The sequence below is a fragment of the Arthrobacter rhombi genome, from assembly GCF_039526245.1.
Lineage (GTDB): Bacteria > Actinomycetota > Actinomycetes > Actinomycetales > Micrococcaceae > Arthrobacter_H > Arthrobacter_H rhombi.
The window spans coordinates 115,343-213,766 of sequence record NZ_BAAAIV010000011.1; the positions used below are offsets into that span (position 1 = coordinate 115,343).

88 protein-coding genes and 1 riboswitch (1 of these 89 running past the window's edge) are annotated in these 98,424 nt (G+C 68.0%); of the genes, 40 read left to right on the plus strand and 48 right to left on the minus strand.

The annotated features are described in order from the left end of the window. A protein-coding gene (locus tag ABD088_RS09940; protein ID WP_343901773.1) for a LysR family transcriptional regulator crosses the window boundary here: on the minus strand, positions 1-207 show its 5' portion. Its footprint begins 732 nt before the window's first position; 207 of the gene's 939 nt are visible here — the first part of the coding sequence; it begins with the start codon at positions 205-207; the stop codon falls past the left edge of the window. Positions 208-357: 150 nt separating this feature from the next. Here ABD088_RS09940 and ABD088_RS09945 point away from each other — a divergent pair, with 150 nt between their 5' ends. From ABD088_RS09945 to ABD088_RS09955, 3 genes are all read left to right on the plus strand, one after another. Further along, complete coding sequence (locus ABD088_RS09945) at positions 358-1,662, plus strand: aromatic ring-hydroxylating oxygenase subunit alpha (protein WP_343901774.1); 1,305 nt, start codon at positions 358-360, stop codon at positions 1,660-1,662. Further along, positions 1,659-3,050, plus strand: a complete 1,392-nt coding sequence (locus ABD088_RS09950) for a flavin reductase family protein (protein ID WP_343901775.1) — start codon at positions 1,659-1,661, stop codon at positions 3,048-3,050. The genes ABD088_RS09945 and ABD088_RS09950 overlap by 4 nt, the downstream gene beginning before the upstream one ends. A gap of 71 nt (positions 3,051-3,121) precedes the next feature. Beyond that, positions 3,122-5,641: a GcvT family protein gene (locus ABD088_RS09955; RefSeq protein WP_343901776.1), complete on the plus strand. Its 2,520-nt coding sequence runs from the start codon at positions 3,122-3,124 to the stop codon at positions 5,639-5,641. A 174-nt stretch (positions 5,642-5,815) separates the two neighbouring features. On the opposite strand, the gene ABD088_RS09960 is transcribed toward ABD088_RS09955, so the two are convergent. Then, positions 5,816-6,022, minus strand: a complete 207-nt coding sequence (locus ABD088_RS09960; protein ID WP_343901777.1) for a hypothetical protein — start codon at positions 6,020-6,022, stop codon at positions 5,816-5,818. A gap of 127 nt (positions 6,023-6,149) precedes the next feature. Here ABD088_RS09960 and ABD088_RS09965 point away from each other — a divergent pair, with 127 nt between their 5' ends. Beyond that, positions 6,150-6,779, plus strand: coding sequence for a DUF4190 domain-containing protein (locus tag ABD088_RS09965; RefSeq protein ID WP_343901778.1), 630 nt, complete (start codon positions 6,150-6,152; stop codon positions 6,777-6,779). A gap of 22 nt (positions 6,780-6,801) precedes the next feature. Here ABD088_RS09965 and ABD088_RS09970 read toward each other — a convergent pair whose 3' ends face one another. Together ABD088_RS09970 and ABD088_RS09975 are read right to left on the minus strand one after the other, a co-directional pair. After that, positions 6,802-7,653 (minus strand): inositol monophosphatase family protein, encoded by an 852-nt coding sequence (locus tag ABD088_RS09970; protein ID WP_343901779.1) that lies wholly within the window; start codon positions 7,651-7,653, stop codon positions 6,802-6,804. Between the two features lie 19 nt (positions 7,654-7,672). Continuing rightward, a complete protein-coding gene (locus tag ABD088_RS09975) occupies positions 7,673-8,113 on the minus strand; it encodes a pyridoxamine 5'-phosphate oxidase family protein (RefSeq protein ID WP_343901780.1) in 441 nt (146 codons plus the stop codon). Positions 8,114-8,195: 82 nt separating this feature from the next. Between ABD088_RS09975 and ABD088_RS09980 the strand changes: the two genes are divergently transcribed. From ABD088_RS09980 to ABD088_RS09990, 3 genes are all read left to right on the plus strand, one after another. Then, complete coding sequence (locus ABD088_RS09980) at positions 8,196-9,365, plus strand: App1 family protein phosphatidate phosphatase (protein ID WP_343901781.1); 1,170 nt, start codon at positions 8,196-8,198, stop codon at positions 9,363-9,365. After that, the gene (locus ABD088_RS09985; protein ID WP_343901782.1) at positions 9,362-9,826 is read left to right on the plus strand and encodes an acyl-CoA thioesterase; all 465 of its coding nucleotides are present in this window, start codon (positions 9,362-9,364) and stop codon (positions 9,824-9,826) included. The genes ABD088_RS09980 and ABD088_RS09985 overlap by 4 nt, the downstream gene beginning before the upstream one ends. Positions 9,827-9,914: 88 nt before the next feature. Beyond that, the gene (locus tag ABD088_RS09990) at positions 9,915-12,152 is read left to right on the plus strand and encodes a beta-glucosidase family protein (RefSeq protein WP_343901783.1); all 2,238 of its coding nucleotides are present in this window, start codon (positions 9,915-9,917) and stop codon (positions 12,150-12,152) included. A 65-nt stretch (positions 12,153-12,217) separates the two neighbouring features. On the opposite strand, the gene ABD088_RS09995 is transcribed toward ABD088_RS09990, so the two are convergent. Both ABD088_RS09995 and ABD088_RS10000 read right to left on the minus strand, forming a co-directional pair. Continuing rightward, positions 12,218-13,681 (minus strand): MGDG synthase family glycosyltransferase, encoded by a 1,464-nt coding sequence (locus tag ABD088_RS09995; protein ID WP_343901784.1) that lies wholly within the window; start codon positions 13,679-13,681, stop codon positions 12,218-12,220. Between the two features lie 256 nt (positions 13,682-13,937). Then, the gene (locus ABD088_RS10000; protein WP_343901785.1) at positions 13,938-14,405 is read right to left on the minus strand and encodes a hypothetical protein; all 468 of its coding nucleotides are present in this window, start codon (positions 14,403-14,405) and stop codon (positions 13,938-13,940) included. Positions 14,406-14,416: 11 nt separating this feature from the next. Next, positions 14,417-14,533: riboswitch (SAM riboswitch) on the minus strand. A 144-nt stretch (positions 14,534-14,677) separates the two neighbouring features. Here ABD088_RS10000 and ABD088_RS10005 point away from each other — a divergent pair. Next, a complete protein-coding gene (locus ABD088_RS10005; protein ID WP_343901786.1) occupies positions 14,678-15,544 on the plus strand; it encodes a siderophore-interacting protein in 867 nt (288 codons plus the stop codon). Between the two features lie 61 nt (positions 15,545-15,605). On the opposite strand, the gene ABD088_RS10010 is transcribed toward ABD088_RS10005, so the two are convergent. Then, positions 15,606-16,484: a DNA-3-methyladenine glycosylase family protein gene (locus ABD088_RS10010; protein WP_343901787.1), complete on the minus strand. Its 879-nt coding sequence runs from the start codon at positions 16,482-16,484 to the stop codon at positions 15,606-15,608. 90 nt (positions 16,485-16,574) lie between these two features. Between ABD088_RS10010 and ABD088_RS10015 the strand changes: the two genes are divergently transcribed. The 3 genes from ABD088_RS10015 to ABD088_RS10025 are packed head-to-tail and all read left to right on the plus strand — an operon-like array spanning position 16,575 to position 18,275. Next, complete coding sequence (locus tag ABD088_RS10015) at positions 16,575-16,928, plus strand: SdpI family protein (protein WP_343901788.1); 354 nt, start codon at positions 16,575-16,577, stop codon at positions 16,926-16,928. Between the two features lie 46 nt (positions 16,929-16,974). Further along, positions 16,975-17,355, plus strand: coding sequence for an ArsR/SmtB family transcription factor (locus tag ABD088_RS10020; protein ID WP_343901789.1), 381 nt, complete (start codon positions 16,975-16,977; stop codon positions 17,353-17,355). Then, the gene (locus ABD088_RS10025; RefSeq protein WP_343901790.1) at positions 17,352-18,275 is read left to right on the plus strand and encodes a cation diffusion facilitator family transporter; all 924 of its coding nucleotides are present in this window, start codon (positions 17,352-17,354) and stop codon (positions 18,273-18,275) included. The genes ABD088_RS10020 and ABD088_RS10025 overlap by 4 nt, the downstream gene beginning before the upstream one ends. 14 nt (positions 18,276-18,289) lie before the next feature. Here ABD088_RS10025 and ABD088_RS10030 read toward each other — a convergent pair whose 3' ends face one another. Genes ABD088_RS10030 through ABD088_RS10040 form a run of 3 tightly spaced genes read right to left on the minus strand, consistent with a single transcriptional unit; the run spans position 18,290 to position 23,921 of the window. Beyond that, positions 18,290-21,637 (minus strand): ATP-binding protein, encoded by a 3,348-nt coding sequence (locus tag ABD088_RS10030; RefSeq protein WP_343901791.1) that lies wholly within the window; start codon positions 21,635-21,637, stop codon positions 18,290-18,292. Then, positions 21,634-22,467, minus strand: a complete 834-nt coding sequence (locus ABD088_RS10035; RefSeq protein ID WP_343901792.1) for a DUF4194 domain-containing protein — start codon at positions 22,465-22,467, stop codon at positions 21,634-21,636. Before ABD088_RS10035 ends, ABD088_RS10030 begins: the two co-directional genes overlap by 4 nt. Further along, positions 22,464-23,921 carry a DUF3375 domain-containing protein gene (locus tag ABD088_RS10040; RefSeq protein WP_343901793.1) on the minus strand — a complete coding sequence of 486 codons (1,458 nt, stop codon included), beginning with the start codon at positions 23,919-23,921 and terminating at the stop codon, positions 22,464-22,466. Before ABD088_RS10040 ends, ABD088_RS10035 begins: the two co-directional genes overlap by 4 nt. Before the next feature lie 218 nt (positions 23,922-24,139). Between ABD088_RS10040 and ABD088_RS10045 the strand changes: the two genes are divergently transcribed. After that, positions 24,140-25,480 carry a polysaccharide deacetylase family protein gene (locus ABD088_RS10045; protein WP_343901794.1) on the plus strand — a complete coding sequence of 447 codons (1,341 nt, stop codon included), beginning with the start codon at positions 24,140-24,142 and terminating at the stop codon, positions 25,478-25,480. Position 25,481: 1 nt separating this feature from the next. Here ABD088_RS10045 and ABD088_RS10050 read toward each other — a convergent pair whose 3' ends face one another. From ABD088_RS10050 to ABD088_RS10085, 8 genes are all read right to left on the minus strand, one after another. After that, the gene (locus ABD088_RS10050) at positions 25,482-26,486 is read right to left on the minus strand and encodes an aldo/keto reductase (RefSeq protein WP_343901795.1); all 1,005 of its coding nucleotides are present in this window, start codon (positions 26,484-26,486) and stop codon (positions 25,482-25,484) included. Between the two features lie 110 nt (positions 26,487-26,596). Continuing rightward, positions 26,597-27,499 (minus strand): dihydrodipicolinate synthase family protein, encoded by a 903-nt coding sequence (locus ABD088_RS10055; protein WP_343901796.1) that lies wholly within the window; start codon positions 27,497-27,499, stop codon positions 26,597-26,599. 61 nt (positions 27,500-27,560) lie between these two features. Then, complete coding sequence (locus tag ABD088_RS10060) at positions 27,561-31,217, minus strand: TM0106 family RecB-like putative nuclease (protein ID WP_343901797.1); 3,657 nt, start codon at positions 31,215-31,217, stop codon at positions 27,561-27,563. 153 nt (positions 31,218-31,370) lie between these two features. Beyond that, a complete protein-coding gene (locus ABD088_RS10065; RefSeq protein ID WP_343901798.1) occupies positions 31,371-33,173 on the minus strand; it encodes an MFS transporter in 1,803 nt (600 codons plus the stop codon). A gap of 31 nt (positions 33,174-33,204) precedes the next feature. After that, complete coding sequence (locus tag ABD088_RS10070; RefSeq protein ID WP_343901799.1) at positions 33,205-33,681, minus strand: MarR family winged helix-turn-helix transcriptional regulator; 477 nt, start codon at positions 33,679-33,681, stop codon at positions 33,205-33,207. A 133-nt stretch (positions 33,682-33,814) separates the two neighbouring features. Beyond that, entirely contained in the window at positions 33,815-34,285 is a 471-nt protein-coding gene (locus ABD088_RS10075; RefSeq protein WP_343901800.1) for a DoxX family protein, read from the minus strand. Between the two features lie 160 nt (positions 34,286-34,445). After that, positions 34,446-36,272 (minus strand): glutaminase A, encoded by a 1,827-nt coding sequence (glsA, locus tag ABD088_RS10080; RefSeq protein WP_343901801.1) that lies wholly within the window; start codon positions 36,270-36,272, stop codon positions 34,446-34,448. Between the two features lie 312 nt (positions 36,273-36,584). Beyond that, complete coding sequence (locus tag ABD088_RS10085; protein ID WP_343901802.1) at positions 36,585-37,586, minus strand: iron-siderophore ABC transporter substrate-binding protein; 1,002 nt, start codon at positions 37,584-37,586, stop codon at positions 36,585-36,587. Between the two features lie 176 nt (positions 37,587-37,762). Between ABD088_RS10085 and ABD088_RS10090 the strand changes: the two genes are divergently transcribed. From ABD088_RS10090 to ABD088_RS10100, 3 genes are read left to right on the plus strand one after another with little or no spacing between them, the layout of a single operon-like run. After that, positions 37,763-38,794 (plus strand): iron chelate uptake ABC transporter family permease subunit, encoded by a 1,032-nt coding sequence (locus ABD088_RS10090; RefSeq protein ID WP_343901921.1) that lies wholly within the window; start codon positions 37,763-37,765, stop codon positions 38,792-38,794. After that, a complete protein-coding gene (locus tag ABD088_RS10095; RefSeq protein ID WP_343901803.1) occupies positions 38,791-39,852 on the plus strand; it encodes a FecCD family ABC transporter permease in 1,062 nt (353 codons plus the stop codon). The genes ABD088_RS10090 and ABD088_RS10095 overlap by 4 nt, the downstream gene beginning before the upstream one ends. After that, entirely contained in the window at positions 39,849-40,700 is an 852-nt protein-coding gene (locus ABD088_RS10100; protein WP_343901804.1) for an ABC transporter ATP-binding protein, read from the plus strand. The genes ABD088_RS10095 and ABD088_RS10100 overlap by 4 nt, the downstream gene beginning before the upstream one ends. Positions 40,701-40,715: 15 nt before the next feature. Here ABD088_RS10100 and ABD088_RS10105 read toward each other — a convergent pair whose 3' ends face one another. The 10 genes from ABD088_RS10105 to ABD088_RS10150 form a co-directional block, all read right to left on the minus strand. Further along, positions 40,716-41,894, minus strand: a complete 1,179-nt coding sequence (locus ABD088_RS10105; protein WP_343901805.1) for a serine hydrolase domain-containing protein — start codon at positions 41,892-41,894, stop codon at positions 40,716-40,718. A gap of 12 nt (positions 41,895-41,906) precedes the next feature. After that, positions 41,907-43,631, minus strand: coding sequence for an ABC transporter ATP-binding protein (locus tag ABD088_RS10110; RefSeq protein ID WP_343901806.1), 1,725 nt, complete (start codon positions 43,629-43,631; stop codon positions 41,907-41,909). Positions 43,632-43,633: 2 nt separating this feature from the next. Next, complete coding sequence (locus tag ABD088_RS10115) at positions 43,634-44,530, minus strand: ABC transporter permease (protein WP_343901807.1); 897 nt, start codon at positions 44,528-44,530, stop codon at positions 43,634-43,636. Further along, positions 44,527-45,486: an ABC transporter permease gene (locus ABD088_RS10120; RefSeq protein ID WP_343901808.1), complete on the minus strand. Its 960-nt coding sequence runs from the start codon at positions 45,484-45,486 to the stop codon at positions 44,527-44,529. The genes ABD088_RS10115 and ABD088_RS10120 overlap by 4 nt, the downstream gene beginning before the upstream one ends. Next, entirely contained in the window at positions 45,483-47,114 is a 1,632-nt protein-coding gene (locus tag ABD088_RS10125) for an ABC transporter substrate-binding protein (RefSeq protein WP_425546010.1), read from the minus strand. The genes ABD088_RS10120 and ABD088_RS10125 overlap by 4 nt, the downstream gene beginning before the upstream one ends. A gap of 25 nt (positions 47,115-47,139) precedes the next feature. After that, positions 47,140-47,580 carry a thioesterase family protein gene (locus ABD088_RS10130; RefSeq protein ID WP_343901809.1) on the minus strand — a complete coding sequence of 147 codons (441 nt, stop codon included), beginning with the start codon at positions 47,578-47,580 and terminating at the stop codon, positions 47,140-47,142. Next, positions 47,581-48,549, minus strand: a complete 969-nt coding sequence (locus ABD088_RS10135; RefSeq protein ID WP_343901810.1) for a 3-hydroxyacyl-CoA dehydrogenase NAD-binding domain-containing protein — start codon at positions 48,547-48,549, stop codon at positions 47,581-47,583. Between the two features lie 3 nt (positions 48,550-48,552). After that, positions 48,553-49,440: a beta-keto acid cleavage family enzyme gene (locus ABD088_RS10140; RefSeq protein ID WP_343901811.1), complete on the minus strand. Its 888-nt coding sequence runs from the start codon at positions 49,438-49,440 to the stop codon at positions 48,553-48,555. Continuing rightward, a complete protein-coding gene (locus ABD088_RS10145) occupies positions 49,437-50,315 on the minus strand; it encodes a TetR family transcriptional regulator C-terminal domain-containing protein (protein WP_343901812.1) in 879 nt (292 codons plus the stop codon). The genes ABD088_RS10140 and ABD088_RS10145 overlap by 4 nt, the downstream gene beginning before the upstream one ends. Positions 50,316-50,487: 172 nt before the next feature. Then, complete coding sequence (locus ABD088_RS10150; protein WP_343901813.1) at positions 50,488-50,790, minus strand: hypothetical protein; 303 nt, start codon at positions 50,788-50,790, stop codon at positions 50,488-50,490. A 79-nt stretch (positions 50,791-50,869) separates the two neighbouring features. Here ABD088_RS10150 and ABD088_RS10155 point away from each other — a divergent pair, with 79 nt between their 5' ends. Then, positions 50,870-52,276, plus strand: coding sequence for a sugar porter family MFS transporter (locus ABD088_RS10155; RefSeq protein WP_343901814.1), 1,407 nt, complete (start codon positions 50,870-50,872; stop codon positions 52,274-52,276). Between the two features lie 3 nt (positions 52,277-52,279). Here the strand turns inward: ABD088_RS10155 and ABD088_RS10160 are convergent, their stop codons facing one another. Next, on the minus strand, positions 52,280-53,065 hold the full coding sequence (locus ABD088_RS10160) for an SGNH/GDSL hydrolase family protein (protein WP_343901815.1): 786 nt from the start codon (positions 53,063-53,065) through the stop codon (positions 52,280-52,282). Between the two features lie 137 nt (positions 53,066-53,202). Between ABD088_RS10160 and ABD088_RS10165 the strand changes: the two genes are divergently transcribed. The 3 genes from ABD088_RS10165 to ABD088_RS10175 all read left to right on the plus strand — a co-directional run bounded on the left by ABD088_RS10165 (position 53,203) and on the right by ABD088_RS10175 (position 56,688). Then, positions 53,203-53,940, plus strand: coding sequence for a M50 family metallopeptidase (locus ABD088_RS10165; protein WP_343901816.1), 738 nt, complete (start codon positions 53,203-53,205; stop codon positions 53,938-53,940). A 75-nt stretch (positions 53,941-54,015) separates the two neighbouring features. Next, positions 54,016-55,503: a TIGR01777 family oxidoreductase gene (locus tag ABD088_RS10170; protein ID WP_343901817.1), complete on the plus strand. Its 1,488-nt coding sequence runs from the start codon at positions 54,016-54,018 to the stop codon at positions 55,501-55,503. A gap of 420 nt (positions 55,504-55,923) precedes the next feature. Next, complete coding sequence (locus ABD088_RS10175) at positions 55,924-56,688, plus strand: transglycosylase family protein (protein ID WP_343901818.1); 765 nt, start codon at positions 55,924-55,926, stop codon at positions 56,686-56,688. A 169-nt stretch (positions 56,689-56,857) separates the two neighbouring features. Here ABD088_RS10175 and ABD088_RS10180 read toward each other — a convergent pair whose 3' ends face one another. From ABD088_RS10180 to kynA, 3 genes are read right to left on the minus strand one after another with little or no spacing between them, the layout of a single operon-like run. Next, positions 56,858-57,700 (minus strand): PaaX family transcriptional regulator, encoded by an 843-nt coding sequence (locus ABD088_RS10180; protein WP_343901819.1) that lies wholly within the window; start codon positions 57,698-57,700, stop codon positions 56,858-56,860. Beyond that, the gene (locus tag ABD088_RS10185) at positions 57,697-58,950 is read right to left on the minus strand and encodes a kynureninase (protein ID WP_343901820.1); all 1,254 of its coding nucleotides are present in this window, start codon (positions 58,948-58,950) and stop codon (positions 57,697-57,699) included. The genes ABD088_RS10180 and ABD088_RS10185 overlap by 4 nt, the downstream gene beginning before the upstream one ends. 17 nt (positions 58,951-58,967) lie before the next feature. After that, the gene (gene kynA, locus ABD088_RS10190) at positions 58,968-59,888 is read right to left on the minus strand and encodes a tryptophan 2,3-dioxygenase (RefSeq protein WP_343901821.1); all 921 of its coding nucleotides are present in this window, start codon (positions 59,886-59,888) and stop codon (positions 58,968-58,970) included. Between kynA and ABD088_RS10195 the strand changes: the two genes are divergently transcribed. Beyond that, the gene (locus tag ABD088_RS10195; protein ID WP_343901822.1) at positions 59,887-60,555 is read left to right on the plus strand and encodes a DUF488 domain-containing protein; all 669 of its coding nucleotides are present in this window, start codon (positions 59,887-59,889) and stop codon (positions 60,553-60,555) included. The genes kynA and ABD088_RS10195 overlap by 2 nt on opposite strands. A gap of 10 nt (positions 60,556-60,565) precedes the next feature. Here the strand turns inward: ABD088_RS10195 and ABD088_RS10200 are convergent, their stop codons facing one another. From ABD088_RS10200 to ABD088_RS10215, 4 genes are all read right to left on the minus strand, one after another. Beyond that, a complete protein-coding gene (locus ABD088_RS10200; protein ID WP_343901823.1) occupies positions 60,566-61,735 on the minus strand; it encodes an FAD-dependent oxidoreductase in 1,170 nt (389 codons plus the stop codon). Continuing rightward, on the minus strand, positions 61,732-62,430 hold the full coding sequence (locus ABD088_RS10205; RefSeq protein ID WP_343901824.1) for a methyltransferase domain-containing protein: 699 nt from the start codon (positions 62,428-62,430) through the stop codon (positions 61,732-61,734). Before ABD088_RS10205 ends, ABD088_RS10200 begins: the two co-directional genes overlap by 4 nt. An 8-nt stretch (positions 62,431-62,438) precedes the next feature. Next, the gene (locus tag ABD088_RS10210) at positions 62,439-63,587 is read right to left on the minus strand and encodes a type III polyketide synthase (protein WP_343901825.1); all 1,149 of its coding nucleotides are present in this window, start codon (positions 63,585-63,587) and stop codon (positions 62,439-62,441) included. Positions 63,588-63,648: 61 nt separating this feature from the next. Continuing rightward, entirely contained in the window at positions 63,649-63,858 is a 210-nt protein-coding gene (locus tag ABD088_RS10215) for a DUF4287 domain-containing protein (RefSeq protein WP_343901826.1), read from the minus strand. A 157-nt stretch (positions 63,859-64,015) separates the two neighbouring features. Here ABD088_RS10215 and ABD088_RS10220 point away from each other — a divergent pair, with 157 nt between their 5' ends. Next, on the plus strand, positions 64,016-65,116 hold the full coding sequence (locus ABD088_RS10220) for a pyridoxal-phosphate-dependent aminotransferase family protein (protein ID WP_343901827.1): 1,101 nt from the start codon (positions 64,016-64,018) through the stop codon (positions 65,114-65,116). Positions 65,117-65,163: 47 nt separating this feature from the next. Here ABD088_RS10220 and ABD088_RS10225 read toward each other — a convergent pair whose 3' ends face one another. Further along, a complete protein-coding gene (locus ABD088_RS10225) occupies positions 65,164-65,379 on the minus strand; it encodes a hypervirulence associated TUDOR domain-containing protein (protein WP_343901828.1) in 216 nt (71 codons plus the stop codon). A gap of 358 nt (positions 65,380-65,737) precedes the next feature. On the opposite strand from ABD088_RS10225, the gene ABD088_RS10230 reads away from it, so the two are divergent. Both ABD088_RS10230 and ABD088_RS10235 read left to right on the plus strand, forming a co-directional pair. Next, positions 65,738-66,019 (plus strand): helix-turn-helix domain-containing protein, encoded by a 282-nt coding sequence (locus ABD088_RS10230; RefSeq protein WP_343901829.1) that lies wholly within the window; start codon positions 65,738-65,740, stop codon positions 66,017-66,019. Next, entirely contained in the window at positions 66,016-67,335 is a 1,320-nt protein-coding gene (locus ABD088_RS10235) for a type II toxin-antitoxin system HipA family toxin (protein WP_343901830.1), read from the plus strand. Before ABD088_RS10230 ends, ABD088_RS10235 begins: the two co-directional genes overlap by 4 nt. Positions 67,336-67,498: 163 nt before the next feature. Here the strand turns inward: ABD088_RS10235 and crcB are convergent, their stop codons facing one another. From crcB to ABD088_RS10250, 3 genes are read right to left on the minus strand one after another with little or no spacing between them, the layout of a single operon-like run. Beyond that, positions 67,499-67,879 carry a fluoride efflux transporter CrcB gene (gene crcB / locus ABD088_RS10240; protein ID WP_343901831.1) on the minus strand — a complete coding sequence of 127 codons (381 nt, stop codon included), beginning with the start codon at positions 67,877-67,879 and terminating at the stop codon, positions 67,499-67,501. Continuing rightward, positions 67,876-68,367 (minus strand): fluoride efflux transporter FluC, encoded by a 492-nt coding sequence (locus tag ABD088_RS10245; RefSeq protein WP_343901832.1) that lies wholly within the window; start codon positions 68,365-68,367, stop codon positions 67,876-67,878. Before ABD088_RS10245 ends, crcB begins: the two co-directional genes overlap by 4 nt. Beyond that, complete coding sequence (locus ABD088_RS10250) at positions 68,364-68,981, minus strand: DNA-3-methyladenine glycosylase I (protein WP_343901833.1); 618 nt, start codon at positions 68,979-68,981, stop codon at positions 68,364-68,366. Before ABD088_RS10250 ends, ABD088_RS10245 begins: the two co-directional genes overlap by 4 nt. 132 nt (positions 68,982-69,113) lie before the next feature. On the opposite strand from ABD088_RS10250, the gene ABD088_RS10255 reads away from it, so the two are divergent. Continuing rightward, on the plus strand, positions 69,114-69,587 hold the full coding sequence (locus ABD088_RS10255) for a PGPGW domain-containing protein (protein ID WP_343901834.1): 474 nt from the start codon (positions 69,114-69,116) through the stop codon (positions 69,585-69,587). Here ABD088_RS10255 and ABD088_RS10260 read toward each other — a convergent pair. From ABD088_RS10260 to ABD088_RS10275, 4 genes are all read right to left on the minus strand, one after another. Continuing rightward, a complete protein-coding gene (locus tag ABD088_RS10260; protein WP_343901835.1) occupies positions 69,584-70,048 on the minus strand; it encodes a GatB/YqeY domain-containing protein in 465 nt (154 codons plus the stop codon). The genes ABD088_RS10255 and ABD088_RS10260 overlap by 4 nt on opposite strands. After that, a complete protein-coding gene (locus ABD088_RS10265) occupies positions 70,045-70,374 on the minus strand; it encodes a hypothetical protein (RefSeq protein ID WP_343901836.1) in 330 nt (109 codons plus the stop codon). The genes ABD088_RS10260 and ABD088_RS10265 overlap by 4 nt, the downstream gene beginning before the upstream one ends. Continuing rightward, on the minus strand, positions 70,371-70,733 hold the full coding sequence (locus ABD088_RS10270) for a DUF4190 domain-containing protein (protein ID WP_343901837.1): 363 nt from the start codon (positions 70,731-70,733) through the stop codon (positions 70,371-70,373). The genes ABD088_RS10265 and ABD088_RS10270 overlap by 4 nt, the downstream gene beginning before the upstream one ends. A 720-nt stretch (positions 70,734-71,453) precedes the next feature. Beyond that, positions 71,454-73,775 carry an FdhF/YdeP family oxidoreductase gene (locus tag ABD088_RS10275; protein ID WP_343901838.1) on the minus strand — a complete coding sequence of 774 codons (2,322 nt, stop codon included), beginning with the start codon at positions 73,773-73,775 and terminating at the stop codon, positions 71,454-71,456. Between the two features lie 353 nt (positions 73,776-74,128). Between ABD088_RS10275 and uvrA the strand changes: the two genes are divergently transcribed. The 3 genes from uvrA to ABD088_RS10290 are packed head-to-tail and all read left to right on the plus strand — an operon-like array spanning position 74,129 to position 77,221. Next, positions 74,129-76,669 (plus strand): excinuclease ABC subunit UvrA, encoded by a 2,541-nt coding sequence (uvrA, locus tag ABD088_RS10280; RefSeq protein ID WP_343901839.1) that lies wholly within the window; start codon positions 74,129-74,131, stop codon positions 76,667-76,669. 52 nt (positions 76,670-76,721) lie between these two features. Then, on the plus strand, positions 76,722-76,847 hold the full coding sequence (locus ABD088_RS10285; RefSeq protein ID WP_343901840.1) for a hypothetical protein: 126 nt from the start codon (positions 76,722-76,724) through the stop codon (positions 76,845-76,847). Then, complete coding sequence (locus tag ABD088_RS10290) at positions 76,844-77,221, plus strand: hypothetical protein (RefSeq protein ID WP_343901841.1); 378 nt, start codon at positions 76,844-76,846, stop codon at positions 77,219-77,221. The genes ABD088_RS10285 and ABD088_RS10290 overlap by 4 nt, the downstream gene beginning before the upstream one ends. 64 nt (positions 77,222-77,285) lie before the next feature. Here the strand turns inward: ABD088_RS10290 and lgt are convergent, their stop codons facing one another. Then, entirely contained in the window at positions 77,286-78,260 is a 975-nt protein-coding gene (lgt, locus tag ABD088_RS10295) for a prolipoprotein diacylglyceryl transferase (protein ID WP_343901842.1), read from the minus strand. 132 nt (positions 78,261-78,392) lie between these two features. Here lgt and ABD088_RS10300 point away from each other — a divergent pair, with 132 nt between their 5' ends. From ABD088_RS10300 to hrpB, 3 genes are all read left to right on the plus strand, one after another. Further along, on the plus strand, positions 78,393-79,331 hold the full coding sequence (locus ABD088_RS10300) for an NADP-dependent oxidoreductase (RefSeq protein WP_343901843.1): 939 nt from the start codon (positions 78,393-78,395) through the stop codon (positions 79,329-79,331). 148 nt (positions 79,332-79,479) lie between these two features. After that, on the plus strand, positions 79,480-80,682 hold the full coding sequence (locus ABD088_RS10305) for an MFS transporter (RefSeq protein ID WP_343901844.1): 1,203 nt from the start codon (positions 79,480-79,482) through the stop codon (positions 80,680-80,682). A gap of 104 nt (positions 80,683-80,786) precedes the next feature. Then, positions 80,787-83,462: an ATP-dependent helicase HrpB gene (hrpB, locus tag ABD088_RS10310; protein WP_343901845.1), complete on the plus strand. Its 2,676-nt coding sequence runs from the start codon at positions 80,787-80,789 to the stop codon at positions 83,460-83,462. A gap of 113 nt (positions 83,463-83,575) precedes the next feature. Here hrpB and ABD088_RS10315 read toward each other — a convergent pair whose 3' ends face one another. Continuing rightward, positions 83,576-84,616, minus strand: coding sequence for an SH3 domain-containing protein (locus tag ABD088_RS10315; protein ID WP_343901846.1), 1,041 nt, complete (start codon positions 84,614-84,616; stop codon positions 83,576-83,578). Positions 84,617-84,771: 155 nt separating this feature from the next. Here ABD088_RS10315 and ABD088_RS10320 point away from each other — a divergent pair, with 155 nt between their 5' ends. The 3 genes from ABD088_RS10320 to ABD088_RS10330 are packed head-to-tail and all read left to right on the plus strand — an operon-like array spanning position 84,772 to position 88,258. Further along, the gene (locus ABD088_RS10320; RefSeq protein WP_343901847.1) at positions 84,772-85,743 is read left to right on the plus strand and encodes an intradiol ring-cleavage dioxygenase; all 972 of its coding nucleotides are present in this window, start codon (positions 84,772-84,774) and stop codon (positions 85,741-85,743) included. Positions 85,744-85,786: 43 nt separating this feature from the next. Beyond that, the gene (locus ABD088_RS10325) at positions 85,787-87,460 is read left to right on the plus strand and encodes a cation:proton antiporter (RefSeq protein ID WP_343901848.1); all 1,674 of its coding nucleotides are present in this window, start codon (positions 85,787-85,789) and stop codon (positions 87,458-87,460) included. Between the two features lie 48 nt (positions 87,461-87,508). After that, positions 87,509-88,258, plus strand: a complete 750-nt coding sequence (locus ABD088_RS10330; protein WP_343901849.1) for a sulfite exporter TauE/SafE family protein — start codon at positions 87,509-87,511, stop codon at positions 88,256-88,258. A 12-nt stretch (positions 88,259-88,270) separates the two neighbouring features. On the opposite strand, the gene ABD088_RS10335 is transcribed toward ABD088_RS10330, so the two are convergent. Together ABD088_RS10335 and ABD088_RS10340 are read right to left on the minus strand one after the other, a co-directional pair. Beyond that, on the minus strand, positions 88,271-88,963 hold the full coding sequence (locus ABD088_RS10335) for a class I SAM-dependent methyltransferase (protein WP_343901850.1): 693 nt from the start codon (positions 88,961-88,963) through the stop codon (positions 88,271-88,273). Then, positions 88,960-89,907, minus strand: coding sequence for an NAD(P)/FAD-dependent oxidoreductase (locus tag ABD088_RS10340; protein ID WP_343901851.1), 948 nt, complete (start codon positions 89,905-89,907; stop codon positions 88,960-88,962). The genes ABD088_RS10335 and ABD088_RS10340 overlap by 4 nt, the downstream gene beginning before the upstream one ends. A gap of 71 nt (positions 89,908-89,978) precedes the next feature. Between ABD088_RS10340 and ABD088_RS10345 the strand changes: the two genes are divergently transcribed. The 7 genes from ABD088_RS10345 to ABD088_RS10375 all read left to right on the plus strand — a co-directional run bounded on the left by ABD088_RS10345 (position 89,979) and on the right by ABD088_RS10375 (position 98,408). Beyond that, positions 89,979-90,542, plus strand: a complete 564-nt coding sequence (locus ABD088_RS10345) for a helix-turn-helix domain-containing protein (RefSeq protein ID WP_343901852.1) — start codon at positions 89,979-89,981, stop codon at positions 90,540-90,542. A 115-nt stretch (positions 90,543-90,657) separates the two neighbouring features. Next, positions 90,658-91,284, plus strand: coding sequence for a phosphoribosylanthranilate isomerase (locus tag ABD088_RS10350; protein ID WP_343901853.1), 627 nt, complete (start codon positions 90,658-90,660; stop codon positions 91,282-91,284). A gap of 221 nt (positions 91,285-91,505) precedes the next feature. Then, complete coding sequence (locus ABD088_RS10355; protein WP_343901854.1) at positions 91,506-92,786, plus strand: hypothetical protein; 1,281 nt, start codon at positions 91,506-91,508, stop codon at positions 92,784-92,786. A gap of 144 nt (positions 92,787-92,930) precedes the next feature. Continuing rightward, positions 92,931-94,121 (plus strand): acyl-CoA dehydrogenase family protein, encoded by a 1,191-nt coding sequence (locus tag ABD088_RS10360; RefSeq protein ID WP_343901855.1) that lies wholly within the window; start codon positions 92,931-92,933, stop codon positions 94,119-94,121. 17 nt (positions 94,122-94,138) lie between these two features. Further along, positions 94,139-96,262: a 3-hydroxyacyl-CoA dehydrogenase NAD-binding domain-containing protein gene (locus tag ABD088_RS10365; protein ID WP_343901856.1), complete on the plus strand. Its 2,124-nt coding sequence runs from the start codon at positions 94,139-94,141 to the stop codon at positions 96,260-96,262. Then, a complete protein-coding gene (locus ABD088_RS10370; RefSeq protein ID WP_343901857.1) occupies positions 96,259-96,879 on the plus strand; it encodes a TetR/AcrR family transcriptional regulator in 621 nt (206 codons plus the stop codon). Before ABD088_RS10365 ends, ABD088_RS10370 begins: the two co-directional genes overlap by 4 nt. Beyond that, positions 96,876-98,408 (plus strand): long-chain-fatty-acid--CoA ligase, encoded by a 1,533-nt coding sequence (locus tag ABD088_RS10375; protein WP_343901858.1) that lies wholly within the window; start codon positions 96,876-96,878, stop codon positions 98,406-98,408. The genes ABD088_RS10370 and ABD088_RS10375 overlap by 4 nt, the downstream gene beginning before the upstream one ends. The last annotated feature ends 16 nt before the right edge of the window (positions 98,409-98,424 follow it).

Consider the following 98,424-nt stretch of genomic DNA (forward strand, 5'->3'; position numbering starts at 1 on the left):
GTCCAACCCGGCGACGAAGTGGCGGCCGGCAATGGTGAGCCGGACCCCGCGCCCTTCCTTTGCCAGGAGCTTCATTCCCAGTGATCGCTGGAGTTCGCGCAATTGTGTCGACACCGCGGAGGGGGAGTAGCCGGTGAGGTCGGCCGTGCGCGCAATGGTCCCGGCCGACGCGAAGACCCGCAGGGTGATGAGTCGAGAATCAATCATGCACTCATTCTGCATGATTCTTTGCAGTAACTTACGCTTTTTTTGTGGTCTGGCACTCTCTAGTCTCGTCTCATGCGGTGATCCACATCACGCATCAAGCCTTGTAGGCCAAGCCAGAGGGCACCCCTGATGTCCAGCTAGGAGTAAGACATGACCGCTTCCGTAGGCGCTCCGCAGAGGAGTCGGGGGAGACTCGCTTCGTCGGCGACGAATGAACAACTCGCCGAAATGACAGAACTCTTCCAGAACCGGCGGCAGGGGTATTCGCTGGAAGCTCCGATGTACACGGACCCCGCGATTTTCGGCGTCGACATGCACGCCATCTTCGGAACGCATTGGGTGTTCGCCGCGAGTGTTGCCGAAATCCCCGAGCCGGGCGACTACCTCACCCTCGACTACGGTCCGCACTCACTCATCGTTTTGCGCACCGACGATGGCGGAGTGAACGTCCTGCACAACGTCTGCCGCCACCGTGGCGCTCGGGTCCTGACGAAGGCCTCGGGCAGTACGGGGAACCTGGTCTGCGGTTACCACTCATGGACCTACTCACCCGAGGGGGACTTGATCCATGCCTCCGCACCGGGCGAAGGGAACTTCGACAAGAACTGCTTTGCCCTCAAACGTGCACACGGACGGATCCATGCCGGCCTCATTTTCGTGAGCCTGGCGCAGGACCCACCAGCTGACTTCGAGCAGGTGGCCGGGATCTTCGAGCCCTACCTGCTGCCGCACGATATCTCCCGCGCGAAAGTTGCGTACCAGCAGAACATCATCGAAGAAGCCAACTGGAAATTGGTGATGGAAAACAACCGCGAGTGCTACCACTGCGACGGCCACCCGGAGCTTGCCTGTTCGCTGTTCCCGACGTGGGGGCTCTCGGACGAGACGGTGCCCCCACATCTCGAAGAAGTGTGGGAGCGCAACAAGACAGCGCAGGAGCGTCTGGAGGAAAGGTGCCGGCGCTACGACATCCCCTATGAGGTCGTGGAGGAACTGGACACCCGGATCGCCGGAGTCCGCATCTCCCGGGAATCCTTGGACGGAGATGGAGAGTCGTTCTCGCCAGATGGCCACCGTTTGTCCAAGAAGTTGCTCGGCGATCTCCGCGACTTCCGCATGGGACGCTGCTCCATGCACCTGCAGCCCAACAGCTGGTTCCATTTCCAGAGTGACCACGTAGTGACTTTCGCGGCGTTTCCCATCAACGAACATCAGACCCTCGTGCGGACGACGTGGCTCGTGGCCGATGACGCCGTGGAAGGAAAGGACTACGACCTGGAGAAGCTGACCCACACCTGGAAGCAGACAAATCTGCAGGACAAGGCCTTCGTCGAGCTGTGCCAAACCGGAGCCAGCAGCCCGGCGTATGAACCTGGCCCCTACATGAAGAGCGAGTACCAGGTCGAGGCATTCATCAACTGGTATACACAGCGCGTAGTGGAACACCTTTCATGACACGAACGACCACGCTCCCCAAAACAGCGGGGGCCCAGCGCATCCGCGGTCTGGAGATGCCATGGAACCGCGTGTTGAGCGGCCAGGAAGGGCCTGCGCGGGCGGCACGCGCCCTGGGCCCGTGGCACCCCCAGGAATTCGCGGCCGAATGCGTGCAGACCATTGCCGAAGCCGGTGGGCTGATGACCTTCGTGTTCCGTCGTCTCGACGGGGCACCCTTGGCCTTTCGCGCCGGTCAATACCTCAACATCGCGTTTCCCGTCCTCGGTGACGACGGAGAACCCGTAGACCGCAGCTACTCGATTTCGAGTGCCCCAACCGTCCCGTGGACCTTTAACATCAGCATCAAACGTGATCCCCGGGGACTGGTTTCCTCCTGGGCACACGAATATCTCCGTCCGGGGATGGTGCTGGACATGCTCGGCCCGGTGGGTGCCTTCCACCTGGGCGACTCCGACCGCCGGGCACGATTCCTCTTCTTGGCAGCCGGTGCGGGGATCACGCCCATCATGTCCATGATCCGTACCATTCATTCGCTGCCGGGGCAGGCAGACGTCGTGCTGCTGTGCCATGGGACCGTGCCCGGGGACTTCGCCTTCTGGCCCGAGCTCGAATACATTGCCCAAGTCGATTCGCGCATCCAGGTGTCATATTCACTGGGCAACCGTGAAAAGCCCGAGAGTTGGGACGGATTCACCGGACGGCTGACGGCCGAGATGATCGAGCAGGTGGCACCCGACGCGAACGGCAGAAAGGTGTTCGCTTGTGGCCCCGAGGGCTATTTGAACTCGGCCGCCCAATTACTGCGAGAAGTGGCTGTGGACGACACTTCGGTGTTCATGGAGTTCTTCTCCGGAGACCGCAAGACGCTGCTCGAATACCAGACGGAGATCGAACTGGCAGAAGGCATCGCCGGCGAAGTAGCCGAATCGATGGAGGAGTTCTACGAGAGCCAGCCCCCGGAGCTGGGCATGTACGAGCCGGACTACGACGCCGACGGCACGCTTGAGGCAAGCGGCCAGAAGCTGGAAGTAGTGGATTCATCCCTGCCGATGCCGCCCGCCGAACCGCTCGTCGAGGAGCAACAACCCCTGGACGTCTCCGCCTTCTCGACGGTGGGTGAGGGCAGCCTGACGATGACCTTCTTGCGCACCGGGATCAATGTACGGATCAACGAGGATGAGCAGATCTTGGGAGTTGCCCACCGTGCCGGGGTGCGCATCGGAGCCAATTGCCAGGAAGGGATGTGCGGTTCCTGCAAGGTCGTCAAACATGACGGCGAAGTCGAGATGAACCATCAAGGCGGGATACGTGCCCGCGAAATCGCGGCTGGGAAATTCTTACCGTGCTGCTCGACAGCACGATCCGACTTGGTTATCGACGCCTAACTTACGGGCAACCCGGCCGGAATATATCCAGCAGAACCATCATCAGAACACACGATCGACAGGAGTTCACCGTGTCTCAATCCTCACAGCGGATAGTCATCATCGGAGCTGGAATCGTCGGCGCCAACCTGGCCGACGAACTCGTCCAACTTGGCCACACCAACATCCTTGTCATCGAGCAGGGCCCGCTGGGAATTCCCGGCGGCTCGACCTCGCATGCCCCGGGTCTGGTATTTTCTTCCAACCCGTCAAAATCAATGACGGAATTCGCGCAGTACACCATCGAAAAGCTCACGTCGCTGGTGGGGCCCGACGGGCGAGGATCCTTCCTGCCGGTAGGGGGTCTCGAAGTCGCCACCACCGAGGCGCGTTTGCAGGACCTTCACCGTCGCGCCGGTTGGAACCGCTCATATGGCGTTGAGGCCCATGTGGTCGACGCGGCTGCCTGCCTGGAAAAGTTCCCCATGCTCAACCCGGAGATGGTCCTCGGGGGCCTCTATACTCCCCAGGATGGGCTGGCCCTGGCAGCGCAGGGAACGCAATTGATGATCGAGCGCGCCAAGGTGGCAGGGGTGGAATTCCGGGACCGGACCGTCGTGACCGACATCGAGCAATCCGGCGGCAAGGTGACGGCCGTGATCTGTGACGATGAGCGGTTCCCGGCAGACGTCGTCGTTTCATGCGCCGGGTTCTGGGGGCCGAGCATCGGCAAAATGGTGGGAACCGCCATACCCCTGCTGCCGCTTGGCCACCAATTCGCCTGGACCACACCGGTGCCGAGCCTGTCCGGAATCAACGAGCTGCCCAACGGTGCCAGCCGGCCCATCCTGCGTTATCAAGACCGCGACCTCTACTACCGCGAGTATGGCGACCGCATTGGCATCGGATCCTACGCGCACCGTCCCATGCCGGTGGATCTGGATACGCTGCCTCGGTTCAAACCCGAGGAGATCACGTCCGAGCGGATGCCATCGAGTCTGGCCTTCACGCCAGAAGACTTTGCTTCTGAATGGGAGGCGACCCAGGAACTGCTGCCGGATGTGCGCAATACCCAAATCCAAAGGGGCTTCAACGGCATTTTCTCCTTCACGCCGGACGGAGGCTCCCTGGTGGGGCAGTCCCGCGAAGTCGATGGCTTCTTTGTAGCGGAGGCAGTGTGGGTCACCCACGGTGCGGGCGTCGCCAAGGCCGTCGCGGAACTGATCGTCGAGGGGCAGTCCAGGACGGACCTGAGCGACTGCGATCTCAACCGCTTCGAAGGTGTCCAAACCACCACGGAATACGTCAGTGAGACCTCCCAACAGAATTTCGTGGAAATCTACGATATCCGCCATCCGCTGGAACCGCGGCTGAAGCCCCGCAATGTCCGTACCAGCCCGTTCTTCAGCCAGCAGCAGGCCTTGGGGGCCTACTACCTGGAGGGTGCAGGTTGGGAACGACCGCATTGGTATGAGGCCAATGCGGCCTTGCTCGATCAACTTCCCGATGGCTGGGCGGCACCTCCGCGCGATGGCTGGTCGGACATGTTCCACTCACCGATAGCCGCCGTTGAAGCATGGAAGACGCGGACCGCGGTGGCCATGTTCGACATGACTCCCTTGAAGCGCGTGGAAGTGACGGGCCCCGGGGCCGGACCCCTGCTGCATCGCCTCACCACCTCGAGCATGCTCCGTGCCCCGGGCGCGGTGAGCTACACGTTGCTTTTGGATGCTGCCGGTGGAATCACCAGTGACATCACTGTCGCCAGGCTCTCCGAACAGACGTACCAGGCGGGCATCAATTCAAATGTTGATGTCGCCTACCTGACGCGGGAGGCACGGAAGCATGTTCAGCAGCATCCCGAGCAGTGGGTGACGGTCCGCGACATCACCGCCGGAACCTCATGTATCGGTCTCTGGGGTCCCCTGGCACGCGAGGTGATCAAGAAGGTCACCACAGATGACATGGGCAATGAGGGGTTGAAGTACTTCCGGACCAAGCCGATCTCCATCGCCGGGATTCCCGTGACGGCCATGCGGCTTTCCTATGTGGGGGAACTGGGCTGGGAACTCTATGCTTCCGCCGACGTGAGCCAGCGGCTCTGGGACGTGCTGTGGGAGGCCGGACAGGAACATGGCCTGATCGCCGCGGGCCGCGAAGCATTCAACTCGCTCCGGTTGGAGAAGGGGTTCCGTTCCTTCGGCACCGACATGAACTCCGAACACGAACCGGAACAGGCGGGGTTGGGGTTTGCCGTGAAGGCTTCGAAAACCGACGACTTCGTGGGCAAGGACGCACTGCTGTCGCGGGCCGCGGCGGCGACGAAACGCCTCCGCTGCCTGACGATTGACGATGGCGTCTCGGTGGTCCTGGGCAAGGAGCCCGTCTACGTGGACGGAATGCCAGTGGGGTACGTGACCAGTGCCGCTTACGGATACACCGTGCGCAAGCCCATCGCCTACGCTTGGATGCCTTCAGGCCTGCAGACAGGGGACGCGGTCCAGATTGAGTACTTGGGACAGCGCATCGCGGCGACGGTCGTGGACGATCCGCTCTACGATCCGCAGATGGAACGACTGCGGGGCGTCTCGTTGGCCAATTCCCCGAGCTAGGAGCAGAGAAATTCGGTCCCGGTATCTGTCCTTCGGCAGGTACCGGGGCCGTGCGCTCGGCAGCGGGACCGCCGGACAGGTGGAGATTGACGGCTCAGATAGTGCGTCCGTGGCCGTATGGGGATAAGGGCCGGTCCCCTGTACGGGGGCCCGGCCGATGCCGGGGCGGCGTTGTCAGTGTCGCGCCCAGAACGTCGTGCCCATCGCCACCCCGACCAAGCCGAAGAACACCCCGAGATACAGGGGGTTGAACATCTGGCCGGAGATGATCGACTGCAGGACGGCGAACGCCCCGAACAACAGCACGATGCCGATGCCCGCGACGATGTACTCCACCCCGTGGTGATGATGGTGGGCGCGGGCGACACCTCGTTGATTCATTGCTATACCCATACTTTGAATGTACGCCCGGGCAGGGGGAAGAGCCATAGTTAGAATGGGCCGGGGAGAAGGCGCCTGGGGGCGCCCGCCCCGTCCACCACCGAGCCGGAACGATCGAGGGACACCCATGAGTGAGCAGCACCCGAACCAGCCCGCGTCCGGCTACCCCTATCCGGGTCAGCCGGGGTGGAACCAGCAGCCGCCGGCGGCCACCGGGATGACCAAGGCAGCCATGATCGTCGGCATCATCGCCGTCGTGCTCTCCATCATCCCCTTCGTCGGTTTTGTCTCCTTCATCCTGGGTGCCATCGCCGTGGTGCTGGGCATCGTCGGGCTGGTGAAGAAGCGACCCCGCAAGGGTTTCGCACTGACTGGGCTCATCACCGGTGCCGTGGCGTTGATCGTCTGCGTCGTCTACGTCTTCGTGTTCATTGCCATTGCCGGTGTGGTGAAGGAGGGCGCCGGGAAGACGGCTCCGTATACGTACACCGTCACGGGCGAAGGTGCCTTCACGGTTAAGTACCTCACCGAGGACGTCGACCAGCTCAAGACCGAGGAGATCAAGGGCGGGACGTTCACGAAGGACGTCAGGGCCAGCACGCTGTTGGGGTTGGTGACCGCCACGAACGCCAAGGGGAATACCGGCGAGCTCACCTGCAAGGTCACCGACGACCAGGACAACGTCGTCTCCACCAATACGTCCTCGGGCTCCGCGGCCGAGGTCACCTGCCCGGTGGTCGAGGGCATCACCAAGTAGCCGAGGGGGCGGGGCCTCCGCCCTATTTGCGGTGGCCCACGGCCCGGCGGGCTGCCAGGCGCTCCTCGACAATGCGGGCGCTGGTCTCCGCGGCGCCGCCGGGGCCGACCGCGAGGTAGACCGGCGCGTCCTGGACGGGCCGGTCCTCGTCGTCGTACCGGTAGGGGAGATACGTGCCACCCGAGCGGCGCACCAGCAGGATACCCGCGGCAACATCCCACGGGTTGGTGTCGAAGCCGAAGGTCACGTCGGTCCAGCCGGCAGCCACGTGGGCCAGGGCCAGGGCGCCGCTGACGGTGCGACGGACCGTGGCGTAGCGGGTCACCAGGGTGCCGAACGCCTCCACCGCTGCCGGACCGTCCAGCGCTATTGCCTCGGCGGAGGGGTAGTCCGTCATGAGCGACGAGCTGGTCTCCTCGCTCCGCCCCCGGGGCGACAGGGGCGCCCCGTTGAGCCAGGCGCCCTCGGCATTGGCGGAGAACATCAGCTCGGCGACCGGGTCGTAGACGACGCCGGCCAACAGTTCGCCGTCCAGCGCTGCGGCGATCGAGACACAGAAGAACGCGACGCCATGGGCGAAGTTGCTGGTTCCGTCAATGGGGTCAACGATCCACTCGATGCGACCGGTGCCCTGGTGTCCGCCCTCCTCCCCGAGGATCCGGCTGTCCGGGCAGGCGGAGAACAAGTGCTCGGTGAGGGCCGCCTCGCTGGCCCGGTCGTACTCGGTGACCAGATCGTGGGCGTTCTTCTTCTCGGTGGCCTCGGCCCCGGAACGGAAGGCCGCGCGGAGCATCGGCCCGACGCTTCGGGCCGCCGCCTCGGCAATCGCACGGAGTTGTTCGGCCAGCTGGGGTGTGCTCAGGGATGTGTCCACCCCTCAACCCTAGTGGGCGCTAGTGTTCGTCGAGCTGCTCGGGTTGGCGGCCCAGGGCGAAGTGGCGGCCGGTGACCGATGTCGGGGTGATCTCCACCCAGAAGTCCTTCAGCGTCTGGACCCAGGGGTCAACGCCGGAGGCGCGGGCGGCCTCGATGTCCGCTTCCGTCTCGAGCACCCGGGCGGTGCCGTGCACGACGACGGACCAGGCCTCGTCGCTGAGGATGCCGTCGGCCTCGAAGGCGATGCGCGGGTTGACCGTCAGGCCGGCCAGCTTGGATCCCGCGGCGGAACGCAGGTACAGCTTGCCGTTTCCGACCCCGTGGTTGACCGGGGTGATCTCCGGTTGGCCGTCGAAGGCGGTGGCGATGCGTCCATGCCGGCTGTGCCCCAACAGGGTCCAGCATTGCCCGTCGTCGAGCACCAGTACCGGTTCGTTGTCTTCGTGGTTGTACATCATGACCCAAGTATTCGACGGATCGTAGAAAAGGTCTAGAGGTGGCCGGTCGCACCATGCGGAGACCCCGTGAAAGACTGGCGCCATGTCACCACGCAAACCATCATCGTTGCGACAGCACCTGGGAGTCAGGCTCGAGGACTCCTGGCACGCGTTCCGGGAGGCCAATGGGCGGGGGCGCGGCATGGTCCCGACGGTTCTGCCCTTCCGTGGGTATGGCCTCTCCGCTGCCGGGGGATCCGGTTGGGTCCGGATCCTGGCGCGGATCGTCGTGGCCCCACCACGCACGTTCCGCAATGGGGTTCCGCGCTCGAAGGTGGTGGCGGACAGCGTGCGGGGTTGGCGGAACTTCGTGTCCCCGCCGATTGCCTTTGCCGAGGTCACCGTGGCCATTGCCGGGACCAGCCAGGTGGTCCGTGCCGATCGGGGCGGCGTGCTCGACGCCCATATCGAGACCACCTTGGGGCCGGGCTGGCACACCGTCACCCTGTCCACCGGAGAATCCGCCGAGGTCACCGCGCGGATCTTCGTGGTCGACGAATCCTGCGACTTCGGGATGATCTCCGACGTCGACGACACCGTCGTGGTCACCGCACTCCCGCGTCCGTTGCTCGCTGCCTGGAACTCGTTCGTGCTGGATGAGCACGCCCGGGTGGCCACCCCCGGCATGGCAGTGATGATGGAACGCGTGCTGCGGGGCCGCCCCGGCGCGCCGGTGCTCTACCTCTCCACTGGTGCCTGGAACGTGGCTCCCACGCTGAGCCGTTTCATGGCCCGCAACCTCTATCCCGAGGGGCCCTTGCTGCTTACCGATTGGGGGCCGATCGAGACCGGTTCCGCCAGTGGCCGCTGGTTCCGCTCCGGTGCGCAGCACAAGGTGGACCAGCTGCGCCGCCTGGCCACCGAATTCCCGCAGATGAAGTGGCTGCTGGTCGGCGACGACGGCCAGCACGATCCGGAGATCTACGCCGGGTTCGCCCAGCGCTACCCGCAGAACGTCAAGGCGATCGTCATCCGCCAGCTGACGCCGTCCGAGGCCGTCCTGGCCGGTGGCCGGTCCCAGCGGACGGTGAACTCCACCCCCGGCGTCGATTGGATCTACGCACCCGACGGCGCCGGCATCCTCAACGAACTCGAACGGCTGGGCATCGTCTCCGACGAGGACCAGCACGTCGACCACCAGGAGCGGCGCCGCCTGCGCCAGCAGTGGCCCGACGGCAAGCCGCAGGACGTGACGCCCGGGGGCGACGCATGAGCGGGCACAAGCTCCGCGTGGAAGTGCCCATGCGGTGGGGTGACATGGATGCCTACGGCCACATCAACAACGTGAACCTGGTGCGGATGATGGAAGAGGCACGCATCGCAGGCTTCGGCGTCCCGGGCGGCACCGGCAAGCCAGGCAACGAACCGATGGTCGACCTGTTCTCCGCGGTCCCGGAGAACACCCAGGTCCTCGTGGTGGAGCACCGGGTGCGTTACGTCGCCCCGCTGGAGTACCGCAACGTGCCGGCCCAGGTGGACCTGTGGCTCTCCGCCGTCAAGGCAGCCAGCTTCGACGTCTGCTATGAATTCCACGATCCGGTCGACGGCGGCCTGTGCATGCGCGCGAGCACGACGCTGGCGTTCTTCTCTGTCGACAACCAGCGGCTGCTGCGCCTGCCGCCGGCCGAACGCGCCAAGCTCGCGGAATTCATCGGCGAACCCGTGTTCCGGTAACCGCCAAGAAGATGATGTCGGGTCCAGTTCGCGCCGGCCGTCGGTGTAGACGCAGGATTGATGCCACCTAGGGTGCAGAATCTAGTGCATGGACATGATTGCAGGGCGCTGGGCTGCACGAGCGAAGAAATCGTGGAGCACCGGTACGCTATCTGAGCCAAGGAAATCGATGATGGCGGGGGACAGCGCTTATGACGAGGCAGTCCGGGCCGTCCGAGCCGGCAAATTCGATGCGGATGAGGCTGCAGGCCGGCTGATCGGCAGGATGACCGATCGGGAGGTCCTCGGACTGCTAGACGGTGATTCTCCTAGGCGGCTGCTGCCGGTCATCCCGGTGTTGCTCGGTCGGCGGCCGTTCGTAGCCGGGGCGGTTTCGCGGCTTGGCATCCCGGGCATCCGGTTCAGTGACGGTACCCGTGGCGTCGTGATCGGCCCTTCCACCGCCTTCCCGGCGACGATCGCGCGGGCCGCGACCTGGGACCCGTCACTGGAGGAGCGCATTGGCATCGCCATCGGCTTGGAGACCAGAGCGCGGGGCGCAAACTACTCCGCTTCCGTCTGCGTCAACCTATTGCGTCATCCCGCGTGGGGCCGGGCGCAGGAGTGCTACGGCGAGGATCCGGTGCTCACCGGCCGGATGGCATCTGCCCTGACCCGGGGCGTACGGGTGCACGTGATGGCATGCGTGAAGCACTTCGCCCTCAACTCGATGGAGAACGAGCGCTTCGAGGTCGACGTGTCGGTCGACGAGCACGCCCTGCACGAGGTGTACTTGCCGCACTTCAAGGCCGTCATCGATGCCGGCGCCGATTCCGTGATGAGTGCCTATAACAGGGTGCGGGGCGAATACATGGACCTGAACCGCATCCTACTCACCGATGTGTTGCGGCATGAATGGGGCTTCCCGGGGTTCGTGACGAGCGACTGGGTCTTCGGTACCCATGACGCCATCGGCAGCCTTGAGGCGGGGATGGATGTGGAGATGCCGCTGCGACTGCTGCGCGCCCGCGATCTGCCGGTCGCCCTGCGGAACGGCGACGTCGACCGCGAGACGGTCATGCGGTCCGCGCGCCGCATCCTGCGCACCAGCGTTCTGCATGCCGCGACCCGGCAGGCCCAGCCGCTGAGCGCCGAGCTGATTGCCTCGCCGGCGCACCGGGCACTGGCCCGCCAGGCAGCCGCGGAGTCGATCGTGATGTTGAAGAACGAATTCACCGGCGCGGCGCCGCTGCTGCCGTTGGCCCCCACCACCAGGCACCTCGCGGTGATCGGGCGACTCGCGGCACGTGCGAACCTCGGCGACCACGGTTCCTCACGCGTCCGGCCCCCCTCCACGGTCTCTCCGTTGCAGGGCCTGCGGGAGGCGCTTCCCCACGTTCGGATCACGGCCACGGCCGGTCGGGACGAACGCGCAGCGGCCGCGGCGGCGGCTGCGGCGGAGACGGCGATCGTCATCATCGGCCTGGACCAGCACGATGAGGGCGAATCGGTCGTCACCGGCGGCGTCGACGTGGGCGTGCTCGGCCGGGCCTTCCGCTCGGGTCCGCTCCGTCGGCTGCTCGTCGCTCTGGCACATTTGGCGTCGCGCTTCGTCCGAGGCGGCGACCGCACCTCGCTCGACCTGCGCCCTGCCGATGTGCGCCTCATCCGGGCGGTCGCCGCAGCCAACCCCCGGACCGTCGTCGTCCTGATCGGCGGTAGCGCGATCCTGACGGAGGCCTGGCGAGACCGTGTGCCGGCGCTACTCCTTGCCTGGTACGGGGGGATGGAGGGTGGCCGGGCGTTGGCGAACGTGCTCACTGGCACCGCGGAGCCCGGCGGACGACTGCCGTTTGTGCTGCCGACAGACGCCGGACATCTACCGCCGTTCGACAGCTCGGCGAAGACCGTCGTCTACGATGACAGGTGGGGTCAGCGTCGGCTCGACGGCGACGGAAACGCGCCCGCATTCCCCTTCGGGTTCGGCTTGGGCTACACGACGATCGAACACCGGCTCCTGGACCACAGCTTCGACGACACGGGTGGTACCGCGGAGGTGCTCGTGACGAACACTGGCGACCGCAAGGGCTCGACCGTCGTGCAGGTCTATGCCGCTGACGTCTCGAATCGCAGGCCGGTAGCCCAGCTGCTGGGCTTCCGTAAGGTGACGCTGGAGCCCGGTGCGGAGACGACCGTCCAGGTCTCACTGGATGCGGGGCCCACGCTGCAGCGAGATCCGGCGACACGGCGCTGGTCGCCCCGCGCGGGCGACTGGGCCCTGCTCGCCGCCCAACACAGCCCCGCGAGCTGGGCGGGTGCTGGTGCGTTACGACGCGCAGGGGGATGACCGGCGAAGAAGGCGCCTCGGATGGCCCGCCGGCGTGCGCCCGACATGGGTCGCGCGCGTCCCGGTCACTCGGGGAGGGGCGGCAACGGTGCCGACTGCCCTTCGATGCGGACGGGCAGTACGTCGTCACCGCGCAGCATGGTGCGGAGCAACCGGCGTGGCTCCCAACGGAGCGACATGGACGCCGGGTCGCGCCGCAGAACCATGCCCCCGTTCGGAGTCGCATACCGCTTCTCCAGATCGCCCAGCTCCTCTGCACGCAGCAGGGCGACCGTACTACCCACCGCCTGGTCGACCAGGCGGAGCAGTGAGGAGGGTCCCCTCAGGTCGGACGCGACGAGGTGCTGCTCACTCGTGGCGAGGATCGTCCTCTGCGCCGCGCGTGTCACGACCAGAGGACGGGACGGACCCTCCAGCAGGCCAGCCAGCACGTCCGCCGCTGCATCCGGACGACCGGCTTTCCGCGCCGCCGCCTGCATCCGCCGCAGGCGGCCCGGCTCACGGAGGACCCCGTCGATCTTCCAGCCGATCGTGGCGGTGGTGTTGCAGCGCACGGCGGCCCCCTGCTCCATCAGGTAGTCGCCGTTTCGGACCTCCTGGCCCGGGATGGGGTTCACCAACACCATGGGCAGCCCCGCGGCCATGCATTCCGACGCCGTCAACCCGCCCGGTTTGCCCACGAACAGGTCGGCGCGACGCAGCAGCTCCGGCATCTTGTCCGTGAAGCCAATCACGCGGTAACGGTCGCCGGCAGGCTCCACCAGCTGCTCGATGCGCCGACGCAGCGCGTCATCGTGTCCACACACGACCGTGGCCGTGAATGCGGACCGCATATGCAGCGTCTGCTGCACAACTGCGGCGGCGTAGTCACCGCCTTTGGCGCCCGCGGAGATCAACAGCATCGGGGGCTCGTTGGCATCGCGCGCGGGCGTGGTGTCCGGCTTCACCGCGATGGGGATCCCCGTGGCCGCGATGCGGTCGGTAGGCAGACCAAGCGCGGTCAGCTCGATCCTCGCCTCTTCCCTGGCCACGAAGAGCTGGTGGAACGCGCTCGTCAGCCACAGGCCTTGGAAGTCGTAGTCCGTCGTGACGACAGCCGTCTTGGCGTCGATCACGCCCCGAAGGAGCAGGGTTGCCAGCAGCTGGGCCGGCAGGAAGTGCGTACACACGATCGCCGTCGGTCGGAACCGTTTGATCGCACGGACCACCGGAAAGGCATTCACCCGAGTCCAGGGGTCGATCGGGCCTCGGCGCCGGAACGGCGGGTCACTGGCGTCGTAGCCCCACTCGACCAGCCACGGCAGGCCCTCGACCAGAACGAAGTACCCCTTCCCCAACACGTCTCGGTAGAGCGCGCTACTGACCTGCAGGACGTCCAGCACCTGCACCTCGGAAATGTCGGCGCGCGCGGAGCACGCCTGCTGTACCGCCGCCGCGGCGCTGTTATGCCCCGATCCCACCCCTGCGGACAGGATCATCACGCGCTCACCTCCGGCGGTGTTGGAGCCCCGTGCCGGCGTCTTACGCATGAGGAAAGAGTAGCGGACCGCATCGTCTCCCACGGATCCACATCTACTGGCGGATACTTTTTCTTCGCGACAGGGCCAGGAGGACTTGAGCGACGTGGCTGGGTCTGCACCATGGACCTGCCACCGTTCACGTCAGCCCAGCCTGGGCATCAGGGCCACGGAGCTTGCGCCGTCGCCCTCTCAATCGGCGACGCCATAACGGTCGGCGTCGGACTTTTCGATAGCTAGCCCCCTCACGGAGCCAAGCTGGAGGAGTTCATCGGCGCACCGGTGTTCCGGTAACCGCGGCGAACTGTGCGGCCAGCTGCTCATCGTGCTCCAACTGGCACGGTTTCAACGGCCGGGCTGCCAGCTGCACGTAGGCCCGTCCGGCGCTGCGCTGCGGATCGGCCGGTACGGCCAGGAGCCGTGCGCCCGGATGCCAGTGGCAGGTCACCGCGCCCACCAGCGGCAGCCCGGCACCGTCGTCGTGCCCGGGAACCGGGAGCGTACAGCGCAACGCGGCGGCCAGCTCGGCCACCCCGTGGTAGTGGCCGCGCCAGCGCACCCCGGTGGGGCAGGCCAGGGTGAGCGACTGGGTGGGGGGATCGACGAAGACGGTGACCGGAACCCAGGCGGCGGCGTCGGCCAGCAGTTCGGGGTGGGCCGTTCCGAACGCGGGACGGTGCCCCGGGGTGCCGGAGTGGCAGTCGGAAGCGGGACGGTGGGTGGACAGATGGCCCATGGGTTGCCTTTCGCGTGCTCTTGCCCGACACCGTGCGTGCCGGGCCGCTTCGTCATCCGAACCACCCGTGAAGCATGGGGTTGGTGTGCGGCCGGGTCGGAGCCCGTGCATGGCCGCATCTCGTGAAGCTGGAACCCAGCCTAGCGGATGCGAGACGCGGGGTAACTTCTTCGCCCGTGGCGTAGCCGGTTTGCGTTGGGCTTCCACGTGGGATGGGATGGGGAAAAGACCTTTGCCGGGTTGTGCCCGGCCCCCGAAGGAGTGATCCGACAATGACCGTCCCCGCAGCCGCCCGGCCGCCGCGCCCGCTGGTGGTGCTGGAGGTGGTGACCCGACGCAAGATCGGCAAGCACATGGTCCGCCTGACCCTGGGTGGGGAGGGCTTCGCCGCCTTCCGCAACAAGGAAGCCACCGACAAGTACGTCAAGCTGCTGTTCGCCGATCCCGCCCTGGGCCTCACCCCGCCCTATGACCTGGAGGAACTGCGCGCCGTGCTGCCGCCCGAGCGGATGCCGGTGCGGCGTACCTACACGGTGCGCAGCGTCAACGAGGCGGCCGGGACCCTGCAGATCGACTTCGTCGTGCACGGCGAGGACGGCATCGCCGGGCCGTGGGCCAACCACGCCAAGCCCGGGGACCTGGTCTGCTTTTCAGGCCCCGGCGGGATGTATGTCCCCTCCCCGGAGGCTGACTGGCACCTGCTCGCCGGTGACGAATCGGCGCTGCCGGCCATCGCCGCCGCCCTGGAGGCCATGGACCGCTCCGCGGTCGGCGAGGTCTACGTCGAGGTCGCCGAGGAGAAGGACGAGATCAAGTTCAAGGCCCCCAAGGGCATGAACGTGCACTGGTTGCACCGCGGTGGCCCGTTCACCCCGGAGAGCACCCGGCTGGCCGCAGCCGTCATGGCCGGCACCTGGCGCGAGGGCGACGTGCAGGTCTTCGCCCACGGTGAGCGCGAGATGGTCAAGGCGCTGCGCCGCTACCTCGCGGATGAAAAGGGAGTGGACCGCAAGGCGCTCTCGCTCTCCGCCTACTGGGCGTTCGGCAGGGCCGAGGAGACGTTCCAGGCGGAGAAGCGCGAACCCATCGGGCAGATCTTCCCCGACGAACCAGGGATCCAGACCGCAGTCCGCGGCTGAGCCCGGGTCTACCGGATCCCCGGATGGCTTCGGGCTGCGGGATCCAGCACGACGGCGGCGCCTACCTGTCGTACGCTTCCTGGCTCCACAGGTGGAACAGAGCGTGCGCCCGGTAGGGGCGCCACGCTTCCGCCCGGTCCGCTGACTCCCGGGCACTGATCCGCCCCAGCGCCCGGCGCAACACCAGGTCTCCGGGGGTGAACGCATCGGGATCCAGCCGGGCCCGCACGTCCAGGTAGTCTGCGCTCCAGGGGCCGATGCCCGGAAGCGCCAGCAGCTCGTCGCGGGTGAGCGGGAACGCGCCGGCCGGTTGCGCGCCGGCGTGGCTGAAGGCGTCGGCCACGGCCAGCAAGGTGCGGGTACGGGCGTGTGTCAGCCCGATCGCCGCCTGCAGTTCAGCTGCGGGAATCCGCGCGACGACGTCCGCCGCCGGGAACAGCTTCATCCCGGCCACCGGAGTGCCGCCGTACCCGGTAACGAGACGGCCGGCGAAGGTCCGCATGGCTGCCACGGAGACCTGCTGGCCCAACACGGTCGTCGCCGCTGCCTCGAAGGGATCGGGGTAGCCGATCCGCCGCAGCGCCGGGCGCCGGGTGACCAGCGGCGCGAGCAGGGGATCGCGCGAGAGGTGGGCGTTCACGGGCGTCAGGTCGTCATCAAGTCCCAACCAGCGGCGGATGATGGCCTCCAGCGTGGCCGCCTCGGCGGCATAGAGCGGGTCCCCGAGGGACCTCGCCCGGACCGCGGTCTCGTCGAACTGCAGCGCCAGCGGGACGACGCGGTCGCCGATCGCCACCGGGCGCCGGTGCTCGCCGCCGACCTGTTCGTCGATGCCGGGGATGGCGTGGGCGGCCAGGATGGCCAGGCACCACTGCGGGTCCAGCCTGCCGTTCGCCGGCAGGCAGACCACCGGGTCGGGTTCCTGCGCCGTCGTGTCCATGGACAGTGAGTCTAGTTCCCGCTGCGGTCCCCGGTGGCGCGGCCGGACGGCACCGGGTGACGGCAACTCCTGACTGGCTAGAATGTCAGCATGCTGATTTCCGTCATTGTCCTGCTGGTCGCCTATGTGGTCCTCGCCGTCGTCGTCGTGGGATGCGCCAACGGGCGCATTGGCCCCAATGCGGTGGCCGGTATTCGCACTCCCACGATCATGGCGAACGAGACCACCTGGAGCGTGGGGCATCGGGCGGCTCGTCTCCCGATGCTGATCGGCACCGCGGCCGGGGCCGTGTGTGCGGTGGCCGTGTTCTTTGTCGACGGGGAATCGACGCAGTCCCTGCTGACCGGGATTTCCGTCGCCCTGATGCTGGTGGGGCTGCTGGTGGGGGCCCGGGCCGGTACACGGGCAGCCGGTGCCGTCCTGGCCGAATCCCAGCAGCACTGACCCCCGCGGGTTGGCCCTGCAGGGCCCACCGGGCTATCATCGTTATATGACGATGATAGCGAAGGTTGCCGAACCGACGACCGGGGAGCTGGCCCCCGCCGCCGCGCTCTTCCACGGTTTGGCCGACCCGACGCGCCTGCTCATCCTGCGCCACCTGCGCACGGGCGACCACAAGGTCAAGGAACTGACCGAGCATCTGGGTTTGGCCCAGAGCACCGTGAGCGCCCACCTGTCCTGCCTGCGCGATTGCGGACTCGTGGCCTCGCGGCCGGTGGGTCGCGCCAGCCTGTTCTCCCTGGCGGAAGTCGACGGGTTGGAAACCATGCTGGTCGCCGCCGAATCATTGCTGGCGGCCACGGGCCGCGAGGTCGCCCTGGGATCCCACCACTGGCACGAATCCCACGGCCACGGAGCGGAGACGCCATGAGCCACGGACATTCCCACGACCACAGCGGCGGGGCGCTCGCCCACCGGCCCCGTCTGGCCATCGCCTTCGGGATCACCGCGGCGATCCTCGTCGCCGAGGTCATTGGCGCCGTCGTCACCGGCAGCCTGGCCCTGCTCGTCGACGCCGCCCACATGCTCACCGATGCTGCGGGCCTGCTCATGGCCTTGACCGCGGCCACCCTCATGGGCCGTCCGGCCACCGACCGGCGTACCTGGGGATTCCGGCGCGCCGAGGTCCTCTCGGCGACCGCCCAGTCCACGTTGCTGCTCGCCGTCGGCCTCTACGCGATGATCGATGGGATCCGCCGGCTCTTCGCCCCGCCGGAGGTGGCGGCCAACGGGCTGCTCATCTTCGGCATCATCGGCCTGCTGGGCAACGTCATCGCCATCGTGGTGCTCAGCTCCGGGCGCGGCGCCAACCTGAACATGCGCGCCGCCTTCCTCGAAGTGGTCAACGACGCGCTCGGTTCCCTTGCGGTGATCGTCGGCGCGATCGTCATCGCCACCACGGGCTGGATGCGGGCCGACGCGTTGGCCGCGATGTTCATCAGCGTGCTGATCCTGCCGCGCGCCTACCGGCTGTTGCGGGAAACGACGGCGATCCTGCTCGAATCCACGCCCCACGGCCTGGACCTCGAACAGGTCCGCACCCACCTGCTCTCCCACGAGCTGGTGCTCTCAGTGCACGACCTGCACGCGTCCCAGATCGCCACCGGCCTGCCGGTGCTCACCGCCCACGTCGTGGTCCGCGACGAGGCGTTCCATGACGGCCGTGCCTCCAGCGTCCTGGATTCCCTGCAGGCCTGCGTGGCGGGCCACTTCGACGTGAGCATCGAGCACTCCACGTTCCAGATCGAGGCCGAAAGCCACTCCGACCACGAGCAGCACTTCCACCCGTAACCCGCAGGCAGGGCTCAGCGCAGGATGAAGTCCGTTGCGACGGCGGGGGAGAGGCCGGTCTCCACGAAGCCGGAGACATTGGACCCGGGGTGCTTGATGATGTCCGAGACGGACCCGAGGTGCTGGGCCAGATCGATCTTGTCCTCCGGCGCCGCCAACAGCAGCTGGAAACCAAATTCCTGCAGGGCGTTGATGCCGGCGGCGGCGTAGTCCGAGTTCGCCTGGATGAAGGCCTCGTCGATCATCACGGTTCCGTAGGTCGTGAACCCCTGCAGGGCGAAGCCGAGCTGGTAGGCCAGCGCGGCACCCATGATGAAGGAGGTGAAGCGCTGCCCCTCGCCGCCGGACAGCGTGCCCGGCTCCAGGCCGTTCTCGATCTCCCCGCCCGGCTTGTGCTCATTGCAACTGATCTGCACGTGCTGGCGCACATCCAGAACGGTGTCCCGCCAGGCAGTGCGGGTGGGATCATCCAGGGCATCGACCAGCTTCTCGAGCGACTTGTAGTTGGCACTCAACTCGTCGGCGCCGCGGGATCCGTAGGCGTTGCCCAGCGCCTCCTTGAGGGCATTGCGGAAGTCCCGTGCCTCATCAGGGACGACCGTCTTGACCTCCAGGCGCAGGCGCGAGCCGTGCTCGAAGGGGACATCGGCCAGGATCTGGTTCAGCGGCAGGATGCGTTCCCCGATGCCCCGGCGTTCCTCCTCCAGCAGCTGCAGCAGGTCGGAGAACCGCTCGTAGGATCGGTTGGAGAAGTATTCGCGGAACTCTTCCTGCCGTTGCGGCAACCCCTCGTCGACGATGGCGCGGTGCAGGGCCACGTAGTGCGGGGCGCTGGCGATGCCTATCCCAAAGGAAGCAGAGGTGGACACCCCGAAATCACGGGTGAACTGGCGGAATGTCTCCGTCAGGGAGGCCTCGGTGGCAAACACCAGTTCCCGCAATTCAGTGACCCTCTCGCCCAAGGCCAGCGATGTCGCGGAGACCGCTGCATCAAGTTCGCCGAGGTCGACGTCTTCACCGTCATGCAAGCGGCGCATCGCCTCGGCCAACAGCGGCTCCTGCGCCAGTTCGGTTTTCGCCGAGTCCTCGGGGGCCCCGGCCGCGCTGGAACGCTGGGCGGCGTCCAGCTGGCTGTTCGCCTGCGCGGCCCGCTGTTCCAGGGAGCGGGTTTCGCTGCGCAGGACGGCTAGCTGTCCGACGGCGGTTTCGAGTTCCGTGCGGGCAGCCGCCAAGGCGGTCCGCAGCCCGGCCAGATCGGTGCTCGAATCCATGGCTTCGGCCATGCGGGATTCCAGCTCGGCTACCGCAGCCGATTGCACGGCGGAGTCCAGGGCGGAGAAGGGGCGATCGTCGGTGGCCAGTTCGCGCAGCAAGGTCAGCTTGCGGGCCAGTGAATCCTTGGAGCGGCTGCGTTCTGCGGCCAGGTCCTCGGCCTCCTGGCGGTCAGCCTCCAGGCTGGCGACCTGGGCTTCGAGCTCGGCGATCTTCTCCTCGTTCGTGAAGCCCAACAGGTAGTCGGAGGCGGCCATCTCGCGGGTATCGCGCTCGAAGGCGCCCCGGCCCGACTTGATCGTCCCGGCCCGGGAGACGGCCCGCTTCTCGGCGTGCAGGGCGGCATCGGTCTCGACACAGACATAGTCGTGGTCGGCGGCGATCTTGCGCTGCAGCCACAGTCCGGCCTCGGACTGCTTGAACTCCAGCTTCCCCACCAGGGCGCGCGCATCGGCCGCAGCCAGCGGGTCCCCCTCGCCACCGGGGGTATGGGCGGAGAGGTCGATCCAGCGCAGCCGGCCATACCCGTCCAACCGGTCCGCAGCTGCGGTGACCTTCTCGATGTCGTGACCGCTGACCAGCAAGGTGGTGGCCAGGGAGCGCAGCGCCTTTTCCGCTGCAGGTCGCCACCTGCCGGCACCGGGGGCCATGTCCACGAGCTCACCGGCGAAGGGGAGGTCCTCGGCGGACAGGCCGGTCTCGGAGCAGATCCGGCGGCGGGCGGCGGCGGAGAGCCCATCGATATTCGAGCCACGACGGGCATAGGAATCGATGTCCTGCCGGAGCTTCTGCGCCTTTTCGCGGGCCTCCATCGAAGCGGCCATGGCCTCGTATTCCATGGTGCGGGCGTCCTTGGCCACACCCTGCAGCGTTTCAGCGGTGACGGCTGCCTGGCGGCGGGCGGCCTGCAGGCCGGAGGCGGAGAACGCGAGCTGCACACCGGCGTCGTCCATGCGCGCCTTCAACGTCGAAGCAATCGCTTCCCGCTCGGCGAGGCGTCCACGGGCCGCCTCGAGTTCGCGCTCCAGGGCCTGGACCGCCTGGCCGCCATGGGAGTCGTGCTGCTCCGTCAGCGAGCGGACGCGTTCCTCCAGGGCGGTCTTGGCCTCGGCGGCTGCGTCGATGGCCGAACGGTTCCCGGAGAGTTCGGCGGTGATGCGCCGGGACTGGCTGCCGAGCAGGTCGGTGGCCAGATGTTCGCGCAGCAGCGGCAGCTGGGTCCTGGCCAGATCGGTGGTGCGGCGCAATTGAGCGCTGAGCTCCTGGTGGCGTTTGTGCTGCTCGGGGACGAGCTCGAGGGCATCGCGTTGGGCCTTGGCCTCCTCGAGCTGACGGTGGATCCCGCGCAGGTGGGAGAAATCCTCGACGGCGCCGGCTGCTGCCTTCAGGGTCGAGGGCACCTCCAGGACCTCATAGCGGAAGAACTGGTTGACGCCCCGGTCCAGGCCCTTGCCGTTCTGCAGGGTGCGCAGCAGCGAGAACGCCTTGTCGTTGTCGATCCCCAGTCGACGGCGGAACCGTTCGGCGAACGTGCGGTGGACGTCGAACGCCTCGAAGCCGGGCAACGACTTCATCAGCGACGACGGCGAGAAACGGCGTGACCCGTGGTCCTCCAACGCGGCGGTGTCCAGGGTCCCCTCACCGATGACATAGTGCTTGCCGACCTGGCCTTCCAGGCCCTGGGCCGGCAGGTCGAACAGGGCGCCGATGCAGGTCTGCGTGCCCAGCCCGTCCTCGAAGGTCAAGGCGATGGCGCTCCAGGTGGCACCGGGCCGTTGGTACAGGGTCCCGCTTTCGGTCTTGAAGCGGCGCCCGCGCATGTAGGAGTAGGTGGTCCTGCGGTCCTTGCGCGTGGAGGCCTCATGGGCCGACTCATTGAGGCGGGGGGCCGCATGGAAGATGTGCCCGATCCCGTCGAACAGGGTCGACTTGCCCACGCCCGGGTGGCCGGTCAGCAGGGTGCCGTTGCGGTCCACATAGAGTTCGTGCCGGCCATGGAAGGTGCCCCAGTTGATGACCTGGATCGAGCACAGGCGCTGCTGGCCCGGGTTGATCGCGTCACCGAAGGGAAGTGTCTGCGAGATGCTCACCGGGCGGCTCCTTCGGTATCGGTGGTGGATGGCTCCGCTGCAGATTCGGCAGCCTCAGCCTCAACGTCTTCGTCCTCGTCGCCTGAGTCGGTGGCATCGGCGGGCAGATCCAGGTCCAACGTCGGTTCTGGCGCCCCGTCCGCCGAGCGGTCCAGTGACTCCAGGTAGGCGGGGATCTGGTCGATCGAGTCGAAGGGCAGGGCCAACGCGAGGGCTCCCGAGACCCGGTATTCCTCGTCCAACTCGGTCGGCAGGATGAGTTTGAGGCTGGCCAGACGGGCCAGCGACGCATCGGTGAGCTCCTCGAGCCGCTTGTCGTCCACGGCACCGGGGTGTCGGTGTTCCTCGAGGATCTCGCGGGCGCCGGACCGGGAGATGACCGGGTCGGTGCCGGTTCCGGCATGGCGCTCCAGCAGCAGGCGCAGGCGCAGGGCCAGCAGCGTCTCCTCACGGCGCAGCGGCTTGCGCGGAACGATCGCCGTGGTGTGCACCGTTTCCGTGGGCACGGGAACGAGCAGGGCGATCTTGCGATCGGTGTCCAGCTGCAGCTTCAGGAACAGTTCGGAGACGAAGGCGGAGATCTCCGCCCGGCGATCCACGACGAGCTGCCAGAGCCGGGAGTCGGCCGTACCGTCCAGATAGGGCCCGCGCAGCAACCGGATCAGCGCCTGGCGCAGCGGCAGCGGGAACCGGCCGGTATCGCCCTCGAAGAGCTGCTCCTCGGCCCGGCGCCCTGAGGGCGAGAAGGAGGCTCCGTCGTCGAATCCGGTTCCGTGGTCATCGGAGACGTCAACGTCCGTGGGGTCGGTGTCTGGTTCGATGTGGCTCATGCGGGGTCCTTCGCGAAAGTGATCACGGGCAGGTAGGCGGTACGGGACGAGCCATCGACTTGGGTGAATTCCAACGACTCGAAGCGGGTGGTGTCCACGTCCTGTCCGGACGTGCGGGCGGTCTCGACCAGGTAGCGGATCGAGTTCACATGCAGGTGCCCGGGCTCGAGTTCGGCGAACACGGCGCCCAGGGTGGCCCGGCCGCCGGCGGTGACGCGGGCTGCGGCGACTGCCGCGTTGAGCCGCACCGTGTCCGCTTTCGGGGTGGCAGGAGTGCGGCGGATGTCGGCGCTGGACACCGCAGGCGGAGCCGCCAGTTTGGGCGGGGCCAGATGTTCCTGCGGGTTGAAGATCCCCAGCCCCGCCAGCGTCGAGAACGCCGGGGCATAGAGCTTGACTGGGGCAACTGCGGTACGGGCTGCCAAGGCAGTGGAACCGGCAACTGCCAGTTCGGCGGTGCGCACCGCCTTGCGCAGCAGGACCGAATCGCGGAACTCGTCGGATTGGACGTAGGCATGCAGCGATTCGGAGAGTTTGCCATAGCTGGAGTGCACCTCGCCGGCCTGGCGGCGCAGTTCGCGCAGCAGGTTGGCCAATGTATGGCGTTCCTGGGCGCTGAGTCCGTCCACGAAATCGCGTTCGAGGACCTCGTTGATGGCATGACGGAAGCGGCGTTGACGTGCCGGGTCGTTGAGGAATTCGGTGAAACCCCGAAAGGTCTCGCCCTCCGCGGTGCTGCGCAGCTGGCGGTCGCCTTCGAGCACACGGCCCACGGCGACACCCTTGGCCACCGAGGCCTCCATGATCTCGCGGCGGACCTGGTGGAGCATCTGGCGCACGCCATCGCGCATCCGCTTGAAGTCGGCTGGCAGGTTGGCCGCCAGATCCAACACGCTGCGGGCCGCGGCCACTGCGCCTTCAGTGGGCAGGACTGCGGGGCTGGTCCCGGATTCCAATGCCTCGATGCGCTCGCGGCGATCGGCGATCTCCGCCTCGAGCTGGCGGATCCGTGCCTCGGGATCCGGATCGGTTTCGTGGGCCAGGGACTCGATACTGGTCAGCAGGGTGTTCAGCCGTGAGGAGTTCAGGTTGGTGCCCGAGCCGGAGAAGCCCTCGAGGAAGGTCAGCACCCGGGCGGTGTGGGCGGTGGGCTCGTAGACGAATGACCCGTCGATGAGCGGCCGGGCCAGGTAGCCTGCCCTGACCCAGGCGTCGGCATAGTGCTGTGCCTGCCACGCATCATTGAGCGGTGTACCGACTGCCTTGAGGTGCCGCAGGAACGAATGCAGGGAGGCATGGAAGGCCTCCAAGGTGATGCGGGGCCGGGCCTGGGTGAATTCCGCGCGGAGGAATGCCACCGTCCAGGGGGCAGCCGAGAGAAGTTTCCAGGCGGGGGAGGACCTGAACTCCTGCTGGTCTGCCCACGTCGCGGCTGCGGGTTCGGAGGGGTGCATCTGCTACTTCCCGCCCCGGCGGCGGGGCGATGATCGACTGCTGGCGTGGAGTGGTGGCCACCCGAACGGTGAACGGGCTGGACCTGTCATTCTAGGCCACCTGCGCCGTGTCGTGCTCGTCACGCGACGCTCGGCGGCTAGCGTTGAAGAGGACGGACAACCGGTCGTCAAGTGCTGGGGTCAGCAGCTGCCATCTACGCATCAAAGGGGTGCCGAACATGACCTCCCGTCAGAAGAATCGATCCACACGTGCGCCGCTGGTCGCAGCGGGCCTGGCCCTGGCGTTGGCGCTGGGCGGGTGTTCATCATCGGCCGAAACCGGTCAAGGGCAGGGTGCGCCCGGTGGCGGCTCCTGGGCCGGACAGAATTCCGCGGGGGCCGGGGCCTCGCAACAGGGTCCCACGGAGCAGGAACGCCATGCCTCGGCCATGGCCGCAGCAAAGACCGCTGCCGCGCAGTACGACTACGGGCAGGCTACGAAGGAGCTCCGGGACCTCGAAGGCGACGATGTGACCGAGCTCCGGACGAAGATCGACGCGCAGCAGAAGAAAGCCGTGACCTGGAAGGACAACTCGCAGATTTCGCATCTGTTCTTCCACTCGCTGATCGTCGACCCGAAACGCGCTTTCGGCCCGGGGCCGAGCGCTCAGGGCTACGCGGACTACATGGTCACCGTCAAGGAATTCAAGGCAGTGCTCGAGTCCCTGTACAACAAGGGATATGTGCTGGTGAATCCGCACGACATCGCCCGCAAGAACAAGCAGGGCGATATGGAGTACCGCGACATCAAGCTGCCCCAGGGCAAGAAGCCGCTGGTCCTGTCAGAGGATGACGTCAGCTATTACGAGTACATGAAGGGCGACGGGTTCGCGACCAACCTGACGCTGGACGCCGAGGGGAAGGTCACCAACACCTACCAGCCGGCGAAGGGGAAGACGGAGCACGGTTCCTACGATCTGCCCACCATCGTCGATGACTTCGTGGAGAAACACCCCGACTTCTCCTACCGCGGGTCCAAGGGCATCCTTGCGCTGACCGGCTACAACGGCGTCCTGGGCTACCGCACCAGCGACCTCGAATACGGGGATGACCCGAAGATCGATGTCGACGCCCAGAAGAAGAAGGCCAAGAAGGTTGCCAACGCCTTGAAGGACGAGGGCTGGGTCTTCGCCTCGCACACCTGGGGACACGCGAACATGACCAGCTCGACGATGGCCCGTCTGACGGCGGACACGAAGAAGTGGGACCGCGAAGTCCGTCCGCTCCTGGGCGACACTGACCTGCTGATCTTCCCCTTCGGCGCCGACATGGCGGGCATCGAGCAGTACTCCGGCCCGAAGTACCAGCTGATGAAGAAGGACGGATTCGACTTCTACTTCGGGATCGATGCCTCCAAGCCGGCCTGGATGCAGCTCACCGACGGCTACCTGCGCCAGGCCCGCATCAACGTCGACGGGTTGAGCATGGCCGCCGCCCTGAAGGGCAAGCACCACGTGCTCGGGAAGTTCTTCGACGTCAAAAAGGTCATCGACCCGGCCCGACAGAAGTACGGGAAGTAGTTCAACGCGTCGGGGCGAATTCCTCTGTATCGATGGTGCGCTGCTGGCCTTCCGTGTAGCGCGCGCCATGCATGGTATCGGAGTTGATGATCGCGCCGAGCTCGTCCAGCGTCGAGGCATCGAGCACGACGTCCTGCGCTCCGATGTTCTCATCCAGGTGGGCGATGTTGGTTGTTCCCGGAATGGCATGCACATGATCACCCTGGGCCAGGACCCAGGCCAGGGACAGCTGGCCACAGGTCACCCCGAGTCGCTGAGCGATGGCCTCGACCTGGGCCAGTAGCTCGAGGTTCGCCGGGTAGTTCTCGGCGGAGAACCGCGGCATGCCCCGGCGCATGTCCTTTTCCGGTAGCGCCTGCGGATCTCGCAGCGTGCCGGTGAGGAACGCGCGGCACAGTGGGCTGAAGGCGACGAAGGCCGTGCCGAGTTCGCGGCACGCCTCCAGCAGACCCAGCTCTGAATTCCGGGTGGCGAGGGAGTATTCGTTCTGCACTGCGGCGATCGGGTATTCGGCGGAGGCCCGGCGCAGCGTGGCGGCAGAGACCTCGGAGAGGCCGATGGCACCGATGGCGCCTTCCGCGACCAGATCGGCCAGGGCTCCGACGCTTTCCTCCACCGGGACGTCCGGGTCCAGTCGGTGGAGGTAGTAGAGATCGATGTAGTTGGTGCCCAGACGATTCAGCGAGGCCTCAGCCTGGGCCCTGATGGTTTCGGGCCTGCCATCGACGCGGCCCCGTTCGCCGGCTGCCGGAATCTCCAAGCCGCATTTGCTGGCCAGGAGAAATTCGTCACGCCGCTTACCCAGGGCGGCTCCGAGGAGTTCCTCGTTGCAGCCCCTGCCGTAGAGGGTGGCGGTATCGAAATGATCGACCCCCGCGTCGAGAGCGTGCCGCAGAAGCGTCGCGCCGTCCGCATAGCTCGGGAAGTTCGAATACCCGTGGCTGAGGTTCATGCACCCCAAACCGAGCGGACGCACCATGGTGCCCGCCAAATTCCGCATTTCCATGCCCCCTTGTCTAGCACGACTCGCCCCGGAGATCGAACCCCCGCGTGCAGGGCGCGCCTTCCCGAGATGAGCGCCACACCAACTGCAGCAAGCTGCGGGTGCCGAGGGGCCTACAACGGCTCGGGTACTTCACCGAGCAAGCGGGCAAGATCCCGGCGGCTGCTGCCCGGGATGGGGAGCAGCGGGCTGCGCGGTTCACCGGAGTCGATGCCCGCGGCCCGGGCCAGGGCGTAGAGGTTGCTGAGCTTGCGCAGGCCGGTGAATTCATGCATGAGCGGGGCCAGCTCGTCGCGGAGCCGGGCGGCTTCGGTGCTCGAACCGTCGACCAGGGCCGCCCGCAGGGCAGCGAAGTGGGCTGGCAGCACCGACGCGGGGCCGGAGTGCCAGGCATCGGCGGCGAATCCCGCCTCGGCGATCAGGGCATCGCCGCTCATGCCGTGGCTGAAGCCGGCGGGCACCCGAGGCGCCAAGGCCTCATGCCGTTCGATGAACGTCGCCACGTCGGGCGCGGATTCCTTCACCGCGCTGATCGTCGGCTCGGCGGCGAGTTCGGCGATCAGATCCAGGGAGAAGGAGAAGTTGGTGGTGCCCGGGTTGGAGTACAAGCAGATCGGGGTCTCCGAGGCGCCGGCGACGAGTCGGCACTGGGCGGCGACCTCGTCATCGTCCAGCGGGACGTAGGACACCGTGGAGAGCAACAGCCCGTCGACGCCGGCGGCCACGGCGGCCTCGACGTGGCCCATGAGTTCATGGGTGGACACCGCGCTGACCCCGGCGTGGAGGGGGAGCCCCGGATTGGCCTCACGCACGGCGTCGACAGCGGTGGCGATGACCGCCTGGCGTTCCGCGGCATCCAGGTAGGCGAAGCTACCCGAGGAGCCCAACACGGCGATGGCGTCCACCCCGGAGACGGCCAGCGAGGACAAGTGTCTGCGCAGCTCGGCATGGTTGACCGCTCCGGAGTCGTCGAACGGGGTGACGGGGTAGGCGACCAGGCCGGTGAATGCGCTCATGGGCACACGCTAGCAGCCGTGGCAGCCGGCGGGCGGCAGGGACGTGGCCTGCCGGAACCGGTCAGCCGCACAGCCCCGCGAAAGCCCCGAGCTCGGCCAGCCCATCGGGCCGACTGGGCAGGAAATTCGTCAAGTCGGGGGAGCGGACGATGACCGCGCGCCATTGTCCGCGGGAGACGGCAACATTGATGCGGTTGCGGTTGAGCAGGAAGTCCATGCCGCGCGGTGCATCGGCAGCGGCGGAGACCGCCATGCTCACCAGCACCACCGGGGCCTCCTGACCCTGGAACCTGTCGACGGTGCCGGCCCTGACCCCGGAGAATCCCGCCGCGTCGAGGTGTTCGCGGACCAGGTTGACCTGCGCGTTGTAGGCGGCAACGACCAGGATGTCCTCCTGGCCGAGCGGACGCACGGGGGTGCGGCCGCCGTCGTCCCAGCTAAGGCCAAGGTGGCGGCGGACCTGGCCGACGATCTCGGTGGCTTCCTCGCTACTGGAGGTCACGTTGTCGCGGTGGGGGACCATGATCGTCTCGACGCCGGGATCGGCTCCGTCGAGCCGGCGCACGGCGGCGGCCGGGGCGGCCGTGAGACGGCCGGCATAGCTGAGCGCCGAGACTTTTTCGCACAGTGCCGGGTGCATGCGCCAGGAATCGGCGAGGAAATAGCCCAGCGTCGCATCCAGCGTGGCCTGGCCCTCGGAAAGCCAGCCCAACGCCGACTCGTCGACGGGCTCCGGGTGGGTGCCCTGGGTGACCTGCGGGAGTTGACGTGGATCCCCGAGCAACAGCAGCCGTCGCGCCGCCCGGGAGACGGCGAGTGTGTTGGCCAGTGAGAACTGTCCTGCCTCGTCGATGACCAACAGATCCAGTGATCCGGGCGGAACCTGTCTGCCGGTCATGGTCCAGGCGGTGCCCCCAATGAGCGCGCCATCGGCCGAGTCAAGCAAGGCGCCGAACTTCTTGTCGTCCGTGATCCTCCAGGCAACCGGGAGGCGGGGATCCTTGGGCTTCTTGCCCACCCGTTCGGGATCGACGCCGGCCTTGGTGATCGCCGCGGTGAGCATGTTCTCCACCACGGCGTGGGACTGGCCCACCACCCCGATCTTCCAGCCCCGCTGCGCCAGGGCGGCGATGACGTGGGAACCGACGTGGGTCTTGCCCGTGCCAGGCGGGCCCTGGACGGCAAGGTAGGACCGGTCCAGATCGGCCACCGCTGCCGTGATCGCCGCCGTGTAGTCCCCCCGACCCTCGGCATCGGGCTCGACGGCGGGCAGCTCCTCGAGGGTGCTGAGCCGTGGGGCCCTGCGGGCCAGGATGTCCACGCCGGGGTGGCGGGGCAGCCGTGGCGCGTTCCGCACCACGGCGGGGGAGCCGTCGTCGTTCTGCGGGGGGAGGACCAGTCCGGAGCCGACCTCGCGGGCCAGTTCGGCCAGCGACTCCCGGATGGAGGCGGTCATGATGGGTTTGCCGGGGGTGAGCGCCAGGGGGGTCTGCGGGTAGGGGGCGACGCGGCCCGAGGATTTTTCGATGACGGTCAGCACTGTGGTGTCTCCGCTGGCGTCCACCGCGGTGACCTCGGTGTCGAAGATCCCCCCGCGGGCCGACGGGACCGGCAGCCCCTGTGCGTCCAGCGCGACGTCGGCGCCTTCGGGGACGGGGGAGTCGTACATGCGGAACCAGCTGCTCCCGGCCCGCAGGTCGGTGCCGTCCGAGGCGGTGCCCGTCAGCTCCAGGACACGCCGTTCGGTGCGGGCGCGCGGGGGCTTGGTCCAGTCCTCCACCACGTGGGCGGACTCGATGAGGAAGACGTTGCGGGTCTGTTCCCAGTCCTCGACGGGGGATTCGAGCCGGTCGTAGTGTCCCCACCAGAACTGCTTGTCCTCGCGCCGGTGGTAGCCCGTGGCCGCGGCGACCATGGCCACCGCTGCATGATCGGCCCGTGCACGGTCCGCGGCCTCGCCGTCGAGCCCCGAGAAGTCGGCGTCCAGTTCCAGGTAGGCCTGCAGGGCCAGCTCGTCGCCGGTGGGCTGTTGGACCTCCTGCGGCGGGGCCTCGGTACCGGTGACGACGGCGGTGGACGCGGTGCTGCCGCCGTCAGGTCGCTCTGCTGCCGGGTGTGCCGCCGCCAGGGAGAGCAGCCAGTCGCGCAGGCGCAGCGTGGAGAGGCAGTCGTATTCGTTGTAGTCCGAGATGGAGGCCAGGATCTTCGCGGCAGCGGGGCCCTGTCCGTCGTCGCGGGCTGCACAGTAGTGGGCGTAGGCGACCACCGAGGCGCCGGCGTCCTTGACGTCCCCGCCGCGCAGGTGATCGCCCATGTAGAGCGGCTCGAGCTTCTTGATCGAGTACGACGCCTCGGAGATCCGCAGCGAATGCCGCACCGTGTCGAACAGGTCCACCAGCAGGCCGGTGCGCAGCCAGGCATCCACGGTGTCTTCACCCGCTGTGTGGGTGGTGGACAGGTTGCGCAGCGCCGATTTCTCGTACGGGGCGTAGTGGTAGACGTGCAGGTCCGGCCAGCTCTGGCGGCGGTCCTCCACGTAGGCCAGGAAGTCCAGGAAGGCCCGCTTCTCCCCGGCGCGGGAGTGGGCCCAGAAGGGCCGGAACACCGGCTCCCCGGTGTCGTGTTCGATGACCCCGAAGAGGTACTCGATGCCCCAGCTGCCCGTATCCGGGTCCTGCCACAGCGGGTCGCCCTCGAAGTCGAAGAAGATGTCCCCGGCGCTGGCCGGGGGCAACTCGCCGATGGTGTGGTGTGGCTGGACCCGATAGGAAACGGTGTGGTCCCCTGCCTGCACGGAACCGTCATAGTCCAGCATGCCGGTCTGGGCGCGGGCCTGTTCGCGCAGCCGGCCTACCGCGGAGCCGGGGCTCTCCCCGGGCGGTGCCGGTTGCCCGGCCAACTGGTGCATGGTGCTGATGCCGGCGGCCATCAGCTGGCGGCGGCGGGTCGCGGTCATGCCGCCGACCAGGAGCAGGTCATCGTGGGCAGCGACCTGCACGGCGCAATACGCGCAGCGGCCGCAGGCCCCGATGCCTTCCTGTCCCCAGGCCACCGGCGTCCCGGAGGCGCGATGGGTGGAGGTGAGGTCGCGGAAACGGGCGCGGCGTTCACGATAGGCGGGCAACAGATCGGGCATCGGGTGGTCGCTGTGCTGCAGGTTGCCGAGCACCAGGGTGGCCACGGGGGAGGGGGGGAAACCGAGGCGTTCGAGCTGGTCCCCATAGGCGGCCAGTTGCAGCAGCGCGGTGACCTTGGCATGGCGGGCGAGCTTGGAATCCCAGACGGCGTACCGGCCGTCGGCAGCGCGGACGATGAAGTCGGCGAAGCCCAGGAATTCGCCGTCGAAGAACGTGGCCTGGAAAACGACGTCGGCGCCGCGGGTCAGTGCGTCGGTGGTCTCCGCGGCGAGTGCCTGAAGGGTGGCCCGGTCGGTGGAGGGTGCCTTCGGGATGAGCTTGACGCCGGTGCCGGCCTCGGAGTCCCACGACCCGTGCTCCTCCAGGAGCTGGGCGAGGACGAGCCGTTCGTGCACATCACCCAGGTCGGCGGCCCGCTCGAGCATCTCGTCTTGGGCGAAGTCGGGTCGGGGGAGGCGGCCGAGCTTGACGTCCAGTCGATAGAGGGACTGGTATTCGCATTCGCTGGCGATGACCAGATCGGATGCGGAAAAGACCAGCTGTGCCGGTGCCCCGGTTTGCTCGGCGTCCAGCAGGAACATCGCCACCCCCAGTTCGGAGCCGGGTGGGTCCCGGCGTCGTCCCTGTCGAATCTAGCAGCGGGGACCGACAGTGGGGATCCTGGGCCGCTTCCGGAACGGGGCCGGCCCGCGGCGACCGGGTGGTCGTCGCGGGCCGGTGAGGGCGTGGGGAACCTAACCAGTCACTGTCGCCGGGTCCCCAGCGGTCACGATCGTCACGTCGGTGTGGGCGGTCCGCCAGATCTCCTGGCTGGCGGAGGCATCCATCAGCGCGGTCAGCCCTCCATGGGTAGGTGCGCCGATGATCAGCGACCGGGCGTTCAGGCGGTTGGCATAGGACGCCACGGCATGGCCGGCACCTGCGTGGTCGGCCGGGTGGTCCGGGCCGGTGAGGAGGATGAATCCGGCGGCCGGGACCCCAGCGGCTGCCAGCCGGTCCAGCTGGGCGGTGACCGCCGCGGCGGCTGCCCCGGCGTCCTCGCCCTGCAGCGCGGTGTCGCCGGCGACTGCTGCCTCGAGGGCGTGCACCACATGGACCTTCAGCTGCTGGGCGGAGGCGACGCGCAGTGCCTTGTCCACGACCCGCCCGGCGGTGGACGTCGAGTCGATGGCTGCCACCACGTCGCCGGTGAACGCGGTGTCGATGGCTGCGGAGGCGGCATGCTCGACGGCGATGATGTGGCGGCCGGCGAGGTGGGCACCGGTGGAGGCGCCGGCGTCGTGCCCCGGGCCCGTTGCCCCGGTGGCTCCCGCCGTGGCTCCCGCAGCGGCAGCGGTGTCGGCGGCCTGGGCCTCCTCGGCCTGTTTCAACAGCTGGTGGCCGGAGGCGAGGATCGCCAAGCCGATGACCAGGGCGACCGCGCCGACGATGAAGGGCACGTGCATGTTGTAGTGCTCCACCAGCTTGCCGGCGGCCAACGGGGCGAGGCCGCCGCCGATGAACCGCACGAAGCCGTAGGCGGCGGAGGCGACCGGGCGTTCGACCGGGGAGACGGTCATGACGGCCTGGGTGGTGACCGTGTTGTTCACGCCGATGAAGATGCCGGTCGCGATGACCGCGGGGATCAGCACGGAGGGCCGGTGGACCCAGATGCCGATGACCAGGATCGTCACGGTGAACAGGGCCAGGTTCAGGTACAGGGTGCCGGCGATGCCGAGCGTGCGCTGCAGCCACGGGGCGCCGAAGACCGAGAAGAGGGCGACCAGCAGGCCCCAGCCGAAGAAGACCAGGCCCAGGTGGGAGGCGTCCAGGCCCATGGGGAACGGGGCGTACCCCAGCACGGTGAAGAACGCCCAGTTGTAGCACAGCGCCATCAGCGACATGGTCAGCAGGCCGCGGTGCTTCAGCGCCTTCAGCGGGTCCAGGATGCCGGTCTTCTTCGCCGGTATCGGTGTCGGGGCGACCATGGTGATGGTGGCGACCAGGGCGATGAGCATCAGCGCTGCGACGCCCAGAAACGGGCCCCGCCAGCTGATGTTGCCCAGCACGCCGCCGAGCAGCGGACCGGCGGCCATGCCCAGGCCCAGCGCCGCCTCGTACAGGACGATGGCCCCGACGAAACCGCCGGAAGCGGAGGCGACGATGACCGCCAGCGAGGTGGCGATGAACATGGCGTTGCCCACGCCCCAGCCGGCGCGGAAGCCGACGATCCCGCCGATCGAATCGGACATCCCGGCCAGCGCGGAGAAGACCACGATGATCGACAGCCCGTAGATCAACGTGCGCTTGGCCCCGATGTGGCTGGAGATCCACCCGGTGAACAGCATCGCCACCGCGGTGACCAGCAGGTAGCTGGTGAAGAGCATGGTCACCTGGCTGGGGGAGGCATCCAGGTCGGAGGCGATCGCCGGCAGGATCGGATCCACCAGGCCGATCCCCATGAAGGAGACCACGCAGGCGAAGGCCAGCGCGTAGACGGCCTTGGGTTGTTTGAAGGGACTGGCCGGCTTGACGTCGGTCGTTGGTGCTCCGCTCATCGGTGCTCCAATCGAGATGGGTGGTGGGTGGTTAGAGGTGGATTCGAGGGGTCTCAGGCCGCGGCTCGGGGGCCGCGTCGACGAGCTTGCGCAGCGCGGTGGTGGCCGCGACGATCGAGCGCTGGTCGTTCCCGTCGAGGGTGGCGAGCAGGTCGGCGACGCGTTCGCTGCGGGCCCTCCGGCGTTCGGCGAGGGCCGCGCGGCCGGCGTCGGTGATGCTGATGAGCACCGCCCGCCCGTCGCTGGGGTCCTGGACCTGGACGACCAGACCGTCGCGTTTGAGCCGCCCGACGGCCTGCGTCATCGACGGTTGGCTGACGCCTTCATGGGTGGCCAGAGCCGTGAGCCGGGCGTCGCCGTGGCGGCTGAGCGAGGACAGTGCCGAGTAGACGGTCAAGGAGTACCTGCTCGGCGGGCTGATCCGCCGGGAGAGCCGGAAGAGCTCCTCCAGCAGGCGGGCGACGTCGGAGATCTCCTCGGGGTCGGGCGCCGGGTCCATGTTTTGCATAGGACATTTATATCAAAGTCCTATGCAATTCTGTGGGTTGTGTGACGCGGGGAACGACGGCGGTGGGTTGGCTGGGCGCGCATAAGGCGGCGCCGAACCGAAGTCCGACGCCGCCTGGTGCGGGGGTGGGGTTCTAGGCGGCCGTGCTGGCGCCGCGCCGCTTCGAGAAGACCAGCTGGTCCAGTGAGAACCGGCCGGGGCCGATGAGGGCCAGTGCCGCGGCGCCGCCGGCCAGGGCCAGGACCAGTTCATAGCCGCCGTCGGCGACGAACAGGCCGGCGCTGAGGTGCACCAGCGCCAGGGCGCCGAGCATGTCCACGGTCAGCAGCAGGGCGATGGTGCGGGTCAGCAGGCCCAGGATGAGGGCGATGCCTCCGCCGAATTCCAGGACCGCGACGACAGGGGCCGCCAGGTCGGCCAGCGGGATGCCCATCTGCCCGAAGGCCTGCTGCGTTCCGGCGATGGTCCAGTCGAAGATCTTCTGCGCGCCGTGTGCGGTGAACAGTGCGCCGAACACCAGCCGGAGCAGCAGTCCCGCGGTCGTGGCGGGGGTGTCGATCGCGGGGGTCGACACGGCGGTGGGGCGGTCGGTCGTCTGCGTCATGGAGGGATCCGCGGGGTCGGGGTGGGTGGGTGCCGGCCCCGGGGCGGGCCCGCGGCCGGCCTCTCCATCCTGTCGCACTAAAGGTTGTAGTTTCAACTAATGTGGTTTTTCCCACACGGGCCAGGCGGGGGAGGCTGTTGCCCCCGGCCCGGGGGGTCGCTCAGTCCTCCAGGGTCTGGTCGCGCTCGCGGACCGCTGCCTCCCGGAAGCTCTGCTCCACCCGGGTGTAGGCGTCACGTGCCACGGCCTTCCAGAACGCGAGGGCCAGATCGGGGTGCTCCTCCTCGAGGCTGGCAATGGCCTCGGCGGGCAGGACCTTGAGCTGGACCCTGCCCTCGGCCGTCACCCGCAACGATTGGCCGCGGTCACCGCCGAGTGCGATCTCACCGAAGGTCATGCCGGCACCCAGGGTGGCGTGCCGGAAACGGTGCCCGTTCTGCGTGCTCGTGGTCGCGACCTTGCCGGAGAGGATGAAGTAGACGCCGCCGAACTTCTGTCCAACCCTCCGGATCACCTGGCCGTCGCCGTAGCTGCGCTCCTCCATGGCCGCCTCGAGGACGGCGATCTGCTCCGGCTCCAGTGGCGACACCGCGGTGAACTCCGGGATGTCCACGAGGTCGGGGACCATGCCCGGTCCACCGTGGACGGCGATGATCCACTCCTCGGCCCATTCGGCGGCATCGTTGCGCGTGCCGAAAACGGGAACGTCGTTGCGTCCTGCGGTCACCTCGTCGGCGATCCGGCCTTCGGTCTCGATGAGGACCAGGAGGCGTTTTTCCTCCACCAGGGAATCGCGCAGATCGCACAACATGTTGATGGCCACATCGCCGACCTCGTCCACGCGCCGGACATCGAGGATGACCAGCTGGACCTCGTCGGGCAGTTCGCTGACCGCGCGGACCATTGATTCGGCGCCGGCGAAGAGCAGGTCGCCGTTGAGCTCCAGGATCTGTGCCCGGTATCCGTACTCCTCGAGCACCGCGGTGGCCTCGTCGTTGTGGCGGACGCCGGAGGGCGCCTCGGTGAGGTCGTAGCTTTCGCGGATGACCGAACGGCCCATGCGGGCGGCGCGCACGAAGTGCAGTTCCATGTCGGCTGCCATGCGTTCGGAGGCTTCGACCCCGCGCACGGAGGAGCCGTGGTCGTTCAAGGGCGGTGAATACACCGCCAGGCCCAGTTGGCCCGGCAGCACGGCGAGCAGCCCGCCGCCGACGCCCGACTTGGCGGGCATGCCCACGGTGCTGGTCCACGAGCCGGCGTCGTCGTACATGCCGCAGGTCATCATCACCGAGAGCACCCGTTGGATGGCGTCGATGCCCATGACCTGCTTGCCGGACACCGGGTGGGTGCCACCGTTGGCCAGTGTGGCGGCCATCAGGGCCAGGTCCCGCGCGTTGACCATGACCGAACATTGCCGGAAGTAGTTGCGCAGCCCCGTCTCGGGGTCCTGTTCGATGATGTCGAAGCTGCGCAGCAGGTTGGCCAGGGCCCGGTTGCGGTGCCCGGTGCGGACCTCGGAGCGGTAGATCGATTCGCGGACCGACAGCTGCCGTCCGGCGAAATCGGAATAGGTGGCCAGGATCCGGTCGAACGCCTTGCGCCCGCCCGAGCCCTTGATCAGGGACGTGGCGGCGATGGCGCCGGCGTTGATCATCGCGTTCGCCGGGCGCCCGGATTCGGCGGCCAGTGAGATCTCGTTGAAGGCGTCGCCGGAGGGTTCGACGTCGATCTTCTCGTCGACCACCTCGGGCCCCAGGTCCTCCAGGGCCATCCCGTAGGTGAACGGCTTGGACACCGACTGGATCGCGAACTCGGTGTCGGCGTTCCCGACCTCGTACACATACCCGTCAACGGTCGCCAGGCAGATGGCGAAGTCATCGGGATCGGCGCCGGCGAGTGCGGGAATGCCCTGGTAGGGGGTGCCGGTGCGCACCTCGGACAGTTCGGTGTGCAGTCGGCGCAGATAGCTCTCGATCGGGGATTGCATACTGCCACAGTAACGGCCGCGGCGGGGCGGTTCATCCGGGCACCGCCGCGGGGTGCCGCCGCCGACAGGGGGAGAACTTTCCATGGCGCTCGGAGCTGTTATGCAATACGGTCGAGTAATCGCGATGCGCCCCGCTGGTCCACCCCGTTCAGGGGAGGCAGGCACTGCGGGATTGGACGCCGTCGCGCGCCCGGGGTCCCCCACAGGTCCTCGTGTGCGCACGACGACGGGAGCATTGCGGCCTCTGGGGGGTGGCCCGGGCGGCGGCTCGTTGGGGAACGGAGCCGCCACCCGGGATGCCACCGGTCAGGGCTACTTCGCGGGAAGCGCCTTCTCCAGCAACGGCGTCAGGTGCTTGACCGTGTACAGCGCGCCGAGCGGGGAGTTGATCGAGTAGGCGTTGGACACGTCACCGTCGATCACCACCGAGTGGCCGGCCTGCACGGTGGCCAGCTTCTTCCACTGCGGGTCCTTCGTGATCGCGGTGGCGTCCAGGAAGATGGGGAACGCCACGATCAGGTCGGCATCCATCACGTCGAGCTTCTCGCTGGAGATGTCCACCGAGAATCCGCCGGAGTTCACCGGCAGCTTCGCGATCGCCGGATTCTGCTTGAAGCCGTACCGTTCCAGCGTCTCCACGCGGCCACCGCCGGCAACGTAGGCCCCCCAGCCCTCGCTGGTCTTCGTGGCGGCGGTGACGGTCTTGCCCTTCCACTGCGGGTGTGCCGCGGCCACCTTCGCGTAGGCGTCGTCGACGTCCTGCAGCAAGGCGTCGCCCTTGTCGGGGACCCCGAGCGCCGTGGAGACCATGTGCACCTGGTCCTCCATGCTGGTCAGGTAGTTCTCCCCGCCCTGCGGAATGGAGACCGTCGTGGCGATGTCCGCCAGCCGGTCGTGGCGTTCCTTGTCCCCGCTGCCGCGGACGTCCAGGATCAGGTCGGGCTTCAGGGCGGCGATCGCCTCATAGGAGGGTTCCAGGGTGTTGATGAGCTTCGGCGCGGTGTCGTAGCGGCCCTTCGCCCAGGGGCCCACGCCTTCGCCGCCGAAGCCGAGCCAATCCGAGGCGCCCACGGGCTGCACATCCAGTGCCAAGGCGGTTTCGGCGTCACCCCAGCCCAGGGCGACCACACGCTGCGGGGCCTGGTCGATCTTCACGTCGCCGAAGGCCGTCGGAACGGTTTGCGGGAACGTGCCGGTGGCTGCGGCACCGGAAGCGGAGCCGGATTCGCCGGAACCGGGCTGGTCGATGGAGCAACCGGTCAGGGTCAGGACGGCGGCCGCCAGGAGGGCGATGGACGTGCGGAACAACCTCATGGGTCGGGCCTTTCTGCATCCGGCAGCCAGGCCGGACGAACGGGTGGGGGTGGGTAGCGCGGCGGCCGGAAGCGGCAGCACGACTTGAGGCAAGGATAGCCTAAACTCATTAGGTGACTGTCGAATCTTCTATCCCCGCAGCCAGCGGGCCGGACGGTCCCCGGCGCCCCGAGGCGATGGCTTCCGTGCCGGCCGCGGCCCTACCCCGGGTGGCTCCCTCCCGCAGGATCGTGGGCTTCGTGCTGGCGCTGGCGTGCCTGGGAATCGTCGTCGTGCTCTCGCTGGCCATCGGCACCCGGCACATTCCGCTGGACACCGTGTGGGCGGCGGTCACCGGTTCAGGAACCGGGGACGACGCCTCCGTGGTGTTGACCCTGCGCGCGCCGCGGACCGTGTTGGGCGTCCTCGTCGGTGCCGGGCTCGGCGTTGCCGGCGCGCTCATCCAGGCAGTCACCCGCAACCCGTTGGCCGACCCCGGCATCCTGGGGGTCAACTCCGGTGCGGCGTTCGCCGTCGCCCTCGGTGTCGGGGTCCTGGGCATCGCCACCCCGGCCGGCTACATCTGGTTCGCGTTCGCCGGCGCCCTGGCCACCACCGTCCTCGTCTACCTCATCGGTTCCGGGGTCCGCGGCTCGGTCAGCCCGGCACGGATCACGCTGGCCGGCGTCGCCATCGGCGCCGTCCTGGCCGGCTTCACCTCGGCGCTGGTGTTGGCCAACCCGCGCGGCTACAACGCCATGCGCGCCTGGGAAGCCGGGTCGCTGGCCGACCGTGGCTGGGACCCGATCACGACGGCGGGGCCCTTCCTGGTGGTCGGGCTGCTGTTGGCGCTGGCACTGGGACGTTCGCTCAACGCCGTCGCGCTCGGCGATGACCTGGCCCGTTCGCTCGGGGCCCGGGTGATGCGCACCCGCGTGCTGGCCCTGCTAGCGGTCACGCTGCTGGCCGGGGCCGCGACGGCGATGGCCGGCCCCATCGTGTTCGTCGGGCTGATGATCCCGCACGTGGCCCGGTGGGTCGTGGGCCCGGACCAGCGGTGGATCATCGCCTACAGCGTGTTGCTGGCACCGGTCCTGCTGCTGGCCGCCGACGTCCTGGGCCGGGTGGTCATGCGCCCCGGTGAACTCCAGGTCGGGATCGTCACCGCGGTGATCGGGGCTCCGGTGCTCATCCTGCTGGTCCGCCGGGCGAGGGTGAGCCAGCTATGAGGACGACGCCGAACGAGACTTCCGCTGCCACCGGGAGCCGGAGCCGGGACCTTCCGGTTTCCGGTGGGTTCGCGCGGATCCCGCGCCGCCCCCTGCTGGTCGGCGCGGTCCTGGCCGTCGTCGTGCTGGTGCTGGCCCTGGTCGCCCTGGGGCTGGGCGACTACCCGTTGAACATCGGCCAGGTCGTCACGGCGATGGCCAGCGACCAAGGCTTTGCCAGCAAGGTCGTGCTGGAATGGCGGCTGCCGCGTGTGGTCGCGGCCATCGCGTTCGGGGCGGCGCTGGGCGTCTCCGGGGCCCTGTTCCAGACCCTGACCCGCAACCCGCTGGGTTCCCCGGACATCATCGGGTTCTCCACCGGCGCCTATACCGGGGCGATCATCTCCATCACGGTGATCGGCAGCAACCTCGTGGCCGAAACCGCGGGCGCGCTTCTCGGCGGCCTGGCCACTGCCCTGGTGGTCTACCTGTTGGCCTGGCGCGGCGGGGCGCAGGGGTTCCGCCTGATCATCGTCGGGATTGCGGTGACCGCACTGCTCAACGGCGTGAACACCTTCCTGCTGTTGCGCGCCCAGACCGAGGTGGCCATGGCCGCGTCGATCTGGGGTGCCGGCTCCCTGTCGCTGGTGGGCTGGAGCGAAGCCGCCTTCGCCCTGGTCCCGCTGGCGGTGCTCGGGCTGGCCACCTTCGCCGTCGTCCGCCCGCTGCGCCAACTCGAGCTCGGCGATGACGCGGCCCGCGCCCACGGGGTGGCCGCCGAATCGGCACGGCTGGCGATCCTGGTGGTCGGTGTCGGGCTCATTGCCCTGGTCACCGCGATCACCGGTCCCATCGCGTTCGTCGCCTTGGCTGCACCGCAGATCGCCCGACGGCTGGTCCGCGGTGCGGGGATCCCGCTCGGTGCCGCGGCGCTGACCGGCGCCCTGCTGCTGCTGGCTGCCGATCAGGTCGCCCAGCACCTGATCCCCGGGGCGGTGCCGGTGGGCGTCGTCACGGTCGTCCTCGGCGGGGTCTACCTCGTCGCCCTCCTCGTCCACGAAGCACGGAAGCACCTATGAGCCGCACCACTCCAGGAACCCCACCCGCCACCGACGTCACCGCGGCGCCCCAGCGATTGCGCACCGAGTCGCTCACGTTGGCGTATGACCGCCGGGTCATCTCCGAGGGGTTGAGCGTCGAGATCCCCGACGGCTCATTCACCGTGATCGTCGGGCCGAACGCCTGCGGCAAATCGACCCTGCTGCGGGCACTCTCGCGGCTGTTGCGTCCCACCGCCGGCCAGGTGCTGCTCGACGGCCAGGCGATCTCCTCCTACAAGGCCAAGGAAGCGGCACGGATCGTGGGGTTGCTGCCGCAAAGCTCGATCGCCCCGGAAGGGATCACCGTGGTGGACCTGGTCGCCCGCGGCAGGTATCCGCACCAGGGCCTGATCCGGCAATGGAGCGCTGCGGATGAGGCAGCCGTGGAATCGGCGATGGCATCGACCAACATCGCCGACCTCCGCGATCGCCACGTCGACGAGCTCTCCGGCGGTCAACGCCAACGGGTCTGGGCCGCCATGGCGTTGGCCCAGGAAACCCCGATCCTGCTCCTGGACGAACCGACCACGTTCCTGGACATCGCCCACCAGATCGACTTGCTGGATCTCTTCGCCGACCTCCACGAGGCAGGCAACACGCTGATTGCGGTGCTGCACGACCTCAACCATGCGGCCCGCTACGCCACCCATCTGATCGCCATGAAGGAGGGCCGCATCGTGGCCCAGGGGCCGCCGGCGGAGATCGTCACCGCCGACCTGGTCCGTGAGGTCTTCGGGCTCGAGTGCCGGGTGATCGAGGATCCGGAGACCGGGACCCCTATGATCGTGCCGCGCGCCCGGGCCGGGCGCCGTCCGGCCGCGAGCTAGCGGCGCCGGCCGGGGTCAGAGGATCCGCGCCAGGACCTGGAGCAGGTCCTTGACCCGCCGGTCCTTGTCCTCGGCGAGCATCTCGTTGGTCAGGAACGAGAAGCCCAGGTTCTTGCCCGGCCACGCCCCGTGCAGTCCGCCACCGGCGCCCGAATGCCCGAAGGCAGGTGCCACCGGGCCGTAGGTCCCGATCGGGTCGGCCAACTCATAGCCCAGCCCGAACCGCAGTGGACGGTCATTGACCGCGTCGACGCCCTCGGACCAGGTGGTCCTCGCATCCTCCAAGGCGGCGGGGGAGACGAGCTGTTGGCCGGGCGCCACCAGGTGGGAGTACAGCGCGGCCATCGATTCCGCCGTGGCAATGGCGCCCCCCGAGGCCACCTGTGCCCGGCGCATCTCGATGGAATTGAAGGTATCCCCGGCCCCGGTCAGGGTGTTCCCGTACATGCGCTCGACGATGCGGCGGCGTTCGGGATCGGTCAGGAACGTGCTGATCGCGTAGTCGCCGGCCCGGAAGATGGTGGCGACGTCGCCGTCGTGCTGCGCCGGCAGGCCGAGGTGGATGTCCAGTCCCAGCGGCTCGGAGAGCTCTTCGCGCAGCAGCGTGCCCACGTCCTTGCCGCTCGCACGCAGCAGCAACTCGGCCATCAGGTAGCCATAGGTGTGGGCATGGTAGGCGACCTTGCTCCCCGCCTCCCAGAGCGGACGCTGGGCGGCCAGGATCGAGGCGTTGAGCCGGTTGTCGTAGAAGGCGCCCCCGCCTTCGGGCTCCGGGTCGACGTAGACGAGCCCCACGGTGTGGTCCAGCAGGGCGGAGACGGGGACCAGTTCCTTGCCCGAGGCGGCGAATTCCGGCCAATAGCTGGCCACGGGGGCCCGCACGTCCAGCTCGCCCCGCCCGGCCAGGATGGCCGCGAGGGTGGCGACCAGTCCCTTGGTCCCGGAGAACAACACCGCGCGGGTCCGGCCCGTCCACGGTCGTGGCCCGTCCAGGCCGGGGCCGGGTTCGCTTCCCGGCCGCACCGTCGTCCCGCCGTGCAGCCGCAGCAGCGGCGAGCCCTCGCGGTAGACGCAGAACGACATGCCGCCGGTGGACGCTGCCAGGTGGCCCGCGAACACCTCCCGCAGCCGGGCGAAATCCGCCGCGGGAATGCCGGCGTCGTTATGGGCCTCAACGGTGGAGGTCAGGGACATGGGTGTCGCTCCTTAGAACGTGGGGACGTGGTCCAGCAGCTGCCGGGTGTAATCGTGGCGGGGATGGGTGAGGACCTCGTCAGTTGCTCCGATGTCGACGATCTTCCCCTTCTGGAGGACCGCCAGGGACTGCGAGATGTGCCGGGCCAGGGCGATGTTGTGCGTCACGAAAAGCATGGCCATCCCGGTTTCCAGCTGCAGGGTGCGCAGCAGGTCCAGAATGGAGGCCTGCACTGAGACGTCCAGGGCGGAGGTGACCTCGTCGCAGACCAGCACCGAGGGCGCATTGACCAGCGCCCGGGCGATCGCTGCGCGCTGGCGTTCACCGCCGCTGAGCTCCCCGGGACGCCGATCCAGATATGAGGCGCCCAGCTTCACCTGGTCCAGGGCCTCCAAGACCAGGAACCGGCGTTTGCGCTTGTCGGCGACGCCCGCCATCTGCAGCGGGACCTCCACCGATTCCAGGATGCTGCGGCGCGGATTCAGCGAGGAGAACGGGCTCTGGAAGACGTATTGGATGCCCTGGCGCTGTGCAGCCGTCCGATGGCGGGTGCCCGGTGCGAGGTCGACCCCGCGGAAGCTGACAGTGCCGCGGTAGTCGTCGTTCAGGCCGGCGACGCACCGCGAGAGGGTCGTCTTTCCCGACCCCGATTCGCCCAGCAGCATCATCGATTCGCCGACGCCGAGGCTGAAGTCGATCCCGTCGAGGATCTGCGCCGGGCCGTAGGCGAGTTCCAGGCCCGCCACCGTGAGGAGGGCAGCGGACGACGCCGGTGCCGCCTGTGCCTGCCCGGGCTCGGCCAGGGGATTGATCCGGTTCTCCCCGGGGGCATGCGGGCCGGGGAAGACCAGCGGCTGTTCGCCGGTGATGGCCTCCACCTCGCCCACCCTCCGTTTTCCGTCCAGATCCGGCACGGCGTTGAGCAGCTTGCGGGTGTAACGGTGTTGCGGATGGAAGAGCACCTCCTCGGTGGTGCCGAGTTCGACAACCTCCCCGGAGAGCATGACCAGGACCTCATCGGCGACCGTGGCCACGACGGCCAGATCGTGGGTGATGTAGAGACCCGCGACCTGGTGGCGTTCGGCCATCTCGTCGATGGTCTGCAGCACCAGGGCCTGGGTGGTCACATCGAGTCCGGTGGTGGGTTCGTCCAGCACCATGACGGAGGGACGGCAGGCGAAGGCCATGGCAATGCCCACACGTTGCTGCTGTCCGCCGGATAGCTGGTGGGGGTAGCGGCGTTGGTAGGTCTGGTCGTTGGCCAGGCCTACTTCGGCGAGCACCTCCGCGACGCGTTCGGAACGTTCGGTGGTCGAGGAGCCGAAGCCATGGACCTGGAGGGTTTCCGCGATCTGGTCACCGATCCGCATGGCGGGGTTCAGCGACAGTGCGGGATCCTGGGGGACGTAGGAGATGGTTCCGCCGCGCAGCAGTCGCACCTGGGCCGGCGCGAGGTCTAGCAGGTTGCCGGCCTCATCTTCGGAACCGAGGACCACGGCGCCGCCAGTCAGCTTCAGTCCCTGGCGGAAATGGCCCATGCAGGCCAGGCCCGCAGTGGTCTTGCCCGACCCGGATTCCCCGACCAGAGCCAGGATCTTGCCCGGGTGCAGGTCGAAGTTGATTCCGTGCAGGATCTCCTGGCCGGCCAGGGTGGCCACCCGGATGTCCTGCGCGCTCAGGGCCGGCGCACTGAGCTGGGAGGTGTTCGTCGATGAGTCGTTCACGGTGGTGTCCATGTCTACTTTCCCGCGTTCAGGTTGGCGGAGGCCTTGGCCAGCGCATCGGTGAGCAGGTTCGTCCCCACGGTCAGCACGGCAATGGCCAGCACCGGCAGGATGACGCCCCAGGGCTGGACCATGAGCGCGATGCGGTTTTCATTGATCATCAGGCCCCAGTCGGCGGTCGGCGGTTGCATGCCCAGCCCTAGGAAGGACAGGGCTGCGATGAAGCCGATCGAGTAGGTCATGCGCAGGCCGAGCTCGACCATGAGCGGGCCCGTGATGTTGGGCAGGACGTCCTGGAGCAGGATCCTCCATTTGGGTACCGCATACATCTCGGAGGCCCGGACATAGTCCTCGGTGATCACTGACGCCGTGGCCGATCGGGTCACCCGGGCAACGCGGGGGGCATGGGTGACGCCGATGACAGTCACCAGCACCCAGCCTTCAGGCCCCAGGACGGTAATGGCCAAGAGCGCGAAGACCAATTGCGGCAGCGCCAGAAGCACATCGTTGGACCGCATGATGAAGGTGTCCAGCGACGGGCGCGAATACGCTGCGGTCATCCCGATCACGGCGCCAAGGACCATGCCCAGAACGGTCGCCAGTGCGGCGTAGGCGAGGAGGCGCAGGCCCCCATCGAGGAACCGACTGAGGATGTCGCGGCCCAGGTTGTCGGTGCCGAACACCCCGTCGGGCTGGAATGGGCGCCCCGCGAATGCAGTGGACGAGTAACCGGTCACCCACGGAAGCAGCAAGGGGCCGGCCAGGGCGACGAGCAGCACCAGGCCGGTCAGCACGGCGCCGATCTTGGCTTGTCGTTGGCGCATCATGCGTCGCAACAGACCGGGCGCGGTAGGGATTTCGTCGGCAATGGGCGAGGTGGACACGTCGGCGGGTGTGGTGGGGGAACTCATCGGGCGGACTCCGTCCTGAGCTTCGGGTTGGTGGCGATGGCGACCAGATCGGCCAGGAGGTTGACCACGATGTAGGCTGCGGCAATCAACATCGAGATCGCCTGGACCACCTGGACGTCGCGGTTGGCCACGGCATCGACCAGGGCCTGGCCGATGCCTGGGTAACGAAACAGGAATTCGATGACGACCACGCCACCTGCCATCCAGGCCAGCTGGATCGCGATCACCTGTGCCACCGGTGCCAGGGCGTGGGGGACCGCATGGCGAAGGATGACCTGGCGTTCGGGGACGCCCTTGAGCCGGGCCATCTCCACAAACCCGGAGTCCAGGACCTCGATCATGGTGGCGCGCATCATCCGCACGATGTAGGGGGTGACGACCAGGACCAGGGTCAGGGCAGGCAGGACCAGCTGCAGGGGATAGTTCCACACGTTCTCCCCCGGTGGGGCCATCGTGACCGAGGGCAGGATCTTGAACACTGTGGTGGAGAAGAGCGTGATCATCAGGATGCCGACCACGAACTCCGGCAGTGCTGCCAGGACCAGGCTGGTGACAGTTGCGACATGGTCGCCAACCCTGCCGCGGCGCAGGGCGCTGTAGGTGCCCACGACGATGCCCACCGGGATGCTGATGACCGCGGCGACGCCCATGAGTACGAGCGAGGCGGTGATCCGCTCACCGAGCAGCTCGGAGACGGGCCCCGAGGTGGCGGCGGAGTAGCCGAAATCTCCGGTGAACAGTCCGCCGAGCCACGACAGGTAGCGCATGACCACGGGGTCGTTGAGGTTCATCTGCTCGCGCAGGGCCGCCAGCCGTTCGGGGGTGGCCTGTTGACCGAGCATGGCCTGCGCTGGATCACCGGGCAGCAACAGAGTGGCCACGAAGACCAGGATCGAGACGACCAGCAGGATCAGCACGCTGACCAGCAGGCGCCGGGACACGAGTTTCATGATCATTTGGTGCCTCCCAGCCATACACGGCGGAATTCGTAGCCGGACAGTGCCAGCCCTGTCTTGTTGGGGACGAGCCCGGCGACGTACTGCTGGTATGCGTCTGCCTGGTTCGGATGGCCCCAGATGATGTATCCGCCTTCTTCCCAGAGGAGCCGTTGGGCCTCGGAGATGATCTTGTTGCGGTGTCCCTCGTCCAGGGTGGACTTTGCCTGTTCCACCAGCTTCACGAAACGGGGGTCGTTCCAATGGGTCTCGTTGTACGGGGAATCCTTCAGCAGGCAGTTGTCCACCTGGGGCAGGAAGTTCCGGGTGTAGTAGAAATCCTGCGCAAAGTCCCACTTGAGGTAATCGTCGCCGAAGAACGTGGTGGCATCCACGCGTCGGATCGCCACTCGTATGCCCGCCTCGGCAGCTTGCTGGGCGAAGACCTGGGCGGCTTCCACTGCCCCGGATTGAATGGGGGCGGTGACCAGTTCCACGTCGACGCCCCGCGGATAGCCGGCCTCGGCGAGCAGGCTCTTGGCCCGGGCGATGTCCTGGGTGCGCTGGGCCAGGCCCGTTGTTCCCGGGTCGAAGGGCGCGAAGACGTCGTTGCCGATCTTGCCCTGGCCGCTGAGCACTTGCTCGATCATCTGCCGGCGGTCCACCACCAGGCGGAAGGCCTGGCGGACGCGTACGTCGTCAAAGGGCTTGCGGTCTACGCGCATGGTGAAGGGCAGCCACATCCCGGTTTCCGAGTTCAGGATGCCGATGCGCGGGTCCGATCCGATCACCTCGGTCAGGGCCAGCGGGATCTGCCCGACGGCGTCGACCTGGGTGGAGAGCAGTGCATTGACGAGGGCGTCGTCATCGTCGAAGTTCAGGATGACCAGTTCGTCGAGGTACGGCTCATGATCCCGCCAGTAGTCGTCGTTGCGCACAAACACCGACTGGCGGCCGGGGGAGAAGCTCTTGGTCTTGAACGGGCCGGTTCCCACGGGGTGGGCGGGGTCGTAGTCCGCCGGAACGATGCCCAGGGAATATTGGCCCAGCGAGTCGTCGAAGGTGGCGGTCGGGGTGTTCAAGCGGAATTCGACGGTGTCCGGTGCAGTGGCGACCACTTCGTCCAGGACGGACAACGCCGATGCACCGGACTTGGGGTCCTGGGGATTGGTGATGCGCTTGAACGTGGCGACGACGTCTTCTGCCGTCAAGGGGCGCCCGTCATGGAAGCTGACGCCCTGGCGCAAGGCAACCGTCCAGACCTTTGCCTGGTTGTCCGGGGTGGCGCTGAGGGCCAGCAGGGGCTGCAGGTCGTAGTTCTCGTCGCGGTACATCAACGATTCGTAGAGATTCACCACGCGGGCGATGTCGGTGGTGTTCACCGGGACGTGGGCGTCGAGCGTATCGGATGCCCCACCGCCGGATAGCCCCACCCGCAGCGACCCGCCGGCCTGCGGCGGACCAGTGGGTGCGGCAACGACGTCGGGTGGCTGACCACAGGCGCTCAGGACGGCGCCGAGGCCCACTGCCATGCCGGACCCGAGGAGTACGCGCCGGCTGACCTGGTTGCCGGCGCGTTCCATGACTGCATGGATTGCCGGGGAACCGGATCGGACCGGCTCGGGTTGGAAGGGTGGGATGGAATGCACAGGGGCTCCTGGAGTCAGCGGACGGTTAGCTGGTGACGGATCGGCCGCTCCACTCCGGGGGTTCCTGGCGTCGCGCCGCGATGTTGGCCATCAGGTCCTCGTCGAACCCACACGTTCTTCCGGTCTCCTGGTTGACGTGCAGGCCGAGGAGTTCCTCGGTGGCAATCAACTGGCCATCGACGTGCATCTCGTGGCACAGGTGGAGCTTCTTCATACCGGTTCCAGCCACCAGGGTCGTGACCACCAGCTCGGCGCCTAGGCCGGTTTCCGCGAGATAGCGGACATGGGCCTCAACCGTGTAGAGCGAATTGGAGGTGGCCGCCCGGTACTCCGGGCCCATGCCCAGGGAGTCCATGGCCGCATCGGTGGCGAAGCCGAAGACCAGCACATAGTAGGCCTCGGACAGGTGGCCGTTGTAGTCGATCCACTCGGGCAGCACCGGGGTCCTGAAGGGTTCCCAGGCCACCTAGACCGCCGCCTTCGGATCCGCCTTCAGATCCCCGATGACGTTGCGGATGGCGATGATGGCGGCATCGCGTTCGGCGACCAGGTCGGCGAAGCCGCGCTCGCCGGCTTCCTCATCGCAGCCGGCGATGACATCGGCACGCAGCCGTTCCGTCAGCTCCGGTGCCTCCAGGCGGGTCCACGGGGACTTCAGCGAGGGACCGAAGTGGTCCAGCATGTGCGCCATCCCGCCGGGGCCTCCGGCAAGGTGGAAGGTGAGCATGGGGCCCTGGATGGGCCAGCGCAGACCAGGGCCGTCGGTGATGGCGAGATCGATCTGCTCCACCGTTGCCTCACCGTTGTCGATCATGTGCAGGGCCTCGCGCCAGAGGGCTTCTTGCAGCCGGTTGGCGATGAAGCCCGGGACCTCCCGGTCCATGGTGATCACGGATTTACCGATGAAGTCGTACCACTCCGAAGCCCAGGCCACGGCGGCAGGGTCGGTGCCCTTCCCGCCGGCGACCTCGACGAGGGGGATTAGATAGGGCGGGTTGAACGGATGGCCGACCACCAGGCGGGCGGGACTGGCCGCGCGCTGGTTCATTTCGGACATGCCATAGCCGGACGTGGACGAGCCGATGACCACTCCGGGTGCCGCTGCGGCGTCGAGTTGCGCCAGCAGGTTGGACTTGAGATCGAGGTCCTCGGGTGCGCTCTCCTGGATGAAGCCGACGCCGGCCACCGCATCGGCCAGTTCGGCGTGCACGCTCCAGTTGTCCTTGGAGGCATTCGGCGCCAGGCCCAGTTGGGTCAATGCCGGCCAGGCGGCGTCGATCAGGGCCTCGAGTTTGTCGGCGGCGTCGGGGGAGGGGTCCCAGGCCTGGACGCGGTAACCGCGGGCCAGGAAGTAGGCGGCCCAGCCGCCGCCGATGGTGCCGATGCCCACGCAGGCCACCGTGTCGACGTCGTGCATGTTGGGGTAGGTGCTCATGGATCAGGCCCTCTTCTCGATTTGGAGGATCTCACGGGCCTCATCGGGGGTGGCGACCGAGGAACCGAGGTCGTTGACGATGGAGATGGCGCGCTCGGTGAGCTGGGCGTTGGTGGCCTTCACGCCCTGGGACAGGTAGAGGTTGTCTTCCAAGCCCACGCGGACGTGGCCGCCGAGCAGGACGGACTGGGCGACCCAGGGCAGCTGGTTGCGGCCGATCGCGAAGGATGTCCACTGGGCTCCCTCGGGCAGAAGGTTGACCATGGCCTGGAGCAGGGCCGGGTCCACGGGTGCGCCGTAGGGGATGCCCATGCACAGCTGGTAGAGCGGCGGAGGGGCGATGAGCCCCTCCTGGACCATGACGTTGGCGAACCAGAGGTTGCCGGTATCGAAGATCTCCATTTCGGGCTTCACCCCGAGCTCCTTGATGCGCGCCGCGCCTTCACGGAGCATGTCGGGGGTGGAGACGTAGAGCTGGCTGCCCTCGCCGAAGTTCAGCGAGCCGCAGTCGATGGTGCAGATTTCCGGACGCAGCTCCTCGACGTGGGCCAGGCGATCGAGTCCGGAGACGAGGTCGGTGCCGGGGAGCTGGACGGTCGGTTCGCCCGGGTCGACCACGAGGTCCCCACCCATGCCGGCGGTCAGGTTGATGACAGGATCGACATCTGAGGCGGCGATCTGGCGCACGACTTCGCGGTAGAGCCCGGTGTCGCGTGACCCTTGCCTGGTCTCGGGGTCGCGCACGTGGATGTGCACGACCGAGGCTCCCGCCCGGGCGGCGGCGATCGCGTCGGCGGCGATCTCATCGGGTGTCACGGGAACGTGTTCGCTCTTGGAGGTGGTGTCTCCGGCGCCGGTCAGTGCGCAGGTGACGATGACCTTACGGTTCATGGTTTGACTCCTTCGGGGGTGGCAAGTGTGCGGTCGATGAAACTGTCGATTTGGCGATACATCTGATCGACAGTCAGCATGCCGGTGAGGACCTTGATGCCCAGGCCGTCCATCATGGTCGTCACGTCCAGGGCCAACGACTCCGGGTCCCCGGAGCGGATGCCCCCACTGTCCTGGCCCTCGGCGATGATCGCGGCGACCGTTTGGCGCCAGCGTCCGTAGCCGTGGGTGTGGTTGTCGCGCCCCTCGGGGTGGACGGCCACTTGGGCCCAGGTCTGTAGCCAGATGGACCACTCGGCTCGTCCGGCGGCTCCGGCAGGAAGCTGGAGCTGGATGAGGCGTTTGAGGCGCAGCACGGGGTCGGTCACGGTGTGGAGTTCGGCCACCTGCCGGTCGAAGGCCAATTTGACCGAATAGCGCAGTGTCTCGGCGAAGATCTCCCGTTTGGCCGGGAAGTAGTAGTGGACAGCTGCGGGACTCATGCCGCATTCGCGGGCGATGTCGGCGATGCGGACCGATTCGTAGCCCTGTTCGGCGAAAAGCCACCACGACTTCTCGATGATCGTGCGCCGCTTGAGTGCCATCTCGCGATCCTCGGGATGGACGGTAGGCAGCATCCGTGCCGAGGCCGGCGTGGTCGCCCCGGTCGTGGCATCGGACCCGGAGAGGAGCCAGTTGGCCGTCACCCCGGTGACCGTTGCCAATTGGGTGATCTCCTCGGCGTTGAAGCGCCGGGTCCCCTTCAGTGACTTCGATAGCTTCGACTCGTCCAGGTCGATCAACTCAGCGACGCGGCGCTGGGGAAGCCCGGATCCGCGGATGGCGTCTCGGGCCCTGTCCGGTAATTGGCCGGACGGAGTGGTTGGAGTCGGCATGCCGTCCACTGTAGGGACGGCTTGCGATTCTGGCAAGTAGTCTGATTAACATTCAGGAAACTTGCGATGCGTTGGTTCGGCTGACGTCACCGCCCCGGCCGGTTCCGGGGCGCGGGCACAAAAAAGCACCGGACCGTCCACGAGGACGATCCGGTGCCCGGGGGAGTGCGCGTTACCGCCGGGGCCGGCCGAGCACGAGCGCGGTCAGTGCGGTCGCGGCGGTCACCGTGTTGACGGCGGGCCAGGCCCCGATCTTCTTCGCCAGCGGGTGCGAGGCACCAAAGCCGACCAGGTAGGTAGCCGTCACGGCGGCGGCGCGTCCGGCACCGGCATCACGCTGGCAGGAGGCAAAAGCCGCCGCACCGGCGGCGGCCAACACGGCGCCACCCAGCGGGCGGTTTCCGGTGGAACGGGCGGTCTGGAAACCGCCGAGGAGGCCGGCGGTGGTCAATGCTGCGGTGGAAATCGAGCTCATGGTTCTCCTGATGTATTGGTGCTAGTCAGCCTACTCCGCAGCTACCTTTCGAGGGGCTGCCGGGCGTACGATGGCGGGCATGAGCGCCACCATCGAACATGACTCGACACCCACCAAAGTGGTGATGGTTTCCATCGTCGCCGCCTTGGGAGGGTTCCTCTTCGGATTCGACTCCGCCGTCATCAACGGCGCGGTCGATGCGATCGCCGACCAGTTCGGCCTCAGCGGGGTGATCCTGGGCTTCACCGTTTCCTGCGCACTGCTCGGTGCCATGGTCGGCGCCTGGTTCGCCGGACCCTTCGCCGACAAACAAGGCCGCGTCCGCGCCATGCTGGTCGCCGCCGCCTTGTTCACCATCTCCGCTGTCGGATCCGGCTTCGCCTTCAGCGCAGTGGACCTGATCATCTGGCGTTTCATCGGCGGTCTCGGTGTCGGCATGGCCTCGGTCCTGGCGCCGGCCTACATCGCCGAGGTCGCCCCCGCCCACAGCCGCGGCCGGTTGGCCTCCCTGCAACAGATGGCCATCGTGCTCGGCATCTTCGTCGCCCTGCTGTCCGACGCCTTCATCGCCACCTCTTCCGGCGGTGCCACCGCGGAGGCATGGTTGGGGCTGTCGGCGTGGCGCTGGATGTTCCTCACCGGCGTCGTCCCGGCGGTCATCTACGGGGTGCTGGCCTGGCAGATCCCCGAATCCCCGCGCTACCTCGTCGCCCGCGGCCAGCTGGCCAAGGCGGCCAAGGTCCTGCACGAGGTCGTGGGGTTGAAGAGTCGTGAGGACGTGGACGAGAAGATCGCCTCGATCAAGTCGACCATCAGCACGGAGAAGAACCAGGGGCTGCGCAACCTCGTCGGGGGCAAGGGCTGGCTGCTGCCCATCGTCTGGGTCGGCATCCTGCTCTCGGTCTTCCAACAGTTCGTCGGCATCAACGTCATCTTCTACTACTCGACCAGCCTGTGGCTCTCCGTGGGCTTCACCGAGGCAGACTCCTTCACCATCACCGTGATCACCTCGGTCACCAACATCCTGGTGACCATCATCGCGATCGCCCTGGTCGACAAGGTGGGACGCAAGCCGCTGCTGCTCTGGGGCTCGGCCGGCATGACCATCGCCCTGGGTGTCATGGCCATCGCCTTCAGCCAGGCCAACGGCACCGGCGACCAGGTGTCGCTGCCGCAGCCGTGGGGCGTCATCGCCCTCATTGCGGCAAACCTGTTCGTCGTGGCCTTCGGCGCCACCTGGGGCCCAGTGGTCTGGGTCCTGCTGGGGGAGATGTTCTCCAACAAGATGCGCGCCGTCGCCCTGTCGGTGGCCGCCGCAGCCCAGTGGCTGGCGAACTTCCTGATCACCACGACGTTCCCCACGCTCTCGGAGATCAGCCTGGTGCTGGCCTACGGGCTCTACGCCCTCTTCGCCCTGCTGTCCTTCTTCTTCGTCTTCCGGTTCGTCCAGGAGACCAAGGGCCGCGAACTCGAATCCATGCAGTAGCAGCTACGGCAGGGTGGTGACCGCTGCATCCTGGGCGGTCGGCTGCGTGCCCAGGGCGGCGAGCACCGCCGCACCGAGAATCTCGGCACCCTCCCGGGACGGGTGGGTGCCGTCGTAGGTGAGCCCCTCGGCATAGCGGCCCGGCTGGTCATCGGCGCGCAGCCCGCGGGCCCCGTCGATCCAGCCCCAGCCCTGCTCGGCGACGAAGTCGTGCAGCCAGGCGTTGTACTCGATGGTCCGCTCGCTGAATTCGTTGCGCGGCGGGACCGAGGAGATGATGACCCGGGGGACGTCGGCCGCGGCGACGATGGAACGCATGTTTTCCCCGATCTGCTCGAACGGGACGCCGGCCTTGATGTCGTTGGTTCCGGCAATCATCACCAGCACATCCGCCGGCACCGGGGTGAACCCCGCGAGCATCTGCGCAGTGGTTGCCCCGCCGCGTGCCCAGCCGCCGACGAAGGCGGTTCCCGGTTGTTGGGCGAAGGCCGCCCAGGAGCGTTCGCCGACGATCCGTCGCCCCACCTGCTCGGGGTAGGCGTGGTCCGCGGTGATGGAGTCTCCGACCACCTCGAAACGCAGCGGGTGCGCGCCGGCGGCAATGGTCATCGGCTGGGCCATCGGGAACCCGTCGGAGGTCAGGGGCGCCTGCTGGTTCTGCACGCCGACGTAGGTGGCCCCGGCGGCGACGGCCAGCACCAGGAGCCCGGTGGCCGCGGTCCGGCGGGGATGCGCACGGAGGCGGTCGATGAAGGACGGGCGGGCGGCGGCGGGTACTGAAACGGGCACGGTGATACTCCTGGATGAAGATGCGACATATCCAGCGTAGGGAGCCGCGGACCGCGCGGGCGTCCAGGAACATGACGATCGTGTGACAATTCGCCAGCTGCACATCATTCACAGGCCCGTGCCCTACCCTCGAAGCCATGTTTAAGCAGATTTCCGTCGATTCCTGGTGGCAGGCGCTGCTGGTCGGTTTCAGCCATGGCCCGGCGCTGAAAGCCGAGGCGCTGACCCTGGTGCTCATCGTCGCCGCGGCCATCGCCCTGTCAGTGCCGTGGGCGACCTGGCGCTGGTTCGGCCTCTACGTGACCTTCGTGCACGAGCTGGGCCATGCGCTGGCAGCGCTGATGACCGGGCGCATGGTCCGCGGGATCCGGTTGAACCTGAACCATTCGGGCGAAACGGTGAGCGTGGGCCGCGGCCGGGCAGGTGCTGCCTGGTCGGGATTCTGGGGGTATCCGGCACCGGCGGTGGCCGGGGCCGCCATGGTCTGGGCTGCCTGCTCGGGGTGGGCAGGTGCGGCCCTGTCGATCGGGGCGCTGCTGCTGTTGGTCGCGCTGCTGTTCATCCGCAACCTGATCGGCGTCCTCATTGCCGTCGGCTGCGCCGTGCTGGCGCAACTGCTCGTGTTGTTCACCAGCCGCGAGGCCGCCGCCTACATCGTGGTCTCCCTCGGCATCGCGTTGGTCGTCGGGGCGGTGAAGGACTGGTTCAAGGTCACCGCGGTCCACACCCGGCGCCGCCGGCTCGACAGCTCCGATGCCTACATCCTGGCCCGCGCCACGGGAGTCCCGTCGGTGATCTGGCTGATCGGTTTCGCCGTCGTCATCGGGGGCAGCGCCTACTGGTCGCTGGGCTCCCTGGGCGGCTCGGTGCTCTGATCCGACCGGGGACGCGGCCGCGCGGATCGTGGTGCGCGCCCGCCTCCTCGCGTAGCCTCGGTTCCGGAGGTACACATGGCCCATTTCGAGTTCACCACCAGCTTGCCCTTTCCGCGTGACGAGGTGTTCCGGTGGTTCACCCGCCCCGGAGCCCTGGTGCGGCTCAGCCCCCCGTTTTCCGGCAGCGTCCGGCGCGAACCGGACCGCGGCATCGAGATCGGTTCGACGGCGGTACTGGGCATTGGTGCCCCCGGCAGCCTCGGCCTCGGGCTGGGTTCGGTGAGGGGGTCCGCCGCGGGGGCGCTGCACCTGCCGGACTGGGCGCGCCCCGAGATCCCGTGGCATGCCCGTCATGTCGGCCTCGTGCCGGGGCGGGGTTTCACCGACGTCATGGACTCCGGACCGCTCGCCTCCTGGTCCCATGACCACCTTTTCGAGGACGACGGCGAGGGCACCATCATGCGCGACTCGGTCGCCTACGCGCTGCCCCTGCCGGCCCCGGGGTCGCGGCCGCTGGGCCGCCTGTCCCAGTGGAGTGAAGCGCGGTTTGCCACGGAACTGGAACGGATGTTCGGCTACCGTGAACGCCAGCTCATCGGCGACCTGCTCTTCCACGCCAACCATCGGACACCCGAGCCGCTGCGCATCGCCATCAGCGGGTCAGGGGGCCTGATCGGCACCCAGCTGCGCGCGCTGCTGCTCGGTGGCGGCCATGAGGTGCTCCGGCTGGTCCGCCGGACCACGTCGGCCCCCGACGAGATCTCCTGGGACCCCGACGCCGGCCGGATCGACGCCGAGGCGTTGGCGGGATGCGACGTCGTGATCCATCTGGCGGGCCACCCGATCGGGGGACGGTTCACCGCCGCGAACAAGCAGCGCATCGTCTCCTCGCGCACCACCGGTACCTCCCTGCTCGCGCGGACACTGGCCGGTCTGGCCGCCGACGGGCGCCAACGCGCGCTGGTCAGCGCGTCCGCCATCGGCTACTACGGCGCCTCGCCGGATGCCCGGCGGCCGGGCACACCGGAGGAGCTGGGGGAGGACTGCCCCGCGGGAACCGACTTCCTCTCCGGAACCTGCGCAGCCTGGGAGGCCTCCTGCGAACCTGCCAGAAGCGCCGGGGTCAGGGTGGCCACCATCCGCACGGGGATCGTGCAGAGCCCCGCCGGAGGGGCACTGCAGCGGATGCTGCCGCTGTTCATGGCCGGTATGGGCGGACGCCTGGCAGGCGCCGGGATGCAGAGCTGGATCGGCATCGACGACATCGTGGGGATCTTCGCCCACGCCGCCCTGGACGAGCGGGTGGCCGGGCCGGTCAATGCGGTGGCCCCCCACCCGGTCGACGGCGGGGACTACGCAGCAACGCTGGCCGCCGTGCTGGGCCGTCCGGCGCTGGTGACCGTTCCGGCCGCCGGGCCAGCACTGCTGTTGGGGCGGCAAGGTGCCCAGGAGCTCGTCCAGACGGACCAGCGGGTCTCGTCCCATCGGGTCGAGGAGCTCGGCTACGGGTTCCGCCATGCTGACCTGCGCTCGGCGCTGAGCCACGTCCTCGGCCGCGCCTGAAGGTCACGAAACGGGCATCAAAGTGCTGATGGAGTTCGAAGATCACGGCCGCTAGAGACGTTTTATCTGGGCCGGAGCTCCCTTTTGGAACCTGTGAGGGGCTGCGGCGAGACTCACAGAAATGCCCCTGGACGTCGATCCACGCCCGGAATTCCGCAGTTCATGTCTGTCAATTTTTTGTGGAAGCCCCGGTTGGGGGACACCGTGGTTTGACGTAGACCCCCAGCGTGCGGTTACCGTTATCAAGTCACGTTTTGATAACACCCCTCCGTTCGGGGTGGTGCAAAACGACAGTGCAGCCGGGTACCTGTTGGGTCGTCCACCTGGCTGCCCACAAAACTTGGAGTCGACATCGACGCCGGACGATCGCGCAGTGAAGGCCGGGGACGGTCAGAGCGCACGGGTGGCCCCTGGAGAAATGTGATCCAGCAGCAGAGCAAGAAGTTTTCGAAGATTTCCCGCATCGGCGCGTCCAGCGGTGTAGCCGCACTGGCATTGGCCGGCGCAGCAGCAGGCCTGGGGGCAGCTCCCGCTTCCGCCGCCTCGACTTCCACCTGGGACGCCATTGCCAACTGCGAGTCCAGTGGCAACTGGTCCATCAACACGGGCAACGGCTACTACGGTGGCCTGCAGTTCAGCCAGCAGACCTGGAACGCCTTCGGTGGCGCCGGTTCTGCAGCGAACGCCAGCAAGTCGCAGCAGATCGCCGTCGCCGAGAAGGTCCTGGCTGCCCAGGGCTGGGGCGCATGGCCGGCCTGCTCCGCAAAGCTGGGACTCTCCGGCAAGAGCGGCTCGATCGCCTCCACCTCCAACACGGTGGAGAAGAAGTCCGCTCCGGTGCAGCAGGCCCCGAAGCAGACCACGCAAAAGAAGTCCTACGAGGCTCCGCAGAAGACCTACAAGGCAGCCCCGAAGCACCGCGCCGAGGCTCCGGTCCAGAAGGCCGCTCCGGTCCAGAAGGCCGCCCCGCAGCAGTCGGTCAAGTCGACCGGCAAGCACGTGGCCACCGTCAAGGCGACCGACTCGGGCGCTGACTACACGGTCAAGTCCGGCGACACGCTGGCCAAGATCGCGCAGAAGAAGGGCCTCGACAACTGGAAGAGCCTGTACTCGCTGAACAACGACGAGGTGCAGGACGCGAACATGATCTTCGTGGGCCAGGTCCTCGACATCCCGACCAAGTAAGCAGGTCGCTCCGGAGTCCGGCTCCGGAACCACAAACTGCGGGGGCCTAGCCCCCGCATGACGGCAGCGGCAGTCCACCTTTCCCCCCAAAGGAGGACTGCCGCTGTTACGTCGTCAACGCGTCATGCCCGCACGTTCCATCGTGCGGGCATGACGCGTTAACGCGCGTTCAGGAGTGAGCCACGGCTCCGGTGACGGAGGCAACGAATTCCCGGGCCGCCGGGCGGTAGGCGTCGCGCAGTGCCAGGAAACGCCCGCTGCTCGCTGCCCCGGGCCAGTCCGCGGGCAGGGCGTCCGCCGGGAGGCCCGGATCCACGTAGGGGATGATGCGCCAGCTGTCGATGCACCGGACATAAGCGGAAAAAGCGGTCGCCCCCTCCGCAGGTGGTTCGAGCGCCACACCTTCCTGGGTGGCCAGGAAGCCACGGTGCAGCCCGGCCAATTCGTCCAGATCCCACCATGCGGCGACCACCGTACGCAAGGGCTCCTCCACCAGGGGGGTGGAGGTCACGAAGAGCACCGCTGCGCCGCGCAGGCCCAGGTCCTCGAGGATCTCCTCGGCCTCGGGGCGCAGGTAGTCGGGGCAGATCCACAGTCCCGGGCCCACCGTCCCACACCCGATCCAATGCAATCGCCGGCGCAGCTGGTGCCGCAGCCCGCGTTCGGATTCGGGGATGGTGAAGGAGACCAGGCACCAGGCATCGTCGGGCCCCATGGAGCGGGGCTGGTGGATCCTGCGATCCCCGCGATCGAGCATGTGGCGGGCGCGCGCTCCCACGGCGTAGCCGGCGCGCCCCGCGCGTGCCTCGGCGTCGAGCACTGCCTTCTTGCGCAGGCGGGTCAGGGCAGTGCGGGTCAGCGCGGCTGACACCCCGACTGCCTCCATCAGGGTGACCAGGTCGGCGGAGGACATCCAGCCTCCGGCGTCGCGCAGGTAGAGCCCGACGATGGTGCGCAACAACGACGTGGTGCTCCCGGGGCGGGAGTCCATGTCGTCGAGGACGGCGCTCATTCCATCTCGGCCAGGGCGGTCGCGATCGCGTCGATCCCGGCCTCGAGCTCGGCGAAGCTGGTGCTCAGTGGTGACAGGCCGATGCGCAGCCCGTTGGGCGGCCGGAAATCGGGAATGACACCGAGCTCCCACAGGCGCGCGGTGACCTCGGCGAAGCGGTCATGGTCCACGGTGATGTGCGAACCGCGCGCATCCGCTTCGCGCGGGCTCGCCAGCCGGGCACCGAGTGGAGCCAGGCGCTCGTCGGCCAGCCGGATGGCATGCTCGGTCAGTGCCACCGATTTGGCCCGCACGGCGTCCATCCCGGCCTCGGCGATGAGCCCGACCATGTCCTGGAGCGGCTGCATCGCCAGGATCGGCGGTGTCCCGGTGATGAACCTGCGGATGTTTCCCGCCGGCTCGTACGCCTCGGTCATCCCGAACGGGTCGGCAGCACCCATCCACCCCCAGATCGGCTGGCGCAGGCGCGACTGCAGCTCCGAGCGCACATAGGCCAACGCCGGCGAACCGGGACCTCCATTGAGGTACTTGTAGGTGCAGCCCACCGCCAGGTCCACGCCCCAGTCATCGAGCTGCAGCGGCACCGCGCCGACGGAATGGCACAGATCCCAGACCATCAGCGCGCCGGCCTGCTTCACGCGCCCGGTGATGGCCGCGGCGTCGGCCAGGTAGCCCGAACGGTACGCGACGTGGCTCAGCAGCACGACGGCGGTGCTCGCCGAGAGGACCGGTTCCAGGTCTTCACTGGTCACCCCGGCATCCGGGTCCGGGGTGATCCAGCGCAGCGTGGCACCACGTTCGGCGGCGATGCCCTCGACGATGAAGCGGTCGGTGGGGAAGTTGCCGGCGTCGATGACGATCTCGCACCGGGCAGGATCGGCGGCCTGCTGGTGGTCCAGGGCGGCACGCAGGGCCTTGTAGAGCAGGACCGACGTCGAATCCCCGACGAGGACCTGGCCCGGGGCTGCGCCGAGGACCACCTCACCCAATCGGTCCCCGAGGACCGTGGGCTCGTCCATCCACTTCTCGTCCCAGCTGCGGATCAGCCCGGCGCCCCATTCGGTGCGCACGAACGTGGCCAGGCGCTCCGCCGTGGCGGCCAGCGGGCGGCCCAGCGAGTTGCCGTCCAGGTAGGCGGTGAGTGGATGGGCCGGATCGGGGGCGGGAACCAGGAAACGGCCACGCAGGGACGCCAGCGGGTCGGCGGCGTCCAGGTCTGCGGCGGTCAGGGATGCGGGGGAGGTGTTCATGCAAGGGGCCTTTCGGGCTAGTTGCCGATTTCGGTGCGCACGGCGTAGAGCTCGGGGAAGAAGGTCAGGTCCAGGGCGCGTTTGAGGAAGTCGACGCCGGAGGACCCGCCGGTGCCGCGCTTGAAGCCGATGGTGCGCTGGACGGTGCGCAGATGCCGGAACCGCCAGGACTGGAAATTGTCCTCGAGATCCACCAGGTCCTCGCAGGCCTGGTAGAACGTCCAGCGGGTGTCCTCGGACTCGTAGATCTCCTTGAAGACCGGGATGAGCGACTCCTGCAGCACCCACGGCTTCGAGAAGTCGCGGTGCAGGATCTCATCGGGAATCGCGTAGCCCGCCCGTGCCAGGGCCGCCAGGAACGCATCGTAGACGGTCGGTTCCTCGAGCAGCTGGCCGAGCATGGTGTGGGCCTCGGGGTGGGATTCGAAGACCTTGAGCATGCCGCGGTGCTTGTTTCCCAGGATGAATTCCACGGCGCGGTACTGCCAAGACTGGAAACCCGACGCCGAACCCAGGGAGCCCCGGAACTGGGAGTACTCGCGGGGGGTCAGCGTCGCCAGGACGGACCACTGGTCGGTGAGGACCTTCTGGATGTGCTTGACGCGGGCCAGGCATTTCAGCGCCTTGCCGAGGTCGTCGACGTTCATGAGGCGGCGCGCCTCGGTGAGTTCGTGGAGCACCAGCTTCAGCCAGAGCTCGCTGGTCTGGTGCTGGATGATGAAGAGCATCTCATCGTGGTGCTCGGGGCTGCTGTGCGGATGCTGGGCGTGCAGGACGCGTTCCAGATCCAGGTAGCCGCCGTAGGACATTTCGTGGCGGAAGTCGGTACGGACGGTTTCCTCGATGTCACGGACGCCGGCCGATTCCCCGGCGCCCGTTTCAGCGTCGGGCCCTGCGGCGGGCGTGCTGGATGGTTCGGTGGAATAGGGGCAGCTCATGTCCCCAGAATATCTGATTCGTGACGAGCGTCAAGAGTTTGAAATCGTCGAGCTGCAACCCGCGGGTTTCGCCACCTCGGCGTTCATTGGCATGCTGGGGAGCATGGAGCAACGCCAAGCGGCCCCCTCAGCCTCGACCGTGTACACCGTGGGGCACTCGACGCATCCGATCGACGAATTCGCCGAGCTGCTCACGGCCCACGGGGTCCTGCGGATCATCGACATCCGTACGGTGCCCAAGTCGCGGCACAACCCGCAATACGGCATCGACCAGCTGGAGGCGAACCTGGGCGCGCAGGGGCTCGGATACCGGAGGATCGAGGCCCTGGGCGGTCTGCGGCACACCACCAGGGACTCGCCCAACACGGGGTGGAGGAACACCTCCTTCCGCGGCTACGCGGACTACATGCAGACCGATTCCTTTGCGGAGGGCATGGACGAACTCACGGCGTGCGCCCGTGAGGACATCGTGGCCATCATGTGTGCCGAAGCGGTCCCGTGGAGGTGCCACCGTTCGATGGTCGGTGACGCCCTGCTGGTGCGCGGCTGGGACGTGCTGGACATCTTCAGCGCCACACAGGCCAAGCCGCATACCCTGACGTCGTTTGCGCAGGTGGACGGCACCACGATCACCTATCCGCCGGAAGACGAGTCGCAGGAAGGCTGACCCCGGCGCTTCAGTCGAAGCCGCGGACCATCGTGAACCGATGGGCCACCGCATCCACCAGTGCGGGATGCGCCGCCACCGAGGAAATGCCCCGGCTGCGCACCGCATCCGCCGTGCGCGGCAACGGGCGACCGAGCAACATGTTCAGATGGGCCTGGCGCCCCGCGCGGGATGCCGAGCGTAAACGGGCCGATGAAAAGTCAGCGAGCCCGCCGCCGAAGGTGTTGCCGCCGCCATCACCGAGCGCGCGGCAGAGCAAGGGTGCCAGGGCTGCCGCGTCCATCAGCCCCAACGCCATGCCCTGGCCGCCGATGGGGCTGACCTCATGTGCCGCATCGCCGATCAGGACCACCCGGCCGGTGGCCATGCGTCGCACGCTGCGTCGGGAGCAGCGGAAGATGTTGGGCGGGCTGGCCGCCTCGGGGTCGGCCAGATGCCCGGTGCGCCGCAGGACGAGTCCTGGCAGGTCGGCCCGTTCGTCCGGGCGGCGCCAGGCGACCCAACGGCGCAGACCGTCGGGCAGGGGGAAGGACTCGACGATTCCCTCCCGGTGCAGGAGCAACGCGGCAGCTGCGCCGAATCCGGTGCTGTCGGGGTAGTCGCCCATGACATATTCGTCGCGGTAGCGGGTGCCCTCGAAGGCGGCTCCGAGCAGGGTGCGCACCGTGGAGTTCACCCCATCGGCGCCGATGAGGAACCGCGCCTGCAGGGTGTGCCGTTCGCCGGGGGTTTCGGGTCCGTGCGGGGGAGGGCCGGTGGTGAAGACAACGCGGACGCTCGAGTCGTCCTGCCTGAACGTCTCCAGGCGGGCGCCGCGCAGAAGTGCGTCGGCATCCAGCGCCTGGACCCGCTCCTCCAGCATCCGCACCGTCAGTGCCTGGGGAAGGGACAGGACGTAGCGGTGCCGGCCGGGCAGTGTCCCGAAGTCCAGGGAGGCGATCATCTTCCCGTCGGCCAGGCCCAGGCCGCGTCGGATGCGGACTCCTGCCGCGACGGCTGCTTCGCCCACGCCGGCTGCGTCGAGCACGTCGAGCGCCGGTGGGTGCAGCCCGATGGCCCGCGAATGGGTGCCGGGGCAGTGGCGGGCCTCCAGCACGCGGACGTCCAGGCCGGACTCGAGCAGCAGGGAGGCCAACGCCAGGCCGCAGGGGCCGCCTCCGGCGATGAGGACATCGATCATGGCCGCGGCTCGGGACGGTAGAGCAGCAGGTTCCTGTAGGGGCGGCGCCCCAGCACCTGCCACGGGGGTGGCACCACGGCCCGGAGCTCTTCCGGGAGGTAGCTGCGGCGGATGGACGTCAGTCCGTCCCGGCGGATGAAAGACGTCCGCGCCAGAGGCAACGTCGCCGCACCAAAGAGCAGCAGCGCCGTCCGGGAGCGCCGGATGTCCCCGTGCACCGCGACGCCGCGGGCCAAGGCCACGGAATCAGCGAGGAGGCCCTCCAGTTCCGCCTCCCCGAGGTGGTGCAGCACATGGTTGGAGAGCACGACGTCGAAGCTCTCGCCCGCGGCAACCAGGTCGGAACTGGTGGCCCGGCGGAACTCGAGAGCGGGAGCGCCGCGGGAACGGTGGGCCGCCGTCGCATAGCGGTGGGCCCTCTTGTCCGGGTCGATGCCGGTGACGCGGACGTCGAAGCCGTCACGTCGTGCCCGCCGGGCCAGGGCGGCGGTGATGTCGCCTCCGCCGCAGCCGATATCCAGGATGCTTCCCTGTCCCCGGGTCGGCAGTGCGGGACGGATCAGCTCCCGGTAGAGCCCGCCCCACCCGGAGACGATCGCGTTGACCAGCGGGAACTGGGCGTAGGTCCGGTGGAGCAGGACCGGGTCGGCATCCTCACGGTCCATCTCCTCCAGGGCTGTCTCGGCGCGGAGCATCGGCCCGCCTAGCGGCCGGTTGTGGGGACCAGCGTCATCAGCGCGGTTTCCACGGTCAGCCCGGGGCCGAAGGCCATGGAGCACACGCGCTCGCCGGTGGCCCTCTCCCGCGTGGCCGAGGTCTCGAGGATGTCCCGGAGCACGAACAGGACGGTGGCGCTGGACATGTTTCCGTAGTCGTGCAGGACCCTGCGCGCCGGGACCAGTTGTTCCTCGCCCAGCCCCAGTCGTTTTTCGACCCGGTCCAGGATGGCGCGGCCTCCCGGATGGATGCCCCAGTGCTCGATGTCCGCATAGGTGGCCGGGATCGTGGGGTCATGGGCCAGCAGGGGTTCCAGGGCGCCGACGATGTGGTCGTCGATGATGTGCGGGACATAGCTGCCCAGCACCATCTCGAACCCCTCGTCGCCAATGTTCCAGGCCATGGCGTCCTCGCCCACCGGAGTCAGCACGGTTTCGAAGTAGTCCAGCTGCAGGCCGGGTCCGGCCTCCGGCCCGGCAGGACGCGCGGTGACCAGGGCAGCGGCGGCCCCGTCGGCGAACAGGGCAGAACCCATGATGGTGTCCGGGTCGTTGGAACTGCGCACGTGCAGGGAGCACAGTTCCGCGCACACCACCAGGACGACGGCGTCCGGCTCGGCTTCGCAGAAGCTCTTGGCCGCGCGCAGGGCCGGGAATGCCGCGTAGCAGCCCATGAAACCGAAGTGTGAGCGTTTGGTGGAGGGATCCAGGCCCAGGGCACGGACGATCTGGTAGTCGGGGCCCGGGTTGTAGAAGCCGGTGCAGGACACCGTGATGACATGGGTGACATCGGCCGCGGCGAGATCTGGTGCTGCGGCCAGGGCCTTGCGCGCTGATTCGATGAACAACGGGGCCACCTCGCGGGCGAATACCTCATTACGCACCTTGGTGCTGGGGCTCAACAGCAGGCGTGCAGCGGCGTCGAAGAACACCGGGTGCTCCACGCGTTCGTCCAGGGTCATCTCCGGCACTGCGGTGTGCCGGGTGGAGATGGCGGCCGAGTCGAAGGAGGTGGCGATGAGCCGCTGGCCCAGACGGGTCAGTCCCGGCTGGGCGGCGAAGACATCACGGGCCTGGTCCTGATGCAGGATGGTGGGGGGAACTGCTGTCTGGATGGATCTGATCATGACCGGCATGTCGCGAGCGTATCCCCGGGCCGCCGGGCCGTAAAGGAAAGTCGTCGGCCACCCGGGCCGGCTACTGTTGCCGCTCGTTGCGGTAGACGTGGACCAGGGCATTGGCATGCCCGTGGCCGAAGCCGTGTTCGGTCTTGAGCCAGTTGACCTGTTCCAGGTGCTTCTTGTCCCGTACGGCATCCAACGCGGTCATCCAGTGCTCGATCGGGTGGCCGTAGGTGGACTCGATGGAGGGAAAGTACGACTTCGGCCCTTTCACGGATTCGCTCATGCCACCATCACAGCACCACCGTGCGGACGGGGCAATGGTCCGATGTGCCCCCATCATGAAACATCGATTCCGCCCTGCGACATTTCGTGCTTATGGTGGGTGTGGAAAGCCCAACCTCCTGCGGCCCCGGCCGCTCCAACGAACCCAGGGAGTATCCATGCAGCAGTTCGTCCCCACCCGCCATCTCTTCGGACCCGGCCCCTGCAACCCGTACCCGGAGGCGACAGCAGCGCTGGGTCTGCCGCTGCTGGGCCACCTGGACCCCGAGTTCATTGCCCGGATGGACCGCACCTGCGACGGCCTGCGGACCCTGTGGGGCACGGAGAATGCCCGGACGCTTCCGCTGAGCGCCACCGGTTCGGCCGGCATGGAGGCGGCCTTCGTCAACACCATCAACCCCGGCGACGTCGCGGTCATCGCCGTCAACGGCCTCTTTGGCGAGCGCATGTGCGAGGTCGCCTCCCGCGTCGGCGCCGAGGTCGTCCGGGTGGACCACGAGTACGGCACCCCCGTGGACGCCGAGCGCGTCGCAGCGGCCCACCCGAACCCGAAGGTCATCGCCGCGGTCCACGCGGAAACCAGCACCGGCGTCCTCTCCGACATGGCGGCCCTGGGTGCCATCAAGGGCGACGCCCTGCTGATCGCCGACGCCGTCACCTCCATCGGCGGCATGCCGGTCCTGGCCGACGAGTGGGGGATCGACGTCGGCTACGCGGGAACGCAGAAGTGCATCGGCGTGGCCCCCGGTCTGGCACCGTTCACGATTTCCGACCGCGCGTTCGACCGGCGCGTGCAGAAACCGCAGTCCTGGTACCTGGACCTCGGGCTCCTCGGCGGATACACCACCGGCGGTTCGGGCGGCCAGCGCACCTACCACCACACGGCTCCCGTGGGCATGGTCGCCTCCCTCGAGGCGGGCATCGACAGGATCCTCGTCGAGGGACTCGACGCCGTCACCGAACGCCACCGCGCCGCCGGCACCGCCTTGCAGGAGGGGCTGCAGGAGATGGGCCTGGAGCTCTTCGCCGCCGACGGCTACCGGCTGCCCCAGCTGACCACCGTCAAGGTCCCCGAAGGCGTCGACTCCGCTGCGGTGCGCAAGTACCTGCTGGAGCGCTACACCATCGAGATCGGCGGCGGCGTCGGCCAGTACGCGTCCACGGTCTGGCGGATCGGGCTCATGGGCCCGAACGCGAACCAGGACTCCGTCGCGCTGATCCTGGCGGCGCTGAAGGACGCCATCGCCGTCAACAGCTGAGCACGACGGCGCTGGCCGGGCGCCTGGGTCTACCCCCGGGTGCCGGGCTACTTCTTGAGCCGGGTCAGCGCCGATCCCTGGTGCATGGCGATGTGGTCCGTCTTGTCGCTGCGGATCTCGTACTGCGGTTCGTCCGGGCTGCACCGGCGCATGTGGCCCTTGTACTCGACGTCCTGCGTATGCTTTTTGACGATGGTCCCGGAGACGCGGCCGGCCTCGGAGTCCCACGACACGTGGTCGCCGGTGGAGAAGTCAGCTGACATTTTTGCCTCCTCGGTTCGGGCGGGTGGTGGACCACGCCGATGTGCCCGATGCTACTCAGAGGGGCACGAAGGCGCAGCCGAACGGGCCCGCTTGGCCTGGCCGACCAGCCGGGGACGCGGAGACATTTGCCGGTGAGCTCAAAGTGTTCGAACCGTCCGTCGTGGTCGGCAACTGTCTGCGTGCCGGAGATCTACTGGAACCCGAAACGCGCACAGCCGCCTGGCCTCGCGCTGGCCGCAGATCCGCCCTGCTCCGCCGGACGGTTTCGTCCTCAGAGAGAAGACAAACATACTCTGACGTTGCTATATCGAAGCTAATGCAATGTACATGTACACTTGGCGTAGAGGAGCGGTGTATATGGAAGAACTGGAGCAATTGGGGGCGCACGTGCGCCAGTGGCGCATCCTGCTTGGCCTGAGCCAAGAGTTGGCGGCAGAACGGGCCGACATCTCCCTGCCCACATGGCGGCGTATCGAACGCGGTGAACCGGGCGTGAAGATGGCGTCCTTCATGTCGGCGGCATCAGTGCTTGGACTCGCCCCACGGCTGGTCGGTGCCACGGACCCGCTTGAAACCGACCTGGGCAAGCTCCGCGCGCCACTCTTGGGCCGTCAACGAGCCCGCAGGAGGGACGTGTGAGCCTTGAGATATGGATGGGGGAGCAACAGGCCGGCACCTGCACCATCGACATACGGCCCGGCTTCCAGCAGTCCTCCATGACTTTCACCTACCTGGATGACTGGCTCGCGGACCCCCGAGCGTTCGCCATCTCCCCGGACTTGCCCCTGCAGCGCGGCCCGCACACGCCCGCATCTCATCGGACGACCTTCAGGGCGTTCGACGACGCGGCACCGGACCAATGGGGTCGCGCCCTCGTGGACGCCGAACTCCGGAGGCAGGCCAAAGCCAACGGCCGCCGGTTCAACGCGCCCACCGAGATCGACCGGCTCCTGGAGGTGGACGACCAGACCCGCCAGGGCGCACTGCGCTTCCGGCAGGACGGCACCTTCCTCGCTGCCGCATCTCCGAGCGCCGGGGTTCAGGAACTCCCGATGCTCGCCGAGGCCGCACAACGGTTCATCGACACCGGGGTAGTCGACGAAGCGGTCCGCCGGCTCGTGGGTGTTGGCTCCTCGCCCGGGGGCGCGCAACCCAAAGCCTGGGTCCGCGAGGACGACGGTTCCCTCCACCTGGCCAAATTCCCGCGAACTAGCGATACGAGGGACGTTTCGGCATGGGAGCTGACCGCGATCAGACTCCAGCGCAAGGCCGGCATCCGGGTTCAACCGTCTCGGATCATCCCAGTGGGTCCTGGCAGCTCGATTTTCGTGACCAGACGATTCGACCGTGAAGCCGATCACCGCATCCCGTACATGAGCTTCAGGAGCGCCTTCGCCCTTGAACCGCTCGAACACCCGGACTACGCAACCCTCGCCACACGTGTCGCAGCCATTTCCGCCAGCCCGTCCGAGGATGCTGCCGAGTTGTTCTCCAGGGCCGCATTCGGGGCAATGACCAACAACATCGACGACCACATGCGCAACCATGGCCTCTTGCATAGCGGCAACGGGTGGAGGCTTGCACCATCGTTCGATGTGAACCCCGAACGTTTCGGCCACTCGGACACGCCCCTGACACCGGAGGACGACCCCGCGCAGAAGGACATCAGGCTGCTGGTCGAGCAGTGTGGCACGTTCCGGCTCACCGCACCGGAGGCCATTGAACGTATCCGTCAGGTAGCCCAAGCCATCGCGGGATGGCGCGTCGAGGCCGTCGGGGCAGGGGTGGAACCCGGTGCCTTGGATGCCATGGCAACGGCTTTCGAAGGTGAGAGCATGCGCCACGCCCAGACGATGGTCGACGGCTCCTGGAAGCCGGGTGCGGCGACGACCTGGGTGGGGCCGCATCGGCGGAGTGGGCGTCGGATCGAAGGGCACTACCGGCGGCACGGCTGACCGGCGGCGTCGCCGTCGGCGAGCTCGGTCGTCTTGGTGTGGCCGGATAAGTTCGCCCTCGGGCCTGTGGCCGCTCCGTCACCACCGACGGGCATGGGGGCGGCACGCGGTCCAGCTCTTCATCGGACACACGGCACGGCACCATCGGATGATGCCCACCCGGTCATCCGGCCAGGCGGCCGAGCCAGTACCCCAGCCCTGCGGCCGCGACACACAGCACTGCCATGCCGGGCCCGTTGGCGAGCGAGGCCAGGTACCGGCGTTTCTGAAGCAGGCGCACCGACTCGAAGCTGGCCGTGCTGAACGTCGTGTAACCACCGAGGAATCCGGTTCCTGCGACGAGGTACACCGGCGCGCCCGTTGCGGACGCCAGCACCAGCCCGGCCAGCAGGCCCAACACCAGGGAACCCGAGACGTTGATCAACCAGGTCCCCACCGGGAACGCGACGCGGGTATGGGCCTTCACGAGGCCGTCCACCATGAAGCGCAGCGCGGCTCCGAAACCGCCGGCGACGGACAAGGCAACGAACAGCAGCGGGCTCATGCCGTCCCCTCCGTGCGGGGTCGCCGCCGGCTCGCCACCGCGATGCCCGCCCAGGAGGCCAGCGCGCCGACCAGGACGGTCGCCAGCACCAGGATCACGGCGGCGCCGGGGTCGGTCAAGCCGCCGCCTGGAGCGCCCCAGAGCTCGACGACGTCGACGGCGAAGGTGCTGTAGGTGGTGAAGCCGCCCAGGAACCCCGTGCCCAGCATCAGGCGCAGCGTGCGCCGGGCACCGTCGTCGTGCCCGGCCCGCAGCAGTGCCTCCAGCAGGAATCCGAGCAGGAACGCCCCGACGATGTTGACCGCCAGGATGGTGGTGGGGAAACCGTTGATGCCGGGAAGGGCGAGCGTGAGGCCTTCGCGCGCCGCGGTGCCGAAGATCCCGCCGAGCAGGACCAGCCCCACGTGCGGTGGGCTCAGGTGCGGCCGGCGCGGGGTCTGGCGCGGTGGAATCGCCGGCGTGCCGGGATGCGGGTCGGTGTCGCTCATGTCCAGACGCCCGAGGTGCCGCGCCGGTGGCTGTCCACCAGGTGGGTGTCGACGATGCCGACGGCCTCCATGAGCGCGAACATGGTGGTGGGGCCGACGAAGGAGAACCCCTTCTTGCGCAGCGCCTTGGACAGGGCGGTGGATTCGGGCGAGGTGGTGGGGACCTCGGCCATGGTGGCCGGGGCCGGGGTGGTGTCCGGCTGGAAGGACCAGATGAATTGGGGCAGGCCTCCCTCGGCGCGCAGGTCGATGGTGGCTTGGGCGTTGTTGATGGTGGCGCGGATCTTCGCCCGGTTGCGGATGATCCCGGCGTCGGCCAGCAGGCGTTCGACGTCGTCCTCGCCGAAGGCGGCGACGGTTTCGGGGTGGAAACCGGCGAACGCCGCCCTGAAGTTCCCGCGCTTGCGCAGGATGGTCGCCCAGGACAGGCCGGACTGGAAGGCCTCGAGGCTGAGCCGTTCGAACAGGCCCTGCTCGTCGCGCACGGGCATGCCCCACTCGGTGTCGTAGTACTCGCGCATCAGCCCGTCGGCGGCCCACGTCGGACGCAGCAACCCGTCCTCGCCGCGGACGACGCCCATCGGTGGTGTTGCTTGGTCCGTTGCGGTAGCCATGTGCGCTGCCTTCCCTCGCTGATGTCCTGCCCTCAGGGTATCGTTTCGGTGCCTGCCGCCGCCCCGGTCCCGGACCCGGGATGCACCGTTTCGTGCCGCGCTGTACGGGGCGATTCCGATATGCTGCGGCCAATGGTTTCCAAATTCGTGCACGTGTGGCTGAAGCCGCTGGCGGTCAACATCGCCGGCTGGTTGCTGCTGGCCATTGGCCTGTTGGCGCTGGTCCTCCCAGGGCCCGGATTGTTGTGCATTGTCGCGGGTCTGGCGGTGCTCTCGACCCGGTACCGGTGGGCCGAGAAGCTGATGCACCCGGTGAAGGCGCGGGCCTACCACCTGGCCGCCGAAGGCGTGAAGACGCGGTCGCGGATCGTGGCGAGCTCCATCGGCGCAGCGTTGCTGTTCACCTGCGGGCTGGTGTGGGGTCTGCGCCCGCCGATGCCCGGTTGGTGGCAGTGGCCGGAGGACTGGTGGCTGGTCGGCGGGTGGGGGACGGCCCTTTCCATCATGGGGTCCGCCGGATTCGCCATCGGGCTGATCATCTACAGCCACCGGCGGTTCGGGCTGCCGCTGAAGGCAGCCCGAGCAGCCGACGACGGCGGAGCCTAGGCCAGGCGCTCCTTCACCAGGGCGCTGGTCGCCTTGCCATCGAAGCGCCCGGCGACCTCGGCGGTGACCGACTTCATGACCTGGCCCATCTGGCGCATGCCCGGCTTCACGCCGTCCACCGTGTGCTCGGCGATGGCCTTCTCGACGATGCCGGCGACGTCGTCCGCGGTCAGCGGTGCGGGCAGGTAGGACTCGATGAATTCCGCTTCGGCATTTTCCTGTTCGGCGCGCTCGGGCTGCTCGGCGTCGGCGTAGGTCTGGGCCGTCTCGCGGCGGCGGGCAGCTTCCTTTTGGAGCAGGGAGGTCACCTGCGCATCATCGAGCGCCACCGGCGTCTTGCCGCCCTTTTCCCGGGTGTTGATCTCACCGAGGATGTTGCGCAGCGTCATGAGCGCGAGCTTGTTGCCCGACTTCATGTGGGCTGTCATATCGGTGCGGAGTTGTTCCTTCAGCGTGCTCATTCTGCGGCCTTTCGTGGCGGTGGTGCCGAAGCGGGTGCTGCCTCCAGTATCCCGTACGCCGAGCCCCTTCCGAGCGCATCAACGGTGGACGCGAGCCGGTGGATCCCGATGATGACCGCGATCCAACCGGCCAGGGTCAACACGCCACCGAGTGCCAGCAGCACCAGCGCGCCGGGGCCCGGTCCGTCCAGCAGCCCGTAGTAGCTGGCCGTCATGCCCGAGACGGCGAGGGCCACCGCGGCCACGACCGCCAGGGGTTCCAGCAGCACTCCGGCGAGCAGGCCCCACACCAGCAGCGGGGCCGACCTGCGGGGGCCGTGGCTCATGCGTAGAAACCGTCCTGCTGCATGGCCGCGGCCAGACCGCCGAAGATCACGATGGCCAGGGCAATCAAGATGATCCACCCCACGAGCATGACGCTGTTGAGGATCAACCCCGCGATGGCCATGCCCCGGCCCGCCGGTTCGCGCTTGATCCCGATGACGCCGAACACCAGGCCGGCGATCGGGACGATGAAGGTGAACCCCGAAAAGATCGACACCAGGCCGAGCACCAGGGAAGTGATGCTCATGCCGCGGGGCGGTGGGGCGTAGGGCTGCCCATACCCGGTGGTGTAGGTACCCGGATATCCCTGCTGGTTCTGTTGGGGGTACGGCTGCTGGGGGTACTGTCCCGGGTCGGTCATGGGTCCTCCATGGTTGCTGGCGAGTCGGTGGTCCTGCGTCCACCGTAGGCGAGCGGCGAACCAGCCACCAAGAGGGAATCCGGTCATGGGGGCCGCACTCCCCGGTTCTTGCTGGATGTTGTGCGATGCATTCCACGGTCCAAGCCAGCGAGCCCACGACAACAATGCCTGAGATGTTGGCGACGATGGTCCGGTTGCCAACAGGTGCGGCGTTCCAGCGACCGCGACTTCCTCTGCAGAAAACGGGAGACGAGAAATGTGACGGATTCTGGTATGCCGAAGTGGGTATTTGCATATACTGTCAATAGTGGAAAAGCCTAGCGGGAATGGGGCCCTGGTGAACGCGAATATCCGTGTGAGTGATGGTGTCGCCGCCATGGGTCTTCCTGAGCTCATTGCCGTATCCGCTGTCATCGTTGTGCTGGTCTGGGCGGCCCTGGTCTGTTCGGCCAGGATTGCGGTCAGACGCGCACGCGACACGGATGCAGAGCAGCGTGCGGAAGTTCGCTCCAGCGGGAGTGTGGCTGCACCTGAGGGAAAGCCGCAGGGTCCGGGCTATCCATCGATCCCACCACTGTGGTCCGGCCCCCCGAAAAACATGGGAGTTGTGTCGGCGAAGCATTATCGGTGACCCGGCTGGTGCCGGCCGGGCCCGCACCAGTACCACCTCGCCCGGGCGGCAGGCCAAGCCAGCGGTGTCGCAGCTGCGGTCCGGAGGGGCTACCGAGCTGCGGCGGGAACCGGGGCGTCCACCTTCTCCAGGCGCACCAGCACCGCCTTGGACACCGGGGTGTTGCTGCCGTCGGCCACCAGACTCAGCGGGACCAGGACGTTGGCCTCTGGGTAGTAGGCGGCGACGCACCCCGGCGAGGTCGGGTACTCGACCAACCGGCACCGGCGCATGACCCGGGGCACGCCGTCGTCGTGCACCCCGTGGACGTCGACATAGTCGCCGTCGGCCAGACCCAGCTCGGCCAGGTCGGTGGCGTTGATGAAGACGACGTCCCGGCCCTTGTGGATCCCGCGGTAGCGGTCATTGAAGGAATAGATGGTGGTGTTGAACTGGTCGTGCGAGCGCAGGGACTGCAGGATGAGCGTCCCGGCCGGACGTTCGACGTATTCGAGGTCGTTGACCGTGAGCATGGCCTTGCCGGTTGCGGTCGGGAAAGTCCGGGTGTCGCGGGGACCATGCGCGAGGATGAATCCCCCCTCGCGGCGGACCCGCTGGTTGTAGTTCGCGCATCCGGGCACCACGCGTGAGATGTGCTCGCGGATCAGGTCGTAGTCCTTTTCGAAGCCAACCCAGTCCACCTTGACCTTGTCGCCCAACACGGCATGGGCCAGGCGGCTGACGATCGCCGTCTCGGAGAGCAGGTGGTGCGAGACGGGCTCGACGTTGCCCCATGAGGGGTGCACGGCGCAGACCGTGTCCTCCACGGTGACGAACTGCTCGCCGGATTCCTGGATGTCGATCTCGGTCCGACCCATGGTCGGCAGGATCAGCGCCTCGGCGCCGGTGACGGTGTGGGAGCGATTGAGCTTGGTGGAGATCTGCACCGTCAGGTCGGTGCCCTCCATGCCGGCGTAGGCGACCCCGGTGTCGGAGACCGCCGAGACGAGGTTGCCGCCCAACCCGACGAAGACCTTGATCTTGCCCTGGCCCATGGCCTCGAACATCTGCACCGAGTCCACACCGTGCTCGCGCGGCGGGTTGAACCCGAACTCCTGCTGCAGGGCATCCAGGAACGAGCCGGGCATCTGTTCCCAGATCCCCATGGTGCGGTCGCCCTGCACGTTGGAGTGGCCGCGGATGGGGGAGGCACCGGCGCCGCGCTTTCCGATGTTGCCGCGCAGCAGCAGGAGATTGATGATCTCCTTGATCGCATCCACCCCCTTCTTCTGCTGCGTGATCCCCATCGCCCACGTGATGATGACCCGGTCGGCGGCGATGTAGCGTTCGGCCAGCTCGTCGATTTCGGCACTGGTCAACCCGGTCGCCTCCAGCACGGTCTCCTCGCGCAGGTGGCTGAGGTGTTCGCGCAGTTCATCCAGCCCCTGGCAGTGGCGGTCCAGGAAATCATGGTCCAGCACGGTGCCGGGGTTGCGGTCCTCGGCCTCCAGGACGCGTTTGGACACGGCCTGCATCAGCGCCATGTCGCCGCTGAGCCGGATCTGCAGGAACTGGTCGGCGATGTCGGTGCCGCGGCCGATGATCCCGCGGACCTTCTGTGGGTTCTTGTAGCGCCGCAGGCCGGCCTCGGGGAGCGGGTTGATGGCCACGATGTGGCCGCCGTTCTTCTTGCAGTTCTCCAACTCGGTGAGCATCCGCGGGTGGTTGGTGCCCGGGTTCTGCCCCATGATGATGATCAGGTCGGCCTGTTCGTAGTCCTCGAAGTTCACCGTCGCCTTGCCGACGCCGATGGTCTCGCCCATGGCCCAGCCGGAGGATTCGTGGCACATGTTCGAGCAGTCGGGCAGGTTGTTGGTGCCGAAGCCGCGGGCAAAGAGCTGGTAGGCGAAGGCCGCCTCATTGGAGGTACGGCCGCTGGTGTAGAACGCTGCCTGGTCGGGGGAGTCCAGCGAATTCAGCTTCGTCGCCAGCAGGTCGATGGCCTCGGACCAGGACACCGGGCGGTAGTGGTCCTCGCCGGCGGGCTTGTACACCGGTTCGGTCAGCCGGCCCTGCTGGCCGAGCCAGTACTCGCTGCGTCCGCGCAGATCGGACACGGAGTGCTCGGCCCAGAACGCGGAATCGACGGTGATGGGGGTGGCTTCCCAGGTGACCGCCTTGGCACCGTTCTCGCAGAACTCGAATGCCTTGCGGTGGTGGGGGTCCGGCCACGCGCAGCTGGGGCAGTCGAAGCCGTCCTTCTGGTTCATCTTCATGACGGTCTTGGCGGTGCGCACCGCACCCATCTTCGCCACGGCCGGTTCCATGGAGTGCAGGACGCCCGGGACGCCGGCGGCCCAGGACCTGGGGTGGTCGCTGACCTCCAAGTCGGACTCGTTCGGCTCGCTGACTTTCTCGACGTGCTTGGCCATGGTGACCCACCCTTTCCGCAACGCACCCCTCAGGCATCCGCCGTGTGGGCAATCACCTTCAGGCCTACCAGCGGGGCCGCCGCTCCGCAAGAGGGGGCGTCCACCAGGTGGGTGGCTGACGGTCGCGGTGGCAGCTGGATTTCTCGCCGCCCCGCCGACCCGAAGCACCCCCGTTGGCATCATCTGCCGCCAGGGGTCATTGAAGTGCCGCCGGAACGGTGGCCTGCTGGTCATCGGCCGGGTGCTGCACCATGCCATGGATACGCCTCGACACGTTCACGGTGCGTGGATGGGGGAATACGCGGACGACGCCGAACGGGGACGCACGTCCCCGGAGTTGCTAGGGTCGACAAGTGAATAATCTAACGACGGTTGCCGGACCGCAGACTGCCTCCGGCCAAGAACTGGTGGACGGCTTCGTCCGGGTGCGCGGTGCCCGGGAGAACAATCTGGTGGATGTCGACGTGGATGTGCCGCGCGACGCCATCGTCGCGTTCACCGGGGTGTCAGGATCGGGCAAGTCCTCCCTGGCCTTCGGCACCATCTTCGCCGAGGCGCAACGCCGCTTCCTCGAATCCGTCGCCCCCTACGCCCGCCGGCTGATCCAGCAGGGAAACACCCCGAAGGTCGAATCCATCACGGGCCTTCCCCCGGCGGTGGCCCTGCAGCAACGCCGCGGCACCCCGAGCTCGCGCTCGAGCGTGGGCACCCTGACGACGCTGTCGAACTCGCTGCGCATGCTCTATTCGCGGGCCGGCAGCTATCCCGAGGGTGCCACGCGTCTGGATTCGGACTCGTTCTCACCGAATACCGCCGTCGGTGCCTGTCCGGTCTGCCACGGGCTCGGCGTCTCCCACACGGTCACCGAGCAGACGCTGGTGCCCAACCCCGACCTGTCCATCCGCGAGGGCGCGGTGGCTGCCTGGCCCGGTGCGTGGCAGGGCAAGAACCTGCGGGACGTCTCCGTCGAACTGGGCTACGACATCGACGCACCCTGGCGGACGCTGCCGCAGAAGGACCGCGACTGGCTGCTGTTCACCGACGAGCAGCCGGTGGTCCAGGTCCGGCCGCTAAGGGACCGGGTGGAAAAGCCCTACAAGGGCCGCTTCTGGAGCGCGAAGCGCCACGTGATGCACACACTGTCCGACTCGAAGTCAGCCACCATGCGCGAACGCGTCCTCGGCTTCATGGTCTCCGGCCCCTGCGCCGAATGCGGAGGCACCGGCCTGACCGCTGGGGCGCTCGCCGTCACCTTCGCCGGGAGGACCATTTCCGAGGTGAACCGGCTGCCGCTGGGGGACCTCGCGGCGTTGCTGGAGCCCACCGCGGCCCTCGCGGAGGCGGAGTATGAATCCGGTGCGACGCCGTCGTCCGGGTCCTGGGGTGAACGCAGCGAGGTCGCCGTCACCATCGCCGCCGACCTGCTGGAACGGATCGGCGTCCTCATCGGGCTGGGGCTGGGCTACCTGAGCCTGGACCGGGGGACCACCACACTGTCCCCCGGGGAGATGCAGCGACTGCGCATCGCCACCCAGCTGCGCTCGGGCCTGTTCGGGGTCGTCTACGTCCTGGACGAGCCCTCGGCCGGCCTGCACCCGGCCGACGCCGAACCGTTGCTGGCCGTGCTCGAGGAGCTCAAATCCGGGGGCAACTCCGTGTTCGTGGTCGAGCACAACATGGACGTGGTCCGGCGGGCCGACTGGATCGTCGACGTCGGCCCGCGCGCCGGAGAAGGCGGGGGAGAGGTCCTCTATTCCGGCGCCGTCGACGGACTGGCGGACGTCTCCGGTTCGCTGACCCGCTCCTACCTGTTCGACGACGGCGACCGCCCGCGGCTGGCCTCGACCGGGCGGACGGCAACGGGGCAGCTGGAGCTGACCGGCATCACCATGCACAACCTCGAGGACCTCGACGCGCGGATTCCGCTCGGCGTGCTCACCGCCGTCACCGGGGTCTCCGGTTCCGGGAAGTCGACGCTAGTCAGCCGCGTGCTCGCCGACGCCGTCGGGCAACTGGTGCGCACCCCGGTCACCGACACCGAGGACGACGACGATGCCTCCACCGCAGGCGAGTCACCCCAGGTGCGGGCCATCCGGGGGGCCGAGGACATCGGCCGGCTGGTCAAGGTCGACCAGAAGCCGATCGGGCGCACTCCGCGCTCCAACCTGGCCACCTACACCGGGCTCTTCGATGCGGTCCGCAAGACCTACGCCGCCACCGATGAGGCGAAGGCACGCGGCTACGGGGCCGGACGCTTTTCCTTCAACGTCGCCGGCGGTCGCTGTGAGAACTGCCAGGGCGAGGGGTTCATCGCCGTCGAGCTCCTGTTCCTGCCGGGCAGTTACGGGCCGTGCCCGGTCTGCCACGGCACCCGCTACAACCCTGAGACCCTGGAGATCACCTACCAGGGCCGCAACATCGCCGAGGTGCTGGCGCTCAGCGTGGACGAGGCTGCCGGTTTCCTGGCCGACGTCCCCGCCGCGGCCAGGAGCCTGGAGACGCTGCGGCAGGTGGGCCTGGGCTATCTGCGGCTGGGCCAGCCGGCCACCGAACTGTCCGGCGGCGAGGCGCAGCGCATCAAGCTGGCCACCGAGCTGCAACGCGCCCGGCGCGGACACACGCTCTACCTGCTCGATGAGCCGACCACCGGCCTGCACCCCGCCGACGTGCAGTTGCTGCTGGCACAGCTGAACCGGCTGGTCGACGCCGGAAACACCGTGGTGGTGGTCGAACACGAGATGGACGTGGTCGCCGCGGCCGACTGGGTGATCGATCTGGGCCCTTCCGGCGGTGACGAGGGTGGCCGGATCATGGCCGAAGGAACCCCGGAACAGGTGGCTGCTGCAAACGATAGCCGGACGGCGCCGTACTTGTCTGCGCGACTGGGCCGCTGACCGTTCGTCTAGTGCCATAGCCAAATCTTGCCTAGAAAACTAGACTGGACTCATGGTGAAGCGTCGCGAGCTCATGAAACGGCTGGCTCGCATCGCACAGACCGTCGTTGCGCGCCACAGCGAAATAAACGAGATCACCGCGCGGGCGATTCTGAAGCAAATCGAGGAAGAGAAATGAGAATTACTGCCAAGGCCCTTCGGTCGCAAGGGTGGTGGGCTGTGGAAGTTCCCGAGGTGGTCGGGCTCCATACGCAGGTGAAACGTCTCGACCAAGTTCCGAAAATGGTGGCTGAGGCCGCCTCGCTCTTGACCGGCAAGCCCGAATCCGACTTCGACGTCGAGGTTCTTCCCGATTTGCCAGACGATTCGGAGCTTACCAAAGCTGTTGCCGAGTACGTGGCCAAGCAGATCAAGCTCCGCGAGCTCCAACGTGAAGTCCAAGGCGAGGCCCGTGCGGTGGCGACCGCACTACACGCCAAAGGCGTCACCTACCGTGAGATCGGCGCTGTATTGGGTGTCTCCCATCAGCGCGTGCACCAATTGGTTTCTTAGGGAATCGCGCGCCGAACTCTGTCACGCGGACATGAAGCGGGCAGCAGGTAGCGGGTTCGCCTCGCTATTGGTGCGGTTCTTCGGTCGGGTTCGAACCTGGCTCGGTTCCGCGCTTGTCGGTTGAATCATCGGCGTCCTCGGCCCCCGTGACGTCAGAATCCGGGGCCGCGGCGGCCTCATCGGCTTCGGGCTCGAACCCCGGGCGGTAGACCGAGGTCTCCAATTCACGATGGCGGATGCCCTGCACGATGAAGATGACCAGCCCCAGCGCGATCGCGGCGAACGAGGTCCACATGTTCGCGGGTACGCCGAGGAAGCCGTCCGAGGTGGGGTCGATGCGGATGGACTCGAGCCAACTACGGCCCATGCCGTACCAGATGAGGTAGAGGCCCAGGGTGCGGCCCCAGCGGGCGCGGATCTTGCGCTCGAGGAGCAGGATGATGGCCACACCGATGAGGTTCCAGACGATCTCGTAGAGGAACAACGGGTGGAACAGGGTGCCGATGGGGGCGTCGGCCGGGAACTTCGGGTTGGTCGACTCGATCTGCAGGCCCCAGGGCAACGTGGTCGGCAGGCCGAACAGCTCGTGGTTGAACCAGTTGCCCAACCGGCCGATGGCCTGGGCCACCAACATGGCCGGTGCCACCGCGTCGGCGAAGGACAGGAAGCGGACCCCGGCCCGCCGGCAGCCGATGTAGGCGCCGATCGCTCCACCGATCAGTGACCCGTACAAGGCGTTGCCGCCGTCCCAGATCTTGATGATGTCCCAGGGGTCGGCACCCGGGTAGAAGTAGTCCCCGATATGTGTGAACACATGGTAGAAACGCGCTCCGACCAGCCCCAGTGGAACGCACCAGAGGACCACGTCGAGCACGATCTCCGGGTTGCCGCCCCGGCGGGCCAGGCGCTTCTGCGTGATCACGATGGCCGCGACGATGCCGGCCAGGATGCACAGGGCATACGTGTGGATCGTCAGCGGCCCCAGATGGATCTGGGACAGGACGGGATCGGGGCTGGGAATGCTGGCGGGAAGGTACATCGGGACCCTACGTCTCAGGGGGTGTTGTCAGGTTCGATCATGCCATTCTTTGGGCCAGCGGGAGGAACCCCCGAAACGGCGCGGCCCGTTGACCTCAGGAATAGGCCCACGCATGCGGTGGTTGTCGACGTCATGAAGGTCATCGGAGTCTCAGCGTTCGGAGGGCCAGACGCCCTCGCCATCCACGACGTCCCCGAGCCGCATGCCGGCCCCGGACAGGTGCGGATCAAGGTCCGCGCCGTGGCGGTGAGCCCTACCGACACCTTGGTGCGCTCGGGCAGCAACGCCCAGGTTGCCCGTGCCAAGAAGTCCCCCTACGTTCCGGGCATGGACGCCGCCGGCACCATCGATGAAGTCGGGGAGGGTGTGGATTTCGAGATCGGTGACGAGGTCATGGCCATGGCCCTGCCGGCGGGCGAGCATGGCGGCGCCTATGTATCGCACCTGGTGGCCGACGTCGATTCGATCGCCTACACCCCGGCCGGGACCGAGCTCGAGACCGCCTCGACGCTGCCCATGAACGGGCTCACCGCGCTGCAGGTGCTGCGGCGCTTGGATCTGCAGCCGGGCCAGGTCCTGGCCGTCACCGGCGCCGCCGGGACGCTCGGCGGCTATACGGTCGAACTTGCCAAACACTTCGGGCTGACAGTGGTCGCAGACTTTGCCGAGAAGGACCGTCGGATCGTCGAGGCCCTCAAGCCTGACCACATGGTCCCGCGCGGCGAGAGCGTCGCGCAGCACATCCGCCGCCTCTACCCCGAGGGCGTCGACGGCATGCTGGATGGTGCAGTGCAGAACAAGCTCGGGCTGCCAGCCGTGAAGGATGGCGGGGGATTTGCCACCGTGCGGTATTGGGAGGGCTCCAGCGAACGGGGCATCACCATCCACCGGGTGTCCGTCGGCGAGGACTACCACGCGGACGGGAAGCTCGACCAGCTGCGCGAACTCGTCGAGGAAGGTGTGCTGACGCCGAACGTGGCCGATATCCTGCCGGCAGAACGCGCCGCCGAGGCCCACACCCTGCTGGAGGGCGGGGGAGTGCGTGGGCGCCTGGTGCTGGTCTTCGACTGATTATTGGCGCAGGCACCGAGTCATGTCAGCAGAGCAGCGGGGCCACGACTAGGGTCAACGAGCTGCCAGCTCGATCGCACGTGCGCTTCCCTGCGGGTGGAGGCATGCACGGGTAGGCGCTGGTGGCTGGCAGGTAGGCTCATTTTCCATGGCGTTGGGACGGGACTACCGGAAACTTTGGCTGGGCAATGCAGCAGCCAATTTTGGAGATGGAATCAGTTTCGTCGCCATTCCGCTACTGGCCACGGCATTGACCACCGATCCGTTGTTGATTGCCGGATTATCCATGGTGTATTCCGCCGTAAGGTTTCTGACTGTTCTGCCGGTGGGCGTCCTCGTTGATCGATGGGACCGCAAGGTCATTCTCTGGATTTCCAATCTAGGGAGGGGCGTCCTGCTGGCAGTACTAGCGGTGACGCTGGCTGCACATGTGGGGTCGATTCTGGCCCTATATGTGGTGTTCGCGGCGCTGGGCGTCTTGGAAACCGCGGCTGACAATGCCGCACTGTCGATACTTCCCTCCTTGGTGGACACCCCTGATCTGGACAGGGCGAATAGCCAGATTGCTGCCACCCAGCTGGTGGCGGACGAATTTATCGGGCCGCCGCTCGGCGGACTGATGTTCGCAGTGGCCCTTTCGTTGCCCATAGCTGTGACGGCGGGAGCATATGCGGCAGCTGCCGTGCTCTTCATGTCAGTGGCAGGAACCTTCCGCGTCCGGCAACGCCGCGGGAGGGCGCGTTCCCTGGTTGGAGATGTCCGCGAAGGAGCAGCCTGGCTGGGCGGCCATGCGCTGTTGCGTTCGCTGGCGGTCATTAGCGGGTTGGCCAGCGTCGGCTACATGATGCCGTTTTCGATCCTGGTCCTCTTCGCACAGGACATATTGGGGTTGGACTCCGTCGGCTACGGCGTCTTGCTGGCGGCTTCGGCCATCGGCGGTCTGCTCGGTACCGTCATTGCGGGTCCGGTTCGCCGAAAGGTCGGATACCCAGCGGTAGGGGCGGGGAGCCTCCTCCTGGGAGCACTGAGCCTGCTGATGATCGCGTTGACCTCAACAGCGTGGATAGCAGGCATCTTCTTGGCGACGTACATCATGCATGCCGTTCTCTTCAGTGTCTGTGTGGCGTCGTTGCGTCAGCGGCTGGTCCCCGAGGCCCTGCGGGGACGCGTCAATTCCGTGTCCAAGCTCTTTGGACTGGCGGGGTTGGCCGTGGGAGCTGGGCTGGGCGGAGCGCTCGCGAGTGGACTTGGCCTCGCTGCCCCCTTTTGCGCCGGATCAGCGGTATTTGTCGTGTGTGCCATCATCGCGTGGCCGAATCTGCAGAAGTGGCAGCAGTCGTCGGCCCATTAGGGGTAGCCGAACTCGTCCACCGAGGGACGTGGGACTGGTGTGCCGTTCGTTCCTGTGCTGCCGTCATTTCCCTTGCTTTGAGTCCCACCGGGCACAATGGGGGAGTGCCCTCCCTGACCCACCACACCCCGCCGTCCGGTGGCAGCCGTGCCTTTGACCTGGCCTCGATCGGTGCCGGGCTCGTCTTCTCCGCATCGTTGCCGGACCTCCGGACCGCCCTCGAGGACCGGGCCCCCGCGGGCACCGCAGTAGTGCAGGCACCGCCGGGCACCGGCAAGACCACCCTGGTTCCACCGCTGGTGGCCAACCTGGCCGGCCGGGTCATCGTCACGCAGCCGCGCCGGGTGGCCGCCCGCGCCGCGGCCCGCCGCCTGGCCCAGCTCGACGGCAGCCGCCTCGGCGAGCGCGTCGGCTACACGGTCCGCGGCGAACATGTCGCAGGCCCCGGCACCCTGGTGGAATTCGTGACGCCGGGCATCCTGTTGCGCCGGTTGCTCGCGGATCCCGCGTTGGAGGGCATCGGCGCGGTCATCATCGACGAAGTCCACGAACGCGCGCTGGATACCGATCTGCTGCTGGGCCTGCTCGGTGAAGTCCACGAACTGCGCGGCGATCTGGCCTTCCTGGCCATGTCGGCGACCCTCGACGCCCCGCGGTTTGCAGCACTGATCGGGCAGTACGACGGCGAGGGGCCGGCTCCCGTCGTCGACTGCCCGTCCGCACTGCATCCGTTGGACACCCGGTGGGAGCCGTCCCCGGTGCCCCGGCTGGATGAACGCGGCGTGACCCGGGGTTTCCTGGACCACGTGGCCGCCGCGGCCGTGGCCGCACATCGCCACGCCCTCGCCGCGGACCCCGGCACCGACGCACTGGTCTTCGCCCCCGGTGCCTGGGAAGTGGGGCACATTGCCTCCACCCTGCGTCGGCAGCTGGCCGGAACCGCCACCGAGGTCCTGGAACTGCACGGCCAGGTCGACGCTGCCATCCAGGACCGGGCCGTCTCCGGTCGCGAACCGGGGGACCCGGCCCGCATCATCGTGTCCACCTCACTGGCCGAGTCCTCACTGACCGTCCCCGGAGTCCGCCTGGTCATCGACTCCGGCCTGGCCCGCGAACCCCGACGCGACGCCACCCGCGGCATGACAGGGCTCGTCACCGTCTCCGCGTCCCGCGCGTCCTGCGATCAACGCGCCGGTCGCGCTGCACGCCAGGGACCCGGCACCGTGGTGCGCTGCTTCGACCAGCGGACCTTCGGAGCCGCCCCACCCCACCCCACCCCGGAGATCGCCGTGGCCGAACTGACCGGGGCTGCGCTGACCCTGGCCTGTTGGGGTGCACCCGGCGGGCGCGGGTTGAAGCTCCCGGAAAGCCCGCCACCTGCCACGCTGGACGACGCCCTCCACGTCCTGGCAGAACTCGGGGCCATCGACACCGGGGGCCTGGCCACCGAGCTGGGTCGGACACTCTCGGCAATCCCCGCAGAGCCACGGCTCGCCAGGGCGCTGATCGACGGCACTTCCTGGCTGGGACCCCGCCCCGGCAAACAGCGGCACCAGGCAGCCCGGCACGTCGCGGAGATCGTGGCCATGGTGGCCGGGGATGCCCGCGCCCCGGGAGCGGATCTGACCCGGCTGTTGGCCGACCTGCGCCGGGGGACTGATCCAGCGGCCAGGTCGTGGAAGCGCGAGTCGAAGCGTTTCGAAGGCATCGCCCTGTCCGCCAAGACCCCCGCCATGAAATCCCTGTCCGGAACCCGGCAGCTTCCCGGCCCGGCGGCCGAAGCGGGACTGGTGGTCGCCCTGGCCTTCCCCGATCGGGTCGCCCGGCGCGTGGGGACCGGCGCGCAGCAGAGCTACCTGCTCGCCTCCGGAACCCGCGCCGGTCTGCCGGCGGGGTCCCACCTCTCCGGGCACGAATGGCTCGCCATCGCCGACGTTTCCCGCGCTACGGGACGGAACACTGCGGGAACCGGAGCCGTCATCCGCAGCGCCGCACCCATCGATGAAGACGTGGCCCAGGCAGCTGCGGCGCACCTGCTGACCGACCAGGTGGAAGCGCGGTTCGCCTCAGGACGGGTGGTGGCCCGCCGCGAACGCCGGATCGGGGCCATCGTCCTGGGATCGACGCCGGTCCGGGCCTCGGTCAAGAGCGCCCGGGCCGCCGTGGCCGTGGCACTGGAACGTGATGGCCTGCAGGTCATTGGATTCTCGACCGGGGCCGACGCGCTGCGCCGCCGCATGGCGTTGCTGCACCGCGAATTCGAGGCGCCCTGGCCGGACGTCTCCGAGCCCGCCCTGCTGGCGCGGTTGGATGACTGGCTCTCCCCGGAACTGGACCGGTTGGCCGGTGGCACGCAGGCCGGATCCATCGACCTGGCAGATCCGCTCCGCCGGTTGTTTCCCTGGCCCGAAGCGTCCCGGTTCGGCGAACTGGCTCCGGAGCGGCTGCAGGTCCCCAGCGGATCCCACGTGAGGATCGACTACCCGGAGGTCGGCGAGGAGGGCGGTAGACCGGTCGTGGCCGTGAAGCTGCAGGAATGCTTCGGCTGGACGGAGACACCTCGGCTGGCCGACGGCCGGGTGCCGGTGCTGTTCCACTTGCTGTCACCGGGGCGCCACCCGTTGGCGGTGACCGATGATCTGGCCTCCTTCTGGGCCGGCCCCTATGCCCAGGTGCGTGCCGAGATGCGCGGACGCTACCCGAAGCATCCCTGGCCCGAGGACCCGTGGAGCGTTCCGGCCACCGCCAAGACCAACCGCAGGCTGGCCGAGGGGCGGTAGGCGGGCACCGTCCAATCCGTACGCACGGCCCGCACCGAATGAACTATCAGGGCGTGCCGTGCCGCGATGGGGGAGGCATGGCACGCTCCGCCGTGGCCCACGCCAACGAACGGTTACCGGAAGATGTCCGCCCGCACGCCCATGATGATCTGGTCGCCCTTGTTCGCGCTCTTCACGTATTTCACCAGCTGCGGGTAGCCGATGGCGATGCAGCCCCAGGTCGGCACCACATGGGTGTGCAGGAAGATCGCGAAGCCCGCTCCCTGCTTGATCCGCGAGTCCGGAGGCCGGTTGTAGTTGATGACCACCGCCTGGCGGTAGTCCCCGGCCTTCATGATCTTGTAGAGGTTCTCGTCCGGCCAGCGCCGGTGCGAGGCCGACTTGTCCAGGTAGTACTTGTTGTAGGAGGATCCGGCGGTGCCCGACCAGCGGGACTTGGAATTGAGCTTGCGGTAGGACAGCTTCGTGCCCGGGTTGCCCGAGCCGAAGGCCTCGGTCACCGAGAACATGCCCTGGGGCGACCACCGGTTGCCGGTGTGCCCGGAAGCGACTCCTGGTTTCTTGAATCCGCGCAGCCCGACAGTTGCCGCAGTCTGCCATTCCTTCTTCCACGTCGACCCGGACTTCACGCAATGCGTGAAGGTCGCCCGGTAGCTGCCGTAGGACTCGGCGATCGCGAAGGACACCCGCTTGGCCTTGCCCGGGTTGTACCTGGTCTTCTGCTGGTTCAGGGCGGTGCACGGGTTGGCGAACTTGACCGGCTTCACCGTCACGGTCTTCAGGTAGCCCGAATGCACCCACCCGGTCTTCCCCGACGCCTTGACCTGCCACCACTTCCCGGACTTCTTGCCGGTCGGGACCACGGTGGTCCCCTTTTTCAGCACACCGAGCGATCGGTATCCGGTGCCGGCACCGGTGCGGATGTTCAGGTTGGCCGTGGTGACCGTTTTCCGCGTCGTCTTCGCCGCCGCTGGCAGCGCTGCGGGGAGCAGAGACGACGCCGGTGCCACCCGGGCAGGCAGGGTGGTTCCCGCCGTAGTGCCGGTGGACACGACGGGTGCGGCGGAGGCCGGCGCGACGCCCCACCCGGCCGCGATGATGCCCAGGGCCATTCCCGCCACGGTCAGGGTCGAAGGTCTTTTTGTCAGGTGCATGGACTTTTTGTACCACAGGTTGTCGTGTCCGCCTAGAGGTGCCTCGCGGCCCCCTCGCCCGGGCCCACAGCCGGGGCTTGCGGTGGGCACAGCCTCCCCACGGAATGGGTCCATAGGCTCTGTGTCACCACACCACCCAACGAAGGAATTTCCCCATGGACCCTCTGCATGACGGCCGCCCCCTGCCCCGCCCCGACGAGGACCTCGACGACCAGGGTCTGGGGTTCGACGTCGGCACGCTGCTGCACCGACGGCGGATCCTGCAGGCCTTCGGGGTCGGCGCCATGTCCCTGGGCCTGGCCGCCTGTTCCGGCGCCTTCGGCTCATCCGGTTCCACCGCCGGCGCAGCTTCCTCCACCTCGGACGGCGAGATTCCGGACGAGACCGCCGGCCCCTACCCCGGGGATGGGTCCAACGGCCCGGACGTGCTGGAGGAATCGGGGATCGTGCGCAGCGACATCCGTTCCAGCTTCGGTGACGCCTCGGGGACTGCTCCCGGCATCCCCATGACGTTGACGCTGAACCTCAAGGACCTGGCCAACGGAGGCAGCGCCTTCGCCGGGGTCGCCGTCTACGTCTGGCACTGCGACCGCGACGGCAAGTACTCGATGTACTCCCAGGGGATCGAGGATGAGAACTACCTGCGTGGCGTGCAGATCGCCGATGCCTCGGGCAGCGTGAAGTACACCAGTATCTTCCCGGCTTGCTACTCGGGCCGGTGGCCGCATATCCACTTCGAGGTCTACCCGGACCGCAACGGCATCGAGGACAGCACCAACGCGATCGCCACCTCCCAGGTGGCCCTGCCGAAGGATGTCTGCGACGCGGTCTACGCCACCAGTGGCTACTCCGCGTCGGTGAAGAATCTCGCAGCAGTCACCCTGTCCAGCGACAACGTCTTCGGGGACGACGGCGGTGCCAGCCAACTCGGGCAGGTCACGGGGAGCATCAAGGACGGCTACCAGGTCTCGCTCACCGTGGGTGTGGACACCGCGACCCAGCCCACCGGCGGGTCCATGCCCGGCGGCGGGGGAGCGCCCGGCGAAGGGGGAGCACCGCCCAGCGGCGGTCCCGATGGCGGCGGCACCCCACCGAGCGGTGCTCCGGGGGAATCGCCACAGGGGTAGCGCAGGCATCCGCATCGCGCCGGGATGCTGGCAGAATGCAACCATGACTGGACTCCTCGCGGTGATCGTGATCGGGCTCGTAGCCATCGCCGGGGCGACCCTCATCGGCCCGCGCCTGGGGATCGCCTCGCCGCTGGTGCTGGTGGCGATCGGAGTCGCGGCCAGCTTCCTGCCGATGTTCGGCGCCGTGGAGATCGAACCCGAATGGATCCTTGAAGGCGTGCTGCCGCCGCTGCTGTATTCCGCAGCCGTGTCCATGCCGACGATGAACTTCCGCCGGGAGTTCGGGGCGATCAGCGGCCTGTCGGTGGTTCTCGTGGTGGCCAGCGCCCTGGTGCTCGGGCTGTTCTTCATGGCGGTCCTCCCTGATCTCGGCTTTGCCTGGGGCGTCGCGTTGGGGGCCATCGTCAGCCCCACCGACGCCGTGGCGACGTCGATCGTCAAGCAGACCCCGGTCTCGAAACGGGTCGTCGCCATGCTCGACGGCGAGAGCCTGCTCAATGACGCGACGGCACTGGTGGTCCTGCGCACCGCGATCGTCGCGACGGCGGCTTCCTTCTCGTTCTGGGGTGCTGTCGGCACCTTCGCGTACTCGGTGGTCGTGGCGATGCTCATCGGTGGACTGGCCGGCTGGCTGAACCTCGCCGTGCGCCAACGCGTATCCGACCCGACAGTGAACACCGTGATCTCCTTCGTGGTGCCGTTCCTGGCGGCCGTACCCGCCGAGTTGCTGGGCGCCTCGGGCCTGGTGGCCGCCGTGGTGGCGGGACTGGTCACCGGAATCCGTGCGCCGCGGGAGCTCTCGCCGCAAAACCGCCTCTCCGACGCCCAGAACTGGCGCATGGTCGAGCTGGTGCTCGAGGGGGCCGTCTTCCTGACCATGGGGTTGCAGATCAGGTCCATCGTGCAGCACGTGGAGCAGGACCATGCGGGAGTGGGCGTCGCGGTGCTGATTGCCGCCGGCGCCCTGGTGCTGACGATCCTGGTACGTGCAGCCTACGTCGTGCCACTGCTGGGCAGCCTCTCGCGCCGCGCCCATCGCGGGGCCAAGCTGCAGGGACGGCTGGAAGGCATGCACGAGAAGTTGAGCTCGCCGGAAGAGGGGCAGAACGCAGTGGCCGAGTCCACTGCACGTTCCCGGCGCACGTTGAGCGAACGAGACCGGCAGCGTTTCACCGTCCGGATCACCCGATCCCTGGCCGACATCGACTACTTCCTCCGCGCACCGCTGGGCTGGCGGGAGGGTACCGCCGTGGTGTGGGCCGGCATGCGCGGCGCAGTGACGGTGGCCGCGGCGCAGACGCTTCCGGAAGACACTCCGATGCGATCCGTGCTGGTCCTGATCGCCTTCGCAGTCGCCCTGATGTCGTTGCTGCTCCAGGGCGGCACCATAGGGTTGCTGCTGCGCCGCATCATGCCCCCGTCCGGCGACAAGTCCGGAGAGGCCCAGTCGCAGGCCGAACAGGAGCGGCTCCTGGACCTCATGCGAGAACGTGCCGGTGCCGTCCAGGAACCGGAAACAGGGGAAGGAGCCACCCGCCGCGAACTCTTCGAGGCTGCGAAGCGCCATCAAGTTGCCGTCATTGAAGCCCAAAGGTCCACGCTGCTGGACGCCCGCGACGAGGGGACCTTCGACGCCGATGTCCTGGAAGACGCCTTGGCGAACCTTGACGCGGCACAGGTGGCCATCGAGATGCGCGGCAAGCTGTCCTCCTAGCGGACTCCGGCGGGAGGGCGGGTGTCCCGCCGACGGTAGGCTGGCTCGGTGGATCCCCAAATCGTTGCCGTCGCCGCCGGGCTGGTGCTCATCGGCGCCGTGGCCCAACGCGTGGCCGGGCTGGGGTTCGCCATGCTGGCTTCCCCGTTCCTGGTCCTGTTGCTGGGTCCGCACGATGGCGTCCTGCTGGTGAACATCTGCGGTGTCGTCTCCTCGGTGCTCATCACCCCACGGGTCTGGAGGGACATCAACTGGTCGGCCTTCCGGTGGCTCACCGCGTTCAGCGTGGTGGGATCCGTCGGTGGGGCCATCATCGCATCACGGATGGAATCCTCACTGCTCTCACTCGTGGTCGGGATCGTGGTGCTGATCGCCCTGTTGCTGTCACTGGGCCTGTCGAAGGCGAATGCCCACATCAGCGGGCCAGCACCCCGCGCCGTTGCGGGTGCACTCTCCGGCCTGACGAACGCGATGGCCGGGGTCGGTGGCCCCGCGGTCAGCGCCTACGCAGTGCTCTCGCGGTGGCCGCAGCGCTCCTTTGCCGCCACCATGCAGCCGTTCTTTGCGGTGATCGGGTTTGTCACCGTCGTCTCCAAGGCCATCGTGGCGCCGGAACAGCAACTGATCCTGCCGTGGTGGGTGTGGGGGCTGTTCGTGCTGGCCATCGCCATCGGCATCTTCGGTGGCGAACGGCTCCAACGGTTCGTGAAGGACCACCACGCACGGATGTTCATCCTGGCCATCGCGTTCGCCGGTGCGGTCGCCGCCGTGGCCAAGGGATGGATCGGCTTGGCGTGAGGGACCGCCAGGTCAGTGCCGGATGGCGACCACGACCGTGTCCTCCAACGTGGCACGTTCGCCGTCGGGGCCCTGGGCCTCGCGTGACCTGATCTCCGCCGTCGTGATCTCCCACGCCGTCTCATCCAGATCCAGGGCCGCCAGCTCATCCTCGGGCGACGGGAAGTCCGCCGGTCCGTGGTGGTGGTTGCCGGCCCAGGAGGGGGCGCTCGCGTGGGAGACCACGACGAGCATCCCGCCGGGGGCCACGGCTGCCGCCGCCTGGCGCAGGATCTGGGCCCGGGGCAGGGGGATGTTGGAGGCCAGGAAGCAGGCGGACACCAGATCGTACGTCCCCGCGGGGAAGTCGCGTGCGAGGTCGACGTGGAGCCAGAGGACGTCGTCTTCGCCCATGCCTCGTGCCGTTGATTCCTCCTGGGCGCGCGCCAATGCCGTTTCCGAGATGTCGACGCCGGTCACCATCCACCCGGCCTCGGCCAGCCAGAGCGAGTCACCCCCCTCGCCGCATCCCAGGTCGAGGGCGTGGCCCGGCTTGACCCACTCGACCTCGTCCACCAGGGCGCGGTTGGCGGAGCCGCTCCAGATCCTGGTGCGCTCGCCGTAGCGGGCATCCCAGAACGCCTGGGCATCGACGGCCGTGCCGTCGTCGTCGTGTTGATGGTGGTCGTGATGGTGTTCCACCGTGTCCTCGAGCCGTTCGCTCATGCTGCGTCAACTCGATCGGTGGCCAGTTCGAAGTCCTCGGTCACCAGGTCCATGTTGACCATGCTGCCAGCCATCGTGCCCGCTGACATGCTGATCGGCACATTGGCCATGGGGTTGGTGATGTTGCCGGCGGCGAAGATGCGGGTGTTGCTGGTCTTGCCCGTGAAGTCGGCGTGGATGAAGCTGCCGACGGGGAGATCGTCTCGATCGAGTCCCAAGCCGTCGAGGTAGGCATCGTTCGGGTGCAGTTCACCGGCGGTGAAGATGGCGTCGAGTGCCACGTGTTCCCCGTCGTCCAGTCGCACTCCAGTGAGGGCACCGGCGTCGTTCCTGGTCACTTCGAGGACGCGCCGTGGTTCGATCACGACATCGCGAGAACCGAGCGTCCGGGCGACCGTGTCCTCGACGGGGCCGGCGTCGGCGCTGAGGAAGACGACGTCGTCGCTCCATTGCCGCAGCAGATGCGCCTGGTGCAGACCCATGGGGGAGGTGGCGAGCACACCGATGCGCTGGCCCCTGACCTCCCAGCCGTGGCAGTAGGGGCAGTGCAGCACGTCGCGGCCCCACCCCTCGGCCAGGCCGGGGATGGCTGGGAGATCGTCCCGGACGCCGGTGGCGGCGATGAGCCGGCGGGCGGTCAGCGTGGAGCCGTCGATGGTGGTCACTGCGACGCCGCTGGCGGTTTCGGTGACCGTGGTCGCTCCGGCGGTGCTGAACTGCACGCCGTAGGCCTCGGCCTCGGCGCGTCCACGGGCCAGGAAATCCCGGGGACTCAAGCCGTCGCCGCCCAGGACGCCGTGCATGTGGGCGGCGAAGCGGTTGCGGGGGCTGCCAGTATCGAGCACCAGGACGCTGCGCAGGGACCGGCCGAGCATTTGTGCGGCGCTGAGTCCTGCAGCGCCGGCGCCGATGATGATGACGTCGAAGTCGTGTGTGGTTTCCATGCTCCAACTATGGATCCCGTGATGCTAAACTTGCAATTATCTTTGCGGAAACAGCAAGTTAGGGGAGTGGGATGAAGGACGCGGTACTCGAACAGATCGGGCCCCGGCTGCGGGCGGCCCGGGTCAAGCAGGACCGGACGCTGGAGGACCTGGCGACGAAGGCGGGGATGTCGATCTCCACGCTCTCCCGCTTGGAATCGGGAAAGCGGCAGGCCAGCCTGGAGCTGCTGCTGCCACTGACCCGTGAGCTGCGCATCAGCATCGATGACCTCATTCCCGCCGAGGTGCCCGACCCGCGGGTCCGGCCCGTGAAAATGACGCATCACGGCATCCGTACGCTCAAGCTCTCGCCGCCGAACTCGCCGACCCAGACCTTCCGCATGACCTACCCCGGCCGCAAAACCCTGCCGGAACAGCGCGTGCATGACGGCTACGACTGGGTCTATGTCCTCTCGGGGCAGTTGCGCCTGCTGCTCGGGGATCGTGATCTGGTGCTGGGTCCCGGCGAGGCCGCGGAGTTCGATACCCGGGTGCCGCATGCCATGGGATCGGCCGACGGCAAGCCGGTCGACGTGCTGAGCATCTTCGGCTCCGACGGAGAGCGCATCCATACGCGGACCTCCGACACTGCGTGAGGGCGGCTGGGCCGGGGCGCCCACCGCCTGAGACGCCGGGGAACCCCAGGGGCGATAATGGAGTGTCGTTCCCGCACCGGGAACGCGACGACGACACACGACGGGAGCCGGGAACATGGCCGAACGGTATGTGAAGATCTGCGGACTGCGCACGCCCGAGATGGTCGCCGCGGCGGTCGAGGCCGGGGCCGATGCCGTTGGATTCATCTTTGCCCCCGGCAGCGCCCGGACCGTCGAGGCCTCCACGGTCCGCGGCCTGGTGGTCGCAGTTCCCGACACCGTGGAAACGGTGGCCGTCTTCCGCAACCAGCCGATCGCCGTCGTGCTGGAGACCGCGCGTGAGGCGGGGGTGAGCACCGTGCAATTGCATGGCGACGAGCCGTTGGAGGATATCCGACAGCTCCAGGACGCAGGGTTCCGCACGTTGCGGGCCTTCTCCGCACAGGCGTTCACCGCCCTGGACGACGCCGGGCGCGCCGCCTGGTCGGGGGAGCGGCTGCTGCTGGACGCCGTCGATCCCGGTGCCGGCCGGACCTTCGATCCAGCGGTGTTGGCCGATCGTGCGCCGCAGGGATTTTGGTTGCTGGCCGGTGGGCTGGACCCGGCCAACGTCGCGGCCCTGCTGGGGGCCTCCGGGGCCAGCGGCGCCGACGTCTCCAGCGGTGTCGAATCAAGCCGCGGGGTCAAGGATGCGGGGTTGATCGGCTCGTTCATCCGTGCCGCCCGGGGCGCCACCGACTGAGTCTTCGCCCGAGCGCCCGGCGGAGGCGGATGGTCAGCCGGCGTGTGGTTTAGCGCATGGCGTCGTTAAGGTTCACCCGTTAGTGTCGGGGAAGTTCATCGAAGACCACGACTGGGCCGTTGGAACTCCGGGCAGCGACTGCACGGGCCGGCGGCTGATGGCAACCACGGGAAGCCCCCGTCTGCCTGTGCCCCCACCCCCTCAAGGAATTCCAGGTGCCCATGACCACCCTCACGCTTGGCATAGCCGCCGATCCCGGCCTGCCGTTGATCCTGTCCCGCCGGCTGCGCGATCGGCTGTCCCATGCCCTGGAATCCCGGATGGGGGAGGGCCTCGAATGGGACGTCCAGGTCGAGGACCTGTCGATGCCCATCGACGACGACGGTGTGGTGGAACTCAGCGCCAACTCCCGCGCCGTGCGCAAGGAACGCGGGTGGGACTACGTCATCTACGTGACCGATCTGCCCAAGTATGTCGATGGTGAACCCCTGGTCTCCAGCGTGAACACCAGGTACGGCTCCGCCATGGTGGTGCTGCCGACCCTGGGCCTGGTGCACCCCCGTCGCCTCGGTCGTGTCCTGGTGGCCCTGGCCGACTCCCTGCACACCGGGAAATCGCCCGATCCCGAGTCCACGGACGATTCATTGCTGCGCCGGACCTTCTCGGTGGATGACGACCTGGAGGACGAGGAATCGCACGATGCCGTGGAAACGGTCAAGGGGTTCCTGGGGCGCGTGGCCATGCAGGCGGGGATGGTGCGCAGCAACCGGCCCTTCCGGCTGGTGCCCAAGTTGTCCTCGGCGATGGCCGCCGCTTCCGCGACGGGGGCGTTTGGCATCTTCTACACGAGCATCTGGTCGATGGCCGACTACCTGCGCACCCCGCGGTTGTTGGCGATCGGTTTGCTGTCCCTCACCGTCATGACCCTCTGGCTGATCTTCTCCCACGGCCTGTTGGAACGACCCCAGGGCGCCAAGAAACGCGAACGCCGTGTCACCTACAACCTGGCTACCGTGCTGACCATCTTGTTGGCCGTGGCCGCGATGTTCGTGTTCCTGTTCGCCTTCATCCTCCTCGGTGGCCTGGTGGTCATCAACGTCGACTACATGTCGGACCAGCTCGGTCATCCGGCGGGTTTCCCCGAATATCTGAACCTGGCCTGGTTGTCAGCATCGATGGGCATCATCGCCGGTGCCGTCGGGTCGGGACTCTCCGACGCGGATGCGGTCCGCAAGGCCACCTTCAGCAACCGCGAGTACCTGCGCCGCCAGATCACCCTCGACGGCCCCGCCGGGGCTGCGGAGACGGCCGAAGCGGCCGCCGGGGCCGCCGTGGAGGATTCGGCGATCGCCGATGACGCTGCGGACTCCGCTACCCAGGATGCCGAAACCAGTGCCCAGGCGGCGGAACGTGCCGATGCCGCCGCGCAGGAGGCGCACCGGGCGAAGGAGGCAGCCGCCGACCCGGCGTCGAAGGAGGACGACGTGTCGCCGCGCCGCTAGATCGGCCGGCACGGCGCCCGCCTTCGGACGGCGTGGACCACCGGATCCCGGGCGCAGGGTCTTGCCCGCCAAACAATTTGCAGATAGCGTGCAAATTGTTCCCGGTCGGACGGCCGGAACGCCCCCACAGGACAGGACGGCATCGTGGACCACGGCCAGGCCAGCAGCGACTACTTCCGGCTCGACGACGAACTCAGCGCCGACGAGATCACCTTGCGCGACAGGATCCGTGCCTTCGTCGACACTGACATCCTGCCGATCATCAACGACTACTGGGAACGCGCCGAATTCCCCCACGAGCTGCGCCCCGGACTGGCGAAGCTGGGCATCATCGGCGGCACCATCACCGGCCACGGCTGCCCCGGGCTGAGCCGCCGCGCCGCGGGAATCGTCTCCCGGGAGATCGCCCGCGGCGACGGGTCGATCAACACCTACATCGGCGTTCACTCCTCGCTCTGCATGGGCACCATCGACATGCTCGGCAGCGACGAACAGCGCGCCCGCCTGCTTCCTGACATGGCCACCCTGGAACGCACCGGTGCCTTCGCACTGACCGAACCGGACCACGGGTCCGACTCGGTCGCCCTGGAGACCAGCGCCCGCCGCGACGGCAACGACTGGGTCCTCAACGGCCACAAACGCTGGATCGGCAACGGTGACGCCGCCGACGTCGTGGTCATCTTCGCCCGCGACACGGAGGACGGCCACGTCAAGGGTTTCATTCTGGAAAAGGACGACGCCGGGAAGCACCCGTCCGGCTACCAGCCCACCGTGATCACCGGGAAGATGGGCAAGCGCGCCATCTTGCAGTCGGACATCGTCATCGAGGAACTGCGCATCCCGGAGGCCAACCGGCTGGCGAACTGCAACTCCTTCCACGACGTCTCCACGGTGCTCACCGCCACCCGTGGCGGCGCCGCCTGGGAAGCCGTCGGGCACGCCATGGCCGCCTACGAGATCGCCGCGGCCTACGCCGCCGAGCGCATCCAGTTCGGCAAGCCCATCGCCAGCTACCAGCTGGTCCAGAACAAGCTGGCGAACATGCTCGCCGAACTGACGGCCATGCAACTGATGTGCGACCGCATGTCGGAACTCGCCGACACCGGACGGCTGACCGGCCCCATGGCCTCGATGGTCAAGATGTCCACCGCGCAGAAGGCCAAATGGATCTGCAGCGAGGCCCGGGACATGCTCGCCGGCAACGGGGTGCTCATCGAACGCCACATCGCCCGGCATCTGACCGACATGGACATCGTCAGCACCTACGAGGGCACCGACTCCATCCAATCGCTGCTCGTCGGCCGGGACATCACCGGCATCTCGGCGTTCAAGTAGATCGCAGGAAGGCCACCATGCCCACGACTGCACGCCCCGCCCCCCAGGCGGCCATCACGCTCCACGGCCCCGTCGCCCTCATCACCCTGACGGCGCCACCGGTCAACGCGCTGGGCCAAGCGGTCCGCCAGCTGCTGGCCAACGCCCTCGAGGAGGTCCGCGCGCACCCGGGCATCCGCGCCGTGGTCCTCACCGGCACCGACCGTGCCTTCTCCGCCGGTGCCGACATCACCGAATTCGGCGGCACCGCCACCAGCGGCATCACGCTGCCCGAACTCGTGGACCGCCTCGAGGACTTCCCGATCCCGGTCACCGCAGCCATCTCCGGCGTCGCCCTCGGCGGCGGACTCGAACTGGCCCTGGCCGCCCACACCCGCATCGCCCACCCCGACGCATCGCTGGGCCTGCCGGAGATCACCCTGGGCATCATCCCGGGCGCCGGCGGGACCGGCCGGCTCCCGCGCCTGGTCGGTACCGAACGCGCGGTGGAGATGATCCTCTCCGGCCGGCGCATCGACGCCGCCACGGCTGCCCAGTTCGGCCTGGTCGACGCGGTGCTCGACGGCGGTGACTTCGCCGGCGCGGCCGTCGCCTGGGCTGCCGGACGGCTCCCGGCGGACGGGGCCCTCGCGCCGGCACCAACCCGCACCCGGGACCGGGTCGAGGCGATCGCCGACGCGGCCGCCCAGCAGCCCGGCACCGTCGCCCAGCTGGCAGCCGGGCCTTTGCGCAAGGCCAAGGACCCGTATGCTGCGCGCGCCGCGGTCGCGGCCATCGCCGCTGGCATCGAGGACGGGTTCGACGCCGGATCCCGGCTGGAGCGCAGCCTCTTCCTCGAGCGCGTGGCCAGCCCCGAGGCTGCAGCCCAACGCCACCTCTTCGCCGCCGAACGCGCCACCCGCAAACCATCGGGAATCCAGGGCGCCCAGCCCCGCGACATCACCCGCGCCGCGGTCATCGGGGCCGGCACCATGGGCGGCGGCATCGCCCTGGCCCTGGCCACCGCCGGGGTGGAAGTGACCGTTGTCGACACCGGACAGGAGGCCCTGGACCGCGGCCTGGCCCAGGTGCGCAGGAACCTGGACGTCTCCGTCTCCCACGGCAGCCGCACGCAGGACGTTGCCGACGAGCAGTTCGGACGCATCACCGGCTCCCTCGACTACGCGGAGCTCGCCGACGCCGATCTGGTCATCGAGGCGGCCTTCGAGGACCTGGGCGTCAAGCAGGAGATCTTCACCCGGCTGGACGCCCATGCCCGCCCGGACGCGGTACTGGCCACCAACACCTCCTACCTCGACGTCGACGCGATCGCGGCCACGGTGAAGGATCCGGGCCGGGTGCTGGGCATGCACTTCTTCAGCCCCGCCAACATCATGGAACTCATCGAGGTCGTCCGCGGCGCCCGGACCACCCCGCAGACGTTGGCCACCGCGGTGGCCCTGGGCCGCCGGCTGGGGAAATGCCCCGTCGTCGTCGGGGTCTGCCACGGGTTCGTGGGCAACCGGATGCTCGAGGTCCGCGGGCGCCAAGCGGAGTCCCTGCTGCTGGAGGGCGCCCTGCCCGGTGAGGTCGACGACGCCCTGACCGGGTTCGGCTTCCGCATGGGCCCGTTCGCGATGGCCGACATGGCGGGCCTGGACATCGGCTGGCGCAACCGCCAGGCCGTCGGCGCCACGGCGCCGATCAGCGATGCCCTCTGCGAGGCAGGTCGCTTCGGGCAGAAGACGGGCTCCGGGTTCTTCGCCTACGACGGACGCGAGCGCTCCGATGATCCGCAGACCACCCGGATCATCGAACAGGTCTCCGCCGAACAGGGGATCGAGCGCCGGAGCATCGGCGCCGAGGAGATCCTCGAACGCCTGCTCTACCCGATGATCAACGAAGGCGCCCGGATCTTGGCCGAGGGCATTGCCGAGCGACCCGGGGACATCGACGTCATCTGGGTCAAGGGCTACAACTGGCCGGCCTACCGTGGCGGTCCCATGTTCCACGCCGACCAGCTCGGGCGCGCGCACGTGGCCGAGCGGTTGGCCCACTACGCCGAGTCCACCGGAGACCAGACCCTGCGACCGGTCGCCTGGCTCACCGATCCGGGGGAGACCGACACCGGGTCCATCCCCGGAACCGCCGGCACCCCATGAGCGGGGTCGACGGCCGCAGCGCCCGCGCCGGGCGCACCCGCACCCTGATCGTCGACGCGCACCTGGCCCTGATCGCCGACGGGGAGCTCAAACCCACGGCCCGCCAGGTCACCGAACGCGCCGGCGTTTCACCGCGCACCCTGTGGGGACACTTCGCCGACATGGAAGCCGTCATGGCCGCCTCGGCCCGCCGGCAGCTCGCCGGCCACGAGGCAGCGGCCGAGCCCGTGGATCCCACGGCGCCCCTGGCTCCGCGGTTGGAGGCCTTCGCCCGGCACCGGGCGCTGCTGCTTGAACGGGTGGCCCCGTTGGCCCGGGCCGCCGACGTGCAGCGTCCGTTCTCCCCGGTGCTCCAGCAGAACCTGCGCGACAACCTGGCCCGCATCCGCGCCGACGCCGAGGCCGCCTTCGCCACCGAGTTGCGGGAGCTGGATCCTGTTGAACGCGAGCGGCGCCTGGTGGCCGTGACCGTCGCCGCGGACTGGGCCAGCTGGCAGTTGCTCCGCCAGTACCTGGGGCATTCCGTCACCGAGGCCACCTCCGTGCTCCGCACCACGGTCGCCGGCATCCTCACGGCCCCCACCTGCCCCGACGTCCCGACTGGAGATCCCACATGACCGCATTGTCACTGGCCGCGATCCTGGAGGGATCGGCGCGCAAATACCCCACGAAGACCGCCGTCATCAGCGACGGCGAGGCCTACAGCTACGCCGGGCTGTGGCGGCAGGCGCTCGAACAGGCTTCCGCACTGCAGGCACGTGGAGTGCGCGCCGGAGACGTCGTGGCGATCATGAGCCCCAACGTGGTGGACTTCCCGCGTTCCTATTTCGCGGTGCTCGCAGCCGGCGCCGTGGTGGTGCCCGTGCACCTGCTGCTCACCGTCCCCGAAGTGGTGCACGTGCTGCGCGACAGCGGGGCGACCACGCTGATCTGCCACCCCTCGTTCCTGCCCGTGGGCAGTCCCGCGGCGCAGGAGCTGGGGCTGGACGTGCTCACCAGCAGCTGGCCCGCCGCAGGTGCGGCACCGGAAGGCGCACCGGTGGCCGAGCCGCTGGCCACGTATGTGACGCGCCAGGCCGAGGATCCCGCCGTCGTCTTCTACACCTCGGGAACCACCGGGCAACCCAAAGGGGCGATCCTGACCCAGGTCAACATGGTCATGAACGCCACCGTCTCGGCAGTCGACGCGAACGACGTCCACACCGAGGACATCGCGTTGGGCTGCCTGCCGCTGTTCCACGTGTTCGGCCAGACCGCCAGCATGAACGCCGTGTTCCGGCTCGGCGCCACCCTGGTGCTGCTGCCGCGCTTCTCCGGCGAGGCCGCGCTGCAGATGATCCGCGAGCAGCACGTCGACGTCTTCCACGGCGTGCCCACCATGTACCACCAGCTGCTCGCCGCCGCCGAGGGCCAGACCGATCTGCCGAAGCTGCGGCTGTGCGTCTCCGGCGGCGCGGCCCTGCCGCAGGCGGTGATGGAGCGCTTCAACACGGCGTTCGACGTCACCATCTACGAGGGGTACGGCCTCTCGGAGACCTCCCCGGTGGTCTCCACCAACAACCCGCACTCCGGGGTCAAACCCGGCACGGTGGGCCCGGCGATCTGGGGTGTGGACGTGATGGTCAACGACCGCAACACCCCCGGATCGCTGTCCCCGCTCCCACACGGGGAACTCGGGGAGATCCTGGTGCGCGGGCACAACGTCTTCGCCGGGTACCTCGGCAACGAAGCGGCCACCGCTGAGGCCATGATCGAGGGCTGGTTCCGCACCGGTGACCTGGGCACCCTGGACGACGACGGCTTCCTCACCATCGTGGACCGCACCAAGGACGTCATCATCCGCGGCGGCTTCAACGTCTACCCGCGCGAGGTTGAGGAGGTGCTGGCCCGCTGCCCGGGGATCGGGCAGGTGGCGGTCATCGGCGTCCCCGATGAGGAGCGCGGTGAGGAGGTGTGCGCCGTCGTCATCCGTGATCTGGAGCACGACGGCGCAGAGGTCACCCAGGACTCCATCATCGAGTGGTCGCGGGAGCGGCTGGCCAAGCACAAGTACCCGCGGATCGTGCGTTTCGTCGACGCGTTCCCGCTGGGCCCCAGCCACAAGATCCTCAAACGCGAACTGCGCCGGAGCGTGGCCGAGGGGTAAGCGGGAAACGCCGGGG

Bases quoted from the DNA above. Each gene is read 5' to 3' on its own strand.
- ABD088_RS09945 (WP_343901774.1), top strand. From the start codon at position 358: ATGACCGCTTCCGTAGGCGCTCCGCAGAGGAGTCGGGGGAGACTCGCT.
- ABD088_RS09950 (WP_343901775.1), top strand. From the start codon at position 1,659: ATGACACGAACGACCACGCTCCCCAAAACAGCGGGGGCCCAGCGCATC.
- ABD088_RS09960 (WP_343901777.1), bottom strand. From the start codon at position 6,022: ATGAATCAACGAGGTGTCGCCCGCGCCCACCATCATCACCACGGGGTG.
- ABD088_RS09965 (WP_343901778.1), top strand. From the start codon at position 6,150: ATGAGTGAGCAGCACCCGAACCAGCCCGCGTCCGGCTACCCCTATCCG.
- ABD088_RS09975 (WP_343901780.1), bottom strand. From the start codon at position 8,113: ATGATGTACAACCACGAAGACAACGAACCGGTACTGGTGCTCGACGAC.
- ABD088_RS09980 (WP_343901781.1), top strand. From the start codon at position 8,196: ATGTCACCACGCAAACCATCATCGTTGCGACAGCACCTGGGAGTCAGG.
- ABD088_RS09985 (WP_343901782.1), top strand. From the start codon at position 9,362: ATGAGCGGGCACAAGCTCCGCGTGGAAGTGCCCATGCGGTGGGGTGAC.
- ABD088_RS09990 (WP_343901783.1), top strand. From the start codon at position 9,915: ATGGACATGATTGCAGGGCGCTGGGCTGCACGAGCGAAGAAATCGTGG.
- ABD088_RS09995 (WP_343901784.1), bottom strand. From the start codon at position 13,681: ATGCGTAAGACGCCGGCACGGGGCTCCAACACCGCCGGAGGTGAGCGC.
- ABD088_RS10000 (WP_343901785.1), bottom strand. From the start codon at position 14,405: ATGGGCCATCTGTCCACCCACCGTCCCGCTTCCGACTGCCACTCCGGC.
- ABD088_RS10005 (WP_343901786.1), top strand. From the start codon at position 14,678: ATGACCGTCCCCGCAGCCGCCCGGCCGCCGCGCCCGCTGGTGGTGCTG.
- ABD088_RS10010 (WP_343901787.1), bottom strand. From the start codon at position 16,484: ATGGACACGACGGCGCAGGAACCCGACCCGGTGGTCTGCCTGCCGGCG.
- ABD088_RS10015 (WP_343901788.1), top strand. From the start codon at position 16,575: ATGCTGATTTCCGTCATTGTCCTGCTGGTCGCCTATGTGGTCCTCGCC.
- ABD088_RS10020 (WP_343901789.1), top strand. From the start codon at position 16,975: ATGACGATGATAGCGAAGGTTGCCGAACCGACGACCGGGGAGCTGGCC.
- ABD088_RS10025 (WP_343901790.1), top strand. From the start codon at position 17,352: ATGAGCCACGGACATTCCCACGACCACAGCGGCGGGGCGCTCGCCCAC.
- ABD088_RS10035 (WP_343901792.1), bottom strand. From the start codon at position 22,467: ATGAGCCACATCGAACCAGACACCGACCCCACGGACGTTGACGTCTCC.
- ABD088_RS10040 (WP_343901793.1), bottom strand. From the start codon at position 23,921: ATGCACCCCTCCGAACCCGCAGCCGCGACGTGGGCAGACCAGCAGGAG.
- ABD088_RS10045 (WP_343901794.1), top strand. From the start codon at position 24,140: ATGACCTCCCGTCAGAAGAATCGATCCACACGTGCGCCGCTGGTCGCA.
- ABD088_RS10050 (WP_343901795.1), bottom strand. From the start codon at position 26,486: ATGGAAATGCGGAATTTGGCGGGCACCATGGTGCGTCCGCTCGGTTTG.
- ABD088_RS10055 (WP_343901796.1), bottom strand. From the start codon at position 27,499: ATGAGCGCATTCACCGGCCTGGTCGCCTACCCCGTCACCCCGTTCGAC.
- ABD088_RS10060 (WP_343901797.1), bottom strand. From the start codon at position 31,217: ATGTTCCTGCTGGACGCCGAGCAAACCGGGGCACCGGCACAGCTGGTC.
- ABD088_RS10065 (WP_343901798.1), bottom strand. From the start codon at position 33,173: ATGAGCGGAGCACCAACGACCGACGTCAAGCCGGCCAGTCCCTTCAAA.
- ABD088_RS10070 (WP_343901799.1), bottom strand. From the start codon at position 33,681: ATGCAAAACATGGACCCGGCGCCCGACCCCGAGGAGATCTCCGACGTC.
- ABD088_RS10075 (WP_343901800.1), bottom strand. From the start codon at position 34,285: ATGACGCAGACGACCGACCGCCCCACCGCCGTGTCGACCCCCGCGATC.
- glsA (WP_343901801.1), bottom strand. From the start codon at position 36,272: ATGCAATCCCCGATCGAGAGCTATCTGCGCCGACTGCACACCGAACTG.
- ABD088_RS10085 (WP_343901802.1), bottom strand. From the start codon at position 37,586: ATGAGGTTGTTCCGCACGTCCATCGCCCTCCTGGCGGCCGCCGTCCTG.
- ABD088_RS10090 (WP_343901921.1), top strand. From the start codon at position 37,763: ATGGCTTCCGTGCCGGCCGCGGCCCTACCCCGGGTGGCTCCCTCCCGC.
- ABD088_RS10095 (WP_343901803.1), top strand. From the start codon at position 38,791: ATGAGGACGACGCCGAACGAGACTTCCGCTGCCACCGGGAGCCGGAGC.
- ABD088_RS10100 (WP_343901804.1), top strand. From the start codon at position 39,849: ATGAGCCGCACCACTCCAGGAACCCCACCCGCCACCGACGTCACCGCG.
- ABD088_RS10105 (WP_343901805.1), bottom strand. From the start codon at position 41,894: ATGTCCCTGACCTCCACCGTTGAGGCCCATAACGACGCCGGCATTCCC.
- ABD088_RS10110 (WP_343901806.1), bottom strand. From the start codon at position 43,631: ATGGACACCACCGTGAACGACTCATCGACGAACACCTCCCAGCTCAGT.
- ABD088_RS10115 (WP_343901807.1), bottom strand. From the start codon at position 44,530: ATGAGTTCCCCCACCACACCCGCCGACGTGTCCACCTCGCCCATTGCC.
- ABD088_RS10120 (WP_343901808.1), bottom strand. From the start codon at position 45,486: ATGATCATGAAACTCGTGTCCCGGCGCCTGCTGGTCAGCGTGCTGATC.
- ABD088_RS10135 (WP_343901810.1), bottom strand. From the start codon at position 48,549: ATGAGCACCTACCCCAACATGCACGACGTCGACACGGTGGCCTGCGTG.
- ABD088_RS10140 (WP_343901811.1), bottom strand. From the start codon at position 49,440: ATGAACCGTAAGGTCATCGTCACCTGCGCACTGACCGGCGCCGGAGAC.
- ABD088_RS10145 (WP_343901812.1), bottom strand. From the start codon at position 50,315: ATGCCGACTCCAACCACTCCGTCCGGCCAATTACCGGACAGGGCCCGA.
- ABD088_RS10150 (WP_343901813.1), bottom strand. From the start codon at position 50,790: ATGAGCTCGATTTCCACCGCAGCATTGACCACCGCCGGCCTCCTCGGC.
- ABD088_RS10155 (WP_343901814.1), top strand. From the start codon at position 50,870: ATGAGCGCCACCATCGAACATGACTCGACACCCACCAAAGTGGTGATG.
- ABD088_RS10165 (WP_343901816.1), top strand. From the start codon at position 53,203: ATGTTTAAGCAGATTTCCGTCGATTCCTGGTGGCAGGCGCTGCTGGTC.
- ABD088_RS10170 (WP_343901817.1), top strand. From the start codon at position 54,016: ATGGCCCATTTCGAGTTCACCACCAGCTTGCCCTTTCCGCGTGACGAG.
- ABD088_RS10180 (WP_343901819.1), bottom strand. From the start codon at position 57,700: ATGAGCGCCGTCCTCGACGACATGGACTCCCGCCCCGGGAGCACCACG.
- ABD088_RS10185 (WP_343901820.1), bottom strand. From the start codon at position 58,950: ATGAACACCTCCCCCGCATCCCTGACCGCCGCAGACCTGGACGCCGCC.
- ABD088_RS10195 (WP_343901822.1), top strand. From the start codon at position 59,887: ATGTCCCCAGAATATCTGATTCGTGACGAGCGTCAAGAGTTTGAAATC.
- kynA (WP_343901821.1), bottom strand. From the start codon at position 59,888: ATGAGCTGCCCCTATTCCACCGAACCATCCAGCACGCCCGCCGCAGGG.
- ABD088_RS10200 (WP_343901823.1), bottom strand. From the start codon at position 61,735: ATGATCGATGTCCTCATCGCCGGAGGCGGCCCCTGCGGCCTGGCGTTG.
- ABD088_RS10205 (WP_343901824.1), bottom strand. From the start codon at position 62,430: ATGCTCCGCGCCGAGACAGCCCTGGAGGAGATGGACCGTGAGGATGCC.
- ABD088_RS10210 (WP_343901825.1), bottom strand. From the start codon at position 63,587: ATGCCGGTCATGATCAGATCCATCCAGACAGCAGTTCCCCCCACCATC.
- ABD088_RS10215 (WP_343901826.1), bottom strand. From the start codon at position 63,858: ATGAGCGAATCCGTGAAAGGGCCGAAGTCGTACTTTCCCTCCATCGAG.
- ABD088_RS10220 (WP_343901827.1), top strand. From the start codon at position 64,016: ATGCAGCAGTTCGTCCCCACCCGCCATCTCTTCGGACCCGGCCCCTGC.
- ABD088_RS10225 (WP_343901828.1), bottom strand. From the start codon at position 65,379: ATGTCAGCTGACTTCTCCACCGGCGACCACGTGTCGTGGGACTCCGAG.
- ABD088_RS10230 (WP_343901829.1), top strand. From the start codon at position 65,738: ATGGAAGAACTGGAGCAATTGGGGGCGCACGTGCGCCAGTGGCGCATC.
- crcB (WP_343901831.1), bottom strand. From the start codon at position 67,879: ATGAGCCCGCTGCTGTTCGTTGCCTTGTCCGTCGCCGGCGGTTTCGGA.
- ABD088_RS10245 (WP_343901832.1), bottom strand. From the start codon at position 68,367: ATGAGCGACACCGACCCGCATCCCGGCACGCCGGCGATTCCACCGCGC.
- ABD088_RS10250 (WP_343901833.1), bottom strand. From the start codon at position 68,981: ATGGCTACCGCAACGGACCAAGCAACACCACCGATGGGCGTCGTCCGC.
- ABD088_RS10255 (WP_343901834.1), top strand. From the start codon at position 69,114: ATGGTTTCCAAATTCGTGCACGTGTGGCTGAAGCCGCTGGCGGTCAAC.
- ABD088_RS10260 (WP_343901835.1), bottom strand. From the start codon at position 70,048: ATGAGCACGCTGAAGGAACAACTCCGCACCGATATGACAGCCCACATG.
- ABD088_RS10265 (WP_343901836.1), bottom strand. From the start codon at position 70,374: ATGAGCCACGGCCCCCGCAGGTCGGCCCCGCTGCTGGTGTGGGGCCTG.
- ABD088_RS10270 (WP_343901837.1), bottom strand. From the start codon at position 70,733: ATGACCGACCCGGGACAGTACCCCCAGCAGCCGTACCCCCAACAGAAC.
- ABD088_RS10275 (WP_343901838.1), bottom strand. From the start codon at position 73,775: ATGGCCAAGCACGTCGAGAAAGTCAGCGAGCCGAACGAGTCCGACTTG.
- ABD088_RS10285 (WP_343901840.1), top strand. From the start codon at position 76,722: ATGGTGAAGCGTCGCGAGCTCATGAAACGGCTGGCTCGCATCGCACAG.
- ABD088_RS10290 (WP_343901841.1), top strand. From the start codon at position 76,844: ATGAGAATTACTGCCAAGGCCCTTCGGTCGCAAGGGTGGTGGGCTGTG.
- lgt (WP_343901842.1), bottom strand. From the start codon at position 78,260: ATGTACCTTCCCGCCAGCATTCCCAGCCCCGATCCCGTCCTGTCCCAG.
- ABD088_RS10300 (WP_343901843.1), top strand. From the start codon at position 78,393: ATGAAGGTCATCGGAGTCTCAGCGTTCGGAGGGCCAGACGCCCTCGCC.
- ABD088_RS10305 (WP_343901844.1), top strand. From the start codon at position 79,480: ATGGCGTTGGGACGGGACTACCGGAAACTTTGGCTGGGCAATGCAGCA.
- ABD088_RS10315 (WP_343901846.1), bottom strand. From the start codon at position 84,616: ATGCACCTGACAAAAAGACCTTCGACCCTGACCGTGGCGGGAATGGCC.
- ABD088_RS10320 (WP_343901847.1), top strand. From the start codon at position 84,772: ATGGACCCTCTGCATGACGGCCGCCCCCTGCCCCGCCCCGACGAGGAC.
- ABD088_RS10325 (WP_343901848.1), top strand. From the start codon at position 85,787: ATGACTGGACTCCTCGCGGTGATCGTGATCGGGCTCGTAGCCATCGCC.
- ABD088_RS10335 (WP_343901850.1), bottom strand. From the start codon at position 88,963: ATGAGCGAACGGCTCGAGGACACGGTGGAACACCATCACGACCACCAT.
- ABD088_RS10340 (WP_343901851.1), bottom strand. From the start codon at position 89,907: ATGGAAACCACACACGACTTCGACGTCATCATCATCGGCGCCGGCGCT.
- ABD088_RS10345 (WP_343901852.1), top strand. From the start codon at position 89,979: ATGAAGGACGCGGTACTCGAACAGATCGGGCCCCGGCTGCGGGCGGCC.
- ABD088_RS10350 (WP_343901853.1), top strand. From the start codon at position 90,658: ATGGCCGAACGGTATGTGAAGATCTGCGGACTGCGCACGCCCGAGATG.
- ABD088_RS10355 (WP_343901854.1), top strand. From the start codon at position 91,506: ATGACCACCCTCACGCTTGGCATAGCCGCCGATCCCGGCCTGCCGTTG.
- ABD088_RS10365 (WP_343901856.1), top strand. From the start codon at position 94,139: ATGCCCACGACTGCACGCCCCGCCCCCCAGGCGGCCATCACGCTCCAC.
- ABD088_RS10370 (WP_343901857.1), top strand. From the start codon at position 96,259: ATGAGCGGGGTCGACGGCCGCAGCGCCCGCGCCGGGCGCACCCGCACC.
- ABD088_RS10375 (WP_343901858.1), top strand. From the start codon at position 96,876: ATGACCGCATTGTCACTGGCCGCGATCCTGGAGGGATCGGCGCGCAAA.